Origin of the sequence: Flavobacterium labens (assembly GCF_048286755.1) — a bacterium.
Classification (GTDB): Bacteria; Bacteroidota; Bacteroidia; order Flavobacteriales; family Flavobacteriaceae; genus Flavobacterium.
Window position 1 is genome coordinate 346,029 of record NZ_JBLVPL010000002.1, and the last position, 115,343, is coordinate 461,371.

Sequence of the window (115,343 nt, forward strand, 5' to 3'; positions counted from 1 at the left end):
ACAACAAGGGCATGAAGTGCATGTGGCCTACCAAACCTCTGGAAATATTGCTGTTGCTGATGATGAGGCACTACGATTTGCCAGATTTGTTTGTGATTACAATGAAAAATTTGGAATAAAAAGTAGTGAAGCAGAGGATATTTATAAAAAATCGATAGCATTTCTTAAAAACAAAAAAGCAAGTGAAATAGACATTCCTGAAGTGCGCTATTTGAAAGGGTTGATTCGAAAAGGAGAAGCGCGATCGACCAGTAATTTCGTTGGTTTGTCAGATGAGCAAATTCACTTTATGGAACTGCCTTTCTATGAAACAGGAACGATTGAGAAAAAACCTTTGGGAGAAATAGACATCCAGTTTACCATGGATCTTATCGAGAAAATACAACCACACCAAATATATGCCGCAGGTGATTTAGCGGATCCGCATGGAACGCATAAAGTATGTTTGGATGCCATTTTTGAAGCAGTAAAACGATTGAAATCAAAAGATTTTATGAAAGATTGCTGGGTTTGGCTGTACAGAGGCGCCTGGCAGGAATGGGGAATCGACGAAATTGAAATGGCTGTACCCATGAGTCCGGATCAGGTATTAGATAAAAGACACGGAATTTTCAAGCATCAATCTCAAAAAGATGGCGTTGTATTTCAAGGGTCTGATGCAAGAGAATTTTGGCAAAGAGCGGAAGATAGAAATGGAGAAACAGCAGCGTTATATGTACAATTAGGATTGTCAAATTATGCTGCGATGGAGGCTTTTGTCAGATGGAAATATTAGAATCTATCTTAATTTCTACTATTCTCGCAAAATTTTGAAACGCTCCAAAGAACAACAAATTTAAAAAGGAAGAATGAGTACTTTAAACACAACCAAATGAAATCATTCTGCTTCGGAGTTGCTTTTTTACTCTTTTTTCAATAGTACAGAAACCAGTTAGGAATAAAATTTAGATGTATAAAAAAGGCTGCCCTTTCGGACAGCCTCTTTTTATTTAACATATTTAGACTAAAATAGTAACCTGTTGGGTGCAATTATTATTCTTTTTCTTTAAAATAATTAGCGCCCCACATATCATATCTTTTTTTCATTGTCTCAATTTTAGTTTGAAAAGAAGGCCAATTTTTATTTTCCTTTGGTGACCATAACACTTCGCTAAGGGCACTCAAACGTGGGAAAATCATATATTCTACTTTGGCTGTATTAGTCATATATTCTGTCCACACATTTCCTTGGGCACCCATTACATATTTAGCTTGTTGCGCATTCAATTCTTTAGGAATAGGCTCATAACTGTATATTTTTTCCAATGAGGTAAAACCGCCAATAGTAACTTCTTTTTCATTTTTTGTTTGGGAATGATCCAGATAAACGTGGCTTCCCGGAGTCATAATCACCTGATGATTTTCTTTGGCTGCCGCTATTCCGCCAGCTTCACCTCTCCAGCTCATAACAATTGCATTTGGAGCCAGACCACCTTCTAATATTTCGTCCCAACCTATTAAGGTTCTTCCGTTTTTATTAATGTATTTTTCCATGCGTTGGATAAAATAGCTTTGAAGTTCGTGCTCATCCTTCAAGCCTTTTTCTTTTATCAGCTGCTGACAAAACTCGCTTCTTTTCCAGGCATCTTTAGGAGATTCATCCCCACCAACATGGATATATTTTGAAGGAAACAGCGCCATTATCTCATCAAGAACATCTTCAAGAAAGTTGAAAGTATATTCGGTTGGAGCATACACATCGGTAAAAACACCCCACGTTTCCTGAACCAGTTTTACCCTGCCATTTGCTAGTTCCTGCTTACTTTTTTCAGAAATCATAGCATCTGGTATAACTGTTTTTTCATTTGGAAAACAACTCAACATCGGATAAGCGGCAATAGCGGCACTACTATGTCCCGGCATTTCAATTTCTGGAATTACCGTAATAAATCGGTCAGAAGCATACTTCACAATATCTTTTACTTCCTCTTGGGTATAAAAACCTTCTTCGGGTGTATTGTCACTTCCTTTACCCGGATACCTTCCTATGATAGATCCATTTCTTTTAGAACCTACTTCAGTAAGTCTGGGATATTTTTTTATTTCAATTCTCCAACCTTGATCTTCGGTCAGGTGCCAATGGAAATAATTCATTTTATGCAAGGCTAGGTAATCAATATACTTTTTAACGAATGAAACCGGGAAAAAATGACGACTTACATCCAACATCGAACCTCTATAGGCAAAACGTGGTTCATCTTTTACCTGTACCAAAGCAATCTTTAGACTATTGCTTTTCTCTGTAGGAAGCAGTTGAATTAGTGTTTGCATACCATAAAAAGTTCCTTGATTTGAATTCCCTTCAATCAATACGACGTCCTTATCCGATTTTAAACTATAACCTTCCCCTTTAAGCCCATCAATATTTTGAATACTTTTCAAAACAATACTGTTCTTAGAAGCTTTTTGAACTACTGCTAATTCAAATCCATAATACTCTAATAAATATGTATTGAAGAACGCTGCCGTAGCTTTATCTCCTTTGTTAGCAACCACCAAGCTTGTTTTTGGGCTAATAACAAAACTACCCGTATTAGTAACAACTTCGGCTGGCTGAGGAATGATTTTTACTTCTTGAGCAAATGAGAATGTGCTACATAAAAGAAGCGAAAAGAAAAATGACTTTATCATATTTACGTCTTTCAATTAATATTAATTATTTTTATTCTTTCAAATTTCACAAAATTCTTACCTGCTTATGTTTAAGAAACAATTTCTAAATTAGTTTATTGTTGGCAAATTAGCAAAAACTAGATGAATATTTTTTTCTTCAACCATTCCTGACCTTTATACAATTATACAATGCTATAGGTTTATCTAATTTTAGTTTTAAGAGGGTTATTTATCTTAAACTACCTACTATCTTTTTTAAAGCTATTAATAGCTAAAATTGAAACTTAAGACAGATATAAAAGTATTTATTCAACGTACAAAAGAGAGTAATACATAGTGTATTACCCTCTTTTTTTTTAACTAATCGGTATTTATTTCTTATTTAGAAAACTCTAATCCTTTTAATTTTTGCCAACCGCCACGAGTGAAATCAGGAATTTCAACTGGTGCAGAATTGTTATCCAAAGAAATTTCTGTAAGAGGAGCAAGACAGGACCATTCTGCCAGATCATACACATCCATATCTAATGGGAGTCCGTTTTGTAAACAATAAATCAAACGGTAATCCATTATAAAGTCCATCCCGCCATGACCGCCAACTTTTTTGGCTTTTTCCTCTATTCCAGCTACAATTGGGTGTTTGTATTTTTCCATTAAAGCTTTTTTCACATCAGCAGGAACAAAACTGTGAGCATTCAATTTTTCATGATTTGGTGTAATATCTGAACCTACAGATTTAGAATCCAAAGCATAACCTTCTAAAGGATATTTATTGGCAAAACCCTTTGTTCCGCTAAGTTGATACATACGGCTGTATGGACGCGGTGAAGTCACATCATGCTGAATTTGGATTGTTTTTCCTTTTTCGGTACGAATCATTGTCATGGTATGATCTCCATTTCTAAAGTCAGTAACTTCTATTCCTGATTTTTCTTTAATGTAAGCAGGATTACCAACGGCTTTAGTATCCATAGAAACCAAAAAATTCATTTTGTCACCACGATGAATATTCAATGCTTGACACGCTGGTCCCATTCCATGGGTTGCATAAATATCACCACGGTGTTTTCTATTGTAATCCATACGCCAGTTATTCCAGTACTCGCCCCAGAAAGGCTGAAGTCCGTGGATATAAGCCCCTTCGGCATGCATAATTTCTCCAAACAATCCTTGTTGAGCCATATTTAATGTCGTCAATTCGAAGAAGTCATACACACAATTTTCAAGCTGCATGCAATGCTTACGAGTTTTTTCGGAAGTATTAATCAAATCCCAAATTTCTTCCATAGTCATGGCTCCTGGAACTTCAATGGCTACGTTTTTACCATCTTTCATGGCTTGAACGCCAATTTTTGCATGGTTTTTCCAATCTGTTGCTACATACACAAGATCTACATTAGGAAGTGCCGTTACTTTTCTCCAAGCATTTTCATCTCCAAAAAATTCTTTCGCTTTTGGAAGTCCTGCTTTAGTAAGAATTTCATTTGCCGATTTCGTGTTAGTTTCTAGCATATCGCACAATGCAATAATTTCAACTCCCGGAATATGGGTCATACGTTCTACCGCACCCGGACCACGCATTCCTAAACCGATGAAGGCGATACGAACCGTAGGAATGGGAGCTGTAGCAAGACGCAAAACATCCGTTTGTCCTTTAGCACGTTTTGGAGCTGGGGTTTTAATCATTTGAGCCGATACATTTGCCCATCCTAAAAAAAGAAAGGAAATAAGTAGCACTTTAAAAATACTAGTTTTCATAATTTTATTTATTTATTAAAAAAAGGAGGATAATCAAGCTGTAGATTACCCATTCTGCAATACTTTATTATTATTTTTAGCTTAAACCGTGAGGACTCTTTACGGTAATGCATTAAAATCAATATTAGGTTTTTTCTGATGTAATGGTCTTGTAAAAACGCTTTGTGCTTTGGTAAAATTATTAAAAAAGCCTCCATTTTTCAAATAGAATGATTCGTTATTTAGCAAGCCACCGGAATAATCCATACGGTATCCTATAGTACCCGTGTTGTCTGTTGTGAATTTTGCGGAGTTAATCTCTGTCCAATTTCCGTTAGCGTCACAATACCATTGATTACTTAATAATACTTCGCGAGATTTATTTCCTTGTTCCGGAGAAAAATTTTCTAAGAACGAATGAAATCGTTTTAAATAAGTATTAGTTTCCGGACGATTAAAGCTGGCTATTAATTGCCATTGGTTTAATTCGGGTGCAAAAAAGTAAGCGGTATAGGTTGTTGAATTGTCGTTTTGAGGAACTCCACGGAGTAAAAATTTATACGTATTTCCTGCAATCCAATTGTACTTCAAATAACTTTGTCCACCGGAACCCTCATTGCCAAATTCTCCTGTTGTTACTCCTACTCCTTTTTTAAGAAGTTTAATTTTTTTAGAATCTGGAATAGTTGCTGGATCATCCGTTACAAATGGGCTCCAAACAGAGAACAATACCCTGCGCTCTGTATCCGAATTAACTTGAATACCAAAATAGCCTTCTGCAAATCCATTTGCCATATAATAAGAACCTATAATATCTTGGCCTGTTGGTACCGTAACTTCGTTGTAGTACCATTCAATAGTTGCATCTGTTGGCACTTGATAATTTAAGTGTACGGAAGGTCCTCTTCTTCCCCAATGATAAAAACTACCTTCGTCATTTTGAACAAATGCAATTTTGTCTTTAGCTATCGAACTGTTAATTGTTACGCTTGAAATAGAAGGAAAATTACTTTTATTCTTGCTGATTCCTTTTATTTTTAAAGCAACATAACCCGGCTCAGTAATTTCCCAACGTCCTATTTGGTAAGAATCTTTTTTGGTGTCGTTGAATTCAACTCTCTTGGATTCATTGTTAATGGTGAATTCTAAAGTTGATTTCCCAAGAACTACCAATGACTCCTTATTTATTGAGAATTGGAAAACTCCCGGTTCAGAAATTCGAAAATAAGCAATAAAATATTCTTCAGAATTGGTCCAATACTCGATTCCATTTTTTGTAATGGTTTCAACTTCTGCGAAGGGAGTTGAACTAAAAGCATTTCCACCAAGAGGCAAAGAAATTTTGGATATCATTTTAGAATCATCCCCACCAATTTCACTACTTCTGTCACTACCGCTACAAGAGGTTAGCGGAATCAATAATATGATTGCTAATAGTTTTGTAAAGAATCTTTTTTTCATCTCTAATTTTTTATACTTATTTCTGTTCAGTAATCACCTTTTCTGACACCTTTTATTTTTAACCAAATGGACGTTTTAACAACATCATTCTAACCTTCTATTATTGATTTTGGGTTAGTGTTCCTGGATAAGCATTTATTTCTGATTGAGGAATGTATTGTACCACGCGCAAACTTGATGCAGGAACATCTTCCATTGCAGGATGCGGTCCTGGATAACGACGTGTCATTGTTTGCCCGTTTCTATATACATCGTAGCCTCTATGAGCTTCAAAGGCTAATTCTAATTGACGTTCTTCATCAATAAGTTGGATCGCGTTGGCACTAGTTAATGAAGTATATCCAGCACCAGGAATTGATCTTTCTCTTACTATATTCAGATTGATACGGGCATTTGTGTAATCTCCTTTTTTAGCATATGCTTCTGCCATATTCAAATACATTTCTGCTAATCTTGAAATTGTTGGTGAATGAAGATGCGAATCATTATCCTGTAAAGAACATTTAGTGATATAGTACATTGGATATACACGGTTTAACAACATCATATAATCTTTTTCACCTATATACGTTTTTCCTTTATATACAATTGAATAACTATTTTCAGCAGCATTAACTTCTGTTAGATCGTATTTGTCCGTTCCAATATTAATGTAAAATGTACCGTCAGTATTGCGTTTAAGCGGTTGTTGCAGATAGTTATAACCCGTTTGTACTCCGCTTGTGTTATAAGAATCATGGATAAAACGAAATGCTTCTGTTTTATTTTTGGCGGCATCAGTCACATATTGAGGCTCAATAAATGCCCAACGCGCATCGTTTTTCTTACCTGCTTTACGTAGTAAATCTAAATATTTGGCACTGGCATACATTTCGCCCCAACCTTGACCTTGAATATTGGCATACATGCCACCAATACCATAATAATGATCAAAACCAGAGAACTCTGAAGCCACACGCTTAACAGCAAAAATGGTTTCGGTTTGTCCAGCAGCATCAGGAGCAAACGTGTTGTATTTCATAAAATCAGCTCTGCTAAGCAAATTGTAATTACCGCTCGCAATTACTTTATTAGCATATTCTATAGAAAGAGTAGCATATTCTTGATTTGGACTTTGGTACGTTCCGCTCATATACAAGTACACTCTTGATAGCATCGCTTGCGCTGCCTCTCTGGTTGCATAGGTAGCACTACGTTTTACTGTCATTAGCGTTTCTGCTTTTTTCAAATCATTTATAGCTTGTTGGTAACTATCTTTAATTGTGGATCTGTCTGGTAGACGTAAATTATCTATATCAGCAGGCAATCCGTTTACAATTGGCACTCCCAAATTAGATTCAGGGGATTGTGAATAAGGTCTGCCGTAGGTACGAGATAAATAAAAGTAAATCATTCCTCTTAAATAATAGGCTTCTCCCAATTGCTGATCCATTTGCACACTTTCTCCTTCAGTAATCTTTTTCATCAAATCACTTGATTGAGAAATAATTTTATAACTGTTGTTCCAAAAAACAGATAATCGACCATTATTTGGAATATGTTGATAAGAAATAAAGGAATAGAATGAATCCGTAGATGTTCCACGTATCATAATATTATCGCCAGGATATTCTCCTACTCGGTGCATAACATCTGACCATCCTTTAAGTTGTGCATAACAACCATTTAAAAGTACTTCGACAGCCGCTTCTTTATCTGCAAGAACTTTATCTTCAGTGTACGAATTAAATGGTTCTCTCTCTAGCTCACAAGAGTATAAGAAACTAATTGTAATAAATAATATAAATATCTTTTTCATGATTTATTTTTTTAAAGAGTAAGATTAAGACCTAATACAAATTTGCGTGTCTGTGGATATACTGATGTCGCAACTCCTGTAATTTGCCCGTTAGCAGGTGGTATCTCAGGATCAACTCCAGAGAATTTAGAAATGGTAAAAACGTTTTCTGCAGCTACAAATAGTCTAAGATTCGAAATATTGAAACGCTCAACATTTAAGTTATATCCTAAAGAAAGGCTTCTCATTTTTAGATACGTTCCTGATTCTAAAAAACGAGACGATGCTTTGTTTGAGTTACTTTTATTGTTATAACTCGCTTGAGGATGAGTAGCAATATCTCCCGGTTTTTCCCAACGGCTCCATCCGCTTTGCAGATTCATTTGGTTACGATCCGTATAGGCTCCATCTGAATCAAATTCTGCTCTGGCATAATTATAAATTTCACCACCCACTGAATAAGAGAACATGGCAGCAAGATCAAAATTCTTGTAATTCAAATTCGTTGAAAATCCACCAAAGAAAGAAGGAGTATACGCCCCCATAGCTATCGGTGTTTTTGAAGCTGCACTATAACTGAAGGTTTTAACGCGTTCTCCTGCTGCATTGGTTTCATACCACTGTGGTTTTCCTGTCTCTGGATCTACACCTGCCCATTCCGTAAGGTACCACGTATCTACATCTTTTCCTGGAGTCAACAGTTTATTGGCTGAACCGGCAATACCAGATCCATCTCCAACAATGATTTCTTTTCTTGTACCGTAAAGACTCGTAACCTTGTTTTTATTTGTGCCAATATTAGCATCAACAGACCATTTCCAATCTTCATTATTAATAATTTCAACATTAAGTGCAGCTTCAAAACCTTTGTTTCTTACAGCTCCTACGTTTTTCCAAATACTGGTAACTCCAATTACTCCTGGCAAAGGAACTTGATACAATAAACCAGAGGTGTCTTTATCATAATAGTCTAAAGTAAGGTTGAATCGTCTTAAAAACGAAATATCTAAACCAATTCCGGTTGTATACGTTTTTTCCCAACTTAAATCTGGATTCGCAATTTGAGAGATAAGAGCCCCCGGGTTTTCATTGTAACCTGTCGTTAAAGAATACAATGCATAATGTGGATAAAGACTGTTTGGTCTGTTTCCAACAGACCCGTAACTCGCTCTAAGTTTTAAGTTCGTAATATAATCCGCTTTAAAGAAGTCTTCATTATGAATATTCCATCCACCACTTACAGAGAAGAAATTTCCATATTGTGAATTAACCCCAAAATTGGAAGCCCCGTCGCGTCTTAAAGAAACTTGTGCTAAGTACTTATTATCATACGTATAATTTACATTAGACAATAATGATTGAACGGCCCATTGTGCTCTGCTTCCTTTTACTTTTTCAGGAATTGAGGCTACATCACCCACTATAAATCCCGGTGCAAATCCTGTAGCAATTCCTTCTGTGTTTTTAGAGTTGAATTCATTCCATTCATAACCTGCGATAGCATTAAAATCATGCTTACCGTATGATCTGTTGAATTTGAATAATTGATTCGTATACGCTCTATTATAAGAACTCATGTAGTCTTCCAGCCTACCGTTTACGGCTAAACCGCTGGAAGAACGTGGATCTGAATAGAACATAGAATTAGAATGTGAAAAGATATAGTTATTTACAGAAGCAAATGTTAACCAATCCATAAGTTTTATATCAAAGTCAAAATTACTTCTAACATCGTACGCTTGAGACTCACTGTAATCCCACTGTAAATCATACAAATAGTTAGAACCCGTTGTATTTACCCATGTTGGATTCGGTTGATTCCCCACCAAAGTGCCATCTTCTAAATACGGATTGTCCCAAGGCATATTGCCATACATTGCCCCCACAGAATGTTGCTTATTTAACACATCTCTGCGTGAAGCATTAATTTGGGGTTTTATTGTTAACCAATTATTTACTTTATAGCTGAATTTTAAGAGTATATTGTATCGGTTAAAATCATATCCTTTTATAGCAGCAGTTTCATCATACACCCCCAAAGAAACGTAGCTTTTAAAATTCTCATTACCTCCACTTATTGCCAGGTTATGATCTGTTGCTAAACCTGTTGTTGTGGCATTGTTCCACCAGTCAAAGTTTTTGTTTCTTAATTCCGGATTCCACCACCAAGCTGTTGAAAAGTCTTGTTTATTCGAAAACGAATCGTACAAATCGTACAATTCAGCCCCATTCATAATATCAAAATTACCTGTATTCAAAGTCGTAGCAGCCATTTTTGTAGAAAAACTAATAGTCGCTTTTCCAGATTTTCCACTTTTTGTTGTAACAACGATAACACCGTTTGCTCCTTGTGAACCGTAAACAGCTGTAGAAGCTGCATCCTTAAGTACCGTCAGACTTTCAATATCAGTAGGATTAATATTTCCGGCACTACTTCCTACAATAACTCCGTCAACTACCCATAATGGATCAGTACTACCGTTTACAGTAGTTTTTCCGCGAATGACTATTTTCCCTGAAGATCCTGGCTGACCAGATCCTGAAGTTACTTGAACCCCAGTAGCTTTACCCGACAATAAATTTTCGACAGAAGTAGTTGTTGCATCCGTAAGCTTCTTGTTACTAACAGTTTGCAACGACCCCGTAAGACTTTCTTTTTTAATCGTACTATAACCTACAATAACTACTTCATTTAATTTTTGACCCGTTTCTTTTAAAACAATTTTTAATGTTCCAACGCCAATGGTAACCTCTTGTTCTTCCATTCCAATGAATGAAACAACTAAAGTGTTGCTATTTCCCAACACTTCAATAGAAAAATTACCGTCAGCATCTGTCTGAACTCCTACCGTAGTGCCTTTGATAAGTACATTAGCTCCAGGAAGAGGTGCACCACTTTCATCAGTCACTTTTCCTTTTACAACTTTCTGAACCAATGATAAATTAATATCGTATGACGCAACCGTTTTTATTGTCGAAGCTGTGGAAACTTGAAAAGTTAAAGCTAATAAAGAAAGAAGCGTTAATTTAATTTCTTTGTGGGACAGATTGTTAATCACTAAATCCCTAGGTTTTTTTTGGGTTAATAATTTCATACTCTTGAAATGGTTTTTAGTTAATAATTGTTTGTTGGTTTATTCTGTTTTAAGTGTCGTATGTCTATTTTTAAATTAAGGAAAATGAACTCTAAAAATTTTGATTTATAATTTCTTAACATAGCTAATCTCTGTCTAAATCCACCATCTTTTTTTAATGCACATTGCTACATTTATCCTCTCATATAATCTTCAAAAACATCAAATTTTAATCTAATAAAAGAGGTGTTATTCTTTAACATGTGACGAAACTATAGATTATATTTTTATTAAACAAGGAAAAACACAAAAAATGTGCTCGAACACATAATATTTATGTTCTCGAGCACATAAATATTGCATGAAACGTTTTTTTAATAATAAAATTCTAATTTTTTAATAATAGAGCGCGCCTCAATTCCATCTCTTTTTTTTAGTAAAACAGGACATACTGATTAAATAATAAGAAATTCGGAATTTTTAAATCTAAAATTTGAAAATTCAACAGTAGTTCCATGTTATAGAATTAACATTTAATCTTAATTTTACGTTATTTAGTTTTGAATTAAACACAAAACAGATGCATCTTAGTCTTCAAATTTGGTTAGGAGAAAAGAAAAAAAAAGATAAAGAGATTTATTGAAATTTCTTTTAACTATATTTCGAAAAAAATTGTTCAAATACAGTTTTCTAGAAACACTAAATGCCGCATAAAATGATTCCAAAAATGAAAGAATATGAAGTACATTTAATCGAAAACAAACAATTGATTATCTCCGGAAATGGAGATGATATAATATGGAATAATGCTCAGATTTTGACTGATTTTTGTTCCCCATGGAATAACAAAAAAGAAACGAAAATTACATTTAAAGCACTTTGGGATCGAGAAAATTTATTTTTTAATTTTACTGTTTTAGATACCGAAATCCACATAGAAAAAAAGGATGACAGTTTTGAGAGTATTGGAAACTCCGATAGAGTTGAACTCTTTTTCAGAACTGATGATGCACTTAATCCCTATTATTGTTTAGAGATAGATACTTCTGGTCGAATAATGGATTTTATAGCGTATCCCAATAAGAATTTTGATTTCAATTGGAACTGGCCCAAGAATGATTTAGTAGTTAAATCATCTGCAAAAGCTAATTCTTTTATTGTAGAAGGATCAATAAGTATTGAATCTTTGAAAAGTTTTAATCTAGTAAAAAACAACAAGATAGAAACCGGTGTTTTTCGAGCTAAGTATATAAAGACCCAAAATGAATGTTTTGAACCTAACTGGATTACTTGGGTAAACCCAAATACAGAAACTCCAAATTTCCATATTGCTTCTTCCTTCGGTGTCTTTATCTTAAAAGAATAGAATAATACTACCTATCAAAAATTCTGAATCATCAATATCTACAGCATCAATAAGTAAAAGAACTATTTTCTAAACACTCAGAACCGAACACTTTTCATTAACTTTGCAGTATGTTAACATTCTTCAAATCAAAACCCATACTTAAAGATCTAATTCCAGATAATCATATTGATATCCACTCTCATTTGTTACCGGGTATAGATGATGGCGCAAAAAATTTTGGAGATACACTAAGACTAACTCAAGCACTTCAGGAAATAGGGATTTCGGAGTTTATTACGACCCCGCACATTATTCAACATGTTTGGGACAACACACATGAACAAATTCTGGAAAAGAAAGCCACAACAGTTTTAGAACTGGAAAAGAACAACATTACAGTTCCTTTTAATACGGCCGCAGAATATCTTATGGACGATCAGTTTGTCCAACTGTTCCAATCTCATAATTTATTGACTTTAAAAGACAACTACGTTCTGGTAGAAATGTCATATATAAACCCGCCAATTCAGTTATACTCTATACTATTTGATTTACAGGTGGCAGGTTACATTCCCGTATTGGCACATCCGGAACGGTACTTATTTTATCATAATAATTTTAAGGAATACCTTAAACTAAAAAGAGCTGGCTGTTTATTTCAGCTGAATTTATTATCGGTAGTTGGATATTATGGCGCTGCAATCAACAAAATTGCAGATCAATTATTACAAAAAGGAATGTATACCTACGTAGGTTCTGATGTACACCATGATAATCATGTTGCTGCCTTCAAACAAAAAATAAATCTGAAAGACAGTACTCCACTTAAAGAAGTAATAGCCAATAATCAATTTTTCAAATTGGGATAATCGTTGTTTTATAAATAAAAAAAGGGCCCAAAGTAATATTACTTTGGGCCCTTTTTTTATTTATTAAATGTCTTTGTTACTTATCTAACAACTCAAAAGTCGAATTCATACTTTTAAACTCAGGTACAATTTGTTTCATTTTAAGTACAATTTTGTCGTTATCAAAATGATTTGCAATACTTATAAGCTCTTCAATATCTGTACTTAAAACCTCAAACTCGTCTAAAATTTCTTCAGAAATCATAATTTTTTCATGATACGTTGGAAGTGTTTTTGAGGTATCATTCAATAATTCTTCATATAATTTCTCTCCTGGTCTCAATCCTACAATTTGTATTTTGATATCCTTGTCGGGAATAAAACCGGCTAGCTTAATCATCTTTCTAGCCAAATCAATAATTTTAACTGGTTTACCCATATCAAAAATATAAATCTCTCCACCATTACCCATGGCTCCGGCCTCTAAAACTAACTGACAAGCCTCAGGTATAGTCATAAAATACCTTATAATATCTGGATGTGTAATCGTAATAGGTCCGCCATTTGCAATTTGCTTAGTAAACAAAGGAACAACAGATCCGTTAGATCCTAAAACATTTCCAAAACGAGTGGTAATAAATTTAGTAGCATTCTTTTCACCGTTATTCTTACTTTTCAATTGTAAGGATTGCACATACTTTTCAGCAATTCTTTTGCTAGCTCCCATTACATTACTAGGATTTACTGCTTTGTCAGTAGATACCATTACAAATTTTTTGACTTTGTAAAGGCACGACAAATCGGCAATATTTTTAGTACCCTCTATATTGGTAAGAATAGCTTGAGAAGGATTTTCTTCCATCAAAGGGACATGCTTGTAAGCTGCTGCGTGAAAAACTACTTGAGGCTCATATTTTTTAAAAATGCTATTCATAGCTTCTTTATTCCTTACGTCAGCGATTACGGCATGCATTTTAGAACTAGACTCTAAGCCACTCATTTCAAGACACATGTGATGCAGTGGCGTTTCGGCCTGATCTAGAATAATAACAACCTTAGGACTAAAACCCAATACCTGGCGTACAATTTCACTACCTATGGATCCTGCCGCACCAGTGATTAAAACGGTTTTATCTTTTAATTGTTTAGAAATAGATTTGTTATCTAATACGATAGGTTTTCTTTCCAGTAAATCTTCAATTTGAATATTTTTTACTTTTTGGCTAATCTCTTTTTGATTCTCCCAATCGGAAATTAATGGTACAGTAAACACATTATAATTAAATTCCAAACACTGATCTACGATGATTAATTGCTCCTCTTTTGACAAACTTTTGTCAGCAATGATAACAGCTTGAGCGTTTACGGAACGCATTAATGGCGGTAATTTTTTCTTTTTAATCAAAATTGGCAAATCCAGCATACGCTTTGTTGCATTTTGATTATTCTTATCAACAAATCCAACAATTTTAAATCGGGAGGGTGTTTCAAATTTTAAAGCATTAGCTACCGATATAGCATTGGCATCTGTACCATAAATTATGGTTCTGATTAATTTATTCGTCCCTTGTTCTGAAAAATAGATCTCAAAAGTTTGTTTGATTATTACCCTATATAAAAATAATCCACAAAAGGAAAGTACTATGTTTATGAAAAAAGCAGTATTTAAAAATGCTTTCTCTCCATACAACAACTCGTATGCAAAATTAAAAAAAAGAAACAGGACTAAAACTGCCATTTGTGAAAACAAAAGCTTAACGGCATCAATATAAGAAGAGTGCCTGATAATCCCAGAATAGGTCCTAAACAACCAGAAAAAGAAAATATTTACACCAAACAAGGCCACTATAAACCTAAAGCTGTGTGGGGTAATAATATAATCTAACCCCGTACCTTTAAAAATAAGAATGGTAAAAAAGAACGACAGTACCAAAACCGAAAAATCCATCATAACAATGATCCATCTGGGAAGATAGCGCAAATTATGAATGCTGAACTTCAAGTTTTCTCTTGAAAAAAAATTTGGGTTTACTGATGATGAACCCGTGTTTTTAGTAGTATTCAAAATAGATATATTTTTAACTTTACTGCTTTTACTAAAGCAAAAATAACGATTAATAAATGGATAAAAGCAAACAATCAATTCAATTTTAAAATTGATTTATCAAAAAAAGCAAATTACAAAGTAATAGTCTATTTCCAAACTAGTTACTTTCTATTGTACAAATACTTTTAAAATAACACCTTTTATCCTGTCACAATCCGCTTCAGTCAGATTACAACCAGATGGCAAACAAAGTCCATTATCGAAAAGTGTTGACGCAATACCGTTTCCATAAAAGGGGTAGTTACAAAAAACAGGTTGCAAATGCATGGGTTTCCATAAAGGTCGGGATTCAATATTTTCCTCTCTCAGCGCTAATCGTAAAGTCTCCCGAGTGATGCCATTTGTTTCTATTGGATCTATTAGAATAGTATTTAACCAATAATTAGCTTCATAATTAGTGTTGGGCACTTCGTAAACGGTTACTCCTTTTATATCCCTGAATAATGCTACATAAAAATCATGTATCGCTCTTTTTAAACCGATATGATGGTCCAAAACTTCCATTTGCCCGCGACCGATACCTGCACATATATTGCTCATTCTATAATTAAATCCTATTTCACTGTGCTGATAATGTGGTGCATCATCTTTAGCTTGTGTAGCCAAAAAAATAGCTCTGTTTTTTAATGCCTCAGAAGTAGTTATAATAGCTCCACCTGCGGAGGTAGTTATAATTTTACTTCCATTAAAAGATAAAACGGCTATATCGCCAAAAGTACCACACTTTTGACCCTTATAACGGCTTCCCAAGGCTTCTGCACTGTCTTCAAGAATGGGAATACAGTATTTATCAGCGACTGCTCTTATAGCTTCTATTTGATACGGAGTGCCGTATAATTGTACAGCAATAATTACTTTTGGAGTAATACCTTTAGACATACTGTCTACAATGGCTTCTTCAAGCGCAATGGGACATAAATTCCAAGTTTTAAGCTCACTGTCAATAAAAACAGGAGTTGCACCTTGATATAAAATAGGATTCGCAGATGCTGAAAAAGTCATACTCTGACAAATTACAACATCTCCCGCCTGAACTCCTAAAAGTATTAATCCCAAATGAATAGCAGAAGTTCCTGAATTTAATACTGCAACATTATGTGAACCTAAATAGTTTTCTAAATTTTGTTCAAAATAATCTATGTTAGTCCCAACAGGAGCAATCCAATTGGAATCAAATGCTTCTTGGATGTATTTCTGTTCGTTGCCTCCCATATGAGGTGCTGAAAGCCAAATTTTATTTTTTTCCATCTTCTAGAAAATAAAATCTATGAGAGTTAATACTACTAAAGTAATAAAAAAAACCTCTATGATTCTGATTGTAATACCCTATTATTTTCACTATTAACTATACTATTTTTTAAAAAAAGTAAACCAAAGTGTTTTCAAAATAATTACCATATCACTACCAAAACTTTGGTTGTAATAATACGCTAGATTAAGTCGTACTTTATCAGGAAAAATAATACTGTCGTTATAAGCTAAAGGTGACTCCTTCTTTGCTAACAAGAATTCTTCTTTATTATATTTTAGCGAAGCTAAACTGGTTAATCCTGGCTTCAATTCTAATATTTTACGATTTTCACCTTCTAACAAATCATAGTAACCCGGTAAATCTGGTCTTGGACCCACCACACTCATATCCCCTTTTAAAATATTATAGAGTTGAGGCAATTCGTCTAGTTTATAATGTCGAAGTAGCTTCCCTATTTTAGAAATACGATAATCTTCTGAAGACGATGAAATTGAAATGGTACGGAACTTAAATATTTTAAATTTCTTGCCATATTGGCCAATACGCTCTTGGACAAAAATTCCATTCGTATGCGTATCGATAACTGCCAATAGCCAAGAAATCAATATAACCCAAAAAAATAAGATGAGAGTGAAGAAGGAAAAAAGAATATCAAAAAGACGTTTACTCATACCTCAAAAGTATTTTATTCTTGGTAAAAAACAAGCAAAAACGGATTAAGAATTCCCAATAACCATTTTACGAATAACGAAATTTCGAACAAGTAAATAAATAACTGTCAGTAGTAGTAAAAATCCACCTATAAAAAATAGTGTTAAATACCCATTGAAATCCATATAAACAACCAATGCATTTATCACTAATTGAAATCCCGCATAAATAAAAGCAACTAAGATGTGGGAATAGCCAACTTCATTAGCCAGATATTGATATAAGTGAGATCGGTGTGGCTGAAATATATTTTCTTTTCTAAGTAATCTGCTAATGATAGTAATGATAGCATCAATTCCATAAACCGAAAAGAAAAGAATATATCCCAATTGCCCTGAGTCTATAATCGTTTTTATCATAAAATACCCTAAAAAAAGAGCCATACTGATACTACCAACATCACCCGCAAAGGTTTTTGCCTTTTTACGAACATTAAATATCCCAAAAGCCAAGCAAGACAATCCCATTGTAATTAATAATGGTAAACTAGCTTCGTTGATGGGTAAAAAAGAAAAACTAGCTATGGCTGTCAAAGCATACAAAACAGTTATTCCATTAATACCATCCATGAAGTTGAATGCGTTTACCCAACCTATCAGTAATACAAACACTACAGGAAGTAGCCACAAAGGCTCATAAAATAAATGCAACTCATAAAAAACCAAACCAACAGCAAGTACATGTGAAACAAATCTTGGCAATTGTGGTAAGGGCTTGATATCGTCAATAAAACTAACCAATGCTACCAGTACCACTCCAAGTGTTACCGGCCAAGAAATGTATCCTAACAAACAAGCTATACTTATGGCTATTGGAAAAATAATTCCGCCACCTCTTAAAGTAATAGAACTATGAGATGATCTACTATTGGGTTTATCGATGATATTGTATTTATCCGCTATTTTAAAATAAAAAAGCTCAATACCAATCAATACAATAATTAATGCAAAATATATCATATTTAAAACTCTGTCTACGCTGTTATTGAACCCTAAAATCTGATTACTAATTACTGACCACTAGAATCCGATTATCGCTCACTAATACCCAAATATTGATCACTGATCACTGAACTTACAACTTATGCTTCAACAATCCCAAAAGATACTCTCCATAACCCGATTTTTTCAAAGGTTCGGCCAGTTCTTTAAGTTGTTGCTCAGTAATAAAGCCTTGTCTCCATGCGATTTCTTCGATGCAACCTACCTTAAGACCTTGACGCTCTTCAATAACCTGAACAAATTGTCCAGCCTGCATTAAACTGTTAAAAGTCCCTGTATCCAACCAAGCCGTTCCTCTGCTTAAAATACCCACTTTTAAAGCTCCTTTTTCTAAGTATACTTTGTTCACATCAGTGATTTCATACTCTCCACGAGCACTTGGCTTGATATTTTTGGCAATTTCGACTACTGAATTATCATAAAAATATAAACCTGGTACTGCATAATTTGATTTGGGTTCCAAAGGTTTTTCTTCTATCGAAAGTGCTTTAAAATTAGAATCAAACTCAACTACACCGTAGCGTTCCGGGTCAGAAACGTGATACGCAAACACTACCCCACCTTCAGGATTAGTATTGGATTGCAACAATTCATCCATATTAGAGCCAAAGAAAATATTATCTCCTAAGACGAGCGCTACACTATCATTTCCTATAAATTCTTCACCAATAACAAAAGCTTGAGCTAATCCGTTTGGGATAGCCTGCTCTGCATAACTGAATTGACAACCTATTGCAGCTCCATCACCTAATAACTTCTTGAAATTAGGTAAGTCATGAGGCGTAGAAATAATTAATATTTCATTAATTCCTGCCATCATCAAAGTAGACAATGGATAATAAATCATAGGCTTGTCATAGACAGGCATCATTTGTTTGCTCATCGCTAAAGTTAATGGGTGCAAACGAGTTCCGGAGCCTCCTGCTAATATAATTCCTTTCATAAATTTAAAATTTATTCATTACGGTAATTTATGGAATCGCTTTTTATGTATAGGTGTTTGCTTACGCATAAAAACTTAATGGCGATTTCATTTTTTTTTTGATTTTTGACTAATTATATTGTTTTTCGTAATAGGTTGCGTATTCGCCTGAAGTAATATTATTCAACCACGCTTGATTTTCCAAGTACCAATTTACGGTTCGTTCCAATCCCTGCTCAAAAGTAACGGATGGCTTCCATCCCAATTCTTTATTTATCTTACTGGCATCAATGGCATAGCGCAAATCATGGCCGGGACGGTCTTTTACATAAGCAATCAATTGTTCTGATGTTCCCGCTGCTCTTCCTAACTTGTCATCCATTATTTTGCAAAGCAATTTAACCAAATCAATGTTCTGCCATTCGTTAAAACCACCAATATTATAGGTGTCGTGGTTTTTACCTTCGTGAAAAACCAAATCAATCGCTACGGCATGATCTTCAACAAAAAGCCAATCACGTGTATATTTCCCATCGCCATAAACGGGTAAAGGTTTATTTTGAATAATATTATTAATAAACAAAGGAATTAATTTTTCAGGAAAATGGTAAGGTCCATAATTATTGGAACAATTTGTCAATACATAAGGCAAACCGTACGTTTCTCCATAGGCTCTTACAAAATGATCCGAACTCGCCTTTGAAGCAGAGTAAGGAGAATTAGGATCGTAAGCTGTAGTTTCTGTAAATAATCCTTCGGCACCCAAACTTCCATATACCTCATCAGTGCTGATATGATAAAAACGTTTCCCTTCATAATTGCCGTTCCATATTGTTTTGGCGGCATTCAATAAATTCATAGTTCCTATCACATTTGTTTTCACAAAAGATAACGGATCAGTTATGGAGCGATCCACGTGAGATTCTGCAGCTAAATGCAAAACTCCATCAAATTGATGCTCAGCGAATAATTGATCTATAAATGTAGCATCAACGATGTCTCCTTTTATGAAAGTATAATTAGAAGCTTTTTCAATATCGGCAATATTCTCTAAATTCCCCGCATAAGTCAAAGCATCTAAATTAAAAATTTGATACTCTGGATATTTATTAACGAAAAGTCGTACTACGTGAGATCCTATAAAACCTGCACCACCAGTTATTACTATTTTTTTCATTTTATATAATTTTTAAACATTTTTCCAAACTATCTTTATAATTCGGTACAACAACTCCAAAAGTATCTTTTATTTTAGTTTTATCCAATAAAGAATATTGAGGGCGTTTTGCTGGAGTAGGATAATTTGACGAGGAAATTCCACTAACTTCACAATCAAAATTTCCTAATTCTTTAATTGCTAATGCAAATTCATACCAACTAATCTCTCCCTCATTAGAAAAATTATAAATACCTGCCTGCCAATTAGTATTTGTCAATATCGTGAGGATAGCTTGAGCCAAATCTGCGGCATAAGTTGGGCTACCTATCTGATCATTTACAACATTTAAGCTATCTCTTTCTTGCATTAGTCGAGACATCGTTTTTACAAAATTATTTCCAAAACTGGAATACACCCAGGAAGTCCTGATTATAATTGAATTTGGATTTTCTTGCAAACAAGCCTTTTCACCTGCCAACTTAGTCATACCATAAACATTAATAGGATTCGTTGGCGCCGTTTCAGTCAATGCTGTAGCTGCAGTACCGTCAAAAACATAATCGGTAGAAACATGAATCAATTTACAGTCATTGATCTGACTCCATTTTGCTAGTACAGCAACTGCCTGGTGGTTTAAAACATCTGACAGTTCTTGCTCAGATTCTGCCCTATCTACAGCAGTATGTGCAGCACAATTGATAATAAACTGAGGACTTATAGTGGCTAATTTAGTTTCTAAAGCTGCTAGATTGCATAGGTCCAGTTCTTCTCTGTCAGTAAAAACCCATTCAAACTGAGTATACTTTTTTGACAATACAGCTAATTCAGAGCCCAATTGTCCTTTAGACCCCGTAACTAAAATTTTTCCTTTATTATTCAAAACTCCAATCTATTTCGTTAAAACTAGGCAAAATCAGATCCTTTTCTGAAACAATAATTTCTTCAGAATCTAATTGCCAATTTATGGCGAGAGTTGGGTCATCATAACGAATCCCTCTCTCACTTTCTTTATGGTACAGTTGATCTACTTTGTACATTACTGAGGCAGTTTCACTCAAAACCGAAAAACCATGAGCAAAGCCATGAGGTACCATTAATTGTTTTTTATTTTCGGCACTTAAAATAACACTAAAATGCTGCCCATAAGTAGGCGAATTTTTTCGCAAGTCTACCGCTACATCCAGGATTTCTCCTTCTAAGACGCGAACCAATTTAGCTTGCGCAAAAGGATTAATTTGTAAATGTAAACCTCGAATCACTCCACGCCTTGAAAATGATTGATTATCTTGAATGAACTGATATTTTATCCCATTTTCATGAAATTGAGCTTGGTTGTAGGCTTCAAAAAAGTATCCTCTTGAGTCTTCAAAAACTCTTGGAGTTATGATTACTAAATCTTGTATAAATGTTTTTTCAATAGTCATTTTCTAATATATATTTTAACTTTTTTTTAATAATTTTTTTTCTAATTGTATAACAAAAAATTTAAATAATAGGCCTTAAGGATGCAAAACCAATCAATCTATTATACTAAATCGTATTCCTTTTTAAATATGCTACAACGGATTCAGGATTCCAGTTTAATAACTGCCTTACCTTAGAATCGTCAAACGTTAAATCCGAAATTATTTTTTTTAATTTCAAAGAATTTAAAGGAGCTTTATCTCCAATTAAATCACCCAAATACCCTATTAATTGAGCGATAATCAAAGGCAAATTATTGGCTTCTTTTTTGTTTTTATGGAGTAAAAGTGCTGAACTTAATTCCTCAAAACTGGGATGAGAACCATCTGTAAGATTATAAACTCCTCCTACCGTAGCTACAATTGGAATAAATGAAACTACATCATGAACTAATACCATACTTTTTTTGGCTTTCCCTCCACCGATATTAAAATAATATCCGTTGTCCATAGCTCTTAACATAGTTCCCAAATTACCGGGTGGATTTGCTCCAACCAACAAAGGGAGACGCAAAATAGTGCAAACCACATGGTGTTGTTCACACCATTTTAAAACGAGTTGCTCTGCTTCTATCTTACTCAATCCATAAGAATCTTTGGCTTCTAAAGGATGCTCTTCGTTAATTTGGATACCATTTTCTTGGCCATAAACAGAAACGGAACTAATAAAAACAAATTGTTCCGGCAAACCCGTATTTTCTAATCCTTGCAATAAATTTCGTGTGCCCAAAACATTCACATCAAAAAATTGTTTATTCTCGGCCCTCCCATTTGGAATAGCATGAGCTTTACCGGCAGCATGAATAACCAAATCAAATTTTTGATTGAAAATAGGAATTTCATTATCTAAAGAAACCTTGTAATCTCCTGAAGACCTGGACAAACCGAAAAGAGTATTGCCTTTTGACAATTCTTTTACTATAGATTTTCCTAAAAAACCATTTGCTCCTGTTACTAATATTTTCATTTATAGGGTAATCATCTAAATAAATTGAGCTAAACGCTTAAATATTCTTAAAGGCATTAGATAAAGTGGAGCTTGCAAATCATTATTTTTCCAAGCTTTAAGTACTTCTTTATTTTGGACAACTATGTTCGTAAAACTCTGGTTTGTTGCACCTCCCAGTCTCATTTTAATTACTAACCTGTTAAAATATTTAGATTTAAATTGATGCTTTTTAAACATTCTCAACATTAATTCATAATCGGCTGCCAACTTGTACTGTAAATCAAACAATCCTGCTTTTTTATATACCGTATTCCTAACAAACAAGGCGGGATGTGGCGGAACATTTGCATTTTCAAAAAAACTGTTGTAATAGCTTTTTGACTTCCAATTTCGGACCACTTTATTGGTATCATCACTCTTTACATACACCAGATTTCCATACAATATATCCAGCTCAGCATCATTGATAAACTCTTCCATAACTGCCGCGATAACTTCAGAATCCTGATACAAATCATCTGAATTTAATATCCCTATTACATCTCCTGTACAGGCAAGAATCCCTTTATTCATGGCATCATATAAACCTTTGTCTTTTTCAGAAATAAAATAACCAAGGTTTTCCTTGTAATCATTTATCAAATTAACGGTATTGTCTTTAGATTTTCCGTCTATAATAACATATTCAATGTCTTTATAGGTTTGCGAAAGAACCGATTGTATCGCTTCCTTAATAGTCTTTTCGTTGTTATATACAACTGTAATTATGGATATTTTCATTATATATTTTTAATTAATGAATGATCTTTTGATTAAAAAAAAGCACAAATAAATTCTATATTTAATTTTGAACCATCTTGATGTTGATGAAATTAATCCGCCACTCGAAACGTTCCCGTCATGTCTTCTGTAATAAATAAGTTTGTCATCTAATACTTTATGTTTAAAAAGAAATGATCCAACTAAAAACAACCAATTATCATGTGTACAAAATTGCCTGTTAGAAGGAAAAGGAAGTGCCTTTTTTAATATATCTGAACGAAAAGCCAGACAACAGCCTAAATAACTGAATTTAATTAGATTCCCCCAACTACTTTTTTTGACACCTCTCAATTCAAAATAAGAATCTGAAATTATTTCATTAGTACTGTTAATGAGTTGACAATCTGAAACAACTAGATCTGCAGTTTTAAGCTCTTCCAGACAAATGCGAACTTTATTAGGATTCCAAATATCATCCTGGTCGCTTATAAATACAATATCACCCTTTACTTGTTTAAGAGCGTTCTCGAAATTACTGGTATACCCTTTTTCTGTATTAAAAAATAGTTTTATTCGGGAATCCGATATTTTTTGAATAATTGCAATAGTATTATCGGTTGAACAATCATCTGAAATTATAACTTCATCATCTTTACCAAGCTGTTCCAATATCGAAAAAATTTGTTCTTGGATATACTTTTCACCATTATAGGTTGCTATACAAACTGATATCATTTAAAATACATTACTATATGGTTCTTATTTACTGTAAACTCCAAATTTATTATTTCGATAATCTAAATATCCTTTAATGATACTTTTGAATTTCAATATTTTATCGTCTTCAAATAGAATTATTTTTAAAATATCGTTGATGAATATTCTCTTTTCTGTTTTGTTAAAAACAGTTGAAATATTTTTATGCTTTTTATGTACATACAATCTGTTTCTGGTAATATAATACCTGCGCAAACTGGAATGATTCGTTATAATTGCTTTGATGGATAAAAAAGTAACATGCTTAGACTGACCCAATTCATGAACCAATGTTGCATCTGGCAATAGGGCTATCTTATATCCCGCAGCTTTAATCTTTAAACAATAGTCAATATCAACATAATCTATAAACAGTTTATCTTCAAATCCGGCAATATATTTATAAATACTTAAATTAATAAAATTTCCGGAAGTCATTACAACAATAGGCTCATTATTTTCTTTAATATATTTATCATAAATAATACCCTCAATCAAATAATTTGGATAATAAAGTGCAATACTATCATCCTTCATTTTATAAATTTGACTTATAATAGCAGCATTTAAATTTAGAAATTTACTGTCCTGATCCATTGTCAAAACCCATTTCATACCATGTTGAATAGCAAATTCACATCCAATATTCAAAGCCTTTGCAATGCCAAGATTGCCATTATTAAAGATATATTCCAGTTTATGGTCAAATGGCAAGGCCTGAAACAAATTTGCATTTGAAAAATTAGAATTATCAATCACGTAGATTTTATCGACACAATCAATATAACTGTTTATATTTTCAACAATATTTTTATCTGGATTATAGAGAACAACAACGGCAGCAATCATTTATTTTTATTTTTTGATGTAAGACTTTATAAAGGCAATTTTCTGAATTTATTCTCAGCTTAAAACACAATCAATTTCACATAAAACAAATTCATTAGCAAAAAACACATCCCTATAAAAATTACGATTGATTTTGAAAACCATACTGGCTTAAAAGCGTAATAAATGAAAGGGATTAATATAATATCTACTACTGCAAACAATTCATTAATTCGAGTTGCAATTGGCGGCATAACAGCTAAAACTAGATAGGAAATTAGTGAAATACAATAAATTTTTAATAAAATAGGTATATACTTATTGTAAGAAAGAATGAGTTCATATTTAGAAAGTAAAAAATAAAATATCATAATTTTTGCCAAAAAAACAAAATTAAAAACGTTGATTAAAATTGACTCCTCATTTCCCAATTCCATTAATGTTTGATAAATTGAAATTTTCGTTTGTATCACTGATATGGGAATAGTAGTTATTAAATTTATTCCGGAAAAATAGATCAAATATCCTACTGGTATTGAAAACAACAATACATTTTTTCGTGCTTTAATACCTAAAAACCATAAAGGTAATATCACAATTGCAGAATAATGAAACAAAAAACCTAAAACAGCAAACAATAAAAATCGTTTCAGATCTCTGTCATATATGGGCTTGACACATAATAACAAAAAGGCTGAAGCTACTCCCGCCCTGATTTGTGTCATCTCATGCAAAATAAAAAAGTTAGATAAGTACAGTATTAAAGACAAAAACCATAATTCTGTAAGTTGCTTAATTGCTATTAATTTAAAACTAACGCCTAGAATAGCAAACAATAAAAACAAATAAATAGGATAAGGCCCTATAAGTGAATATATAATTTTAGATAGTACTACAAATGCTGGCTCAACTGCTAAAAAATCTTGATCATGAAAATAGGTAACATAATTCACATAATCCCTAACTACTTCTTCGCTGCGAAAACCAGCAATCAAAATAAGTATTAATCCTAATGCAAAAAACAAAATCCATTTGTAAATCTTTTCTTTTGGCAAAAAAAAAGAAATTAATGCAAATAAAAAAAATGCAGAAAATAAAATAAAAATCATTAATTACCTTAATTATTTAAAATAAAAGAAAAACACTTCTATTTGATTTATGTAAATGAACAGGTGAGACTATGTTAAAAAAAAATAAACAGCCATAATGCAAAATATTTATTAGGAGAAAATTTATTTATAAATACTGGAAAATGCTATTTTTAAATAGATTGAAATACAAACCAAATTAATGAGTATTTAATGATTTACGCAATAACTGTTCCCAATAGAAATTATGTTTTTCAGAATCTATTTTTTCTTTAATTTTAATTAAATGAGAAGTATCAAAAGTATCAATAAAAGTTTCCCATTCTTTAAAAGGAACAAAATAGACCAGACCACTCTTTTCAAAAATATTTTTTAATTCTAATAATGGTGTCGACAAAAAAGGGATACCAGCTGTAATATAAAAAGAAGCTTTAGTAGGATAACAAATGTTATAATAAAATCTGGTTTCATCATAAGGAATTATTCCAACGTCACATTTAGATGTTAAATAATGAGCATAGTCTTCCTGAAACTTTCCTAAGTAAAAAACATTGTCCGGCAACTGATAATTTAACATCCATTCCCCCCATTCCCCAATAAGGATTAAGATTTCTTTTTTATTAGTAAATGTTGAAATTAAGGCCTCAATTTGCCTGCCTTTATTCAAACCACCTGCATAAATAAACTTTGTTTCAAGAGAACTGAAACAGTCATGTATGGACTCTGAATTTGAAAAATCATTTACTTTATTTGAGCCATTGATGATCACCTCATAATTCAATTTGAAGGTGTCATCTATATATTTCCCCATTTCATGAGAAGCAAATATAAATTTCGCATTTTTCAAAGCATATAATTTATCTTGAAAAAGTTTATAGGCTTCGTCTACAAACAATTCTAAATCTTTAGCTTGCTCATAAGGCAAATCGTTGACTTCAATAGTGACGTCATTACGATTGATGGTGTATTGAATTAATTTAAATACAAGTGCTCTAATCCAACCATATTTTAGAATAAGCATAGGAAACAAAACCATTAGAGTCCCTTGATGAATAAAAAAAATAGCATCTTTTGAGAATAACATGATTTTCAAAAAATTTAATAAAAAACTAAACCGGACTAAGGGATTTGCACTGTAAACAGGTATAATTAACGCGTTTTTTTGAGCGTAATACTGCCTGAATGCTTTGTTTCTGGACTGACCACCATCATTAAAGTTTTCTGAAAAATGACCTATATAATATGTTTTATTCATGTATTAGAATCAATTATTTAATTTTTTATTTCCTGCAAAGAGGAGATAAACGAGGATACAAACGATTTTTTAATTGCTATATTTAACATAGTCCTGACCGAAAATTAATTAAATATTTTAGCACTCCTCAAATACTAAAACCATCACTTCTTTAATCTTAATTTTAAAAAAATTTCTCAAGAACAATTTGTTTGCCCCTAATGTTAAGCATAAAAAATAAAGATGACAAAACAAATGTCTTACATGTGCTTTATATTACGGACTTGGGCTACTACATTTTTTAATTTAAAGTTGTCTTTTTTAAATAAAATCAAACCTTTGTTTTTTAAAATCAAGTAAAAAGATATGCATAGTACTAATTCTGTAACAATATAACTGATACTTGTTCCGATATAGCTATAATAATAACCCATCAGTAAATTCAATACCAAACTAAAACAAGCGGCAAAACTGGTGATTTTTAAAAACAAATTATCCATTCTTAAATTAAGCATTGTTTGAATGCCCATCAAACTGCTCATAGCCGAAATCAGAGGAAGAAAACTTAAAATTTGCACACTGATTATAGAACCCTCAAAACTTTTTCCATAGATAAGAAAAACAATAAATGGAGCTAATATTAAAATACCCAAACAAATTGCTGCTGTAAAATAAAAAACCAAAGGCACTATTTTTCTTAACTTGAGCATACCATTTTCTTGACTTTCTCCAAAAGCCTTACCTATATATGGGTACAACGATGATGAAAGTGGGATATTAACAACACTTTGAACTATAATGATGAAGCTTACAGCTGTGGTGTAGTACCCTATAGTTTTTGCTCCCGCGAAAAAACCTAAAATAATTATATTTGTTGTTGTATAAAGTGAAAAAATTATAGACGAAAAGAATATCAACCGACCTTCTTTTAAGATAGCTAAGGAATGTTTTATGGAATAAAAAGTAAATTTAATTTTAATCACAAGTATTACATATAAAATAGAAATCAAACTGATTAAAAAATTACTAAAAACACTAATGCTGGCATACAACAACAAATCTTCTTTTTCCGATACAAAAAGGAAAATTAAACTGGTATTTATAACACCCTTTACAAGCGTTAATATACTTAACACCGGTAATTTTTGTAATCCTTGAAATACATACTGCGGTGTTAAAAGAGCAGATATGACCGTTAAAAATAACACTAACGAAAGCTTCACATTTGAATTTAAAAGAGGAACGCTACTAATGCAAATCATAAAACCTATTATTGTTATGATAAACAATAGTAATCTTGCACAAGTGACTTCAGAAAAAACTTTAGAACGAATCTCTACATTATCTGGATCAACCGCAATCTTTCTTGTAGCAGTCAAATCAAAACCGTAATATACTATCAATACAAAATAACTGACAAAAGCGGTAATGTAATTGATTAATCCAAACCCTTCAGGACCTATTATTCTGGAAACATACGGAATCGTTAGTAACGGAAAAATATAATTAACTACTTGAACTACACCTAAAGAAGCTACATTCTTTAAGAGAGTTCTATTTTTAGAGGGCGTCATTTGCTATTAAATTGAGAAGTAGTCAATCGTTTAAAATTTTCTTTGTATTACATACCTAATCTTGAGCCAATAATTTCTAACAGTTAGAAAAAAATATACTTTATTATTTTGATGATAATTGCCTATAGTTAGGAAATTAGCCCTATGATGTAACGAATTTTTAGTTATGTTATTAAAAATACTTTTATTCCTAGCTGCCTTAACATTTATATATTTCTCTTTTTGTTCATCTACAGAGATTTGTTTTACATAATGATTTTGATGTATAACTTTTATTGTATCAACATAATTGATATGCATTCGTTTTTGTTTAACCCTGAATATAAACTCATCATCATCATATCCATGTCCTAAAGCATACCGTGGATCAAAACCACCTAAATCTACTAAATCACTGGTCATCATAGCGGTACAAAAATGATAAGAACTGGGACGATACCTAGAATGATTATACCATCCTAAACCACCATCTGTTTGTACTATATGTGCATTATTTTCAATTAGTGACATTACATTATCCCTATCAAAAAACAACGCGTCATCATCAGTATTTTTTTTATCAAGAGAATAACATCCAAAACTGATATAATCATTTTTTTTTAGATGCTTATCTACATATTCCAATATATTATCAAAGTGATAACATTCCGGATTCTGAAGTATTATTTTATCTCCTTTAGCTTCTTCAAAACCTCTATTAAAGGGAATACAAGGATTACTATACCATTTATCAGACTTGTCTAAACGAATAACTCTTAAAAACGGATAAATTTGTTGTAAATCTTCTAAACGCTCTTCGTCCTCGCTACCGTCATCAACAACAATAAATTCAAAATCAATCGTACCGTAATTAGAAGTCATACTGTCCAAAGTACGTATCAATAACTTTCTGCGATTAAAATAAGCAGTCACTATAGAAATCATAATAAAATTTTATAAATAGTGAGAGTAAATACTGCTATGTTGTAAAATCCATTCCTTTTGACTCTCCAACATCTTCTGATAATCAGGAACTTGATAGTCAAAATCAGTTCGAATACTCACTAAACTTTTATCAACGTTGTAATTACTGTTAGGTTCAATGGTCATTTTACCATTTTTATAAATAGAATTAAATAGAGAAATTAAATTATATTTATCAATCTTGGAAGAGGGTGCTACTTGAATTAAGCCACTTATATTTTGGTTAATAATTTCCAGTATAACTTTTGCTAATTCCAAAGTGGTTAAACCGGACCAAAAAGCATTCGTAAACCCTTTTAATACTGCCGCATCTGATTGAGACATAAACCAATGAAATAAACCGATTCCATTTTGATTCAATTCTGGTCCTATAATAGAGGTACGAATCGTTACATCTTTTGCATTTGTTAATTCCCCTAATGCTTTAGACTGGGCATAGAAACCAATTCCATTTTTGATATCATTTTCAGTATATCCTCCTTCTTTACCCGAAAAAACACAATCGGTACTAATGTGAATTACTTTCGTCTGTGTTTCTTTTGTAATTTCTTCTAAATAATGAGGGAAATAGCTATTAAACCAAATAGCTTTTGAAGGAAAATCTTCCGCATCTTTATTTAAAATTCCGATACAGTTTACCACATAATCAAATTGATTAGCTATAAAAAGAGAACGCAATTGTACAGTATCTGAAACATCAATATCAAATTGTTTAGGAGTTGATTCAATATTTCTGGCTAAACCATAAATATCATACAATTTACTTTCCTCAAAATAATTGTAAAGCATATGACCTGCCATGCCTTTAATACCTATTACTAATATTTTTTTCATTTGATAAATTATTTGTCCCAAATTACTTTATTAATAATTGAAGTGTAACTCTGAATTGCTTTAATGACACGGGCAGAAGTGTTAGTCACTTCGTATTCCTTTGGTAATTCAATATTTATATCAAAAAGGCCTCTTGAAATTTCAATGGCGTTCAATACTTGATCTGTTGTTATCCCTCCCAAAACAATGGTACCTGCATCAATTGCTTCAGGTCTTTCTGTACTTGTTCGTATACTGACAGCTGGAAATCCCATCATCGCTGATTCTTCACTAATAGTTCCACTATCAGAAAGGACAACAAAAGCATTTTTTTGCAATTGAACGTAATCAAAAAAGCCCAAAGGGGGTACATTGGAAATTAACGGATGAAATTTAATTTTATTTTTTTCAATACGATTCTTTGTGCGTGGATGTGTAGAAAAGATAACCGGCATCTGATATTTTTCAGCTACTTGATTTAAAGATTCCGCTAATATTTCAAAATGATTATCCAAATCAATATTTTCTTCACGATGCGCGCTCACCACTATATATTGCTGATCTTTTAAACCTAAGCGAGAAACAACGTCACTGTTTAGAATTTGTTCTTTATATTTTAATAAAACTTCTTTTAAAGGTGATCCCGTAACAAATACATGATCTTTTCGAAAACCTTCACTCAGTAAATAACGACGACTATTCTCTGTGTAAGTTAGATTAATGTCACTGATATGATCTGAAATCTTACGATTAATTTCTTCAGGTACATTTTGATCAAAACAACGATTACCCGCTTCCATATGGAAAATTGGAATTTTTAATCGTTTAGCGGCAATGGTACTCAACACACTGTTTGTATCTCCTAAAACTAATAAAGCATCAGGCAGTTCTTTTGATAAAATTTCGTAGGATTTTGAAATTACGTTTCCAATCGTTTCTCCTAAATGATTTCCCGCAACATTCAAAAAATAATCCGGTTTTCTCAACCCTAAATCTTCAAAAAAGATTTCGTTTAATTCGTAATCGTAATTTTGCCCCGTATGAATCAAAACATGGTCAAAATAGACATCACATTTTTTGATACATTCTGCTAAACGTATGATTTCAGGGCGAGTCCCTAAAATTGTTGCTACTTTTAATTTTTTCATATTTATTTCCATTGAGTTGGATTAAATTTATAATTATCTTCTATTTCTCCTATCCTATAATTGGAAAAAACCAGTAATTTAGAATCCGCTTCTAAAGCTTGGATAGAAGAAGCATAACCAGCATCAACAAGTAAGGCATCTAATGTTTTAGACTGAAGTTCAAATGAAAGAACTTCTAGATTATTAGAAGGACATTCAAAATTATCAACTTTCACTAATTTGATTAAAAATTTGCCTTTAACTGCAATAAACCATCTTTTTTCAATTTGATGGCCTTGCCATGCTCTTTGTGTAGATAAATCCGCATTCTCGATAAAATACATGCGTTTTACCTCTGAAAGATCCAATTCATTATTAAATGATAATGTACCTCTTTCATCTGCAAAAGTATTTCCAATTATTGTAGTAAGCATTTTTATTTAGTCTTGAAATAGGTCAAGTTTTTTTAATAACACTTTTACCCCTTCAACATCTTCTCGTTTTGTGTTATGCGAATTATAATCTTCAATTTCTGGTTGAATCTCTTTTCCTTCGGAGAAATATTTAGCGTAATTTAAATCACGGTTGTCAGATGGGATACGATAAAAATCACCCATATCTTCTGCTTTCATCATTTCTTCACGAGTACATAAAGTTTCATAGAGTTTTTCTCCGTGTCTGGTTCCTATAACTTTAATTTCGCTTTTTATGTTTTTCAATTGACAGATAGCTTCAGCTAAATCACCTATTGTAGCAGCAGGAGCTTTATTTACGAACAAATCACCTGGGTTACCGTGTTCAAAGGCAAATAACACCAATTCAACAGCCTCTTCTAGCGACATTAAAAAACGGGTCATATTAGGATCTGTAACGGTTAACACTTCCCCTTTTTTGATTTGCGATAAAAACAACGGAATAACGGAACCACGAGAAGCCATTACATTTCCGTAACGGGTCAAACAAACTGTAGTATTTGTTAAGTTACGCGCTTCTGCAATCGCAACTTTTTCCATCATGGCTTTAGAGATTCCCATAGCGTTGATTGGATAAGCTGCTTTATCGGTTGACAAACAGATCACTTTATTAACCTTATTGGAAGCCGCTGCGCGAATAACATTTTGTGTCCCTTCTACGTTGGTTTTAACGGCCTGCATAGGAAAAAATTCACAAGAGGGCACTTGTTTTAATGCTGCTGCATGGAATACATAATCAACATCATGCATCGCATATTGTATACTATTGTAATCCCTTACATCACCAATAAAATATTTAATTTTATCATTTTTGTAAAAATTACGCATGTCATCTTGCTTTTTCTCGTCACGCGAAAAAATACGGATTTCTTTGAAATGATCGGTATGCAAAAAACGGTTCAAAACAGCACTCCCAAAGGAGCCCGTTCCACCTGTAATCAATAAAATTTTATCTTTAAACATGTTCTAATGAATATTTTGTCTATTTATTCTATTTTGACCCAACAGGGTAAATTGTACTATACTCTTTTATCAACTAATGCAGCTACTCGATCATATCACAAACCAAAAATATTTTTTTGGAGTCTTATATCTGGTCAAGACACGGAATGCTTTTATACAGATGATAAAATCATGAAATCAAAAGTATTTATTGCCAATTAAACTCATTAAACTTGGTTTTAACGGAATTAAATATTTTCACTGATTATATATTTTTTATTATTCTTCTAAAAATTAAAGCTAACATTACAAAAAAACTAGCTAAAATACCTCCCAGTAATAGCCCTTTAGTTTTTCCGAACTTTTCCTTACTCAAAGGTAAAATTGGCCGATCAATTACCTGAATTAATGGTGTTTCTTTACGTAATGTTACTTTTGCTAATTCCGTTTGTTTGACCAACTCAGTTAATATAGCGGTATTGGCTTGCACATCAACTTGTCTTCGGGCTGATGGTGCACGACGTACATTAAGGGCAGGATTTAGCATAAACGTGTTATCATTGGCAACAGCCACGCCGGTAATGGCTCCATTCAATTCGCGACGAATCGAATCGGTTTGCCGTTCCAAGATATCCATATTCAATCTAGCTTTTTTACTTTTGGTTGCCACATAAAAATCAGAAACTTCTTTTACTAATGCCTCAGCAAAATACTTGGAGAACAATTCATTTGTAGAATTAACATCTATAGTGATTATAGCTATTTTTTTATCTTTTTGCGCTACAGCTAATCCTGTTTTTGATAGATTGCCATAGATTACCCCCAAGATACTATCATGCGTTCTGGTAAAATACTTGCGCTTAGCATCTGGTAAAAACTGTATCGTCTTAAATTTAGGGATAGCATTCCATTTTTCTCTCCATCCTTGATTTTGGATGTACATCTCTGCTAAAGAAATTATTTTGTCATCCTTGACTACTGGACTCAATAAGGTTTGTTCCACCATAGCACGCGACTTAAACAACTCAGTAAGATTGGCCCCTGTAAAAACACTCCCGCCACCACCACCAAGATCTAAACCGAGGGAACTTGCTAAACCTAATGCACTTCCTAATCCACCCCCGCCAGATTTCTCATCTTCCAATGCAAAAGATAAGGTTGCGGTGTATATAGGCTTTTTAACTAACGAATAAACCACTCCCAAAGTAGCTCCAATAATACCTGCTAATACAATTATTTTCCATTTCGAAAGTAAGTAAACATACGATTCATTTACTTTAGTAATTAATTCTTTTAACGAGATTTCGTCGTTAGGAATCTGTTTATCCATTTGTCAAGATTTTAAGCTTGTTTTTTTTTAATATTGAAATATGTATTTAAGCATATCGACTTAAACCTGTTTTCTGTTTTCATTTGTCTCCCTTAAGGAGAAGAGAGAAAGTGTATAAAACAAATGAAAACTGATTACTAAAACTGATCACTATCTCAATATTGCAATAATCACCCCTGCCAAACTCGCTAAAACTCCAGCAATACTCACAAATTCACCCGTACTCATCTTCTTTGTTTCTGGTTTTTCAGGTACTATAATTTGCGAGCCTGGCTTCACTTTAGGATAGGATCTAATAAATAGGAATGAATGTGCTACTGCCGCTTTACCGTTAGGATAAATAATATAGGATTTTCTCTTCCAACCTTTATTATCCACTCCACCTACAGCACTTAAGTAATAACCAAAACCTTTTCCTTTTGTGTAGGGAATTTCAGAAGTTAACAATACATTTCCGGTAACTTTTACCCCCTCATTAAAGGTTGCTACTTCAATTTCATCTCCAGGAAACAAGGTAACATTGGTACTGCTTTTTGGATTTTTAACAATCGATTTCCAATCCACTGGTATGGTTGCAAATTTCAAATCCTCCTTCAATTTTTTGGTCAACTTTTTTTGAATGCTATCTTGTTTACCTAAGTTTAAATTTACATTTTGAAGATCTTCAATTTGTTTCGCTTGAATTGGTCGTTTAATTTTAACTCCTTCAATGTTTGCCAAAGAGGTCAAACCGCCAGCTCGCTGTACTATATCATACACTTTGTCTTTCTTGTTTGCTAAAACATATTTACCTGCATAATTTACGGCACCACTAATAATAACTGATTCCGGTTTTTCATATACCGCCATTTTACGGATATTTACGACATCAAAAGGCTTCAATTCAAAATTTTTCAACTGCTCATTATTATTCGCCGTAATTTCAATATTAAACAATAGTGCTTTACTTGGGTTAGCATCATCAATCTCTTCTGACATAATCATACGGGCTACCTCAACTCTTTTTGAAGCAGATCCTGTCAAACCACCAGCTTGTACTAATAAATCATTTAGTGTCAAATTCTGATAATAATCATAAACCCCTGGATTTTTTATCTCACCGTCAATTGTTATTTTATATTCTTCTACAAAATCTAAAATAGAATATATCGTTACTATATCCTCTCTTTTTAAAGGAATATCTGCTGCAAGGTCACCAGCTAAGGCCTTAGTCAAATTGACATTTACAATTTCTGTTGTCAAATCGGATTGTAATCGAATGATTCTCGCTCTATTGCTATAGGCGTCCTCTTTCAAGCCATCAGCTTTAGTAATCAAATCAGAAACACGCATACCTTCATAAAAGGAATAGGTATCAGGTCTAAAAACAGCCCCTTCAATTTTAATACGGTTTTCAAATCGATTTAAAATTTTAGATACTCTAAAAACATCACCAGAAAGTGGTTTATAAGTATTGAAATCAGAACTATTAATGTCTATAACTTTAAATTCTTTATCTGTTTTTTGTAATACATTTACAGAGGCAGTATAAGCAAATTCATTAAAACCAGAGGCAAAGGATAGTAAATCAGAAAATGTTTCCCCCTTTTTCATCTCAAAAATACCAGGACGTTTTACCTGCCCTTCAACAGTAACACGTTGGTTGTATGCCGGAATTCTAATAACATCATTATCCTTTAAACCCACATTATCGGATTGGTTTCCATTCACAAGGAATCTATAAATATCAATGTTTCTGTATACTTTATTATCTCTTAACAATTCTATATTTCTATAACTCCCATTTTTACCCGGACCTCCTCCTAAAAACAAGGCATTATAAACTGTTGCCAAAGAAGATATCGAATAATTACCCGGTTGTCTGCTACCAATTATAGTCACTCTAATAGTTCTGATGCGGCTCAAGCTTACGCCAACTTGAGATTGCCCGGATGCAACTGTACTATACACTTTAGCTATAGCACCTTTTATTTTCTGTGTAGCCGCTTCGATTGTCATTCCGGATACTGGAATTTGACCAACATATTGGATATTCACTTTACCTTCCATGGTGACAGGTACACTGGCATTAAACTCCTGTATGCCATATACACTAATCTGTAATTCATCTCCAGGACCTAAAACATAGTTCACTGGTGTGGCTAATTTTAAATTGGGTTCAAAATTTAATGTAGGATTATCAAAAAGTTCGGACCCAAAAATTAAGGCATTAATAGTATCTTTTACTTTAGTATTGACTATTTTATCCTGCTTTCTGGTGAGCTCTTTTGCTTCAATTTCACTATTTAAACCTTCTTTTTTATCAAGACTTGACAAGCTTGAATCTCCTTGTAAACGCAATTTCAACTTAGCAAATTCACTTGCAGGCATTCCTTTAGCTAAAGCCATAGGTTCTGCTTGCTCTATTGTCATATTATTTGTTAAGAGTTGTGTTTTTATTTTTGCAATATCGCTATCCGACAAATAATCCACTTTCAAGGTACTCAAGTCTGTACTTTTAAGTAAATCTTGCGCCATCAAGGTTGAAGATTGAAAAAGAGCTACAAACAATACAACAGCAATAATTATTTTTTTCATGTCTAATCTAAAATTTAATTGTGTCAAATTCACAATCTGTTAACTGTATCTTTTTTAAATCAAAGTATATACAATCGGTTAGTATTAAAAAGTATGCACAGCTTCGCATCAGTAAGTCACATAATAGACTACCCTTTTTTTAAAAATTTCTACAAAGCTAGAGTAAAATTATAGTAAAATCTATAGTTTCGGTAGGAAATATAAATCAAAAAAGTCATTTGATTGATTTTAACTAAAGTACCGGACGGCAATCTTACTATTCTTTTGCGAAAATAAGGACAATTGTTTTTAAATGGCAAAAATCCGTGAATTCCATAAGAAACAATGGTATTAAATAAAAAAAAGTTTACAAAATAAAAATATCAAGTAAACTTTTTCTTGTTTAATTCAAAAATTTATAATTCTATAATTTAAATATTTTTTTATACCAAGGTTCTTTTTCTACTTTTACACCATAACCATATCCATAACCATATCCCTTTGTTGAATCGGTATCATTAAGCAGCAAACACATATTAGGCAATTTTTGCTCTTTAAACAATGTATTTGGAATAGTTAGCATACGCTTTTCTAAAAAATTAGCGCGAGCTACATAAATAAAACAATCTGCATGTTTCGCAATTAATAAGGTATCTGTGACTAAACTCACTGGTGCAGTATCCACAATAATATAGTCATACTGACTTTTTAAAGTCTCAAAGAGAGTATCAACTTTCTTATTCATTAATAGCTCTGCAGGATTAGGTGGGATTACACCTGCCGGCAAAACATGAAAATCTTCAAATCCGTCGTATTTTACAATAAAATCATCCAGCACTAAATCTTTTGAAGACAAAAAATTGGTAACACCACGATCTGGTAAATTTAGATATTCATCCAATCTTGGATTCCTGATATCCAATCCTATCAACAAAACCTTTTTGCCAGACAATGCAAACGTAGCTGCCAGATTAACTGAAACAAAAGTTTTCCCTTCTTTAGGAAAAGTAGACGTTAAAAAAATAGTTTTAGCCAATCCCTCTGGAACTTTACTGACCATAAACTCAAGATTAGTCCTGATAATTCTCAAAGCCTCAGCTGAACTGGTTCTGCTCTCTGACTTCATGATTTCTGTTGGATTATCAGATGTAGGAACATCACCTATAAATGGGATTAATGTTTTCCCATCAAGATCTAAACGACTTTTTATTTTGGTATCCAATAAATCCTTAGTGTATATCACTCCAAATGGAACTAACAATCCTAACAACAAACCTGCCAAATAAATAATGTTTTTCTTAGGAGAAACAGGTCGTTTGCCCGCTTTAGCAGCATCTATCACCCTTGCATTTGGTTCTGTGGCTGACAAAGAAATAGCGGTCTCTTCTCTTTTTTGTAATAAATACAAATACAATTCTTCTTTTACTTTTTGCTGTCTGGCAATAACTCTAAACTGACGCTCCTGTACAGGGATTTTTCCAATTTTAGCATTTAAAATTCCTTCATTACTTTGTAAATCTCTTTTTTGAATACTCAAGGTAGATTTTAGTCTTTGCAAACTTGCCGTAACAGTAGATTTTAGCGACGCTATTTGCTGATCCATTTTAACTACTGATGGATTTTCAGTAGTAGCTGATTTTAAAATACGATTTCGATCTAAAACCAATTTATTGTAGGAACTAATTAACCCAGAGGCATCTCCATCAGCTGAAATAACATTACTGGGCAACAAGTCTGAACTAGAGCTTTTTTTCATATAGTCCAGCATAGAAGCGACTACATTCAGCTGAATTTCCGTTTCCACCCCTTTTTTATCATATTCGCTGGAGCCTTCTATAAAAAGTTTGGCTTCTGTCTCTATATCAGTCAGGTTATTAGATTTTTTAAAACTTTCCACATCCTGTTCTACACCGTCCAACTCTTGAGTAATTAATTTCAGTCGATCCGCAATAAACTTAGAAGTGTTTTCTGAAATAAAGTTCTTATCTGCAGCGGCATCATCATTATAAATTTGAATCATATTATCCAAAAATGCTTCTGCTTTTTTTATAACTGGATTGGTAATAGAAATTTCAACTACACTGCTCGTTTTACTTATAGACTCCACTTTTAATTGTTTTCTAAAAGCATCAACCACATCCTCTAGGGGAGTTAAAACAATACTGATGGGCTTACCCTTGTTTTGAGCACTTACAACAAACTTAGACTTGGAAATAATAAAATGACCATATTTAGAGGAGATTAGCTCACCATATTTAAATACTTTTTTATTATTTAATATTACATTATTACTATCTTTTATTAGTTCATTTTCTAATTCAAAGGTATTTGGTGTTAATGCTGTAAATTTTAAAACCATTTTATTTTCATAAAATCGATTTGTCTTATCAACAAAATAAACGTCAATTGGCGTTTTATTATAAATTTCTCTATCCACCACATTACCTCTAACAATTTGGGCAACATTAAGATTTAATTTTTTTACGGTACTTTCGACTAATGTCCTTGATTTTAAAATTTCAATTTCATTATCAACATTACTTTTTAGACCGCCTCCCATTCCCAAATCAGCAAAAGCAGATAATTCTGAAAGCATCCCTCCTTTTTTCTCGTCTTTAACTAAAATAGTGGTTGAAGCCTGATATTGTGGAATGGTATATCTCAAATATAAAAAAGTCAATAATAAACTGACACACGCGCCAATTACAAACCATCTCCAATAAATACTATATTTATTGATAATCTCTTTTAATTGAAAATCATTCTCTAAATCTTCATTTAATATATTATTTTCCATGTAATAAATTTATTTTGATGTGGTAACAATCAATGTAATTAAAGTAATCAATAAAGAAGTAATAGAAATAATTACACCCGTATTTGGACCAATAGCGGCACCGTTTACCTTATTTTTATTGGGTTCCACATAAACCACATCGTTTTGAGCTAAATAATAAAAAGGAGAATTAATAAAATCTGATTTAGTAATATCTACCCTGTTATACGATTTCACACCATCAATTTCTCTGATTACCAAAATATTATTTCTTTTCCCATAAATCGTTAAATCCTTTGCCATCGTCAAAGCCTCAATCAAAGTAATCCTTTCAGAAGAAACATTATAAGTTCCTGGCAAAGTCACCTCTCCTTGGACCGAAACTTTAAAGTTCATAATACGAAGATTGATAATAGGATTTTTTATATATGCTGCTATCCTATCTTTCAACATCTTAAGCACTTCTGTACGACTCATTCCACTAACTTTTAATTTACCTAATACTGGAAACTCTATAAGTCCATTAGAATCTACTAAATAAAGCTGGGTAGATTGTTGACCAAGTAAATCGGGTCTAGATGCATTGGTTATAAAACTCGTTGTTAAATTGAATGGTAGTGCAATTTCAGGATCATCAGCTGAAACTATAACCATTAGTAAATCATCAGGTTGAATTTTAATTTCATATGAATTTGACTTTACCTGAGAAGTTGAACTATCTATATCCTGATAATAAACAATATCTTTTCGAGAAGCACAAGAAAAAAGAAACAAAACCAAAAACAAGGAGATTGATTTTTGTAATAAGGAAAAATATTTCATAAGTTGAGATTTATTTTTTTTAATGGCCATCTGCAATTGCTTAGCCAGTTCACAAAAGCTCGGGTCGCGTACAATCATTTATCTTTGTGACAAATTGATTTTCCCTCTAATTTCATAGGGTTTTAATTTTTAAAAGTTGCAAATATAAGCATTAAACATTGTATCATGACTAGAAAAAAAACACATCTGTACACTAAATTTTACATAATTTACGGATGATGTGTAATTAAGCCAGTTTCAAATTTCATAATTGAACAAATAAAAATACGTTAAGTTTGTCATTTCGAGTCACAATTCCCAAGCAAAACAAACGGTCGAAGTAATCACATTTTCGTTTCACTAGTTGAATACAAGAAGTCCTTATATCGAACAATAGACTAAACAATTGACTCTAAATACTGATCACTGTCAACCGAATATTAAAACTTACCATAAACCTAATCCCTGAATACTGTACTCTGAACACTGATCATTGAGCACTCAAATCTGAATACTGAATACTGAACACTCAAATCTGAACACTCAAATCTGAACACTGAACACTGACTACTGATCACTAATAAGCCTTCTCCTCCCCTTCAAACACATTAAAAACAGTACGGAAAATAATTTTTAGGTCCAAAATTAGGCTCCAGTTTTCAATATACCAGATATCATAATCGACTCGATCCTTCATATCTACCAGTTCCTTTGTTTCACCGCGAAAACCATTGACTTGCGCCCATCCTGTAATTCCGGGTTTAGCATAATGACGCACCAAGTAGTTATTTATTAGTTCCGAATACTGTTCCGTATGCATTAACATATGCGGACGTGGACCAACCACAGACATATTCCCCCAAAAGACATTTAAAAACTGAGGTAGTTCATCCATATTAGTCCTGCGCAGAAATGCTCCTATTTTAGTTACTCGTTTATCCCCTAAAGTAGCCTGCATTGTATCAGCACAAGCATTTACCCGCATAGTTCTAAATTTTAAACAACCAAACGCTTGATTATCTCTTCCGGAACGTTCCTGTCTAAAAAAAACAGGTCCAGGAGAATCTAATTTGATTAGAAGCATCAAGATGGGGAAAAGCCAAGGAAAAATTAATACAATAACACTGAAGGAAAAACAAAGATCAAATGCTTTTTTCAGCAAAAGGTTAGAAGTAATTTCTAAGGGCTCCTTCCTAAGCATTAAAACTGGAGTATTCTCGTAAAAACTGATTTCTACCTTACGGGACTTCGTGTACAACTGAAAATCAGGTATGAATTTAATCCGTACCATATAACGTTCACAAAGTTCCGTAAGATAATTAATCGTTTTAATACTGTCAATATGGAGTGCAATATACATTTCATCTACATTTTCAGTACTGATATAATCTTGGATAGCATCAAACCCTCCTAATAATGGGGAGGAAATAGAAGCAACAGGATCAACTTTATCATCAAAAAAACCCAAAACGCGATACCCATAGGTAAGGTCTTTGGATAGAATTTTACGCATATGCTCTCCGGTATCATTCGCTCCTATTATAACAACATTTTTGAAATTATATCCCTGAGCCCGAATGTATTTTAAGAGTTTCATAAACGCTACTCGAGATACAAATAAGAAAACAAAAAATAGTATATAAAAACTCAATAGGCGCAAACGCGAAATCTCTGAAAATTTCAAAACTACGATAAGCAAGACTATCAAGGCAGCATGAATCGCTATAATCCGAATGGCGCGCATCAATATAGATTCAATTCTTTCAATACGCACTATCCGATACGAATCCTTGTAAAGCAACAATACAATCCAAAAAACATTGGACAATAGGGAAATGGTTCGTACTTCTTTCAAATCCAACCGATCCAAATTATCATAACGAATAAGAAGAGAAAAAATAATCGCTACATTTAATAGAACGATGTCCCACATGAGAAAACAAAGTTTAAAATAACGCGAAAAACGGTAAGTGGCAAGTTCTTTTAAAAGTGACATACAAAGAAAAATAGTAGGTTTGTTTTGTAATTTTTTTATGAATTATACTTTAAGCTCAATACTTTGTTCTATATATTTTACAAAAATAAATTAATAAAATTTTAAATTATTGCATGGGTGTCGTGTTTTTTTTTAGTATTAAACCTAAATAAAACACATTTATTATAATAGAATAATAAAAACACTATCTATTGAAAACTCCTTCAATATTAAAAAAATGGTTTGCATATTGATCGGAAATAATTTCCCAATCATAGACAGTTGTAATTTTTTTACTGTTTTCTTGTAAAATCAGCTGATATTGATCCTGATGATATACTACATTTAAGATATGATTCGATACATCATTTGCATTTTGAAAATATATCGCATCATCTCCAAGAATATATTTGTTAAACGGATTATCATTGGCACAAATCAAACTATTGGATGCCATTGCTTCCAATAGCGACGGATTAGTACCTCCTACAGTATGCCCATGAAAATAGATATTAGAATAATAGCGTAAATTATTCAAAACTTCAATATTATAAATACCACCACTGAATTGAATTTGAGAGTGATTAGAAAACTTGTTTTTTAAATAATTTCCATAAGTGGTTTCATGATTGCCAATTACTAAAAAAGGTCTAGAAACATTAGCCTGTACTACTCCATCTAATATAACTTCAATACTGTTTTCCGGTTCCAGTCGGGCGATAAGCATATCATATTGATTCGCAATTAAATTATATGTTGCAAGAATACTAGAATCTGGCGTCTCAAACAATGTAGCACCATACGCAATGTAAGTAGAAGTTACCTTGTACTTCTCGTTTAGATAATCTTGAATCCCTATAGAATCTGATATTAAATGATCGCTGTATTTAACACCAAGAGATTCAGCATATCGAAGAAATTTTTTAATTTTTTCTGAATATTTAGTGCGCTTCCATTCTAATCCATCCATATTGGTGGTAACAACAACTTTCTTTGGCATTAACCATCCCCAAATAGAACTACTAGTATACCCCAACTGTAATATAACATCACAGTGGTGTTTTCTAACATCTAAAATACAATTCAAGTCATAAATAAACTGACCAGCTGTTCCTATTGCATTTTCGGGATCATAACAATGCACAATTTGAACACCATTCCATACCTTTTCTTGATAGGGATGATTATGCGAATTATAAACAATGACTTCAAATCCTCGTTTTACAAGTCCCAAAGCTAGATATTCTGCACATTGCTCGAAACCTCCATAATGATTAGGAATTCCACGAGTTCCTACGATTGCTATTTTCATGATTTATTTAAAATTGAATTATAAGCTTTTAAAGTTTGTTCAGCTGTCTTTTCCCAAACATATTCCTTTAAAATTAATTCTTTCAAGGAATCTTTATTAGGCTCATAAAATGCTTTTATGACCATATTTTTAATTGAAAGAATATCATCTGGTTCGCAATAATAAGCTAAATCATTGAAATATTCTTCAGTATCTCCTTTTGGGGTAATTACTATGTTACACTCCATAATTGCAGCCTCCAACGAACTTAGTCCGGTGGTCTCAAACCAACTGGGCAAAACATGCACTTTTGCAGCCTTAAATATGGATGCTAATTGGTTGTGATCTATATGTTCAATGAGTTGCATATTAGCATTTTCTTCAATTAATTTAACACACTCTTTATAGTAAGCTATATGATTTGGTGCAGGTTTACCTATAATTGTTAAAAATAAATCGGTCCCAGCTAAAGCTTTAATTAAATTCAATTGGTTTTTAATTCCTTCTATTCTTCCTACACACAATATATGATTCTTGAATTTTTCATTAGGACTTACAGTACTACTAAAAGTTAAGGTATTAATTGCATTTGGAACTTTAATATAGGGGGTTGCCACATGATACTTCTTTACAAATCGATTGTACTCACTATGAGAATTTGGGAGAAGAAGATTTGCTTTTTTCGCAACATATTTAACAGATGCTCGATGTCCATTAAGTAAGTAGTACTTTGAATTTATAACATCTCCATTTTTTAAAAACCTCGCAATTGTTTTTATATACTCTAATTTATCACTGCTTAACAAATTACCCAACAGTCCTAATAGACCTCCTCTATTTTTTTCGAATTCACTATAATCCACAAAAATGGTGGAAACAACAAAAGGGAGATTTGAATTATTGATATGTGATATTATGTCATCAGGCCGTATAATATTAAAGAAATGCATAATATCGTATTTAGAATAATCAATTATTGAATACCCTATATTTATATCAACTTCAACACCTAAATGACGTAAATATTCAGCCGTTGAATTTATTTGAATGGTGTCTCCCCCTGGCGTAATTTCAAGGGTTTTTCGAGCAATCATAAGTACTCTCATTGTATATTAAAATATTTAATTTAAAATTGATTGTATAATTCAAATTCTATACGCCTACTATTACTCAAATTTATATTATTCTCTTGTCTTTATTTTTTTGGCAGGAACTCCTCCATAAATAGTATTACATTTATAGACTCCTGCAGTCAAAACAGCGCCTGCAGCTACAATACAGCCATCTCCGAGATGAACTCCATCAAGAATTGTTACTTTTGCTCCAAGCCAACAATTTTTTCCTATTGAAATACCCATATGATTTACTCCTTGAAGACGTATTGGAATATCCAAAATTGAATAATTGTGATTCTCAGAATGGAAACTTACATAATTCCCAATAATTGTATCACTTCCAATTTTAATCCCACCAGCACATCCATAAAAACAATCTCTTCCTAAACCTACATCATTTCCAACAATGAGTCCTTTGCCAATATGTTTTAAACTTCCAGAACATTCAATAACCGTTCTTTTACCAAGTGAAACATTGTCTCCAAAATGAATCCCATCTTTTGATAATGCATCAATAAAACATTTATCATCTATACTTACTCCTCTTCCAAACACAATTAAATTCTTAGCTCGTACTGTTACACCTTTACCAATAAACAATAAGCCTTTATTTTTAGTAAATGAAAGATTACCACGAATAAACATTAAACAACGTTTAGTAACTTCTGAAAATAAATAAGATGAAGGTATATTATGATCTAACTTAAAATCTTTACTCTTAATTCTAGTTATAATCTGGTTTATTATTTTTACTAGCATAATGTAATGTATAGTGGAAGAAAAAAAATCCTAAAAGAACTTAAATACCCAAATGAGTATAATTTATTTATCTTATAAAATGTTTTTCGTTTTTCATTTGATTGATAAAATCCAAATACATAGTAAGAAAATATCATTATTAAAGCTTGGAAATTTTTTAAAATATATTTAATTTTATTGTTATTTTTTTGTAAAACTCCACTTGATTTACCATTTAGATATGAATAATCAAACACGTATTTTTTATTTAATTTACTATTTATTTTATGTAATACTATAAGTTCTGGATTATATATAATTTTACAACCTATTTTTTTTGCTCTATCAAAATAGTCGTTTTCTTCCCCTCCCATTAAATTGTCTCCTTTTCTCCCTAACTCAGAATTATAAAAGCCTACTTCTGTGGCAATTTTTTTTGTCATTGCATAATTAGCACCCATTAAAGCATCAACTATTTGAACATTGTTTCCTAAATCAAAAATACTGACAAGGTAAAAGTATTTTGTGGGAAGCCATTTTGGAATATCGGTTTTGAATGGAAGTACTTTTCCTCCAAATATAGAAATTGATTTATCTGATAAAATTGAATCTGCGATATCAAAATAATTATCAACCAATTCTACGTCATCATCTAAATAAACTAATATTTCTCCTAAAGCTTCTTTCATACCCCTGTTACGTGCATGAGACAATCCTTGCTGGGTTTCAAGAAAATATTTTACCGTACTATTTGAACAATATTTGCCCTCGATGGACGGTGTGAGATCTGTTGATTTATTGTCAATTATTAGAATTTCAGAATCTTCTCTGTTTTTTAAAACACTTAAAACAGAATCAATGGTCTCTGTTAATAATTCGAACCTGTTGTAAGAACAAATAATAATACTGTATTTAATCATGATTGAAAATGAATTGGATTGGAGCAATGTCTGCAGCATTGTTATAAATCGCTTTGTAATAAAACAATAGCATAGCCAAGCAAATGACAATTGCTAAAGGCTTTACTATTCTATTGAATGGATACTTTAAAACATTAAAAATATAAAACATTAAAAAAGCTAGTATAACGACCCTAAAAAATATAAAATAATCTGCAATTCTAGCCAGAATAAAATTATCAGCAAAAACCCTGGATAAAATTAATCCAACAAAAAAAAGATTATAAAACGGTATGAAATTAAAGTTATTAAATTTTTCTTTTAACTTTTCATAAAAAATAATAATAAGTAAATCCATAAAAAAGAATAAAAAAATAGACAAACCATCACCTCTTTTATTCTCGTCCGTAATTTCTTTCATTAAATCTAGGTTTTCAAGATAATAATCATAACCCATCAAGTTTATTAAAGGTGTGAAATATTCTAACACAATATTAAAGAATCTTGGTAGAATGAATACTGATAGAAAGAGAATTATTATTTGTGCTTTCACATTTTTAAACCATTCAAATTTTAAGAAGGGAAGTAAAATAAAAGGCAATATCACTGTTTTATGCATTGAAAAAGCAAAAAGACCTAGTAAGAATGTTTTTAAAAATTTTTTTTGGTAAAAAAGCTGCAAACAATACATAAAAATTAAAAATGCAAGTGTCTGTCGCATAACATTCATACTAACAAAAAAAATAAGACTGGTAAAAAAGAGGAAGAAATACCAAGACCGTAGAAATGGAATGCTTTTTAGGAAAAGTAATAAAAATAAAATTTGTAAAAAAGCAAAAACAATAAATAAAGAATAACTTTCAAACCCAAATTCTACCAAAAATTGGTTCAACCAAATAAATCCAAAATCATTATCAACAGGAAAATGACCTGAACGACTGAGTTCCTTAAACCATCTCGTATATCCCTCATAATCTCTACCTACGTTGTACCTTAAACCAATAACTAAGGAATACATCAACATAAAAAAATAAATCCCTGGTCTGGTAAAATCTATCTCAAAATTGTTATTTGCTCCAATCTTTTTTGATATTAATTTATTTGAAAAGAGGATGCAAAGTATTAAGAATAAAGTATAAAATATATATGTATTAGTATCAGTCACTTAACCAGATATTTAATTAAATATTTTTTCGAAGTCTTTACGTTCAAAGACCTCTAAATGTCCTTTGTAAGTAGCGTTCCAAATCTTCCTATTATCATTTAAGAAATGATTTCTTGCAACAGTAAAACCTTTTTCCATTCTATCAACATTAGGGTCATGCCATCTCTCGCCTTTAGTGTAATAATTAGGGGTAAAATGATTTTCATCATTTTCCTCTGTAACTACGATAGAGGAATCCGTTTTTTCTAATTTAGCATAATTATGATCAAAACCAATCATATATACCTCATCAAATCCCATATAGAAAGCTAATTGAAGACACATAAAAGTTACACTACCTCCTACACCAATTTTTCTCAAACAATTATCAGAGAATAGCGGCTTGAATATTTTATCAGAATAATTTATATATGCATTAAAATTGACAGTGTTACAATCTTTTTTAAGCGTATAATCCAAAAAAGTAGGCACAAACTTAACTGGTCCATTCAATTCATTAATCTCAGAAGCGCGATCTTCGGCTATCAAATAATCCTCTATAACATAATATGTGGGTAAGAAACCCATTTTTTCTTGATTCAGGTAAATACCATTAACCCCAAATGTTGTTTCCCCTTTCAATAAAGTTAAATCTAATTTATTCAATGATGGACCATTACCAATAATAAAGCATCTTTCACCTTTATGTTTGTTTTTAAACGACTGTAGTTTTTTTTCATTTTTAGTAAAAATAATTCTTAACCCTGCTAACCTAAAACGCAGTGTATACCATAAATGATCTAAATAATTTCTGTTTTTTCTAAGATCCAATATTGAATTTTTATCTATGAAAATATTGAGCACAAAAAAGAAAATAGGCTTAATAATTTTTTTAATTGACATATTGATATTTTTCTTTTTAAAATGAAAATTATTGTTTTTTAAAAACAAGTTTTATTAATTGGAATCCGTGAATTAAATCTTTTCTCATCATCAGCGTAAATAAAACAAGACAAACAACAGTTGTGCTTATTGTTATAGTATCATTTTTAATAAATGTTGACACTAAGACAACTGTTAAGCTAATTATTGACATCAATAAATAAAAATAAACATTGCTTATTTTTACGATTTTCCAAGAATATTTAATCCTAGTTATTGCCATTATTAAATGGGACAAAACAATTGCTGTTACGGCGCCATATAAACCCCAAATTGGGATTAAAATTATATTAAAAATCACAGCAATTAAGGCACCCCAAACACTGGAATAAAAATAATATTTACTCTCTCTTGTTGCTGAAAAATTAGTTCCTACAAAACCAGAAACTGCAGCAAACAGCGAAGAAAGAGAAAGTATAGGAATATATTGCCATGCCTCAAAAAACTTGATATCTGCAACAAAACCTATTAAAGTTTTACCCAAAACACTCAGCATAATAACGCAAAAGACCAATAGACTGAAAACTAACTTTAGAATTTGATTATAGAATTTTTCATAACTCTCCTTTCGATATTCTTCAATCACTGAAATCTGCCATGAAACCATAAAAACAGAAAACAAAACATTTATTAAAGAAGGAAACTTATAAGCAACCGCAAATAATCCAATAGCATGCATTCCCAAATATTCTTCCATTAGCGGTCTGTTTAAAGAAGCAACTAACCACCACATTATAGCATTTGGGATTAATGGAATAGAATATGTTATCATTTGCCTGTATTTTTCAAAATTTAATACCTCGAAAGAAAAATATTGATATGATTTTGAATGAATAAAAGTATACAGTGCTGAAATAAAAAAAGAAAGTATTTGAGCAATAAAAAAACCTACTAGACCATATTGAGGAATAAGAAAAAGAGAAAGAATAGCCGTAAGAAATGTTAATATAACCCCAGAAATTGCGTAAACCTTAATATTGTTTATGCTTCGAGAAAATTGCTGTGAAAAAGTTTGAAGAAATAAAGCTACTACTAACAGATAAATGTAGCGAATATTATTTGTAATACTTTTGAGGATATTTACCTCCAGTAAAAATTCCTTTATTCCAAATAACAAAAAGCCAGTAACTATCAACAACAATAATGAATATAATAATCCAGATGAAAAATATTGTTTTTGACTTGTAAGATCTTTATCTTTAGGAAAAATGAAAATCGATTCAGAAATACTCAATGTAACTATAGCAATTAGAAGACTAACATAAACCAAAGCATTGTCAGAAGCTCCATAATCTTCAACAGTTAGCCATTTAGTATAAAAAGGAAGCATCAAAAAAGCAATCATCTTACTTCCAATATTACCAACAAAAACCAAAACTGTATTTTTACCTAATTGTTTGTATTTACTCATTACTATATGCTGAATCTTTTTAGTTTCACTGAAATTAAAATAATCAACAGGATTACTATTTAAGCGAACTTATTTTTGTTCTAAAAACTTGAGACTTATCATTTTTAATAATATCTTCTTCTTTTACTTGAACAAAATTAATAATACCCATTGGCACCCTTGCATTATCGTAAACAATATTCAACACTCCTGGTTCTGTTTCAATCATGTCAGGATATGAAACATCCTCATTTGTATCAATAACCATTTTGTAAGGCCAAGTCTCACCATCATCTTCAGAAAGATAAATTGACATATTTGTCCTAGTCGTGGCATTATTAAATATGATTATCAAGCGACCCGACTGTAACTTAGCCAAATGAAAACGAGCAGAAGTAGTGGCCCCAAGATCAGTGAATTTTTTCCCCACATCCCAAATTTTCCCATCCTTACTTTTAGAATAATAAATACCATCTACAGACCTTGTCATGCCTAAAAAAGTAGAATTTTTCAATTCAACAAACATATGTTCATAAATCATATGTTGCTTAGAAACATTCATTGTTATTCCGCCCACTTTAGTAAAATCTACCAAATTATTTGAGGCATAATTACCTTTGTACATAAAGGGTTGCTGCAACATAGGATTTCCAGCATACCAAACGGCTATAGGAAATACCATTTGATCAGAAAATACAGAATTAAAGGGTTTATTTATCATAATTCCTGGAGCAAGCCTTCTGGGAGCAGTGTAAGCTATAGTTCCGCTAGGTTCCGATAATTTCAATTTAGAATACCAAGTCTCAGCCCATATCTTACTAATAACCTTCTTTTTCTCTATATGCTTAGCCCAAGCTATATATAAATTACCAAACTTATCATTAAACAAACTAGCATCCATCACTCTTGTAGAATCTTCCGGATTAACAAAAAAGACTAGTTTGTCGTGATTCCAAGTTCGCCCTTTATCTTTACTTAAAGATACTGTAATATAATTTTCATTTCCTTCCCATTTGCCTCCGCTTATCCAAGCGGCATATAAATTACCTAATCGATCTTTACCTACTGACGCAATGCCTTGCCACGTTCTATTAGTTCTGTTATAATTTAAATTACTGCCTTGATTTTGAAGTATTCCTCCTTCAATATACACATCTGAATCTGGCACATGACCTTGTGGCAACAACGTAAAATCCTGTCCTACAAAATCATTATTTTTAACGGTTAAATCATCTGATGGTTTATCTGACAAAAAATCTTTATCAGAACTACAACTGGTAAAAAAAAATATAAAAAGAACGGATAATATGAATACGTATTTTTTTTTCATTTCTAAATAAATGTATTATTTGTAAATAAACAATTAATTGGTTTCAAAGTAATTAATTTATAAAACCAAAAAAGTAATCTCAGAAAAAGACTGAATGTATCTGACGGAAAGGTCTAACAATTTCTTATTATTATACCCATAAAATAAAATATTATTAGCTTCCGCTGCTTCAAAATCATTAAAAGAATCACCTATCAAACATATTTCAACTTTATTATAATTATTACTAATCATAACTTGCTTCACTAATTCTTTTTTAGGAGTTGGAGAACCATGAATCGAAATAAAATATTTTGATAAACCCAAAGCTTCACAAATATACCTCAATTCGTTTCCATCTGATCCTGAAACAATATGCATATTATATTTTGAATAATTATCCATAATAAACTTTAATGAATCTTCAATCAATAGATTAGAATCCAAGAGATTTTCAAGCATTACTACTGAAAACTCATCAGCTAACACTTTAATCTCTGCATCCGTAATAGATTCTTTTCTTATTTCTTCAAAAAAATATCTAAACTTATTATATCTAGAAAGTCCTCCATTACTTCTATGATATTCCATCAAAAGAAAAACTTGTTCTTTAGGATAACCTTTTAAAACGATTTCAAAACCTTTATCCCGAATAGGCATGGAATCCATTATAACGCCATCAAAATCCCAAAGAATTGTTTTAAATTTATCCATTCAAATGTTTATATATTAATTCGGCCATTTCAAAATCAGCTTCCCAATCTACATCAAAAGATTTATACCCCAACTGCTCCATTAAAAATGGTTTAATCCCAATCCTATCCTGATTACTTAAATAAACAGCTTTAGGCGCTATAAAAAAAGCACTATCAATTTCATAAAGAGGAGCTAAATCTTGGGTTCTAGGCCATTTTACATCTGTGATTCTGTTAATTAGATCATCTTTTTCTTTAGACCAGATAAAATTTTGAATTTTTTTTACACTCATCAAAGAATCATAACCATCATTAATAGCTTGAAAATATGATTTAATAGCATTATCATAATCTTCACCCATTACAAAAGGAGAAGTAACATGAGTCCACAAAATATGAGACATATTACAAACTAATGGTACATATTTCACTAAATCAATAAGATTAGTGCTACTAAGTGCAAGGATTTCTGGTCGATCAATGATTTTTAATCTACTATCATTCTTAGATATTTTTTTTCCATATTCTAGTGAGGCTTCATCGTTAGATGAAAGAATAATTTCGTGTATTAACTTGGTATTGAAAAGTTGATTAAGTTTTATTTCTAATAATCCATTGTTATGACCACAAAAATCCCTCGTGTTTTTATTCATAACTCTTTCGCTTCCTTTTCTTGTAGGTAAAAAAACGCTAACTGTTTCCATATAAATCTATTAATACAGTTCAGAATAAACAGATTCTTGAGACAATCCTCTGTATTTGGTAGGGGTAATAGATTTTAAACTAAAATTATTAATGGAAAAATTTTTAAATAAATATTCATTCTCATTGAATAGTTCTAACTTATGTTGATCAATTTCGCCATTGTAGCCATCATAACCGCATACGATTGCTTCTTTGATTTTCAGTTCTTTTATTAATTGAAGTAATAACGATGTAATTGAACTTTTATATCTATCCGTTACATTTATTTCTGAAAGTTGATATGAATTTAATTTAAAATTTTTAGGTATATAAGTCCCCATAGCTCTAGGATAGGGTGGTAATATTGCTGTCCTATTGTTTGGAATTGAATTAAATACTTTTTCTAATCTATGCCCTTCATTACCTGCTAAACAATGATATTGTTTATTGCTACATTCATTTAAGTGGCTAACATTTCTTGAACTTGAATGTATTATTACTACATCTGGATTTAAATATAAATAGTTTTTAATAGCTTCAATATGTTCTTTAACACTATCACCACCTCCAACTATTAAAGCTTTACTAAAGATTTCAATTGGTAAATATTCATTTAATTTTTCGTTATCTTTTAATCCTTTAGATTGGTTGCTTAAAGCTCTAATAATACTATTAAATGAATAATATCGTTTGCCTACCCAATCCATCACATCTTTTTGTGGTAATGAATTGGCTCCAGAGACCATATATGGTAAATTAGTTCCCCATTCATGTTTTTTTTGTAATTGCACAAAAGCATCTGTAACTGAAGAAAGGGCATTAAAATCAACATCTAGATTATTTCGCTGATTTAAAGCTGTCAATAAAAGTTCGGTTTTTAAATTTCCCGCACCTCTTCCCATACCAGTAATAGTAGCATCGACAATATCTGCACCACATTCAATGGCAGTCAAAGTATTTATTAGGGCAAGTTCTAAATTATTATGTCCATGGAAGCCAATTTTCGTACTCATTTGAGAGCGGACAAGTCCGAAAATTTCTTTTACATCTTCTGGATAAACACCTCCATAAGAGTCAACCATATAAAAATAATCAGCCACACCATCCACATACTTTAGATTAGATAAGAATTCAGGTAAGTTTTTCCATTTAGACATGTACATAACATTAAACCCTAACTCAAACCCCATCGATTTGACTTTTTTAGCTAAATCAATCGCTCTTAACAATTGCTCTGGATCAATTGCAATTCTAACCATTGTGATTATGCCAATACACGGCTTCAATAATTCCTCTACTGTGTCTAATTGTATATCCTTTTCATTTAAAATGATAACTAATTTTTTATTAGACAAACGTGATAATTTTTTTAGCACAAAATCTGGACAATAAAAATATTCCCCATAGTATCCAGAAAGTTTAGGACTTCGATATCCAACTTCTAAATACTCAACTGGCAAATTATTCATTGCTGTTAAATAGGTTTCGACTAAATTTTTATCAAAATCCCAATTTGTATAATATCCTCCATCACGCAAAGTACAATCAAGTATTTTAAACATATTTTATTAAATAATTAGTTTATAAATCTATTTTACCTACTCGTTTACTTAAATAATTCAAAGTAGTATATCCTTCATCTTTCAAGTACTGATTTTTCTGAATTAATCTCAGATCACTCAACAACATATCTTTAATCGAAGGGTTAGTCGTTTATTTTTTACTGAAGAGTTGAATCTGTTAAATGCTTTCCTAATCAATTAAATAATGAAGCTTTTATCTAAACGATTTATCGATTAACATTCTTACCCGAAATAATTCAAAGAACTATAATTCTTTTTTATAATTCCGCCTACATCTAATACAATTTCAAATCACTCGCCACCATCTCTTTAACCAATGCAGCTAAATCATATTGTGGTTTCCAACCCAATTGTGTTTTAGATTTGGTAGGGTCTCCAATTAATAAATCAACCTCCGTAGGGCGGTAATATTCAGGATCTACACGAACAACCACCATACCTATTTCCAACTGACACAAAGGATTGTTGCAAGCAGCAACGGTAGCTGTTTCATTTTCTTGTTCGCCGTCAAAAGTCAATGTAACGCCTACCTCAGCAAAAGCCATGATTACAAAATCTCTTATATAAGTTGTAACACCTGTTGCAATGACATAGTCTTCAGGGATATCTTGTTGTAAAATACGCCACATCGCTTCTACATAATCCTTAGCATGTCCCCAGTCTCTTTGAGAATTCAAGTTACCTAAGTATAAACAATCTTGCTTTCCTTTAGCAATAGCAGCTACTGCCATCGTGATTTTACGCGTTACAAAAGTTTCACCACGTCGAGGAGATTCGTGATTGAAAAGAATACCATTGCAAGCAAACATATTATAGGCCTCACGGTAGTTTTTAGTAATCCAAAAGCCATAAATCTTAGCCGCTCCATAAGGTGAACGTGGGTAGAAAGGAGAATTTTCGTCATAAAAACCTTCTGCATTTTTATTCTCTGCCAATCCTCCATACAATTCAGAAGTAGAAGCCTGATACACTCTCGTTTTATTTCCTAAACCTAAAATCCGAACCGCCTCAAGAATCCTCAAGGTTCCTAATCCATCTACATTGGCAACATATTCAGGTGAATCAAAAGAAACCTTTACATGTGACATCGCCCCTAAATTATAGATTTCATCTGGCTGTACTTCCTGGATAATTCGTATGATATTAGTGGAGTCAGTCAAATCTCCATAATGCAATTTAAAATTAACATGTGCTTCATGCTGGTCTTGATAGATATGATCAATACGTTGCGTATTAAAAGAAGAAGCGCGGCGTTTAACACCATGAACCATATATCCTTTTTCTAATAATAATTCTGCCAGATAAGATCCGTCTTGTCCTGTAATTCCTGTTACTAATGCTATTTTTTGTGAAGTGCTCATATTTTTTAGCTTAAACGGTAATCGATTATTTGCTTAATTGTTTTGCTTCTCGATTAACTAATTATTATATTTTTTTTAAGAGAAATTTATTTGGAAGGTTTAATTGGTTAATTGTTTAATCGTTTGATGAAGAGTTGAATCGCTTATTTGTTTAATCGGTTAATTGTTTTCGTATCGATTAAATAATTAAGCTTTTTTTAAAAATTAAACAGTTAACCTCTTCCTAAACAGTTAACCCTTTTCCTAAACAGTTAAACATTTTTCTTCAATGTCTCCTTATTATTGATTTGATATTTATAAAGTGAATTGAGTTTATTTAGAATAGCATCCAGCTTTATTCGAAGTACCGTATATTTCTCTTCATTAATATACTTCATATCCAATGCGGTATTCAAATGATCTATTTTTTCTAGCCCTGTGTTGAATAGCTCATATTAGTAAAATATGCCTGATCAAAATTAGAAGATCTTCCGGAACCCTCTGCCAAATTAGCGGAGATACTGGCTGATGATCTATTAATTTGACTGATTAGATCAAATCGCTCTTCTTTTGGAAACCCTTGACTCATCAATTTTATATCTATTTTGAACTTTCTAGCTAGTTGATATACCTCTAATTTTTCGAAAGAATAGATATGATAGCTCAAATTGATAATTGTTTAACTGGTTAATTGTTTATTCGTTTGTTATTAGGTAATTGAAAAGTTTAATCGCTTATTTGTTTAATTGGTGAATTGTTGGCTGAAATGTTGAATCGCTTATTTGTTTAATCGGTTAATTGTTTTCGTATCGATTAAACAGTTAACTTTCCCCTAAACGATTAACCTTTCTCTAAACAGTTAAACAACTAACCCTTTCTTAACCAGTTAAACTTTTCCTAACCGATTAACTTTTCTCTAAACAGTTAAACGATTAACCGGTTACTCCTTTTCTACATTTTCACTTCCTTAAACTTATCAATATTCTCCAAGAACCAATCATAGGTTTTTTGGATTCCTTCTTCAAGATTAATTTGATGCTTCCATCCTAGATTATGCATTTTGCTAATATCCATTAATTTTCTTGGCGTACCATCTGGTTTTGTGGCATCCCAAATAATTTTGCCTTGATGCCCCGTAATTTTTTGAATCGTTTCTGCCAATTGTTTTATAGTCAAATCTTCTCCTGTACCCACATTGTATAAATAGTCTGGCAATCTATTTTCTAAAGCAAAAACAACGGCTTGAGCCATATCGTCTACAAATAGAAATTCTCTCATTGGAGTTCCACTTCCCCATAAAGTAACAGGAGCATGATTGTTTTCCTTAGCTTCATGAAATTTTCGCATCATGGCCGGTAAAACATGTGATGTATTTAAATCGAAATTATCATGCGTACCATATAGATTAGTGGGCATAAGACTTACATAATCCTTTCCAAATTGTTTTCTAATGGCTTCACAGGCTTTTACCCCGGTAATTTTTGCAATAGCATACCATTCGTTAGTAGGTTCTAAAGTATCCGTGAGCAGGTATTCCTCTTTTAAAGGTTGAGGCGCTAGCTTAGGATAGATGCAAGAACTCCCGAGAAATATAAACTTCTCCACACCGGATTGCTGTGCAGAATCGATTAGATTATTCTGGATTTGCATGTTCTCCATAATAAATTGATACGGATAATTATTGTTTGCCAATATTCCACCCACTTTTGCAGCAGCATCAATAATAACTTCCGGATTTTCGCTTGCTATAAAATCGGTAACAGCTTGTTGATTTCTCAAATCCAATTCGCGACTGGAAACTACCAATAAATTAGTGTACCCATTTGCAGACAATGTTCGCCAAATAGCACTGCCTACCATACCATTGTGTCCCGCTATATAAATTTTAGTGTCTTTCTTCATATTTTCTTTAATTCAACAAGTCTGGATTTTCTCTTTCCAACTGATTGTAAATATTCTTAACATCTTGTGAACTATCTTTATGCAAAATTAAATTAGCCGTTTCCGTATAAACAAAAATGGTGTTTTTCAATCCCACAAAAGCGGTATAATTATCAGTTCCAATAACCATATTTCCATTTTTATCAACAGAATGTCCAGTAGAAACAAGATAGTCATAAACCGATTCAAAAGAACCTAAATCAGACCAAATGAAAGTAGAGGGCACTACTTTTATTTTTTTACTTCTTTCCATAACCGCATAATCAATACTGATGGAAGGAATTTCGAGAGACAATTGTAAATCTAATGTACCTTCATTATTGTTATCCCAAGCAATTTTAGATTTCTCGTATACATCTGGTTGAAAAGATTGTAGTTCTTCCAGAAACACACCAGCTTTAAAACAAAACATACCACTGTTCCATAGAAAATTCCCTTTGGCTATGAAATCCTTTGCAGTTACTTGGTTTGGTTTTTCTCTAAAAGAAATCACGTCATCCCCTTTTCGTTCAATATAACCATATCCTATTTCAGGCTTAGTGGGTACAATTCCGAAAGTTACAATATAGCCTTTGGAAGCTTTTTCCACTGCTTCATTAATTGCTGCTTCATAATTTTCCATGGCATCAATAATGTGATCAGAAGGGGTTACAATTAAAACATCTTCTGGATCCGAAGCAAAAGCCGCAAAAGCTATTGCGGCAGCCGTATTTCTTGGAGTGGATTCTACGATATCTAAATAGGGAGTATTTGATTTCTCCATCACTTTCCTGCTCAGGTGGCAATTATCAATATTGCCCACAACCATAATTTTATTCGCAACATTACGATTACGCTCTACTGTCATTTCAAACAATGATTTACCATCAAACAAATCTAAATATTGTTTAGGTTGACTTTTTCTAGATAAAGGCCATAATCTGCTACCTACTCCGCCAGTAAGAATGACATGTGTAATTGAATGATTATTTTCCATACTGAACTTTTAAATCTTTGCTTTAGTATTGCTATTTTGATTCTACTATTTTTCTTAATGATATTCTATAACCGCCCATCAGCTGCATCACCCAAAACTCCTTTTACATCATACAATAGACTAATAGTATTTTGTAATGTAGACAAGTCTAAATCCAAAAATTGATGGTGTGCAACTCCCAAGATTACAGCATCAAATTGCTGCTTTGGTATTAAATTTGTCGTAACCAAGTTGTATTCTTTTTTTACTTCTAATGGATTTGCTATAGGGTCATAAGTGGTTACAGTAATTCCGTAATCTGTTAAAGCTGCTATTACATCCACAATTTTTGTGTTACGAACATCAGGGCAGTTCTCTTTAAAAGTAATTCCAAGCATCAAAACTGTCGCTCCATTAACCGAAATTCCTTTTTTAATCATCAGCTTTACTACTTGAGAAGCTACATATTCGCCCATACTGTCATTCAATCGCCTTCCGGCTAATATAATTTCAGGATGATATCCAAACTCTTGAGCCCTTTGAGCCAAATAATAAGGATCAACTCCTATACAATGACCTCCAACTAAACCCGGCTTAAAAGGCAGGAAATTCCATTTGGTTCTTGCTGCCTCTAAAACGGCTTGCGTATCGATATTCATCAAATTGAATATTTTAGCTAACTCGTTTACAAAAGCTATATTGATATCCCGTTGAGAATTTTCTATTACTTTGGCGGCTTCTGCAACCTTTATAGATGGTGCCAAGTAAGTTCCTGCAGTAATAACGGACTTATATAATTCATTTACTTTTTGGCCAATCTCGAAAGTTGAACCCGAAGTGATTTTTAAAATTTTATCCACTGTATGTTCCTTGTCTCCTGGATTAATTCTTTCGGGAGAATAACCCGCAAAAAAATCTACATTAAATTTCAATCCAGAAACACGCTCTAAAACAGGAACACATTCTTCCTCGGTTACCCCAGGATAAACGGTAGATTCATAAATAACAATATCCCCTTTTTTTAAGACTGACCCAACCGTTTCACTGGATCTGTATAATGGGGTCAAATCTGGGCGATTATTTTTATCAACCGGAGTGGGAACTGTTACAATATAGTAATTACAATCTACAATATCGTTAACATCAGTAGTGCAATATAAACCGATAGCATTACTTGATCCATCCAATAGCACTTTTTGCAGCGTGACATCATCTATTTCAAATGTAGTATCAGTTCCCGATTTTAATGAACTAACCCTAGATTGATTGATGTCAAATCCAACAACAGCATGCTTGGTTGCAAACAATCTTGCCAATGGCAACCCCACATAACCCAAACCAATTACAGCTATTTTTGTATTAGAATTCATTTTTTGAATAAATATAAGTAACCATCGTTAACTTTATTACACTGCTTCGCAATTCATACTCACAGAAATGAGCTGAAACAAGAATAATTTAAGAGGGCAAATATAGGTACAATATGCCGGTTTTTTATCTATTATTTACCCTTCAAAACACAACGATGCTTCAACAAAAACCAAATACATACATAAATAGCTGAAATTCAGAAAGTAGCAGCTATAAAACTAATTAAACTACCAAAAAAAATCACCTAAATTGGTGATAAAAAAACATAAAAACGAGATTTCAAATTAGCATTTATAGAGCTTAAACACATAATGAAAATTATGGAACTGAAAGCATATCAATTATCTAAATGTAAAACACACCAATTCCTTTTTTTTTGCTAATCGAAACAAACAGATTTTTATTTAAAATCACTTCTAATTCCAAATACATGTAAATTTTAAAAATGTGAAAGCCTAGCTCAATTGAGCTAGGCTTTCACATTTTTAAAAATCATATAGACGTTAAATAAGGAATCGAATAGTACTTACTCAAAATTGTGATAACAGCTATTATTTATACTTCATTTTTAAGACACACCCTAACGATTCCAAAACCAACACATAATGGGTATTAGTAACCTCTTGCACAATTGCTTTTTGATTAGAAAATGGTCCGGAATCCAATTGTATAGCATCTCCTATTTGAAAAGAAAGTACTGAAACCTCGTTACCCTCAGAGGGATTTAGCCATTTTTTTATAACACTGATCTCTTCGTCGCGGACAATAGCCGGTTTTCCTAACCAAAACAAATAACGCACCACTCCTACTGACTGGAACACAGCATTCCGTTCAGAATCTGGCAATTGAACAAAAACATAGGAATTAAATAGAGGCACTTCTACCTTTTTCTTTCTGTCTGACCATTGTCTAACTTGTGTAATCAAAGGACAATAGCACTCTATTCCTTTATTTTTTAATTGTTCTGCAACTTTTTTCTCCCATTTGGGCTTTGTATAAACTACATACCAATTCATCTTATATTTTGTATTACACTACTAGTTTTAGTGTGATTAATCGGAATAAACTTCTACATGAGACAATATGTCTACAATTCATTTGACAACATTACTATCTTATCTCTTTTTTATTTTTACCTCTTTCTAACTAGCCTAATTATAATCTATTCTCTTACGAACCTATAGATTGATATACAAAACCAATAGCTCTTAATTCTGAAGCATTCAGCAAGTTTCTCCCATCAAAAATAAAAGCAGGTTTTTGCATAGAATCGTATATTTTTTGCCAATTATACTTAACAAATTCATCCCATTCCGTAAGTACAGCTATAGCATGAGCATTATGACATGCCTCATAAGGATTATCAAAAGACATGACACTATTAACATTTAATTCCGTACTTCTGGTTTCTAAATAATTTAAATCGTCAATAATTTTTTTATTAGACACCTTAGGATCGTAAACAGCAATTTTTGCATGTTCATTTATCAAATCATCAGCAACATAAATAGCAGCCGACTCTCTAGTATCATTAGTATCTTTTTTGAAAGCCCAACCTAGAAAGGTTATTTTTTTATCAGAAACTGTATTATACAGTGTTTGAACTATCTTGTTCGAAAAACGTCTTTTCTGGTGATCATTCATTATAATTACCTGCTCCCAATAATCTGCTACTTCATGTAATCCATACGATTTGGCTATGTAAACTAAATTCAATATGTCTTTTTGAAAACAAGAACCCCCAAATCCAACAGAAGCTTTAAGAAATTTCGAACCTATTCTGCTATCCATTCCTATAGCCTTCGCCACTTCATTTACATCTGCCCCAGTTTTTTCACAAAGTTCCGACATGGCATTAATTGAAGAAATTCTTTGTGCCAAAAATGCATTCGCTGTCAATTTAGATAGCTCAGAGGACCAAACATTAGTAGTCAATATTTTCTCAGCCGCTACCCAATTTGAATATACATCAACAAGAGCATGAATCGCTTTTTGTCCTTCTTCTGAAGAATCTCCTCCTATTAATATCCTATCAGGATTCAATAAATCCTGAACAGCAGTTCCTTCTGCTAAAAACTCTGGATTTGATAAAATTTGAAACTGCACTCCATTCCCTGTATTGTCTAAAATACTTTTAATAGCCTCAGCAGTTCTAACTGGAAGTGTCGATTTTTCTACTACAATTTTGTTGTCTTTAGCAACTTTGGCTATTTGTCTCGCACACAATTCAATATATTTCAAATCAGCCGCCATACCTTTCCCTTTTCCATAGGTTTTAGTAGGCGTATTAACAGATATGAAAACAATTTGGGCTTCATCTATGGCTTTTTCCACATTAGTAGAAAAAGACAAGTTTCTACCTCTGGCTTCAGCAACAATTTCGCTTAAACCTGGCTCATAAATAGGTATATTATTTACATCTTCATCATTCCATGCATTAATTCGCTCTTCATTTAAGTCTACTACCGTAACTTGTATTTGCGGGCATTTTTGAGCTATAACTGCCATCGTTGGACCTCCAACATATCCAGCTCCAATGCAACAAATTTTTGTAATTTTCATTTAATCAAATTTTAATTTTGTAAATATATTTTAATTTACTGCATTCTTTTTCTTAAAAAATTATTTAAGATTATTCCAATACCATGCAACAGCTTCTTTTAATCCATCTTGCATCGAATATTTTGGATTATATCCCAATAACAATTTAGCCTTCTCAATACTTGCCAAAGAATGTGGAATATCACCCGCTCTATTAGGAGCATATTCTATGGCAACTGCCGTAATTTTTGGATCATATTCCGCTAAAAAGTTCTTTAAACAATCTACTAAATTATTCAACGTATTCCTATCTCCATAAGCAGTATTGTATACCGTATTTATCGCCTCTGGATTTTTTGTCAGTATAGCCAACTCATTCATTTGAATTACATTATCGATGTATGTAAAATCACGAGAGTAATTGCCTTCTCCATTTATTTTTGGGCTTTCCAATTGCATCAATTGCATAACAAATTTGGGAATGACCGCTGCATATGCTCCATTAGGATCTTGCTTTCGACCAAAAACATTAAAATAACGCAACCCTATAGTCTCTAAACCATAGGTTTTGCTAAATATTTCAGCATACAGCTCATTTACATATTTTGTTATTGCATAAGGAGACAGTGGTTTTCCAATTACGGCTTCAACTTTAGGCAAAGCTTCTGAGTCTCCATAAGTGGAAGAACTTGCCGCATATATAAATCGTTTCACTTTTGCATCTCTTGATGCTACTAACATGTTCAAAAAACCGGAGACATTTACATCATTAGTTGTAACTGGATCATTTATAGATCTTGGTACAGAACCCAAAGCTGCCTGATGTAAAACATAATCTACTCCTTGTACTGCATTTTGGCATTCAATAGCATTACGAATATCACCTTCTATCAAATAAAAATTAGGATGATTTATAAAGTCTTTTAAATTATGTCTATATCCAGTTGCAAAATTATCAAAACAAACAACTTTATAACCTTTAGATAAAAAATATTCACAAAGATTAGAACCTATAAACCCTGCACCTCCTGTAATTAAAACGGAACTTTTTGTTTCTACTTGCATCTGTTTTTATTTTAAAACAATCAATTACTTAGTTTGTTTTTTCAAAATCTTCTGTGCTATTCTTTGATAAATACTTTTAGTCTTACCCTCTTCATAATATCCATTAGCATAGGTTCCATAACCATAGCCGTAACCATAACCATATCCGTAACCAGTACCATATTTTGCTTTATTCTCCAAACCATTTAAAACAATACTCGCATTATTCAACTCTCCACGTTTCACTCTGTTGTTTAACAGCGTAATCATATCTTTTTTGGTAAAGTTCTGTCTTACTATATACAAGGTAACATCACAATATTGCGCTAATTCTAAAGCATCTGAAACTAATCCTACTGGAGGCGTATCCAATATTATATAATCGTATTTTTTCTTTAACTCGCCTATTAATTCACCCATTCCTTGACTCATTATCATTTCAGCAGGATTAGGCGGAATTGGTCCTGACAAAATAACGTCCAGAAAAGGAATATGTGTATGATTTATAATTTCGTCAATCGTTTTTTGCTTTATCAGATAATTTACTACCCCAACTTCATTCGACAAATTAAATTCTGTTGCCAGTTTTGGTTTTCTTAAATCCAAACCAATAACAACTGTTTTTTTCTCGCTTAGTGCAAATACCGTAGCGATATTTATAGAACAAAATGTTTTTCCCTCACCACTCACAGAAGATGTGATCATTAAGGTCTTTGCTCCATCTAAATTTTGTTGCTTGTATAAGAACTGAAGTGAGGAACGAATGGCTCTAAAGGATTCTGATAAGGCTGATTTTGGCTTATCATAAACAGCTAAATTAGTATTCTCTTTATTGACTCCAACAACACCTATTAAAGGAATTTTTGTCATTTTACTAATATCCTCAGCGTTTTGAATCGAATTATTGATAAAGAAAACAGCAAATACAAAAACCAACGGAAAAAGTATTCCCAAAAATAAAGCCAACACATAATTAACTGATGTTTTTGGACCTATAAGTCCTCCGCCAACATCCTTAGCAGGATCTATAAAATGAACATCTGATAAATTCGCCGCCTTAACAATATCTGCTTCGCTTCTTTTTTGAAGAAAAGTGCTGTAAATATTATCACTCAAATCATATTTTCTTTTAATCTTAATGAGCTCTTGCTGATCATCCGGAAGTCCCTTTATAGTACTTTCAGCCTCATTTATTTTACTGCTTACCATAGCTAAATCATATTGAAGAGATGCTTTGGCAGTAGCTATATTCTCTAACAAAACATTTTTGATAGCCTCCATTTGATTGTCAAAATCCTTGAATATCTTATCACTTTTTACAGCATAAGCCATTTCAGATCTTTGAGTGGACAAGGCAATTAACTTCGAAACATTCACTACAATATTCGGATCTTCTATTCCTGCAACTGAAGGTGCGGGAAGTTTAGCATAGTTTACACTGTTTTTCAAGTATGCTTTTAATGAATTATAATACGCCATTTTACGATTAACCTCGTCTTTTTTGACATCAAATTCCAAAATCTTTTCAGAAAATTTAGCTCCACCTTCTTCAATATCGTATATGTTTTTACCTTTTCTAAAGCTTTTTAGCTCGTTCCCCGTTTCCTTAAGCTGAGATTCCATCGTAACCAATGTACTGTCTATAAAAGCAATTGTATTGGTCGCAAACTGGTTCTTACTATCCAACTGCCTCTTGATAAGCATTTTAACGGTTGCATTTAAATACTCAACCATTCTCGCTTTATTAGTTCCCTGCATACCTAAGGTAATAATAGAACCGCCTTTATCATCTGATCTTACGCTTATACCTTTGTATCCTGACACAGTCCCATTAAAATCGTTAAACTGTACAAAATATTCGCTTCCTTTGTAGAAACCAGGATTTTCATTTATTTGTAACTTCCAATTCAAAAAAGGCAAAGAAACTTTTTCGCCAACCTTATATCTTTTTACAAAATCTCCTGTTGCTACAGCTGTATTACTGTATGAATTATCAGAATAGGTAATTAAAGATACATTTTGACTCTGAAACGAAATTCTGAGTTCATATGTATTTTCACTTATAAACTTAATACCTATTAAGGTCCCTGCTAGTTGTCCTTTTGACTTATCAATATTAACGTAAAAAGGAACTGATCCATAAGCGTCTACTAAATTATATTCCCCTTGAACCAAGTAACTAATATAATATTGCAATTTATCTACAACAAGTTCATTATGAGATCTGGATTGCAAAGTTGTTGATATGGTCTGAACTTGATCCGAAGTACCTCCCCAATTAAAGACTAAACTGGTATTTGAAGTAAAAAGGGGATTACTTTCTTCTTTTACAGAAATAAGTGTTTCCATACCGTAAATTTTTTCTTTACGAATATTCACCTGATAAGCAATCGTGAAAGTAATTAATAAACTTATCAAAAACCACTTCCAATAACTTCCAATTTTTATTAAAAACCCCTTAAAGTCAAAGCTTACTTGGTTTTCAAAAATCGAAAAATCTTTTATATCTAACATTTTTTGAGTGCTGTTTTAATTTTTTAATAGCAAAAAAGTGGTTGTAGCTAAAGACAACAATGTAATGATTGTTCCCAAAGATTCTATTCCTGTTTTTCCAGTTCCCCAAGTTTTTTGCTTGAGTGGTTTTATATAAATATAATCATTAGGCTGCAAATAGTAATAAGGTGATTGCATTACATTTATATCCGTGAGGTCTAAATCGTGCATTTCTACACCAGTTGGCGTTTTTCGCATAACTGTTACTGCTTTTCTATCTCCAGTAATAGTAATATCTCCAGAATTAGCAATAGCTTCCATAATATTTACCTGCTCTTGAAACATTGTTTTTGTACCTGGGCCCCCAATTTCTCCATTTATAGTATACCGCAAACCTGCTAATTTAACGGTTACAAAAATATTAGCTTCCTTATTAAAATACTCTGCCAATAATTGCTTTTCAACTCTAACTCTAATTTCGTCCAACGTGTAACCGATAACATTTAACTCTCCTAAAACTGGGATCCTTATATTTCCATGATCATCCACCGTAAAACCGTCAAAATACAATCCTGATTCAGATTTACCGCCAGCACCTCCATCATTAGAAGGACTAAAAATAGCGACTAATTTAGGGTCAATAGCTTTTATCGTGATACTCAAAACGTCATTAGTTTGTAATCTATACGGTTTTGACTCTATAGCTGTAATGACAATATTATCTTGTGAATTATCTTTTTTCTGAAGATAAATTAAATCTTGAGTAGAAATGCATGAAGAAAACAACACACTAACAAACAACAACAAATAGAGTACAGACTTGCTCATTTTCAATATTTTTAACGACAAATATAGCTTTTCATTTACTATTTAAAAAGCATCGCTATTCATTAAATAGATTAATTATTTTTAAACGACTTTTCAAAAGGTACTCTTTGCAAAATACTTCTTCCCAAGGTAACTTCGTCAGCATATTCCAGCTCATCTCCTACCGAAATTCCTCTGGCAATTGTTGATATTATTATTTCACAATCAGCGATTTGTTTGTAGATGTAAAAATTAGTGGTATCACCCTCCATTGTGGAGCTTAAAGCAAAAATTATTTCGTTTACACTTCCCGATTTTACTTTCTCGACTAATGTAGTAATGTTCAACTGACTGGGACCAACCCCGTCAATAGGAGAAATTTTACCTCCAAGAACATGATAAATCCCCCTAAACTGCCCCGTATTTTCAATTGCCATAACATCGCGAATATCCTCGACAATACAAATGATTTGGTGATTTCTGCTCTGGTTAGCACAAATTTCACATAACAGATTATCCGAAATATTATGACAGCTGCTGCAATACTTAATATCTTCACGCATAGCAAGTAAGGCCTGAGATAAAAAACCAGTTTGTTCTTTTGGCTGTTTTAGCAAATGTAGCACCAATCGAAGTGCCGTTCGTTTACCAATTCCCGGCAATTGAGACATTTCGTTAACTGCTTTTTCTATAAGTTTTGAAGAAAATTCCATAACAGCAAAAGTAGTTAATTTGTCCCGAACGTTCGGGATAGATAATTTGAAAATTTGAAGATAATTTATGTAATTTGGTCCAAACAATATTTATACAAAATGACTCCCAGCACCATTCTAATACTTATAATCGTTTATTTTGGAATTTTATTTTACATCTCTCATACCGTAAGCAAAAAAGACAGCGGAAATGATGCTTTTTTTAAAGCCAATAAAAATTCCAAATGGTATTTGGTAGCTTTTGGCATGATTGGAACGGCCCTTTCAGGGGTGACTTTTATTTCGGTTCCGGGTGAAGTAGGCTCACCAAATGGAGAGCAATTCAAATATTTTCAGTTTGTCTTAGGTAATGCTATTGGTTTCGTCATTATTGCAAAAGTATTGCTGCCGCTGTATTATCGGATGAATCTAACTTCGATTTATGGTTACATTGAACATCGATTAGGAATTTACTCCTATAAAACTGCCGCAACTATTTTCTTGATTAGCAGAACAATTGGATCTGCCTTCAGACTATATCTTGTTGTGATTGTTTTACAACGTTTTGTTTTTGACTATTACGGAATCCCATTTGCCGTTACGGTTTTAATTTCGTTGGCTTTGATATTTGCTTACACGTATCGAGGCGGATTGAAGACCATTATTATTACTGACACTTTACAAACCTTTTTCCTAGTATCTTCTGTCTTTTTGACAATTTTCTTTATTTGCCGAAGTTTAAATTTGAATATTTTTGAAGCTTTTGAAACAGTAAAAAACAGCAATTATTCTAAAGTGTTTTTCTTTGAGGATTTTGTGTCGAGTAAGTTTCATTTTGTAAAACAAATTCTGGGAGGTATTTTTGTAACCATAGCTATGGTAGGTTTAGATCAGGATTTAATGCAGAAAAACTTAAGCTGCAAAAATATTGGCGAAGCACAAAAAAACATGTTTACGTTTACCGGAATATTTGTAGCCATCAATATCTTTTTCCTAAGCGTAGGCGCTTTACTTTATATTTATGCTACTAAAAACGGAATTGAAGTGCCGACGGATTTAGTCACCGGAAAACCCAGAACCGATTTGCTTTTCCCAGAAATTGCCTTTAATCATTTGACATTAATCCCTTCGGTTATTTTCTTGTTAGGATTAACCGCAGCCACATTTGCAACAACGGATTCCGCACTGACAGCGTTAACGACTTCGTTTTGTGTGGATTTTTTAGGAATGGATAAAGCCGAAAATTTAAACAAACCAAATGTAGTACGAACCAGACATTTTGTTCATATTGCCTTTTCGTTCTTAATGTTTTTGGTGATAATATTTTTTAATGCTATTAATGACAGTTCTGTAGTGGGAATGATTTTCAGAGTGGCTTCCTATACATATGGACCGCTTTTGGGATTATATTGTTTTGGATTATTTGTAAAATCAAAAACGGTGAAAGACAAATTTGTTCCTGTCATTTGCTTATTATCTCCTGCTGTAACTTACTTTATCAGCGAAAATTCGAAGTCATTATTTTTTGGATATGTTTTCGATAACGAATTGATAATCGTAAACGGGCTAATCACTTTTCTTGGATTGTTGTTGATTAGCAAAAATGCCACATCTGAAACGCGGTTTTAGTTTTTGCCCATCCCGAAGTTTCGGGATGCAGCGGCATCCTTTTCTTGTTCCGTTTTTTTTTTAACGGCACAAGAAAAGATATAGCGTATAGCTGGAATAGCTCCTAAAAATTAATATTGATTTGTTGCCAACATAACCAGCGTACAAGCTATATCGACTTTAATATCATTTAATTTCAACAATTGATAGAACTCCGGATTCTCAGTTCCTGGATTAAAAACAACACGTTTTGGCTGTGCTTCAACGATATAATTATAGTAATCACGTTGACGCAAAGGATTTAGGTAAAGAGTGACCGTGTCAATATTTTTTAGCGGGACAGCTTTAGTCTGGATTTTTATTCCAGCTACTTCTCCTGCGTTTTGACCGATGGCAAGAACAGAATGCCCTTTTTCAACCAATTTTTCAATTGCCATAAAAGAATATCTAGCTGGTTTTGTTGAGGCGCCAAGAACTAGCGTTTTTTTATTTTTTATCATTTTCTATAATTATCTTTTGCAAAAGTAATGAAAAAAGGCCCATGAGTTTAGCAATTATTAGGTTTAGTTATAAAAGTAAGAAAAAACATTACCCTAACATTAAAAAGTAAAAAAAGAGTATTTTTACAATCTTAAAAATAAAATATGGATCTATTTATTTATCTGTTTGTTGCACTTTTTTCGGTATTAAATCCTATTGGTACCGTTCCTATTTTCGTAGGACTTACACAAAATGACACTAAAAAGGAACGTTCCAGAATTTCTTTATGGACGGCGATAAATGTATTTATTATTCTTATCGTCTCGTTTTTTATTGGACAATATGTATTACTTTTTTTTGGAATCAGTATTGATGCACTACGAATTGCAGGCGGAATCATTATAGTAAGTTCTGGTTTTTCATTGCTTTCTGGAAAATTCACTAAGAAACGAGGTATTAATAAAAAAGCAGAAACTGATGCGCAACAAAGAAATGATATCGCTTTAACTCCACTTGCAATTCCTATGCTTGCTGGTCCTGGATCTATTTCTTTACTTATTGCTTTTTATCAGGAACACAATACAACTATGGAGATAATTATATCTTCAATTGCTATTCTTGCCATTGCTGTAACCATTTTTCTTATTCTAAAAAGCGCTCATTATTTAGCAAAAATACTTGGAGCTTCCGGAATTATTGCTATCTCAAGGATTGTGGGTTTCATCGTAATTGCAATAGGAATTCAATATATTGTAAGTGCTATTATCAATATCATAAAAGGGAATCTCTCATAAATTCAAATTACAACTAAAAAAAAACCGGATATGATTTGAAATCGTATCCGGTTTTCTTTTTTTAATTTCTAGGCAAGAAAATCTCTGCCATCATACATCTGGCGCTTCCTCCACCACAAGCTTCTATAGTATCCAGACTCGAACTCAAAATTTCAGCATGTTTTTCTAATTGTTCCATCTGTTTTGGAGTCAAACTTTGATGAGCTGCCGCACTCATAACCAAATATCGTTTGTCATTTGCTCCGCGAACTTCAAGCATATTCCCCGCAAAATTGTTCATTTGAGCTTCGGTAATCAAAATGATTTCTTTTCCGTTTTCTTTCAGATTGTCCAAAACCATTTTGCGTTCTTTTTTATCATCGATACAATCCGAGCAAATTACTGCAAAAGTTTCTCCCAAACACATCATCACATTGGTGTGGTAAATCAGTTTTCGCTCTGAATCAACCGTTTGAAAAGCTTCAAAAATTACTGGTGCATAATCAAAATCCTCACAGAATTCGATAAATAATTCTTCATCCGCTCTGGGAGATAATGCGCAATACGCTTTAGCGTTGGCTCTGTCTAAAAGTAAACTCCCTGTTCCTTCTAAGAAAAATCCATCTTCTTCAGCGGAAGTGTAGTCTATAATATTATGAATCACAAAACCTTTTTCTTCCAGTAAATCTAAAATCTCTTCGCGACGTTCTTGACGACGATTTTCAGCAAACATTGGATATAAAGCTACATCACCATTCTCGTGAAAAGAAATCCAGTTGTTTGGAAAAATACTATCTGGAGTATCTGGATTCAACGTATCATCGACTACCGTAACATCAACACCAACTGCTGTTAGTTTTTCGACAAAAGCATCAAACTCTTGTTGCGCTTTGGCATTTACCGTTGCAGGCAAAAGTCCGTCTAATACTTTTTGATAATAATTATTTACTGCCGTTTGTTCGTTCATTCTAAACGCAACCGGACGAATCATCAATATGGAATTTGTTGTTTGTTTCATATATTTTTAGTTTAAAGTTTAATAGTTTAAAGCTTAATGTTGAGTACCATTAAGCTTTAAACCTTAAACAAATATTTATTCTCTAATTAAAGGCAAAGTAGAACACCGCAACAATCCTTCTTGTTTTGCAATTTCTGCATATAGAATTTCCTCTACGACAAAACCATTTGCACGCAACCAATTGTTAAGTCTGGTAAAATTTCTTTCTGAAACGACAACGTTAGTATCAATAGAAAAAACATTAGAATTCATATTGTACATCTCTTCTCTGGTAATGTGAAATAAATTTTCTTTTCCAAAAAGATTTACCAGAAACAAATAATCTGCTTCTTCACGAAAACCATTTTTGTAGATAATTCCTTTGTCATTCCCAACAGGCTGAAAACAACAATCCAAATGTAAAGCGTTATCACGAGCTTCAATTTTAGATTTTACCAGATCAAATTCTTTTACAATTTTATCTGGAAATAAATCCCTAATATACTGAACTCCTTGCACATTTGTTCTTGCGGTAATATAATCTTTGTAGTCACTTCCTTTGTAGGTTCCAATAAAAATATAAACGTTCCACAACATGACGTCACCACCTTCTATATGAACTTCATCTGGAGGGCGAACTACTTTTTTAGGATTAATTTGGTCAATTATATATTGGATTGCATCTAGTTCCCGTTCTCTCTCTGGCAAAATATTCGATTTTACAAAAACATCATCAATCACGAAACCAATGTCTCTGGTGAATATCTGATTGTAATTTTCAATCATTTCGGGACGATAAACAGTCACATTATACTTTTTCAACACGCTAGCAAATGCTTCCATTTCATGCACCATATCTTTCTCGATTGGATAGGTACCTGCTAAAATATGCTCTAATGATTTTGGATCATAGGCCTCTTCAACCTTTGGCGTAGGTCCATTATTAACTGCTGAACCCAGAACTACTGCTCTAAGTCTTGATGTTTCATTCTTTACATTTAACTCTAACATGCATTTTAGCTTTTGGCAAATATAAAAAAAGCTCCACTAATTAGTGAAGCTTTTTAAACTGATTTTATCTTTTATCTGTTGGTACAAAATCCCTCAAAGGGTGACCAGTATAAACTTGTCTTGGCCTTCCGATAGGCTCCTTATTTTCACGCATTTCTTTCCATTGTGCAATCCAACCCGGCAAACGACCTATGGCGAACATTACAGTAAACATATCTGTAGGAATTCCTAAAGCCCTATAAATAATTCCAGAATAGAAATCTACATTAGGATATAAATTTCTTGACTTGAAATATTCATCTTCTAAAGCTGCTTCTTCCAGTTTCTTAGCAATAGCAAGAATTGGGTCTTCAACTCCTAATGTTGCTAAAACTTCATTGGCTGCTTTTTTGATGATTTTTGCTCTTGGATCAAAATTCTTGTAGACTCTATGACCAAACCCCATTAAACGGAAAGGATCATTTTTATCTTTAGCTTTAGCCATATATTTATCCGCATCACCGCCATTTCTATGGATTTCTTCTAACATCTCAAGAACTGCTTGATTTGCTCCTCCATGTAATGGCCCCCAAAGTGCAGAAACTCCAGCCGAAATAGAAGCAAATAATCCTGCGTGAGAAGATCCAACCATTCTAACTGTAGAGGTAGAACAGTTTTGCTCATGATCTCCGTGAAGAATAAACAATTTATCCAATGCATCTATAACTACAGGATTTGCAGTGTAAGGTTCTGTAGGTAATTCAAACATTAAACGCATGAAGTTTTCTACATATCCTTTTGTATTATCATAATAATTTAAAGGATAGCCCATGCTTTTTCTATAAGTCCAAGTTGCTATAACTAAGAATTTACCCATAGTTTTACACACAGCCTCATACATTTCTTTCTCATTCTCAACATTAACCGATTTTGGGTTAAATGCTGTTAATGCACTTGTCAACGCAGCTAAAACACCCATTGGATGAGCTGTTTTAGGAAAACCATCAATGATGTTTTTCATTTCTTCATTGACCAAAGTGTATTTTCTAATATCTGTTTCAAATTGCGCTAACTGATCAACAGTAGGCAGCTCTCCAAAAATTAAAAGGTATGATACTTCTAGAAAATCTGCTTTTTCAGCTAAATCCTCAATTGAATATCCTCTGTATCGAAGGATTCCAAGCTCTCCATCTAAAAAAGTAATATCACTTTTACAAGATCCTGAATTTTTATAACCTGGATCAAGTGTAATTACACCTGATAAATCACGTAATTTGTTAATATCAATGGCAACTTCATTTTCACTTCCTACAATGATCGGCAGTTCAAATTTTTTACCATCAATTTCTAATGTTGCTATTTTTGACATAATATAATTGAAAATAAACTTTTAAAATAATAATTTCTCAAATCTAAGGAATTAAACACTAATTAAAAAGAGAATAACACAATGAAATTGTTAAATATTACAAAAAAAAGCCACTCACACTAGGTGAATGGCTTTACTAATAAAATTCGTAAGAATTATTTTATTTTGAAAGCGTTTTTACCAGGAAAGTAAGCTGTATTTCCTAATTCTTCCTCAATTCTTAACAATTGATTGTATTTAGCCATACGATCAGAACGAGAAGCTGAACCTGTCTTAATTTGACCACAGTTCAAAGCTACTGCTAAATCTGCAATTGTATTATCTTCTGTCTCTCCTGAACGGTGTGACATTACTGAAGTATAACCTGCATTTTTAGCCATATTAACAGCTGCAATAGTTTCTGTCAAAGTTCCAATTTGGTTTACTTTAATAAGGATTGAATTAGCGATTCCTTTTTCGATACCTGTAGACAAACGCTCTACATTAGTCACGAACAAATCATCTCCTACTAATTGTACTTTATCACCAATTTTCTCCGTAAGCAATTTCCATCCATCCCAGTCATTTTCATCCATTCCATCTTCAATAGAGATAATAGGGTATTTTGCTACTAATTCAGCTAAATATTCTACTTGCTCAGCAGAAGACCTAACTTTACCTGTTTCTCCTTCAAATTTAGAATAATCGTATTTTCCATTAACGTAAAACTCAGCAGAAGCACAATCCAAAGCAATCATGATTTCATCTCCAAAAGTATATCCTGCAGTTTCAACAGCTTTTTTGATAGTATCTAAGGCATCTTCAGTTCCTCCAGCTAGATTTGGCGCAAACCCACCTTCATCACCTACTGCAGTCGAAAGCCCTCTATCATGCAACACTTTTTTCAAGCTGTGAAAAATTTCAGTTCCCATTTGCATTGCATGTGAGAAAGAAGTTGCTTTCACAGGGAAAATCATGAATTCTTGAAAAGCGATAGGCGCATCAGAATGTGATCCTCCATTGATAATATTCATCATTGGTACTGGTAATGTGTTTGCAGAAACACCACCTACGTATCTGTATAATGGCAATCCTAACTCATTAGCAGCAGCTTTAGCTACAGCTAGTGAAACACCTAAAATTGCATTTGCCCCTAAGTTTGATTTATTTGGAGTGCCATCTAAATCGATCATCATTTGATCAATTAGATTTTGTTCGAAAACTGAAACACCAACAAGTTCTTCAGAAATAATGGTATTCACATTTTTCACAGCATTCAAAACTCCTTTTCCAAGAAATGCTTTTCCTCCATCACGTAACTCAACTGCTTCATGTTCTCCAGTTGAAGCTCCAGATGGTACAGCTGCTCTTCCTAAAACACCATTGTCTGTAATTACATCTACTTCTATTGTAGGATTTCCTCTTGAATCGAAAATTTGTCTTGCGTGAATTTTGATAATAATACTCATATACTAAAATTTTAAATTTTAAAATACAAATATATTCTATCTTTTGGAATGATTTTATGAAAATAATGAATGTTATTAACGAAAACGTTATAATTTTTTGACAAACAAAACATTTAAGCTAATTTAAGAATTTATTTTTACATTATCTGTTATTTTTTTTCAATTCCATTGAAATCTAATTAAAGAAACGTATCTCACATGTACTAAAACTTAATGATATTAATTTCATCTCAACACAAATTATTTTTAACAAATAAATAATTTAAACATACTGAATATCAATTATATAACTTAATTTTATATTATTTTTTTTAAAAGAAAAAACTCAATTACTATTACATAATTCTTGGTTAGCAATTTTGATAATTCAATTTCTAAATTGAAAAATAAAAATGTGATGGAAGCTTTATAGAACCTTAACAATTTAATGAATTCTAGTGAAATTGTAGCATTATTGAATAAAACGGCTTCCATATTAGAAAATACAGAAGATTTAAACCCATTATTTGAATATATAGGAGATGCAAAATATGCTCTTTTAGTTGAAGGCTCCATGGTACGCATGAATATTATACATGGAGAGCTAAAATAACAGAACGACTCATTCAAGAAAAAAGATTCTCATTTGTAGGAGTCGAAGAAGATTGGCCGGATTGCTATCGTTTAAATCGATATGTCTAAGGATATTTAGATTCTGGGAAAGATATCTTAAGTGTTATGAATGAGTTTAAAAGATGAGCAAATTAGATTTGGGCAAATTTGGAAACTATAGCATACATACACTGGCTCAAGGTTTATAACGAAAGCTTATCAGCTGATAAAAGAATAGGGATTTACGGATTGGACGTATACAGTTTCAGAGAATCTATGAATTCGGTCATTCATTATTTAGAAAAAAAAAAAAAAAAATCCTAAAGCACTCGCTACTGCAAAAACTACCATAAAATGTTTTGTACCCTACAATAAAGACGAAAGGTAATTTTATACCAGAACCTCTTCCTATGTTCCAGAATTGTGTGAAAAAAAAATCCTAGACATGCTTACAGAAATTATTAAAAATGTCCCAAATTACAATCATGATTTAGAAAACATTTTGAGCACAGAAGTAAATGTATTCATTCCCAGAAATACTGAAAAGTATTATCGTGCCATGATAAAATGAGATTGCACCTCCTGGAATATTAGAAATGAGCAAATGGTCTCCACTATACAGCGACTTATTAAATTCCATGGAAAAATGCAAAAATAATCGTTTGGCAGTACATCACCCACATTGGCGATTCACGTGCAACAGATGTGGCCTCTGAAGGGATGGTAAACGTAGGGCATTTAGAAAGAAAACAGCTTTAAGTGAAGTAGTTATTGCTGTAGGATTTGGATCTTACAAAGGAAGTGTGGTTACCGGAAGAGTTAGGGAGACTCCATTCGAAAAACAAAAATTTCTGATGCCATCTTAGTCATTTGGGAGCAAGCCTTTCGTCTTGCTGTTAATGGCAAAAACAAATCATTAATAATGATAAAGTAAAGGATGCAAAATGTCATTTATCTTACATAAGGCATCGCCCAATAGGTGTCGTTTATAATTCAGAACACAAAAGATTCGGGAAATATATTCCTACAATAGTACCAAAAAGAAACGATGCCTTTATTTTTCTAGATGAAACAAGTGCATTGCATCCTATACACATATAGCCAGTTGAAATCAAATCTCCGAAACATATCACTTTGGTAGGTACACATAACCCGCAAAAAAAAGGGTTTGACTTATTTAAAAGCCAAACCCTACTATTTTGAATGTCTAATTGTGGAAATTATTCAAGTTTTATCCTTTAATATTTTCAATAAATTGATCAAATAAATAAGAAGAATCATGTGGTCCTGGACTTGCTTCAGGATGGTATTGAACAGAGAAACAATTTTTGTTTTTCATACGCATTCCTGCAACAGTTCCATCATTTAGGTGAAGATGAGTAATTTCTAAATTAGGATGATTATCTAATTCTTCTTTATTAACAGCAAAACCATGATTTTGAGAAGTGATTTCTCCTTTTCCAGTAATGATGTTTTTTACAGGATGATTTATCCCTCTATGCCCATTAAACATTTTATAAGTTGAAATTCCGTTTGCCAAGCCAATCACTTGATGTCCCAAACAAATTCCGAACAAAGGTTTGTCATTTTCAAGGATTTCTTTTGCAACTTGAATCGCTCCAGCAAGAGGCTCTGGATCTCCAGGTCCATTAGATAAAAAGTAACCATCTGGATTAAATGCAGCTAAATCCTGATAAGAAGAATCAAAAGGAAATACTTTGATATAACAATCTCTTTTAGCAAGATTACGAAGGATATTCATTTTGATTCCTAAATCAAGTGCTGCGATTTTATACGTTGCATTTTCATCACCAAAAAAATAAGGCTCCGTTGTAGAAACTTTAGAGGCTAATTCTAGACCTTTCATATCTGGAACTTTTGCCAATGCAATTTTTAGATCTTTAATAGAAGTTTCGTCTGTGCAAATTACAGCATTCATAGCTCCATTATCGCGAATATAACTTACAAGCGCACGTGTATCTACATCAGATATACAGATTAAGTTTTGTTTGATAAAATAATCTTCTAAACTCCCTGAAGCATCTTCGCGAGAATAGTTGAAGCTGAAGTTTTTACAAACTAATCCTGATATTTTAATGCTTTGTGATTCAACTTCTGAATCGTTAACTCCATAATTTCCAATATGGGCATTGGTTGCTACCATCAATTGACCAAAATAAGAAGGGTCAGTGAATATTTCTTGGTAGCCGGTCATTCCTGTGTTAAAACAAACTTCTCCAAAAGTGGTCCCACTAATCCCAATAGATTTTCCGTGGAAAATGGTTCCGTCACTTAATAGAAGTATTGCTTTTTGTCGTGTTGTATATTTCATTCTTTGATTTCTATTATTTTTTTAATAGTCTCATGGAACTCGCAAAGCTCGTTTCATCTGTAGTTAAATATTGTGCAAATTTAATCCTTTAAAGCAATGGATGCAAGTTTTTGAAATTTATTGTAAAATAAAAACATTCTTATCTTGCCCTGATGGAAATGGCATTCTTTTGCTTTTTCTTTAGAAGCAAAAGATACAGTGAACAGCAGGACAGTATGCAATTAAATCCAAAAGTTTTTGCTCCGAAAAAATCAAAAAAAAAGGATAAACTATAAATAGCTTATCCTTGATTTTTATTGAATGATTATTTTCATAATTACTCAGCAGTCTCTGTAGTTGTATCAGTTTCAGCAGCTGGAGCTTCAGTAGCTTCATCTTTCTTAGCTTTTCCACCACGACGGCTTTTTGCTTTTTTAACTTCTTTTTTACCACCATTGTAAAGTTCATTGAAATCTACTAATTCGATCATTGCCATATCAGCATTATCTCCTAAACGATTTCCAACTTTAATGATACGAGTGTATCCACCTGGACGGTCTCCTACTTTAGCAGCTACGTCTCTGAACAAGTCAGTTACGGCATATTTGCTACGTAAGTAAGCAAAAACGATACGACGATTGTGAGTCGTATCAGCTTTAGATTTTGTTATAAGCGGCTCAACGAATTGTTTAAGCGCTTTTGCTTTAGCAACAGTAGTGTTAATACGTTTGTGCTCGATAAGAGAACAAGCCATATTAGCTAACATAGATTTTCTATGTGCAGTCTGTCTGCTTAAGTGATTGAATTTTTTTCCGTGTCTCATTGCTATGTAAATTTAAACCTTGCGGCTTAGATTATTCTTTATCTAGTTTGTATTTTGCTAAATCCATACCGAAGTTCAAATTTTTAACTGCAACAAGTTCATCAAGCTCAGTTAAAGATTTTTTACCGAAATTACGGAATTTCATTAGGTCATTTTTATTGAACGATACTAAATCACCAAGTGTATCAACTTCAGCCGCTTTCAAACAATTTAGCGCTCTTACAGAAAGATCCATGTCAACAAGCTTAGTTTTAAGCAATTGTCTCATATGTAATGATTCTTCATCATATGATTCTGTTTGTGCAATTTCGTCAGCCTCGAGTGTAATTCTTTCGTCAGAGAACAACATGAAATGGTGAATTAAAACTTTTGCAGCTTCAGTAAGAGCATCTTTTGGATTGATAGAACCATCAGTTTTTATTTCAAAAACCAATTTTTCATAATCTGTTTTTTGCTCTACACGGAAGTTTTCAATCGCATATTTTACATTTTTTACCGGAGTAAAAATTGAATCTGTAAAAATAGTTCCAATTGCAGCATTCTGTTTTTTGTTCTCTTCAGCAGGAACATAACCTCTACCTTTTTCGATAGTTAAATCGAAATTAAGTTTGATTTTACTGTCTAAATTACAGATAACTAGTTCTGGATTCAAAACTTGGAAACCTGAAATAAATTTTTGAAAATCACCAGCTGTTAATTGGTCTTTACCTGAAACAGATATAGTAACTGATTCATTATCGATATCTTCAATTTGACGTTTGAAACGTACTTGTTTAAGATTAAGGATAATTTCGGTAACGTCTTCAACAACTCCTGAAATAGTAGAAAACTCATGATCTACACCTTCAATGCGAACAGATGTTATTGCATAACCTTCTAATGCTGAAAGCAAAACTCTTCTAAGTGCATTACCAACGGTCAATCCGTAACCAGGTTCTAAAGGTCTGAATTCAAACTTACCTTCAAAATCGGTTGAATCGATCATGATAACTTTATCGGGCTTCTGAAAATTAAATATTGCCATAAATTTCGACTAAGTCAATTATTATTTGTTGTACAACTCTACGATTAATTGTTCTTTAATATTTTCTGGAATTTGAAGTCTCGCAGGTACAGAAACGAATGTTCCTTCTTTGATATCATTGTTCCAAGTAATCCATTCATAAACATGACTTGAATTAGATAAAGAACGTTCGATAGCTTCTAATGACTTAGATTTTTCACGAACTGCAACTTTGTCACCAGGTCTAAGGTGGTAAGAAGGAATATTAACTACTTCACCGTTAACTGTGACGTGTCTGTGAGAAACGATTTGACGTGCACCTCTTCTAGAAGGAGCGATACCCATTCTAAAAACAACATTATCCAATCTTGCTTCACACAACTGTAATAAAACCTCACCAGTAACTCCTTTTGTAGCTGATGCTTTTTTGAACAATCCTCTGAATTGTTTTTCTAAAATCCCATAAGAATATTTAGCTTTTTGCTTTTCCATTAACTGAATAGCAAACTCAGATTTTTTTCCTCTTTTTTTAGCCATCCCGTGTTGCCCAGGAGGGTAATTTCTTTTTTCGAAAGCTTTATCGTCTCCGAAAATCGCTTCGCCAAATTTACGAGCGATTCTTGTACTAGGACCAGTATATCTTGCCATTTTAAATTGTTTAAGATTGAGATTATGAATTCAGGTCTGATCCTTCAATAATCGATATTCAATCTTGGTTATACTATATTTTTTTTTGAGTATTAAACTCTACGTCTTTTAGGAGGACGACATCCGTTGTGAGGCATTGGAGTAACATCGATAATCTCAGTCACTTCAATTCCACCGTTATGCAAAGAACGGATAGCAGACTCACGCCCGTTTCCTGGTCCTTTTACATAAACCTTTACTTTTTTAAGTCCAGCTTCAAGAGCTACTTTACTACAATCTTCTGCTGCCATTTGGGCTGCGTATGGAGTGTTCTTTTTAGAACCTCTAAAACCCATTTTACCAGCTGAAGACCAAGAAATAACTTCACCTTTTTTGTTTGTCAAAGAAATGATGATATTGTTAAAAGTAGCAGAAATATGAGCTTCTCCCGTTGATTCAACGATAACTTTACGTTTTTTTGCAGTTGCTTTAGCCATATTACTTATTATTTAGTTGCTTTTTTCTTGTTGGCAACAGTTTTTCTCTTACCTTTTCTTGTTCTAGAGTTGTTTTTAGTTCTTTGTCCTCTTAAAGGAAGACCAGTTCTATGACGGATACCTCTATAACATCCAATATCCATTAAACGTTTGATGTTTAAAGAAACTTCAGAACGTAATTCTCCTTCAATTTTAAAAGTTGATACCGCCTCACGAATTGCTCCGATCTCGTCATCATTCCAATCTTGAACTTTTTTATCTTGGCTAACTTGAGCTTTCTCTAAAATCTCAACAGCTCTACTTTTTCCTAATCCGAAGATGTAGGTAAGTGCTATAACACCTCTCTTATTTTTTGGGATATCTACCCCTGCTATTCTTGCCATAATTATCCTTGTCTTTGTTTAAATCTAGGATTCTTTTTGTTTATTACGTACAATCTCCCTTTTCTTCGCACAATTTTGCACTCGGGACTTCTCTTTTTTACTGAAGCTCTAACTTTCATTTTGAATATCCTTTAATATCTATAAGTAATTCTTGCTTTTGACAAATCGTAAGGGCTCATTTCTAGTTTCACTTTATCACCAGGTAATAATTTGATGTAATGCATACGCATTTTTCCAGATATATGTGCGATTACAATATGTCCATTTTCTAACTCTACACGGAACATTGCATTTGACAATGCTTCAATGATTGACCCGTCTTGTTCTATTGCTGATTGTTTTGCCATAAGTTAAGCTACTGCTTTTCTATTTTTACCACTTTTCATCAAACCATCATAATGTTTATTCAACAAGTATGAATTAATTTGCTGCATTGTGTCTATGGCAACTCCAACCATAATTATTAATGAAGTACCTCCAAAAAACATTGCCCAAGATTGTTGAACATCCATAAGACTTACAACAATTGCTGGGAACACAGCTATCAGAGCAAGAAATAAAGATCCTGGAAAAGTTATCAAAGACATCACTTTGTCAAGATAATCAGAAGTTTCAACTCCTGGTCTGATACCTGGAATAAAACCACCACTTCTCTTTAAATCATCAGACATTTTATTAGTAGGAACCGTGATTGCAGTGTAAAAGAATGTAAATACAATTATTAAAGTTGCAAATACAAAATTATACCAAAAACCGAACATATTACTAAAAGCGCCAACGATTGATTGTGATGCATCTGATTTAGACAAACCTGCTAAGGCTGCCGGAATAAACATAATTGCTTGCGCAAAAATTATTGGCATAACCCCAGAAGCATTAAGCTTCAAAGGAATCCATTGTCTGTTTCCACCCAACATGTCTTGTTCAAAATCACCTGATGTTGTACGACGAGCATATTGAACAGGAATCTTCCTGATCGCCATAACCAATAGCACACAACAAATGATAACTAATAACCAAATGATAATTTCAATAACCAACAACATCGGTCCACCATTATTATTGGTAACTCTTGTTGTAAACTCTTGAATAAAAGCTTGAGGTAATCTAGCCAAAATTCCAACCATGATTAACAAAGAAATACCATTTCCAATTCCTTTATCAGTAATTTTTTCTCCTAACCACATGGCAAAAATTGTACCTGTAACTAAAATAACTACTGATGAAAATAAGAATTCAAATGAATTGAATCCCAATAAAAATGCATTACTAGGTAATGTTCTATATAAATTATAGATATAAGTTGGACCTTGAACTAAAGTAATTCCTATTGTCAACCAACGAGTAATTTGATTAATCTTTTTTCTACCGCTTTCTCCATCACTTTGAAGTTTTTGTAAATAAGGAATCGCAATTCCCATTAACTGAACAACAATCGAAGCAGAAATATAAGGCATAATTCCTAAAGCAAAAACAGAAGCTTGAGAAAATGCACCTCCAGTAAACATGTCAAGAATTGAACCAATTCCTTCTTTAGTTTGCCCAGCTAAATTACCTAACTGTGTAGCATCAATACCTGGCAGGGTTACTTGAGCCCCAAAACGATAAACTAAAAGCAAACCCAATGTTATTAGGATTCTATTTTTCAGTTCCTCGATTTTCCAAACATTACTTATTGATTCAATAAATTTCTTCATATTAATTGAAAAATTACATTGTTACAGCTTCTCCACCAGCAGCTTCAATAGCAGCTTTTGCAGTAGCAGTAAATTTGTGAGCGGTTACTTTTAATTTTGCTGTCAATTCACCTCTACCTAAAATCTTAACGATTTCATTTTTAGTAGCTAAACGATTAGCAACATAAACTGTCATATCAACAGTATCTTTAATAACACCATTATCAACTAAAAGTTGAAGTGTATCAAGATTTACACCTTCGTAATCTTTACGATTGATGTTTGTAAAACCAAACTTAGGCACACGTCTTTGAAGTGGCATTTGCCCACCCTCAAAACCAATCTTTTTAGAATAACCAGAACGAGATTTTGCTCCTTTGTGACCTCTTGCAGAAGTACCACCTTTTCCAGAACCTTCTCCTCTACCTAATCTTTTATTTTGATTGTGTGTAGAACCTTCAGCAGGTTGTAAGTTACTTAAATTCATAACAGTATTTGTTATTTAGCTTCTTCAACAGAAACTAAGTGTTTAACTTTATTTATCATCCCAAGGATTGTAGGGTTTGAATCATGCTCTACAACTTGTCCCATTTTACGTAGACCTAAAGCTTCTAATCCTCTTTTTTGAGTAAGGGGACAGTTGATTTTGCTTCTAACTTGTTTTACTAATAATTTAGCCATAATTTCCTTGAATTAACCTTTAAAAACTTTTTCTAAAGAAACACCTCTTTGTTTTGCAACAGTATAAGCGCTTCTCATTTGTAATAAAGCATCAAAAGTTGCTTTCACTACGTTGTGAGGATTTGAAGATCCTTGAGATTTAGATAATACATCATGAATTCCTACTGATTCAAGAACTGAACGAACAGCTCCACCAGCAATAACTCCTGTACCATGAGAGGCAGGAATTAAGAATACACGTGCACCACCAAATTTACCTTTTTGTTCGTGAGGAACTGATTGACCATTCAAAGGAATTTTTACTAAATTTTTCTTAGCATCTTCTACTGCTTTCGCAATTGCTTCAGAAACGTCTTTAGATTTTCCTAATCCGTGTCCAACCACTCCATTTTCATCACCTACAACTACAATAGCAGAAAAACCAAAAGCTCTACCTCCCTTTGTAACCTTAGTAACACGATTTACACTTACCAAACGATCTTTTAATTCAAGACCACTTGGTTTTACTAACTCTACATTCTTGTATTTACTATTAGACATACTATATTAGAATTTAAGTCCAGCCGCTCTTGCGCCTTCCGCTAATGATTTAATACGACCGTGATATAAATAACCTCCTCTATCGAAAGTTACTACGTCTATCCCAGCTTTTAAAGCTTTTTCAGCAACTAGTTTTCCAACTGCTGTAGCAACTTCAATGTTCGTACCGTTACCTATTTCTTTTTCTCTTGAAGAAGCCGCCAGTAAAGTAACTCCATTTACATCATCAATTAATTGAGCATAAATTTCTTTGTTACTTCTAAATACAGATAGTCTTGGATTAGTAGCAGTACCACTAATTGTTTTTCTAATTCTGAATCTGATTCGTTGTCTTCTTTCAGGTTTTGTTAATGACATAATCTTATTTTTTAAGCTGATTTACCTGCTTTTCTTCTTAATACTTCACCTACAAATTTAACACCTTTTCCTTTGTATGGCTCAGGCTTACGGAAACCTCTGATTTTCGCAGCTACTTGACCTAAAAGTTGTTTGTCAAATGATGTTAATTTAACAATTGGATTTTTACCTTTTTCAGATATTGTTTCTAACGTTACTTCTGGAGCAACTTCTAAAACAATATTGTGAGAATATCCAAGAGCTAAATCTAACTTTTGTCCTTGATTTGAAGCTCTATAACCAACTCCTACCAACTCTAAAGATTTAGTAAAACCTTCGTTTACACCAATAATCATGTTGTTGATTAAAGATCTATATAAACCGTGTTTTGCTCTTTGGTCTTTGTGATCAGACGATCTATCAACTTGAACTTGACCGTCTTCAACTGTTACAGTAACGTCCGAAAACTCCTGTGTAAGTTGACCATTTTTTCCTTTTACTGTAATAATACCATTTGCAACTTCAACAGTTACACCAGCAGGGATTACAACCGGATTTTTACCTATTCTTGACATCTTCTACTATTTTAATGATTAGTAAACGTAACAAATTACTTCACCACCAACATTTAATTGTTTGGCTTTCTTTCCTGTCATCAAACCTTTTGATGTAGAAACGATAGCAATTCCTAATCCGTTAAGGATTCTAGGAATTGATGAAGAACCTGAATACTTACGTAAACCTGGTTTACTAATTCTTTGGATATCTTTAATTACAGACTCTTTAGTATCTTTATCATACTTCAAAGCGATTTTGATTGAACCCTGAACGGCGTTGTCTTCAAATTTGTAACTTAAGATATAACCTTGATCAAATAAGATCTTAGTTATTTCTTTTTTTAGATTAGATGCAGGAATCTCAACAACTTTGTGGTTTGCAGCCACAGCGTTACGAACTCTTGTCAAATAATCTGCAATAGGATCTGTATACATGTGTATTAATTTGCGGTTATGGTTTTCATAGGATACTCATCCTATGAACCTTTAACCAATTTATAAATGTGTTTGTATTGACGTAACTTAAGTTACAGTCTACCAAGATGCTTTTTTAACACCTGGGATTAATCCGTTATTTGCCATCTCACGAAATGTAACACGTGAAATACCAAATTGACGCATATATCCTCTTGGTCTACCAGTTAATTTACAACGATTGTGCAAACGAACAGGAGAAGCATTTTTCGGTAATTTTTGCAAACCTACGAAATCTCCAGCTTCTAACAAAGCTTTTCTTTTCTCAGCATACTTTGCTACAGTTTTTTCTCTCTTAACCTCACGGGCTTTCATTGATTCTTTAGCCATATCTTAATTCTTTTTAAAAGGTAAACCTAATTCAGCCAATAGTGATTTTGCTTCTTTATCAGTTTTTGCAGAAGTAACAAAAGATATATCCATTCCTGATATTTTGTTTACTTTGTCAATATCAATTTCTGGGAAAATGATTTGCTCCAAAACACCAAGATTATAATTACCTCTTCCGTCAAAACCAGTAGCTTTAATTCCACTAAAATCTCTAACACGTGGTAAAGCAGAAGTAATAAGTCTATCTAAAAACTCATACATTCTTTCTCCACGCAAAGTAACTTTTGCTCCAATAGGCATCCCTTTTCTCAATTTGAATGACGCAACGTCTTTCTTTGAGATTGTAGATACTGCTTTCTGTCCAGTGATCTTTGTTAACTCATCAACTGCATAGTCGATTAGTTTTTTATCAGATACAGCTGCACCAACTCCTTTACTTAAAACGATTTTTTCCAATTTTGGAACTTGCATTACGTTTACGTATCCGAATTCCTCTTTAAGAGCAGCGATTACTCTGCTCTTATATTCTTCTTTTAGTCTAGGTATATACGCCATTACTATAGTACTTGATTAGATTTTTTTGAAAATCTTACTTTCTTATCTCCTTCAACTCTAATTCCTACTCTAGTTGTTTCCTTAGTTTTAGGATCAATTAAAGAGATATTAGATATTTGTATAGAAGCTTCTTTCTTTACGATACCACCTTGAGGGCTTTTTGCACTAGGTTTCGTATGTTTTGAAACCATGTTAACACCTTCAACTATCGCTTTGTTTTTCTCGCGGTAAACACGTAAAACTTTACCTTCAGCACCTTTATGGTCTCCAGCAATTACTCTTACAATGTCACCTGTTTTTATTTTTAGCTTTATCATCTTAAAACGAATTAAAGCACTTCTGGTGCTAATGATACAATTTTCATGAATTGTTTTTCACGAAGTTCTCTTGCTACCGGACCAAAAACACGAGTTCCTCTCATTTCACCAGCAGCATTTAATAACACACATGCGTTGTCATCAAATCTAATGTATGAACCATCGGCTCTTCTTACTTCTTTTTTGGTACGTACAACAACTGCAGTTGAAACAGCTCCTTTTTTAACGCTTCCGTTAGGAGCAGTATCTTTGATAGAAACTACAATCTTGTCACCAACAGAGGCATACCTTCTTTTGGTACCTCCTAAAACACGGATAGTTAAAACTTCCTTTGCTCCAGTGTTATCTGCTACTTTTAGTCTTGATTCTTGTTGTACCATAATTATTTAGCTCTTTCTAGGATTTCAACTAACCTCCAACATTTTGTTTTACTCATAGGACGCGTTTCGCTAATCCTTACAGTATCTCCAATGTTACAGTCGTTCTTTTCGTCGTGTGCGTGATACTTTTTAGTTTTCAACACGAACTTACCGTATAATGGGTGTTTTACTTTACGAACTTCAGCAACTACAATAGATTTATCCATTTTGTCTGAAGTAACAACACCAACTCTTTCTTTTCTTAAATTTCTTTTTTCTTCCATCTTTCAGCAGATTACAATTATTGCAACTCTCTTTTAGTAAGTTCCGTAGCTAATCTTGCAACTGTTCTTCTTACACTTCTAATTTGAAGTGGGTTCTCAATTGGAGAAATAGCGTGAGCCATTTTTAGGTCGGCATATGCCTTCTTAGTCTGGCTAAGTTTTTCTTGCAACTCCGCTGCAGAAAGATCTTTTATTTCTGATTGTTTCATAATATAATATAGATTATGCTTCGAAATCTCTAGCAACGACGAATTTAGTTTTTACTGGAAGTTTTTGAGCTGCAAGACGTAACGCCTCTTTTGCAACTGATAAAGGTACTCCTCCAACTTCAAACATAATTCTTCCGGGTTTAACAACGGCAGCCCAATACTCAACTGCACCTTTACCTTTACCCATACGTACCTCAAGAGGTTTCTTAGTGATAGGTTTGTCTGGAAATATTTTGATCCATAATTGTCCTTCTCTTTTCATAAAACGAGTTGCAGCAATACGCGCAGCTTCGATTTGACGAGAGGTTAAGAACATTCCATCTTCATGTACAGATTTAATACCAAACATTCCATTAGAAAGTTCATGCCCTCTTTGAGAGTTCCCTTTCATTTTACCTTTTTGTACCTTACGGTATTTTGTTCTTTTAGGCTGTAACATTTTTCTTTAGTTTAAAAATTTACTTTCGTTTACGAGCGTCTGGTTTTCCACCTTTATTAAAAGGTTTTCTGTCTCCTCTAGGAGAATCACCACCTTTACCACCAGCACCAGATTGTTTTTTGTCCATTCCGGCAAGTGGAGAAAGATCTCTCTTTCCATAAACTTCACCTTTCATGATCCACACTTTGATTCCCATTCTACCATAAGTAGTATGAGCTTCAGCCAAAGCATAATCAATATCAGCTCTGAAAGTTGATAGAGGAATTCTACCTTCTTTGAAACCTTCTGAACGAGCCATCTCTGCACCATTCAAACGACCAGAAATCAAAACTTTGATACCTTCAGCGTTCATACGCATAGAAGCAGCAATAGCCATTTTGATTGCACGTCTGTAAGAAATACGGCTTTCGATTTGACGACAGATGCTTGTAGCAACTAGATACGCGTCAAGTTCAGGTCTTTTAATTTCAAAGATGTTGATTTGAACCTCTTTGTCAGTAATTTTCTTAAGTTCTTCTTTTAACTTGTCTACCTCTTGTCCACCTTTTCCGATAATGATACCAGGTCTAGCAGTAGTGATAGTAACGGTTACAAGTTTCAAAGTTCTCTCGATGATTACTTTTGATACACTAGCTTTTGATAAACGAGCATGGATATACTTTCTGATTTTGTGATCTTCGGCAAGTTTATCACCGTAATCATTTCCACCATACCAGTTTGAGTCCCATCCTCTGATGATACCAAGTCTATTTCCAATTGGATTTGTCTTTTGTCCCATGCTGCTTAAGAATTGCTTTGTGTGTTATTGATAGCTCCAAGCACGATTGTTACGTGGTTAGAACGTTTTCTTATTCTGTGTGCTCTTCCTTGTGGAGCTGGACGAAGTCTTTTCAACATCATTCCACCATCTACACGGATTTCCTTAACAAATAAACCAGCTTCTTCCATATTAGCGTCAGGGTTTTTAGCTTGCCAGTTGGCAATTACTGATAAAACCAATTTTTCTAATTTTCTTGAAGCTTCTTTAGAACTAAATCTTAAGATGTTAAGTGCTCTTTCTACCTTCTGACCTCTTACTAGATCTGCTACTAAGCGCATTTTTCTAGGTGAAGTAGGGCAGTTATTTAACTTTGCGAAGGCCAAAGACTTATTAGCCTCTTTTCTTGCATCTGCTGTTTCTCTTTTACGAACTCCCATTGCTTCTTATTTTTTACCTTTATTTTTTGCTCCAGCATGACCTCTAAAAGATCTAGTTGGTGAAAATTCTCCTAATTTGTGACCTACCATGTTTTCTGTTACGTAAACTGGTACAAATTGACGACCGTTATGAACTGCGATAGTTTGCCCAACAAAGTCTGGAGTAATCATAGAAGCTCTAGACCATGTCTTAACCACTCCTTTATTTCCACCTGCGATGTTTTCTTGAACTTTCTTGTCTAACTTATAATGAACGAAAGGTCCTTTTTTTAATGAACGTGCCATATCTTATTATTTCTTTCTACGTTCTACGATATACTTGTTACTCGGGTTTTTCTTAGAACGAGTTCTATAACCTTTAGCTGGTATTCCATTTCTTGAACGTGGATGTCCACCAGAAGAACGTCCTTCACCACCACCCATTGGGTGATCGACAGGGTTCATTGCAACAGGTCTTGTTCTAGGTCTTCTTCCTAACCATCTTGTTCTACCAGCTTTTCCTGACACAACTAATTGGTGGTCTGAATTAGAAACCGCTCCAATTGTAGCCGAACAAGTCAACAAGATTAATCTTGTTTCCCCAGAAGGCATTTTAATTGTAGCATATTTTCCATCTCTTGCCATTAATTGAGCAAATGTTCCAGCAGAACGAGCGATTACAGCTCCTTGTCCTGGCCTCAATTCGATACAAGAAATTACAGTTCCAAGTGGAACTCTACTTAAAGGTAAAGTATTACCAATTTCAGGTTGAGATTCTGGACCAGAAACTAACTTCTGACCAACTTTCAATCCGTTTTGAGCAATAACATACGTTTTCTCACCATCAGCATAAGCTAACAATGCGATAAATGCAGTACGATTTGGATCATACTCGATTGATTTCACTGTAGCCGGAATTCCTTCTTTTGTACGTTTGAAATCAATAATACGATATCTCTGCTTGTGACCACCACCCGTATAACGCATGGTCATCTTTCCTTGACTATTTCTACCACCAGAGTTTTTTATCGGCGCTATCAAAGAGCGTTCCGGCTTATCAGTTGTAATGGCGTCATAACCATTCACAACTCTAAATCGCTGACCTGGGGTAATAGGTTTTAATTTTCTTACTGACATTTTATCTTAGATATTGTTGTAAAAATCAATTGTTTCTCCTTCTTGTACTTGAACAATTGCTTTTTTAATTGCATTCGTCTTTCCACTGATTAAACCACTTTTAGTGTATTTAGTAGTTCTATCCGGTCTTACGTTCATCGTGTTAACACTCAAAATAGTTACCCCATAAGCAGCTTCAACAGCTTTCTTAATTTGCACTTTGTTTGCTTTTTTGTCAACAACGAATCCGAAGCGGTTTAAAACTTCACTTTCTTTGGTTACTTTTTCCGTTACTATAGGCTTAATTATGATGCTCATATCCTATTATTTACTTAAATTTTCTTCAATTATCTCCAAAGAACTCTCTAAAAGCACTAAATTATTAGCGTTTAATATAGCGTAAGTACTTAATTCTAAGCTACTTACTACGCTAGAGCCTTTTAAATTGCGTGACGACAAATATACATTTTTATTCGTATCACCCAACACAAACAGGGATTTTTTATTCTCTAACTCTAAAGCTTTCAAAACGTTGATGAAATTTTTAGTGTTTGGAGTTTCAAAATTAAAGTCTTCAAGAACGATAATATTCGACTCTTTTGCTTTAATTGAGAAAGCAGATTTTCTAGCCAAACGTTTCAAGCTTTTATTCAATTTGAATGAATAACTTCTTGGTCTTGGTCCAAAAACTGTTCCACCACCCTTAAACAATGGATTCTTTGCACTACCCGCACGAGCAGTACCAGTTCCTTTTTGTTTTTTTATTTTACGAGTACTTCCCGCTACTTCAGCTCTTTCTTTAGCTTTGTGCGTCCCTTGTCTTTGATTAGCAAGATATTGCTTAACATCAAGGTATACTGCGTGATTGTTTGGTTCTATACCAAATACTGAATCAGAAAGTTGAACTTTTCTTCCAGTATCTTTTCCGTTGAAATCTAATACTTTTGCTTCCATTACTTCTGAATGATTACATAAGAGTTGTTATGACCAGGAACACATCCTTTAATAACAAGTAGGTTCTTATCAGCCACTACTTTTAAAACTCTAAGGTTTTGAACTTTTACATTGTCTCCTCCCATACGTCCAGCCATACGCATTCCTTTGAATACTCTAGATGGATAAGAAGAAGCTCCTACAGAACCTGGCGCTCTTAAACGGTTGTGTTGACCGTGAGTTGCTTGACCAACACCACCAAAACCGTGACGTTTTACAACCCCTTGAAAACCTTTACCTTTAGACACACCTTGTACATCTACAAATTCTCCTTCAGAAAAAATAGAGACATCAATAAGATCTCCTAATTTTTGCTCTGTTGCGAAATCTTGGAATTCAACGACTTTTTTCTTAGCTACAGTTCCCGCTTTTTTAAAGTGACCTAAAGCCGCTTTTGTGGAATGTTTCTCGTTTTTGTCATCGAAACCAAGTTGCAACGCTTCGTACCCGTCAACACCTTTGGTTCTGACTTGGGTAACAACACATGGTCCAGCTTCGATTACTGTACAAGGAATATTCTTCCCGTTCTCGTCGAAAATACTAGTCATGCCGATTTTTCTACCAATTAACCCAGACATAAATATTAATTATTAATTATTAAATATAAATATAGAACGCAGCATTTAAGCGAATCCTATTTTTTTAGTGGGTGCAAATGTATAACTTATTTACACACAAACCAAAAAAATATTTTTCGCTTAAAAACAGCGTTCCTTTTTACTCTTAAACTACTTAAACTTTGATTTCAACTTCAACTCCACTTGGCAATTCAAGTTTCATTAAAGCATCAATAGTTTTAGATGAAGATGAATAAATGTCAATTAATCGCTTGTATGACATTACTTCAAATTGCTCTCTCGCTTTTTTATTAACGTGTGGAGAACGAAGAACAGTGAAAAGTTTTTTGTGAGTTGGTAATGGAATTGGTCCTGTAACAACTGCACCGGTACTTTTTACCGTTTTTACAATCTTCTCAGCAGATTTGTCTACCAACATGTGATCGTAAGATTTTAATTTTATTCTGATTTTTTGACTCATTTTCTTAAAGATTATGCGTTTCCTTTTGCTTTTTTGATAACTGCTTCTGAAATATTAGAAGGCGTTTCAGAGTAGTGTGAAAATTCCATAGTAGATGTTGCTCTACCTGAAGATAGCGTTCTTAACGTAGTTACGTATCCAAACATTTCAGATAATGGCACATCTGCCTTAATTGTTTTAGCACCAGCTCTATCACCCATATCATTCACCTGACCTCTACGACGGTTAATATCACCTACGATATCTCCCATGTTTTCTTCTGGCGTTATCACTTCCATTTTCATGATTGGTTCTAATATAACAGCACCAGCTGCCTTAGCTACCTCTCTATAACCCATTCTTGCTGCAAGTTCAAAAGAAAGCGCATCAGAATCCACCGGGTGGAAAGATCCGTCTAATAAGGTTACTTTCAAACTATCTACTTGGTACCCTGCTAAAGGACCAGTCTTCATAGCTTCTCTAAAACCTTTTTCAACTGATGGAATATATTCTTTAGGAACGTTACCACCTTTTACTGCATTTACAAACTGCAATCCAACTGGAGCCTTACCGTCAACTTCATCCGCTGGCTCAAGTATAAATACGATATCACCGAATTTACCACGACCTCCAGATTGTTTTTTGTAAGTTTCTCTATGTTGTGCTTTCTTAGTAAAAGCTTCTTTATATTCAACTTGAGGCTCACCTTGGTTTACTTCAACTTTGAATTCACGTCTCATTCTATCAACTAAGATATCCAAGTGAAGCTCACCCATACCAGAGATAATTGTTTGACCAGAAGCCTCATCAGTTCTAACAGTAAACGTAGGATCTTCCTCAGCTAATTTAGCCAAAGCCATACCCATTTTATCTACGTCAGCCTTAGTTTTAGGCTCAATAGCAATACCAATTACTGGCGCAGGGAATTTCATAGACTCAAGAATAATTGGGTGTTTTTCATCACATAAAGTATCTCCAGTTTTGATATCTTTAAACCCAACTGCTGCTCCAATATCACCCGCCTCGATATACTCGATTGGATTTTGTTTGTTAGCGTGCATTTGGTAGATACGCGAAATTCTTTCTTTATTACCTGAACGCGTGTTCAAAACATAAGAACCCGCATCTAAACGTCCTGAATAAGCACGGAAGAAAGCTAAACGACCTACGAATGGGTCAGTAGCAATTTTAAATGCCAAAGCAGCAAATGGCTCCTTAACATCTGGCTTACGCAAGATTTTTGTTTGATCCTCTTCAAGTAATTCAGCATCATCAGGATGAATTCCTTCGATACCTTCTTTATCCATTGGAGATGGTAAGTATTTACATACTGCATCTAACATGAATTGAACTCCTTTATTTTTGAAAGATGAACCAGCAATCATAGGAATAATTGCCATATCCATTACAGCTGCTCTTAAAGCCGTGTTGATTTCTTCTTCTGTGATAGAATCTGGATCTTCCATATACTTATCAAGCAAGTTTTCATCATAATCTGCAACTGCTTCAATAAGAATATCTCTGTATTCTTTTACTTCTTCTATCATATCAGCAGGGATATCTACAACTTCATAAGTTGCTCCCATTCCTGCATCATCCCAAACAATAGCTTGGTTTCTTACTAAATCTACAACACCTCTAAAATCATTCTCTTCACCAATTGGCAAAGTGATCGCAACAGCGTTTGATTTCAACATATCTCTTACTTGTTGACATACCATCAAAAAGTTAGATCCTTGTCTATCCATTTTATTAACGAAACCAATACGAGGAACTCTATATTGATCTGCCAATCTCCAGTTAGTTTCTGATTGTGGCTCAACACCATCAACAGCACTAAACAAGAACACCAAACCATCAAGTACACGCAAAGAACGGTTTACTTCAACTGTAAAGTCAACGTGTCCCGGAGTATCTATAATGTTAAAGTGATAAGGTAAGGTCTCAGGCAAAATTTTACCTTGAGTCGTTGGAAAATTCCATTCACAAGTTGTAGCTGCAGACGTAATTGTGATACCTCTTTCTTGCTCTTGTGCCATCCAGTCCATTGTTGCAGCACCATCGTGTACTTCACCAATTTTATGTGATTTTCCTGTATAGAATAATATACGCTCCGTTGTTGTTGTTTTACCAGCATCAATGTGAGCAGCAATTCCTATGTTTCTTGTATATTTAAGTTCTCTAGCCATTTCTTAAGAATTAAAATCTAAAGTGAGAGAAAGCTTTATTAGCTTCTGCCATTTTGTGAGTATCCATTCTTTTCTTAACAGCAGCTCCTTCTTCTTTAGCCGCAGCTAAACATTCTGAAGCTAACCTTTGAGCCATAGATTTTTCGTTTCTTCTTCTTGAATAAAGAATTAACCATTTCATCGCCATAGAAATTTTTCTATCTGGACGAATTTGCATTGGAATTTGAAATGTAGCTCCACCTACTCTACGACTACGCACTTCTACGTGAGGCATAACATTAGTTAACGCATCTTTCCAAATTTCCAATGATGGTTTCTCTGCATCTTGTTTTTTAGACTCAATGATGTCAATCGCATCATAAAATACTTTAAACGCTGTCGATTTTTTTCCATCCCACATTAAGTTGTTCACAAAACGTGTTACCAGTTGGTCATTAAACCTTGGATCTGGTAAAAGTGGTCTTTTCTTTGCCGCTCTTTTTCTCATGTCTTTTTTTTAATAAAATGTCATACCCATACAGCTGTAACGAATCACATCTCTACAAGAAATAACTTTTTAAATTACTTTTTTGCTTCTTTTGGGCGTTTAGCTCCGTACTTAGATCTTCTTTGCGTTCTTCCTGCTACTCCTGACGTATCAAGCGCACCACGAACGATGTGATATCTAACTCCTGGTAAATCTTTTACCCTTCCACCCCTAACTAATACTATCGAGTGCTCTTGTAAATTGTGTCCTTCACCAGGGATGTAAGCATTCACTTCATTACCATTTGTCAAACGTACACGCGCTACTTTACGCATTGCAGAGTTTGGTTTTTTTGGTGTTGTAGTGTAAACACGCGTACAAACCCCTCTTCTTTGAGGACAAGAATCTAAAGCAACCGATTTACTCTTCTTAGTTATCTGAGTTCTTCCTGTTCTTACTAATTGTTGAATTGTTGGCATAATTAATACTAAAAATTTCTTATTATATTAAATTCCCGCTTTTTACGGGGTTGCAAATGTAGAAAATATTTTTTACTCTACAAACGTTAATCTATTAATTTTCAATAAGATTATTTTATCATTTGATTTTTATCCCAAACAATAGATATTTGCGTTACTTTTATCAAAAACACATACTCATTTGAAATCTTCTTTTGTTTTACTATTCCTCATCATCTTTTGCCTTAGTTCTTCTGCGCAAAATTTTCGATTATTAATAACCGGGAACAATTCATTAGAAACAAAAATCATAGACTCCCTAAAATACAATTCCGAGCACAAAAACACAAAATCAATTAATGAAGAGATAATCCGAATTTCCGAAAAACTATCTGAAATAGGATACATAGACAATACTTCACTAGAATTAGCTAAAAGAAAAGACTCTATTTATGTAGCTAATTTTACATTAGGTAAAAAAATAAAATTCATACATATATATATAGGTACAAATAACATATTAGACAACTTATCAGACCTAAACAAAAAGGACACCTTAAAACTCGCCTACACAGAAATTAATTCTTTTCTAAAACAAACTGTCCAAAAATTAGAACAAAACGGATTTGCATTAGCAAGACTAAAACTGATAAATATTAAAAGAATAGAAACCGAAATTTATGCTGATTTAAAACTAGAATCAGACGAAAAAAGAACTCTAAATTCCATCACAATAAACTACACAGAAAACAATGGAACAAATAAATTCCCAAGTGGACATTTAGCACAAATAAACAGAGAATACAAAAACAGCATTTTTAATCAAAAAATAGTAGACCAAATTTATAATGATTTTGAAAAATTTGGCTTTATTAGCCAAGTAAAATATCCAGAAATTCTATTCACAAAAGACACAACAAAAGTTTACGTATATCTTGAAAAAAGAAAATCCAATACTTTTGACGGCTTTATTGGATTTTCAAACAATGAAAACAAAAGAACAACCCTAAATGGATACTTAGACATAAAACTAGAAAATATTTTAGGCTCGGGAGAACAATTATCTGTTTATTGGAAAAGTGACGGGAACGATCAAAAAACATTAAATGCCAGCATTGAACTTCCATATTTACTAAAGACGCCAATAGGATTAAAAGCACAAATTCAATTATTCAGACAAGACAGCACTTTTCAAAATACAAAAAAAGCAATTGATTTAAGCTACTTTACAAATTACAATAAACGCTTATATTTAGGATACCAAACTACCGAATCAAGTGATATTCAAAACTCAACCGGCACTTCAATAAGCGATTTTAGCAATTCTTTTTTAACATCTAGTTTTAATTATAAAAAACTAGACTTAGCTAATTATACTTTTCCAATAAAATCATTTTTCTCCATAACTACTGGAATCGGAAAACGAGAAATCAAAAACAAATCAGAAAACACTACCAAAAGCAATCAGTTTTTTATAAATATTCAAGCCTCACATAACTTTAACTTGAATAAAAAGAATATCATACATATCAATAGCCAAAATTATTATTTACAAAGCAACAAGTATATTGCAAATGAACTTTTTCGTTTTGGAGGATTCAACAGCGTACGAGGCTTTACAGAAAACAGCCTGCAGGCTTATTTCACAACCTCAATTCTTACAGAATATAGACACATACTCTCCCCCAATCTATACATTCATTCAATACTAGATTACTGCATTTTCAAGGACAAATCAAGTATTGAAAAGAAAGAAAATAACGAAAAGCTCCTAGGGCTAGGAGTTGGATTTGGGCTACAAACAAAAAACGGCTTATTGAAACTTGCCATCGCAAATGGCAGCACACAAAACCAACAAATTGAATTTTATAACACTATTATCCACATCTGTTATAATGTTAAATTTTAATTTCATTAAAAAATAGAGATTTATATATTAGGAAAGTTAACAAATTATTAAGAAGTTTGCGAGACTAATTCAAAATATTAAAAAATGAAACTAAAGTTTAATGGATTCTTAGTACTATTATTAGTACTTGTGGCGCAAATAACCTTTGCGCAAGAAAGAGCTGTTTCAGGTGTTGTTTCTGATAATGCAGGAATGCCTTTACCAGGCGTGAGCGTATTAGTTAAAGGAACGCAAACTGGAACACAAACTGATTTTGATGGAAAATTTTCTATCAGAGCAACTCCAAGCCAAGTCTTGGTATTTAGCTACATTGGGATGAAAACCCAAGAAATGCAAGCTAGTTCATCTAATTTAAATGTAAAACTGAAAGATGATTCAGTTGAACTTGAAGGAGTAGTAGTTACCGCATTAGGTATCAAAAGAGAGAAAAAATCTTTAGGTTACGCTACACAAGAAGTTAAAGCAGAAGACTTAAATTCTGGTGCAGGAAGTGGAAACTTCATCAATGAACTTTCCGGAAAAGTTGCCGGTGTTAATATCAAAAGAAATAATAACTTTGGAGGATCGTCTAGTATTGTATCTAGAGGTGTAAAAAGTTTGACTGGTAGCAATGAAATGCTAATTGTAATTGACGGAATGCCTATCAACAACTCTTTAGTAACTGGTAGTACAGGAGGTCAAACTTCAGGAGCAGGTGGAACGTATGATTACGGTAATGCTGCAATGGATATCAATCCAGAAGACATCGAAAGTGTAAATATACTAAAAGGAGCAGCAGCTTCTGCATTATATGGTTACTTAGGTGGTAATGGAGTTGTAATGATTACAACTAAAAGAGGTAGAGCAAAAAAAGGATTAGGTATAACTGTATCTTCTGAATTTGTTGGAAGTACTATTGACAAATCTACATTTGTAAAATACCAAGATAAATATGGAGCAGGTTATGGCCCTTTTTATGAAGATGCATCTGGATTTTTCTTATCAAGAGATATTAACGGAGATGGTGTTGAAGACTTAGTAGTTCCAACTTCAGAAGATGCTTCTTATGGGGCAGCATTTGACCCTAACTTAATGGTTTACAATTGGAATGCATTTACTCCTTGGTCTGACAGCTTCGGAAAAGCAACTCCTTGGGTAGCTGCTAAAAATGACCCAACTACCTTCTTCCAAACAGGTACATCATTCAATAATTCTGTTTCGCTAGAAGATGGAAATGATACTACTAATTTTGTATTGAATTACACTAATTCTAAACAAACAGGTATTCTTCCAAATAGTGATATGAAAAAAAATAGCATTAGTGCTAAAATTAATCACCAATTTTCAGACAAATTATCAGCAAGTGTTTTTGCTAACTACAACTCTCAAAACACTGTAGGTAGGAATTCAACTGGATATAATGAAAATATCATGTCAATGTTCCGTCAATGGTGGCAAACCAACGTAGACGTTCAGGAATTGAAACAAGTTTACGAAAGATCTGGTGGACAGAACATCAACTGGAACTATGCTGATCCAAGTGATTTAACTCAAATTTACTGGGATAACCCTTATTTCATCAGAAATAAAAATTTCCAATCTGACGAAAGAAACCGTTTTATAGGTTACTCTAAATTAGATTATAAAATTGCTGACTGGTTAACCGCTACAGCAAAAATATCTACTGATTCTTACAGCGAATTACGTGAAGAAAGAAGAGCATTCGGTTCTATCGCTGGTGCATTTGGAATCAACAGATTAGACGAAAAATCTGGATACCAAAAATATCAAAGATCGTTTTCTGAACAAAATTATGATTTCATCTTAACATTCAAAAAGGACATTTCTGAAAGTATTAGTTTTAGTGGTGTTGCTGGAGGTACAGCAGTTAGAACTAGAATCATTTCTACTTTAAACTCTACTCAAGGCGGTCTTATTGTTCCAGACTTGTTCAGTTTATCAAATTCTGTTCAACAAGTTCCTTTTCCTTTAGAGGCAGAGGCTAACCAAGGAATTAACAGTTATTATGGATCAGCATCTTTAGGATTTAAAGATTACTTTTTCGTAGATGCAACTGCAAGAAGAGATGCTTTTTCTAGCTTACCAGCTGGAAAGAATGCAATCTGGAGTTACTCTGCATCTGGAAGTTATGTTTTCACAAACCACATCAACCAACCATGGTTGAGTTTTGGTAAAATTAGAGCTGGTTATTCTGAAAGCCCATTAGGTACTCCAGGACTATCTCTAGTAGATACTTATGTTAAGAATGACCCTTTTGGTTCTAATCAACAATATTCTGTTGCTGGTACTAAAAACAATCCAAACTTAGAAGCAGTAAAAACAAATACTCAAGAAATTGGTTTAGAAATGCAATTTTTAAACAGAAGAGTTGGATTTGAAGTAAGTGCTTACAAAAACGTAAATAACGGAGAAGCTTTCCAAGTTCCTTTTTCTACTGCTACTGGTAATAGTTCAAGATACATTAATGCTGCAACTGTAGAGAACAAAGGTATCGAAGTTCAATTTAACGTTACACCAATCAAAACAAAAGATTTCGCTTGGGATGTTTTTGTTAACTGGTCTAAAAATAAAAATGAAGTTACTAAGCTAGCTGAAGGAATTGAAAATTTAAGATTAAACTCTTTCCAAGGTGGTGTAACTTTAAATGCTTCAGTAGGACAACCTTATGGAGTACTTAAAGGAACTGACTTTACGTACTTAAACGGAGAAAAAGTAGTTGGAGCAAATGGAAGATATGTTGTTAATGCATCTGCAAATAATGTAATCGGTGATGTTAATCCAGATTGGTTAGGTGGTATTCGTAACAAATTCACATACAAAAATCTATCTTTTGGATTCTTAATTGACATGAAGAAAGGTGGAGATATTTTCTCCCTTGACCAATCTTACGGTTTAGCTACAGGTTTATATGATGTTACTGCGGGACTTAATGAATTAGGAAATCCAATAAGAAATACTATCGCTAACGGTGGTGGTATCATTTTACCAGGTGTAAAAGCAGATGGTTCAGTAAACACTACAAGAACTCCTGCTCCTGATCAATACGGTAACGTATCAGGATATAGAAGAGCTCCAAATAAAGCTTTCGTGTATGATGCTTCATTCATTAAATTAAGAGAAGTTAATATCACTTATTCTTTACCAACTACTTTAGTTTCAAGAATGAATCTTCAAGAAATGAAATTTAGTATAGTAGGTTCAAATTTATGGATAATAGACAAAAACCTTCCATATGCTGACCCAGAAAGTGGATTAAGTGCCAGTGCTTCATCTGCAGGATATTCAGTAGGTTCTTTACCAACAACAAGAAATGTTGGTGTTAACGTAACATTTAAATTTTAAATTATGAAAAAAATAGTTTTATTAATCTCGTTTTTAGCGCTGAGCGTATCATGTACTGATGATATCACCGGACTAAATACAGATACAAAAAATCCAACGTCTGCTAAACCCGAGTTTTTATTTACAAACGCTCAAAAAACTTTAGTTGATCAAATGGTAAACGCATCTGTAAACAGAAATGTTTTCAGAATGTTAGTGCAACAATGGACAGAAACTACCTATCCAGATGAAAGTCAGTATAACTTGACAACAAGACCTATTCCTGACACTCACTTTACCACTCTTTACAGAGATGTACTTAGAGATTTCAAAGAATCTAATGTGCTACTAAACAAAGTTGTTACAGCTGGCGCAAGTGAAGCTGCAATTTTGGCTAACAAAAAAGCAATCATTGAAATTATGAATGCTTACACATTTAGTGTTTTAGTAGATAGTTTTGGTAATGTACCTTATTCTGAGGCATTAGATATCGAAGGACATCCACTACCTAAATACGATGATGCACAGACAATCTATAAAGACCTTATTACTAGATTAGCTGCCGCTCAAGGTGCACTTAATACCTCAGAAGAAAGTTTTGGTTCTGCTGACTTAATTTATGGTGGTAATGTTGCAAAATGGAAAAAGTTTGCTAATACTCTTAGATTAAGACTTGCTGTAAACATGTCTGATGTAGATGCTACTTACGCTTCTGCTCAAGCTACTGCTGCTATCAATGCAGGAGTTATGACAAGCAATAGTGATGATGCTAATTTGAATTATTTAGAAGCACAACCTAATACAAACCCATTATATGTGGATTTAGTTGCAAGTGGAAGAAAAGATTTTGTTATTGCTGATACCTTTGTTAACAAATTACAAGATCTATCTGATCCTAGAAGAGCTAAATACTTCACTTTTGCGCCAGGTACAACTGTTTACAAAGGGGGTATATATGGTGCATCTAACAGTTACACAAACTTTTCTACTGTGAACAATACAATTCTTGCTCCATCTTTCCCAGGAACTATACTTGCATACAGTGAACAAGAATTTTTGCTAGCTGAAGCTGCTGCAAGAGGTGTTGCTGCTGCAGGAGTAGCCGCAACTCATTACAATAATGGTGTTACAGCTTCTATGAACAGCTGGGGCGTAGCAACTGTTGACGCTACAGCTTATTTACTTGCAAACCCTTACAACGGAACTTCAACTGCTGCTTGGAAAAAAAGCATTGGAGAACAAGCGTGGATTGCATTATACAATAGAGGTTTTGAAGCTTGGAATTCTTGGAGAAGACTAGATTTTCCAGCCTTGGTTGTTCCTGCAACGACTTACAACGATATAAAATCTGTTCCTACAAGATTAACTTATCCTGCTAGTGAAGCAACAGTTAATGCAACTAACGTTACTGCTGCTGCTGCTACAGTAACAGGTGGTGATAAATTAACATCTAAAATTTTCTGGGATAAATTTTAATTATCCCTAAATTTATATTAAAACCATCAGCTTATGCTGATGGTTTTTTTTTTACACACATTTTACTTAGCTTTGCACCATGGAAAAAGAACATCAAATATTTGGAATTAGAGCTATAATAGAAGCTATACAAGCGGGTGCAACTGTAGACAAAGTCTATATTCAAAAGGAAGCGAGCAGCGAACTGATGAAAGACTTGATGAAAGTGATGAAACGTGGTAATATTAACTTCTCTTATGTTCCTGTTGAAAAGCTAAACAGATTGACACCTAATAATCATCAAGGTGCAGTAGCTACAATTTCTCCTATTTCCTTTTTTGACTTAGAATCTTTAATAGAATCGGTAATCGAAAATGGTAAAAAACCTTTATTTTTAATATTAGATCAAATATCTGACGCACGTAATTTTGGTGCTATCATTAGAACTGCAGAATGTACAGGCGTAAATGGAATCATTGTTCAAAAAGCAGGCTCGGCACCTGTTAATGGTGACACCGTCAAAACTTCGGCTGGTGCAGTTTTCAACATTCCAATTTGTAAAGTAGAACACATTAAAGATGCTATTTTTCTTTTACAAGCTAGTGGCATCAAAACCGTAGCAGCTACCGAGAAAACAGATCAAAATATTTATGATATTTCTTTAAACGAACCTGTTGCTATCATTATGGGATCTGAAGATAGAGGTGTAAACCCATCAGTACTTAAAATTGTTGATGAGAAGGCTAAACTTCCTATGTTTGGAACTATAGGCTCATTAAATGTATCTGTCGCTTGTGGTGCTTTTTTATACGAAGCAGTAAGACAACGATCTTAGATTGTTACACTTCTTATATTTTTAGAATCTTATAGCTCTAAACTCTTTAATGAAAAATGAATCAAGACTCAAGTTTTGGTTCATTTTTTTTATTTATAACAATCTCATAATCTACTGGATAATTAGAAGTATAATATGGCAACATTTCCAGCTTATCTTCATTCTCTTCAATTTCTGGCAGGTTGACAAAATTTCCATTAGCATCAAAACGTTGCATAAATTTATCTTCTGAAGGGTCAAAATCTGGACGCTCCCAATCATATTTAATAACTTTTTTATACTCCGGAGTTTTATAAACTAACGAAAGAATGAAACCTGTCAGTAATCCTCCCAAATGACCTTCCCAAGAAATAGATTTGTTTCCTGTTATCTCAGGACTTGGAAAAACATACCAAACCAAACCACCATAAACTACGATAACAGCAAGTGACAAAGCTACTAATCGATTGTATCTAGTTTGAATTCCTTTCAAGAAAACAAAACTAAAGAGAACATAAATTAATCCACTTGCCCCTATATGAAAATTCTCTCTGCCAATAACCCAAGTAATACACCCCGAAACTAAAATCCCGTATCCAATAACTCTTATTGATTGCTCCGCATAAAAAAATTGCAAAGCTGCCAATAAAATTAATAACGGAATCGAATTATTATAAAGATGTTCCATATCAGCATGAATGAATGGACTAAACAAAACACCTTGCAAACCTTGAAAAGTTCTAGGATAAATACCGTTTTGCACAAAATCAAAATCAAATCGAATTTCGAGCCAAAAAATAAACCACAAGAATACCACAAAAAAAAGAGGCAGTCCAATAACTGAATTGGTAAATTTAAAATGCTTTTCCATTAATCTTATAAAGTTTTATGCTCTTGTTATATTTCAAAAACTTATCCAAAAGCAAATTAATGCTATTTTGTCATATTCAAACAGAAAATCATTTTTTAATGCGACTCCCTAACCCAGATGGAAACGGCATCCTTTTATATATCGTTTTTTCAACGAGATATAAAAGATATAGTGTATCCCGAAGCTTCGTGAGAAATAGCTCCAAAAAAAAACAGAAACTAAAACAAGTTCAGTTTGAAATATAGTAATTTTACAAAATGGAAGCACCACTTGCAGAACGCATACGACCACAAAAATTAGAAGATTATATCAGTCAATCCCATCTTGTAGGGCCAAACGGCTCATTAACACAACAAATTGCAAAAGGAATTATTCCTTCATTAATTTTCTGGGGACCACCTGGAACTGGAAAAACGACATTAGCACAAATCATTGCACAAGAATCAAAACGACCATTTTATATCTTGAGTGCTATCAATTCAGGTGTTAAAGATATTAGAGACGTGATTGAAAAAGCGAAGCAAAGTGGCGGTTTGTTTACGACCAAAAATCCTATTTTATTCATCGACGAGATTCATCGTTTCAGTAAATCACAACAAGATTCCCTGTTGGCCGCAGTAGAAAAAGGCTGGATTACTCTTATTGGTGCCACTACAGAAAACCCAAGTTTTGAGGTTATCCCAGCCCTATTGTCCCGTTGTCAAGTATATGTTTTGAATGCTTTTACAAAAAAAGATTTAGAGTCACTACTAGAACGCGCTATAAAAACAGACACTTATTTGTCTACAAAAAATATTATTTTAAGCGAAACAGAAGCGCTACTGAGACTTTCCGGCGGTGATGGACGCAAACTATTAAATATTTTTGAACTTGTGGTAAATGCGTCTAGTGAAGACGAAATTTTCATCACAAATGATCTGGTGTTCTCCTTAGTACAACAAAATACCGTTTTATATGACAAAACTGGAGAACAACATTATGACATAGTTTCTGCTTTTATAAAATCAATTCGGGGAAGTGATCCTAATGGAGCTGTCTATTGGCTCGCCCGAATGATTGAAGGTGGTGAAGATGTAAAATTTATTGCACGACGAATGCTCATTCTAAGCAGTGAAGACATAGGAAATGCCAATCCAACTGCTTTTATTATGGCTAATAATACTTTTCAGGCCGTAGCTACGATTGGATATCCTGAGAGTAGAATTATATTGAGTCAATGTGCTGTTTATTTAGCGACTTCTCCTAAAAGTAACGCTTCGTATTTAGCCATCGGAACGGCTCAACAACTTGTAAAACAAACTGGAGATTTACCTGTTCCTATTCACTTACGTAATGCTCCCACTAAATTAATGAAAGAATTAGGTTATGGTGAAGAATACAAATATTCCCACGATTACACCAATAATTTTGCTGAACAAGAATTTTTACCGGAGGCTTTAAGCAAAACTCCAATATATATTCCGGGAAACAATTCCAGAGAAAATAGCATTAGGGAATTTCTTAAAAACCGTTGGAAAGATAAATACGGATATTAAATTTCATAAAAAAAATCTCTTGATTACTCAAGAGATTTTTTTATAAAACTATTTTCGGTCACAGATTTCTGAAGCTTAAAACTTAACGGCTACTTTTTCAGACATTAATTTATCGTTTTGATAATATTCAAAATACCACTGATTGTCTTTTAGAATTAACGACCCTTGGACCGTGTCTTTAATTGCGATAAAAGAAGTCGGCTGAGAGGTTTTAAATAACTTCATAATAACCTTTGGTGTACTATCTATCAATTGAAAACCAGTAGCCGTAGGCTGTGCATACAGTAACTTAGAATCTGCGAGTACAGTATTGACCACAACTAGCTCACTAACTGTATTCTTAACCGCAGAAACAGGAGCTTGCGTAGCTTTGACAACTTCTGGTTGTATAGTAGACGAAACATTCGCTATCAAACTTCCATTGTATTTATATTGCAAATCATAAACAGATTTAAATGCTTCGTTCAACGCTTCGGTATAAGCAACCTGATACTCCTTTTCTTTACTTTTTCCTGTTATCGATTGGAAAATTATTTTTCCGTAGCAATCTTTCAGCGTTATAAAAAGTTTTGTCGTCAAGAAGCCGTTTTCTTTTACTACATCAACGTACAATAAACGACATCTATCACTAAAATCATTTGAAATAGCCTCATTACTATAAAATGCTTCAAAACCAGCATTATTCAAATTAAATTTAGTCAATGTGCTCAAGCGATATTGGTTCTCACCTTTAAGGAAATCGTATTTTAAAGGAACCACAACAGCCTTATAGTCATTTACGGACTGAGCGTAAGAATAACTAACAACCAATAATAACAATAATAGAAATTGTTTTTTCATCTTTATAAATATTTTTTAAGTTCTAATAAATGATTAATTTGTTTAATATGCTGCTCTACTTGTATTTTACTTTCATTAAAAAAAATGGCATCTAATCCAGCGTCAAGAGCACCTTGAACATCTGCATCTAAGCTATCCCCTATCATGATGCTATTTTCCTTTTTGGCTCTGGCCAAATCTAAGGCATAATCAAAAATAATAGGATTTGGTTTTTTTACTCCAGCCATTTCAGAATTAGTGACAGTTTGAAAATAACTCCCAATATTAGAATTACTTATTTTTTTAAATTGTACATCAGCAAATCCATTAGTGATTATATGAAGATTATATTTTTGATTCAAATATTCCAAAACTTCGATAGTCCCATCAAAAAGATGATTGTTTTCGGGTAAAAAACGAATATAATCATTCGCAATAGTGTCAATTTCTTCATCAGAAATTGTATAATCAAGTGCATCAAAAGAATACTTCAGTCTATTGTAACGCAATTCTTCATGCGTAATTTTATCATATTGAAATAGTTTCCAACATTCTTGATTTATCGGAACATATTTTTCAATAAAGACCTTGGTTTCAATTGCTGGATGATTTTTATTAAAAATAGTCTCAAATGTTAACTCTGAATTTTTATCGAAATCCCAAAGTGTATGATCTAAATCAAAGAAAACATCAGTTATTATAGTATGTTTCATTTTATGTTTTAAAATATTCCTTCATCAACAAAACTAAAATAGTTCTTTTCAGTAACAATCAAATGATCTAGTACTTTTATTTCTAAACTATCGCCTGCTAATTTTAATTTTCTAGTAATCTGTTTATCTGCATCACTTGGAATCAAAGTTCCCGAAGGATGATTGTGACACAAGATTAATCCTGTTGCACCCATTTCAAGCGCTGTTTTAAAAACAATTCGCACGTCAACTAATGTTCCCGTGATTCCGCCCTTACTCAATTGGGATTTTGCAATCACTTTATTCGAATTATTTAAATAAATAATCCAAAATTCCTCATGCGGCAATTCCCCAATAATAGGCTGCATTATTTCGAAAATTATCTTACTGGAAGTAACTTTCTTTAATTCCACTGCATCTTCCGCCCTTCTTCGTCTTCCTAATTCTAAAGCAGCTATAATGGAAATGGCTTTGGCCTCACCTATTCCTTTAAATTGCATGAGTTGCGATAACGATAATTTCCCTAATGCATTCAAATTATTATCAACACTAGCCAAAATCCGCTTGCTTAAATCCACAGCTGATTCGCTCCTGCTTCCTGAACCAATCAAAATGGCAATTAATTCGGCGTCACTCAAAACACTTTTGCCTTTCAGCATCAGTTTTTCGCGAGGCTTATCGTCTTCGGACCAATTGGTAATAGGAAAAAAGGAATTTTCAGCCATTCATTTTGTTGTTTAAATTAGTTTCCGCATGCAAATACTATTTTCTAAACCTACATAAGGTTCGTAATTATCAACTATGGAATATCCTGTTTTTTGATATAAAGCAATAGCTTCTTTTTGTTTGTATAACGTTTCCAAAACAGAAAAAGAATATCCTAAATCATGTGCCCAACCTTCTAATTCAAGTAAAATAGTTTGTGCCAAACCCATTCCTCGAACTTCGGGTGAAACAAACATACGTTTTATTTCTATTGCATTTTTATCGTATTTTTTGAAACAACCACAACCAACGGCTTTGTCTTCGAAATAAAGAATAACAACATTTGGGTTTATTTCCAAAATATTATTCCCCCAATAATCAGATTTCAATTCCGGATAACGTTCCCATAAACTTTTATCCAAAGCGGCAATCAGATTGACAAAATCTGGATTTTCACTGGTAGTTTTAACAATTCTAACTTTGTCTTTCATACCATTTTTACTTTACCAATTCCTTTACGTCATCAAAGTTTAATCCACCGTAATTACCGGAACTCATCAGCAACAAAGCAGAATTTTCAAGATTCAAGTTGAACAAATAATCCTTGAAATCTTTTGGATTTGTATAAATAATCAAATCTTTTCTATTAAAAGCATTTGCTATTTGGTCGTAAGTAACTTCTTCAAGCTGTTTGATTTTTACTGCATCGGGCGAATAAAAAACAACTGCTTTATCAGCATATTCCAGTGCGCCTTCGTATTCTTTTAGGAATTCAGCATTCAAACTGCTGTAGGTATGCAATTCTAAACAAGCCACTAAAGTTCGATTAGGATATTGTTCTTTCACCGCTTTCGTAGTAGCAGACACTTTACTTGGTGAATGGGCAAAATCTTTATACGCCACTTTTGTTTTGCTTTCGGCAATTTTTTCTAATCGTTTTGAAGCACCTTTAAAACTGGCAATTGCTTCATAAAAATCAGCTTCATCAACGCCCATATTTTGACAAATCCATTTGGCTCCAGCCAAATTATTAAGATTATGTGCTCCAAAAACTTCAATTGGCATGTCACCTTCTGGAGTTTCGAGAAGTGTCACACCATCGCTTACGGTATAATTTGGGGTATGATACGCTAATTTTCGAATTGGGTTTGTCGCAGCTTCGGAAACACGTTTTACCTCAGCATCATCTTCATTGTAAACGAGAATTCCACCATTTGTAATTTTGCCAATAAAAATTTCGAACTGTTCTACGTAATTTTCATACGTTGGAAAAACATTAATATGATCCCAGGCAATTCCTGAAATTAAGGCAATATTCGGTTGGTACAAATGAAATTTAGGTCTGCGATCAATTGGCGAAGACAAATATTCATCCCCTTCTAAAACAATAAAATCATTCTCCTCCGTAAGATGCACCATTGTATCAAAACCTTCCAGTTGTGCGCCAACCATGTAATCTACAGCAATGTCATGGTAATGCATTACATGCAAAATCATTGAAGTTATCGTCGTTTTCCCATGAGAACCACCTATAACAACACGAGTTTTATTTTTGGATTGTTCGTAAAGAAATTCAGGATAAGAGTATATTTTTAGTCCTAATTCTTGTGCTTTTAGTAATTCAGGATTATCTGCTTTTGCATGCATTCCAAGAATCACAGCTTCGATAGCTGACGTAATTTTTTCAGGAAACCAGCCTAATTCTGGCGGCAAAATCCCCTTTTTATCTAATCTAGATTTTGATGGTTCAAAAATCGCATCGTCACTTCCCGTAACTTGATATCCTTTGTTGTGCAGTGCTAAAGCCAGATTGTGCATGGCGCTTCCTCCGATAGCTATAAAATGTGTACGCATTCTAATTTTGGTTTATGGATTTTGGATTCAGAATAAGTTATAATCGGTCCTGAATTTTTTTATTATACGTTTCTAATACTGTTTTTGCCTTTTCAGGATCCCGCATTTTGTTCTTATACAAGCTGGCTAACTTTTGATAACTTGTTTTAGAACCTCCCGCTATTATCGCTTTTTTATATTGTTGTTCAGCAGTAGCATATCTTTTAAAATATTCCTCAATATGTCCTCTTGACAAATAACCGTCAACAGGTGACAATCGCAATAATTCATTGGAGTATTTTATAGCTTTAGACTCGCTACCACCTACAATTCCTGGTAACTGAATGTATATTTCAATCAACGCCCAACGCGACTCAATGTGTTTTGGATTCAAGCTGATGGCTTTTTCAAATGAAGCTTTAACCTCATCAATCATCCCAAGCGCTTTGAATTTATTTGATTCTTTGGCTTTCATTCCTAATGCTCCACCATATTTATAATGATAATCCGCTTCAGATGGTTTCAGCAATTTGAGTTTTTTATAATACCCAATCGCTTTATCCCATGATTTATAATGACCTGCAATATCTCCCAAATATTCAATTGTTTTTAAATCAGAGGAATTTGTTTTCAATACAGATTCAAACAAGGATTGTGACTGTTCAAACTTATCCTCTTTGAAAAGTTTTTCTGCTTTATCAAAATTGGATTGAGACCAAATCATAATAGGAAATAACAAAAAGACCAGTATAATATGTTTCATTCTTCAAAAATAGGGAAATTTATAATTGTATTTCTCCAAGTATGTGAAAGGTTTAACTATTTTCCATAAAAAAACCGTCTCGCAATATACGAGACGGTTTTGATTATGAATATAAAATCAAGAATTAGTCATTCAACATTTTCCATAATTTATCTTTCAATTCTGTCAAACCTTGTTGAGCAACAGAAGAAATAAACATATAAGGAATGTCTTTGAAAGCTACGTCTAATTCTGTTTTTAATTCTGCTTTTAACTCATCATCCAGCATATCGCATTTAGAAATTACCAACAAACGCTCTTTATCAAGCATTTCAGGGTTGTATTTTGTCAATTCGTTTACCAAAATATCGTATTCTGCTTTGATATCCGGGGTATCCACTGGAACTAAGAATAACAAAGTCGAATTACGCTCAATGTGACGCAAGAAATAATGTCCAAGACCTTTTCCTTCGGCAGCACCTTCAATAATTCCGGGAATATCAGCAATTACAAAAGATTGAAAATCTCTGTAGGCTACAATTCCAAGATTTGGTTTTAAGGTTGTAAACGGATAATCCGCAATTTTTGGTTTAGCGGATGTTAGTACCGATAATAGTGTTGATTTTCCTGCATTTGGAAAACCTACCAAACCTACATCAGCAAGTACTTTTAATTCTAAAATCACATCAATTTCCACTCCAGGCAAACCCGGCTGTGAATATCTAGGTGTTTGATTGGTCGAGCTTCTAAAATGCCAGTTTCCTAAACCTCCTTTTCCACCACGAGAAAGTATTTGTTTTTCACCATCTTCGGTAATTTCAAATAATATTTCTCCGGTTTCTTTATCTTTTACTACCGTTCCTAATGGAACTTCGATGAATTTATCATCTCCATCAGCACCTGTACTTCTGTCACCACTACCATCTCCACCATTTCCAGCTTTGATGTGTCTGGCGAATTTCAAGTGAAATAATGTCCAAAGACCTTTATTTCCCACTAAATATACATGTCCTCCACGACCACCATCACCACCGTCAGGCCCACCTTTTTCAATAAATTTTTCTCTGTGCAAGTGCGTAGATCCTTTTCCTCCTTTACCGGATGAAACATATATTTTAACGTAATCTACAAAATTCCCTTCTGTCATTTTTTTTTGTTTAAAAGTTTGAAGTGTAAAGTGTAAAGTTTAGCAGAACACTAACTCTAACACCTTAAACTTTAAACCAAATTTTAACCCTTTAAGGCTTTCACCATCACTTTATCAATCTTCACGCCATCCATATCGATAACTTCTAACTCAAATTTTTGCCAAACTAATTTCTCCCCTTGTTTTGGAATATGAGAGAGTTCAGTCATTATTAGTCCGCTTACGGTAGTTACTTCATAATCATTGATTAACTCATCTAATTCAAAGTAGGTCAAGAAATCATGCAACGAATAATGTCCGTCAACCAGCCATGTTCCGTCTTCTCTTTCTATCAACTGAAAATCATCTTTATAAAAATCCGAGGCATCGCCAACTAAGGCTTCAAGAATGTCATTCAGTGTAATAACTCCCTGAAAAACACCATATTCATCGGACACAAAAGCATAATGTATTCCTGACTTTTTAAAATTTTCTAAAGCGACATAAGCCGTCGTTTGTTCCATCATGAAAGGTGCTTCGGTCATGATAGCTGACAAATTGAAGTTTTCATTTTCAAAATGGGCGAAAATATTTTTTAGGTTTACAACCCCAACAATATCATCATAATTTTCACCGTAAACCGGATAAATAGAATGTAACTCTTTAAGCATAAACTCTTTAACCTGTTCTTTATCAGAGTGCAAAGGTAAAAAAACCACTGACTTCCTGTGTGTCATCAATGAATTTATTTTTCTATCTCCAATGTGAAAAACGCGCTCTACAATATCTTGTTCTATTTCCTGAACTTCACCACCTTCAGTTCCTTCTTTGATAATTGCTTTGATTTCCTCTTCGGTTACTTTACCGTCAGCGGTGGGTTTTATTTGTAAAATATCCAATAAAAAATCAGTAGAATGCGTTAACAACCAAATAAATGGCGCAGTCACAATTGACACTATTTTCATAGGCAATGCGACAGCTTTTGCTATTGCTTCAGGATGATTTAAACCTATTCTTTTAGGTAACAATTCCCCTAAAACAAGAGAGAAAAAAGTCAAAGTAACAACAACTATACCTACAGCAACAGGATGCGCATAAGGTACCAAAGCTTCAAATCCTTTTATAAAAGTTTCAACATCTTTTGTTATTTTGTCTCCACTATAAATACCGGTAAGAATTCCTATCAAGGTAATTCCTATTTGCACGGTTGATAAAAACTTATTAGGTGAATTTGCCAAATCTAAAGCGATTTTAGCGCTTTTATTTCCTTTTTTCGCTGCAGTTTCTAGTCTATTCTTTCGTGCTGAAATCAATGCGATTTCCGACATCGAGAAAACCCCATTTAGCAGTATTAGAAAAAATATTATTACTATTTCCAATTTCTTAATTGATTCGTTTATATCTTAAAATATGATTTCTAATTTTTTGAAATCGGTTTTTTGTATGCGTAATAGTGTAGCCCAGATGGAAGTGAAAAGCCCGGAGGTAAAAAAACTATTTTTCTTGTCCTAAAAGAGCGACCAAAGGAAGCTCCTTTTATGACTTAGAAAAATGTTGTTTTTAGCGAGGACTTGTAACGTACAGCTGGAATTGCTACTATAAATTGTCAATAACGTTACTTACTCTTTCGGTAATTTCTGCAATAGAACCAATTCCATTTACGGCGAAAAATTTCCCTTGCTCCTCGTAATAATTCATCAAAGGCGCGGTTTTCTCATTGTATTCTTGGTAGCGATTTCTGATTTTTTCTTCATCTTGATCGTCAATTCTACCACTTGTTTTACCTCTTTCTAACAACCTTTGCACTAGAATCTCGTCATCGGCTTCGAGCGCAATTGTTGCAGCAACATTTGAACCAATTGAGGTAAGAAATGCGTCTAAAGCTTCGGCTTGTGAAATTGTTCTTGGATATCCATCAAACAAAATCCCATTAGTGTCCGGGTGTTTATTTACCTCATCAATCAGCATTTTTGTAGTCAATTCATCTGGAACTAAATCTCCAGCATCCATAAATACTCTTGCTTGTTTGCCTAGTTCTGTATCGTTTTTTAAATTAAAACGAAATACATCTCCAGTTGATATATGTGTTAATTTGTATTTTTCTTTCAAAAACTCGGCTTGAGTTCCTTTACCAGCTCCTGGTTTTCCAAATAAAACAATGTTAGTCATGTTGTTGTGTCGTTATTCTTTTAGTTTATATACTTCGGGTAAATTTCTTCCTAATCCATCGTAGTCTAAGCCAAAACCTACAATAAATTTATTTGGAATTCTAATTCCAATATAATCTATTTTAATGTCTTTTGTGTATGCTTCTGGTTTAAAAAAAAGTGTTGCTATTTTAAAATGTTTTACATTCTGCTTTTTGAATAATTCTTTCAGTTCTACTAATGTATTTCCGGTATCAACTATATCTTCGATTATGATAACAGAACGTCCAGTCAAATCCTGATTTATACCTATTAATTGTTTCACTTCGTTAGTAGAAGAAGTCCCTTCATATGATGCCATTTTGATGAAAGATACTTCACATGGTTTTTTGTATTGTTTCATAAAATCAGAAACTACCATAAAAGCTCCATTTAATACTCCTACAAATACCGGCGTTTCATCAGCAAAATCAGCTTCTACTTGCGCAACCATTTTAGCAATGGCAAAATCAATTTCTTTAGCAGAAATAAACGGAACAAATTGTTTATCGTGAAGTTGTATCATTATTTTCGTGTTTAAAATAATGCGCAAAGATACAGAATTCGGATTTGACAATTGATAATTGGGCATTAATTTGTAATTTTAAGTAAATTTCATAAAAAACCAACTTAAAATGTATTAAATATAATAAATGATGCTGCAGAAATTCCTAAGAAACTAAAATTGAATTTTTGGATTCAATCATTATAAAGTATCTTTGCGTAAACATACAACTACACCAATGAATTATTTTTCTTCTGATTTCAAATTAGGAATTCTCGGTGGCGGACAACTGGGCAAAATGCTATTGTTTGACACCCGAAAATTCGACATACAAACTTATGTTTTGGATCCAAGTGATGAAGCGCCTTGTAAAATTGCTTGTGACCAATTCTTCAAAGGGGATTTAATGGACTTTGAAACCGTTTATAACTTTGGTAAAAAAGTAGACGTTTTGACTTTCGAAATTGAGTTGGTTAATCTAGAAGCTTTGGTAAAACTCGAAGAAGAAGGATTAAAAGTATTTCCTTCACCAAAAACATTGAAACTGATTCAAAACAAAGGAATTCAGAAAGATTTTTACATTCAACATGCCATCCCGACAGCAAATTATAAACGTTTTGACAATCTAAAAAGTCTAATTGTTGACATTCTGGATTCGAAAACAAAACTTCCGTTTGTATGGAAATGTACGGAATTTGGTTATGATGGAAATGGCGTAAAAGTGATTCGACACATTTCGGATTTGGATAATTTAGCCAATGTAGAATGCATTGCTGAAGAAATGGTTCCGTTCAAAAATGAATTGGCTGTTATCGTTTGCCGCAATCCTTCGGGCGAAATAAAAACGTATCCTGTGGTGGAAATGGAATTTCATCCCGAAGCCAACCAAGTGGAATACGTGATTTGTCCTGCGAGAATTGATGATAAAGTTTCCGAAAAAGCAAGAGCAATAGCATTGAATGTTTCCGAAAAATTCAATCATGTGGGATTATTAGCAGTTGAAATGTTTCAAACCGAAGATGATGAAATCCTCGTTAACGAAGTCGCTCCACGCCCGCACAATTCCGGTCACTATTCTATTGAAGCTAGTTATACGTCGCAATTTGAAAACCATTTGCGTGCAATTCTTGATTTGCCTTTGGGAAATACGGACAGTAAAGTAGCTGGAATTATGGTAAATCTAGTAGGTGCCGAAGGATTTTCTGGAAATGTACTCTATGAAAATATCGAAAAAATATTAGGCTGGAATGGTGTTACACCTCACATTTACGGAAAAAAACAAACACGTCCTTTTAGAAAAATGGGACATGTAACCATCGTTAATG

At 33.1% G+C, this 115,343-nt stretch carries 114 protein-coding genes and 1 pseudogene (2 of these 115 cut by a window edge); 14 read left to right on the top strand and 101 right to left on the bottom strand.

Annotated features, from left to right (window positions below):
- A protein-coding gene (gene nagB, locus ACNQF8_RS08095) for a glucosamine-6-phosphate deaminase (protein WP_417953230.1) crosses the window boundary here: on the top strand, positions 1-775 show its end. 1,154 nt of this gene lie to the left of the window's left edge; the window shows 775 of its 1,929 coding nt (coding positions 1,155-1,929); its start codon lies beyond the left edge, outside the window; its stop codon occupies positions 773-775.
- A 257-nt stretch (positions 776-1,032) separates the two neighbouring features.
- On the opposite strand, the gene ACNQF8_RS08100 is transcribed toward nagB, so the two are convergent.
- The 5 genes from ACNQF8_RS08100 to ACNQF8_RS08120 form a co-directional block, all read right to left on the bottom strand.
- Complete coding sequence (locus tag ACNQF8_RS08100; RefSeq protein ID WP_417951955.1) at positions 1,033-2,670, bottom strand: beta-N-acetylhexosaminidase; 1,638 nt, start codon at positions 2,668-2,670, stop codon at positions 1,033-1,035.
- A 360-nt stretch (positions 2,671-3,030) separates the two neighbouring features.
- Positions 3,031-4,410: a Gfo/Idh/MocA family protein gene (locus ACNQF8_RS08105; protein ID WP_417951956.1), complete on the bottom strand. Its 1,380-nt coding sequence runs from the start codon at positions 4,408-4,410 to the stop codon at positions 3,031-3,033.
- 99 nt (positions 4,411-4,509) lie between these two features.
- On the bottom strand, positions 4,510-5,850 hold the full coding sequence (locus ACNQF8_RS08110; protein ID WP_417953231.1) for a DUF3472 domain-containing protein: 1,341 nt from the start codon (positions 5,848-5,850) through the stop codon (positions 4,510-4,512).
- Positions 5,851-5,950: 100 nt separating this feature from the next.
- Positions 5,951-7,648 (bottom strand): RagB/SusD family nutrient uptake outer membrane protein, encoded by a 1,698-nt coding sequence (locus ACNQF8_RS08115; protein ID WP_417951958.1) that lies wholly within the window; start codon positions 7,646-7,648, stop codon positions 5,951-5,953.
- Between the two features lie 11 nt (positions 7,649-7,659).
- Positions 7,660-10,722, bottom strand: coding sequence for a SusC/RagA family TonB-linked outer membrane protein (locus ACNQF8_RS08120; protein WP_417951959.1), 3,063 nt, complete (start codon positions 10,720-10,722; stop codon positions 7,660-7,662).
- Positions 10,723-11,416: 694 nt separating this feature from the next.
- On the opposite strand from ACNQF8_RS08120, the gene ACNQF8_RS08125 reads away from it, so the two are divergent.
- Entirely contained in the window at positions 11,417-12,067 is a 651-nt protein-coding gene (locus ACNQF8_RS08125) for a sugar-binding protein (protein WP_417951960.1), read from the top strand.
- A 110-nt stretch (positions 12,068-12,177) separates the two neighbouring features.
- Positions 12,178-12,918 carry a tyrosine-protein phosphatase gene (locus ACNQF8_RS08130; RefSeq protein ID WP_417951961.1) on the top strand — a complete coding sequence of 247 codons (741 nt, stop codon included), beginning with the start codon at positions 12,178-12,180 and terminating at the stop codon, positions 12,916-12,918.
- Between the two features lie 76 nt (positions 12,919-12,994).
- On the opposite strand, the gene ACNQF8_RS08135 is transcribed toward ACNQF8_RS08130, so the two are convergent.
- From ACNQF8_RS08135 to recR, 47 genes are all read right to left on the bottom strand, one after another.
- Positions 12,995-14,962: a polysaccharide biosynthesis protein gene (locus ACNQF8_RS08135; RefSeq protein ID WP_417953232.1), complete on the bottom strand. Its 1,968-nt coding sequence runs from the start codon at positions 14,960-14,962 to the stop codon at positions 12,995-12,997.
- Positions 14,963-15,112: 150 nt separating this feature from the next.
- Positions 15,113-16,252: a DegT/DnrJ/EryC1/StrS family aminotransferase gene (locus tag ACNQF8_RS08140; RefSeq protein WP_417951963.1), complete on the bottom strand. Its 1,140-nt coding sequence runs from the start codon at positions 16,250-16,252 to the stop codon at positions 15,113-15,115.
- Between the two features lie 102 nt (positions 16,253-16,354).
- Positions 16,355-16,927 carry a sugar transferase gene (locus ACNQF8_RS08145; RefSeq protein WP_417951964.1) on the bottom strand — a complete coding sequence of 191 codons (573 nt, stop codon included), beginning with the start codon at positions 16,925-16,927 and terminating at the stop codon, positions 16,355-16,357.
- A gap of 45 nt (positions 16,928-16,972) precedes the next feature.
- Positions 16,973-17,926 (bottom strand): MraY family glycosyltransferase, encoded by a 954-nt coding sequence (locus ACNQF8_RS08150; RefSeq protein ID WP_417951965.1) that lies wholly within the window; start codon positions 17,924-17,926, stop codon positions 16,973-16,975.
- 115 nt (positions 17,927-18,041) lie between these two features.
- Positions 18,042-18,911, bottom strand: a complete 870-nt coding sequence (rfbA, locus tag ACNQF8_RS08155; RefSeq protein ID WP_417951966.1) for a glucose-1-phosphate thymidylyltransferase RfbA — start codon at positions 18,909-18,911, stop codon at positions 18,042-18,044.
- A 109-nt stretch (positions 18,912-19,020) separates the two neighbouring features.
- The gene (rfbB, locus tag ACNQF8_RS08160; protein WP_417951967.1) at positions 19,021-20,067 is read right to left on the bottom strand and encodes a dTDP-glucose 4,6-dehydratase; all 1,047 of its coding nucleotides are present in this window, start codon (positions 20,065-20,067) and stop codon (positions 19,021-19,023) included.
- A 1-nt stretch (position 20,068) separates the two neighbouring features.
- Positions 20,069-20,929, bottom strand: coding sequence for a dTDP-4-dehydrorhamnose reductase (gene rfbD, locus ACNQF8_RS08165; protein WP_417953233.1), 861 nt, complete (start codon positions 20,927-20,929; stop codon positions 20,069-20,071).
- On the bottom strand, positions 20,922-21,473 hold the full coding sequence (gene rfbC, locus ACNQF8_RS08170; protein WP_417953234.1) for a dTDP-4-dehydrorhamnose 3,5-epimerase: 552 nt from the start codon (positions 21,471-21,473) through the stop codon (positions 20,922-20,924). Before rfbC ends, rfbD begins: the two co-directional genes overlap by 8 nt.
- Positions 21,474-21,579: 106 nt before the next feature.
- Positions 21,580-22,479 carry an NAD-dependent epimerase/dehydratase family protein gene (locus tag ACNQF8_RS08175; protein ID WP_417953235.1) on the bottom strand — a complete coding sequence of 300 codons (900 nt, stop codon included), beginning with the start codon at positions 22,477-22,479 and terminating at the stop codon, positions 21,580-21,582.
- Positions 22,480-22,494: 15 nt separating this feature from the next.
- Positions 22,495-23,241: a glycosyltransferase family 2 protein gene (locus ACNQF8_RS08180; protein ID WP_417951971.1), complete on the bottom strand. Its 747-nt coding sequence runs from the start codon at positions 23,239-23,241 to the stop codon at positions 22,495-22,497.
- A gap of 9 nt (positions 23,242-23,250) precedes the next feature.
- A complete protein-coding gene (locus tag ACNQF8_RS08185) occupies positions 23,251-23,958 on the bottom strand; it encodes a glycosyltransferase family 2 protein (RefSeq protein WP_417951972.1) in 708 nt (235 codons plus the stop codon).
- 24 nt (positions 23,959-23,982) lie between these two features.
- Positions 23,983-24,828 (bottom strand): glycosyltransferase family 2 protein, encoded by an 846-nt coding sequence (locus ACNQF8_RS08190; protein WP_417951973.1) that lies wholly within the window; start codon positions 24,826-24,828, stop codon positions 23,983-23,985.
- Positions 24,829-24,887: 59 nt separating this feature from the next.
- On the bottom strand, positions 24,888-25,832 hold the full coding sequence (locus tag ACNQF8_RS08195; protein WP_417951974.1) for an EpsG family protein: 945 nt from the start codon (positions 25,830-25,832) through the stop codon (positions 24,888-24,890).
- Positions 25,833-26,094: 262 nt separating this feature from the next.
- Positions 26,095-27,150, bottom strand: coding sequence for a glycosyltransferase family protein (locus ACNQF8_RS08200; RefSeq protein ID WP_417951975.1), 1,056 nt, complete (start codon positions 27,148-27,150; stop codon positions 26,095-26,097).
- A 239-nt stretch (positions 27,151-27,389) separates the two neighbouring features.
- Complete coding sequence (locus ACNQF8_RS08205; protein ID WP_417951976.1) at positions 27,390-28,703, bottom strand: flippase; 1,314 nt, start codon at positions 28,701-28,703, stop codon at positions 27,390-27,392.
- A gap of 30 nt (positions 28,704-28,733) precedes the next feature.
- Positions 28,734-29,627, bottom strand: a complete 894-nt coding sequence (locus ACNQF8_RS08210) for a glycosyltransferase family 2 protein (protein WP_417951977.1) — start codon at positions 29,625-29,627, stop codon at positions 28,734-28,736.
- 9 nt (positions 29,628-29,636) lie between these two features.
- On the bottom strand, positions 29,637-30,500 hold the full coding sequence (locus tag ACNQF8_RS08215; protein ID WP_417951978.1) for a dTDP-4-dehydrorhamnose reductase family protein: 864 nt from the start codon (positions 30,498-30,500) through the stop codon (positions 29,637-29,639).
- An 8-nt stretch (positions 30,501-30,508) separates the two neighbouring features.
- Entirely contained in the window at positions 30,509-31,627 is a 1,119-nt protein-coding gene (gene wecB, locus ACNQF8_RS08220; protein ID WP_417951979.1) for a non-hydrolyzing UDP-N-acetylglucosamine 2-epimerase, read from the bottom strand.
- Positions 31,628-31,629: 2 nt separating this feature from the next.
- Positions 31,630-32,040, bottom strand: a complete 411-nt coding sequence (locus ACNQF8_RS08225; protein WP_417951980.1) for a cupin domain-containing protein — start codon at positions 32,038-32,040, stop codon at positions 31,630-31,632.
- 6 nt (positions 32,041-32,046) lie between these two features.
- Positions 32,047-33,042, bottom strand: coding sequence for a polysaccharide biosynthesis protein (locus tag ACNQF8_RS08230; RefSeq protein WP_369769588.1), 996 nt, complete (start codon positions 33,040-33,042; stop codon positions 32,047-32,049).
- A 244-nt stretch (positions 33,043-33,286) separates the two neighbouring features.
- Complete coding sequence (locus tag ACNQF8_RS08235; RefSeq protein ID WP_417953236.1) at positions 33,287-34,351, bottom strand: Wzz/FepE/Etk N-terminal domain-containing protein; 1,065 nt, start codon at positions 34,349-34,351, stop codon at positions 33,287-33,289.
- A gap of 150 nt (positions 34,352-34,501) precedes the next feature.
- The gene (locus ACNQF8_RS08240) at positions 34,502-36,928 is read right to left on the bottom strand and encodes an SLBB domain-containing protein (RefSeq protein ID WP_417953237.1); all 2,427 of its coding nucleotides are present in this window, start codon (positions 36,926-36,928) and stop codon (positions 34,502-34,504) included.
- A gap of 403 nt (positions 36,929-37,331) precedes the next feature.
- Positions 37,332-39,704, bottom strand: coding sequence for a GumC family protein (locus ACNQF8_RS08245; protein ID WP_417951983.1), 2,373 nt, complete (start codon positions 39,702-39,704; stop codon positions 37,332-37,334).
- A gap of 9 nt (positions 39,705-39,713) precedes the next feature.
- Positions 39,714-40,583, bottom strand: coding sequence for a polysaccharide biosynthesis/export family protein (locus ACNQF8_RS08250; RefSeq protein ID WP_417951984.1), 870 nt, complete (start codon positions 40,581-40,583; stop codon positions 39,714-39,716).
- 478 nt (positions 40,584-41,061) lie between these two features.
- Entirely contained in the window at positions 41,062-42,480 is a 1,419-nt protein-coding gene (locus ACNQF8_RS08255) for an undecaprenyl-phosphate glucose phosphotransferase (protein WP_417951985.1), read from the bottom strand.
- A gap of 184 nt (positions 42,481-42,664) precedes the next feature.
- On the bottom strand, positions 42,665-43,771 hold the full coding sequence (locus tag ACNQF8_RS08260; protein ID WP_417951986.1) for a DUF1972 domain-containing protein: 1,107 nt from the start codon (positions 43,769-43,771) through the stop codon (positions 42,665-42,667).
- On the bottom strand, positions 43,768-44,856 hold the full coding sequence (locus tag ACNQF8_RS08265; protein ID WP_417951987.1) for a glycosyltransferase family 4 protein: 1,089 nt from the start codon (positions 44,854-44,856) through the stop codon (positions 43,768-43,770). Before ACNQF8_RS08265 ends, ACNQF8_RS08260 begins: the two co-directional genes overlap by 4 nt.
- 75 nt (positions 44,857-44,931) lie before the next feature.
- Positions 44,932-45,510 carry an acyltransferase gene (locus ACNQF8_RS08270; protein ID WP_417983487.1) on the bottom strand — a complete coding sequence of 193 codons (579 nt, stop codon included), beginning with the start codon at positions 45,508-45,510 and terminating at the stop codon, positions 44,932-44,934.
- A gap of 107 nt (positions 45,511-45,617) precedes the next feature.
- Complete coding sequence (locus tag ACNQF8_RS08275) at positions 45,618-46,523, bottom strand: glycosyltransferase family 2 protein (RefSeq protein ID WP_417951990.1); 906 nt, start codon at positions 46,521-46,523, stop codon at positions 45,618-45,620.
- Entirely contained in the window at positions 46,516-47,667 is a 1,152-nt protein-coding gene (locus ACNQF8_RS08280) for an EpsG family protein (RefSeq protein WP_417951991.1), read from the bottom strand. The genes ACNQF8_RS08275 and ACNQF8_RS08280 overlap by 8 nt, the downstream gene beginning before the upstream one ends.
- A 12-nt stretch (positions 47,668-47,679) precedes the next feature.
- On the bottom strand, positions 47,680-48,549 hold the full coding sequence (locus tag ACNQF8_RS08285; protein WP_417951992.1) for a 6-hydroxymethylpterin diphosphokinase MptE-like protein: 870 nt from the start codon (positions 48,547-48,549) through the stop codon (positions 47,680-47,682).
- 28 nt (positions 48,550-48,577) lie between these two features.
- Positions 48,578-49,999: a lipopolysaccharide biosynthesis protein gene (locus ACNQF8_RS08290; protein ID WP_417951993.1), complete on the bottom strand. Its 1,422-nt coding sequence runs from the start codon at positions 49,997-49,999 to the stop codon at positions 48,578-48,580.
- Between the two features lie 55 nt (positions 50,000-50,054).
- Positions 50,055-51,230 carry a sialidase family protein gene (locus ACNQF8_RS08295; RefSeq protein WP_417951994.1) on the bottom strand — a complete coding sequence of 392 codons (1,176 nt, stop codon included), beginning with the start codon at positions 51,228-51,230 and terminating at the stop codon, positions 50,055-50,057.
- Between the two features lie 135 nt (positions 51,231-51,365).
- Complete coding sequence (locus ACNQF8_RS08300) at positions 51,366-52,001, bottom strand: HAD family hydrolase (protein WP_417951995.1); 636 nt, start codon at positions 51,999-52,001, stop codon at positions 51,366-51,368.
- Positions 51,994-52,686 (bottom strand): acylneuraminate cytidylyltransferase family protein, encoded by a 693-nt coding sequence (locus ACNQF8_RS08305; protein WP_417951996.1) that lies wholly within the window; start codon positions 52,684-52,686, stop codon positions 51,994-51,996. The genes ACNQF8_RS08300 and ACNQF8_RS08305 overlap by 8 nt, the downstream gene beginning before the upstream one ends.
- A 9-nt stretch (positions 52,687-52,695) precedes the next feature.
- Positions 52,696-54,228 (bottom strand): aldolase catalytic domain-containing protein, encoded by a 1,533-nt coding sequence (locus tag ACNQF8_RS08310; RefSeq protein ID WP_417953239.1) that lies wholly within the window; start codon positions 54,226-54,228, stop codon positions 52,696-52,698.
- A gap of 296 nt (positions 54,229-54,524) precedes the next feature.
- The gene (gene gmd, locus ACNQF8_RS08315; protein ID WP_417953240.1) at positions 54,525-55,610 is read right to left on the bottom strand and encodes a GDP-mannose 4,6-dehydratase; all 1,086 of its coding nucleotides are present in this window, start codon (positions 55,608-55,610) and stop codon (positions 54,525-54,527) included.
- A 409-nt stretch (positions 55,611-56,019) separates the two neighbouring features.
- Positions 56,020-56,256 carry a four helix bundle protein gene (locus ACNQF8_RS08320; RefSeq protein WP_417951999.1) on the bottom strand — a complete coding sequence of 79 codons (237 nt, stop codon included), beginning with the start codon at positions 56,254-56,256 and terminating at the stop codon, positions 56,020-56,022.
- Between the two features lie 284 nt (positions 56,257-56,540).
- A complete protein-coding gene (locus ACNQF8_RS08325) occupies positions 56,541-57,491 on the bottom strand; it encodes a GDP-L-fucose synthase family protein (protein WP_417952000.1) in 951 nt (316 codons plus the stop codon).
- Positions 57,492-57,498: 7 nt separating this feature from the next.
- On the bottom strand, positions 57,499-58,506 hold the full coding sequence (locus ACNQF8_RS08330; protein ID WP_417952001.1) for a mannose-1-phosphate guanylyltransferase: 1,008 nt from the start codon (positions 58,504-58,506) through the stop codon (positions 57,499-57,501).
- Positions 58,507-58,571: 65 nt separating this feature from the next.
- Positions 58,572-59,855: a nucleotide sugar dehydrogenase gene (locus ACNQF8_RS08335; RefSeq protein WP_417952002.1), complete on the bottom strand. Its 1,284-nt coding sequence runs from the start codon at positions 59,853-59,855 to the stop codon at positions 58,572-58,574.
- A gap of 552 nt (positions 59,856-60,407) precedes the next feature.
- Positions 60,408-60,872: a UpxY family transcription antiterminator gene (locus ACNQF8_RS08340; RefSeq protein ID WP_417952003.1), complete on the bottom strand. Its 465-nt coding sequence runs from the start codon at positions 60,870-60,872 to the stop codon at positions 60,408-60,410.
- Positions 60,873-61,026: 154 nt separating this feature from the next.
- A complete protein-coding gene (locus ACNQF8_RS08345; RefSeq protein ID WP_417952004.1) occupies positions 61,027-62,418 on the bottom strand; it encodes a UDP-glucose 6-dehydrogenase in 1,392 nt (463 codons plus the stop codon).
- A 60-nt stretch (positions 62,419-62,478) separates the two neighbouring features.
- Positions 62,479-63,462, bottom strand: coding sequence for an SDR family oxidoreductase (locus ACNQF8_RS08350; RefSeq protein ID WP_417953241.1), 984 nt, complete (start codon positions 63,460-63,462; stop codon positions 62,479-62,481).
- Between the two features lie 24 nt (positions 63,463-63,486).
- Positions 63,487-65,955, bottom strand: a complete 2,469-nt coding sequence (locus ACNQF8_RS08355; protein ID WP_417952006.1) for a polysaccharide biosynthesis tyrosine autokinase — start codon at positions 65,953-65,955, stop codon at positions 63,487-63,489.
- Positions 65,956-65,970: 15 nt separating this feature from the next.
- Complete coding sequence (locus ACNQF8_RS08360; RefSeq protein ID WP_417952007.1) at positions 65,971-66,762, bottom strand: polysaccharide biosynthesis/export family protein; 792 nt, start codon at positions 66,760-66,762, stop codon at positions 65,971-65,973.
- Positions 66,763-66,833: 71 nt separating this feature from the next.
- Positions 66,834-67,454, bottom strand: coding sequence for a recombination mediator RecR (recR, locus tag ACNQF8_RS08365; protein ID WP_417952008.1), 621 nt, complete (start codon positions 67,452-67,454; stop codon positions 66,834-66,836).
- A gap of 99 nt (positions 67,455-67,553) precedes the next feature.
- Between recR and ACNQF8_RS08370 the strand changes: the two genes are divergently transcribed.
- Positions 67,554-69,062 carry a sodium:solute symporter gene (locus tag ACNQF8_RS08370; protein WP_417953278.1) on the top strand — a complete coding sequence of 503 codons (1,509 nt, stop codon included), beginning with the start codon at positions 67,554-67,556 and terminating at the stop codon, positions 69,060-69,062.
- Positions 69,063-69,172: 110 nt separating this feature from the next.
- On the opposite strand, the gene ACNQF8_RS08375 is transcribed toward ACNQF8_RS08370, so the two are convergent.
- The gene (locus ACNQF8_RS08375; RefSeq protein ID WP_417952083.1) at positions 69,173-69,538 is read right to left on the bottom strand and encodes a CoA-binding protein; all 366 of its coding nucleotides are present in this window, start codon (positions 69,536-69,538) and stop codon (positions 69,173-69,175) included.
- Positions 69,539-69,685: 147 nt separating this feature from the next.
- Here ACNQF8_RS08375 and ACNQF8_RS08380 point away from each other — a divergent pair, with 147 nt between their 5' ends.
- The gene (locus ACNQF8_RS08380; RefSeq protein ID WP_315211482.1) at positions 69,686-70,315 is read left to right on the top strand and encodes a MarC family NAAT transporter; all 630 of its coding nucleotides are present in this window, start codon (positions 69,686-69,688) and stop codon (positions 70,313-70,315) included.
- 61 nt (positions 70,316-70,376) lie between these two features.
- Here ACNQF8_RS08380 and ctlX read toward each other — a convergent pair whose 3' ends face one another.
- The 4 genes from ctlX to eno form a co-directional block, all read right to left on the bottom strand.
- The gene (ctlX, locus tag ACNQF8_RS08385) at positions 70,377-71,312 is read right to left on the bottom strand and encodes a citrulline utilization hydrolase CtlX (RefSeq protein WP_417953242.1); all 936 of its coding nucleotides are present in this window, start codon (positions 71,310-71,312) and stop codon (positions 70,377-70,379) included.
- 75 nt (positions 71,313-71,387) lie between these two features.
- Positions 71,388-72,302 (bottom strand): dimethylarginine dimethylaminohydrolase family protein, encoded by a 915-nt coding sequence (locus ACNQF8_RS08390; RefSeq protein ID WP_417953243.1) that lies wholly within the window; start codon positions 72,300-72,302, stop codon positions 71,388-71,390.
- A gap of 64 nt (positions 72,303-72,366) precedes the next feature.
- A complete protein-coding gene (locus tag ACNQF8_RS08395; RefSeq protein WP_417952012.1) occupies positions 72,367-73,650 on the bottom strand; it encodes a citrate synthase in 1,284 nt (427 codons plus the stop codon).
- A 155-nt stretch (positions 73,651-73,805) separates the two neighbouring features.
- Complete coding sequence (gene eno, locus ACNQF8_RS08400) at positions 73,806-75,098, bottom strand: phosphopyruvate hydratase (RefSeq protein WP_315211488.1); 1,293 nt, start codon at positions 75,096-75,098, stop codon at positions 73,806-73,808.
- Positions 75,099-75,525: 427 nt separating this feature from the next.
- On the opposite strand from eno, the gene ACNQF8_RS08405 reads away from it, so the two are divergent.
- From ACNQF8_RS08405 to ACNQF8_RS08415, 3 genes and pseudogenes are all read left to right on the top strand, one after another.
- Positions 75,526-75,690: a hypothetical protein gene (locus ACNQF8_RS08405; protein WP_417952013.1), complete on the top strand. Its 165-nt coding sequence runs from the start codon at positions 75,526-75,528 to the stop codon at positions 75,688-75,690.
- A gap of 11 nt (positions 75,691-75,701) precedes the next feature.
- A pseudogene (locus ACNQF8_RS08410) lies at positions 75,702-76,013 on the top strand (erythromycin esterase family protein).
- Between the two features lie 121 nt (positions 76,014-76,134).
- A complete protein-coding gene (locus ACNQF8_RS08415) occupies positions 76,135-76,260 on the top strand; it encodes a hypothetical protein (protein ID WP_417952014.1) in 126 nt (41 codons plus the stop codon).
- Positions 76,261-76,920: 660 nt separating this feature from the next.
- On the opposite strand, the gene carA is transcribed toward ACNQF8_RS08415, so the two are convergent.
- The 33 genes from carA to rpsL form a co-directional block, all read right to left on the bottom strand.
- A complete protein-coding gene (gene carA, locus ACNQF8_RS08420; protein ID WP_417952015.1) occupies positions 76,921-78,021 on the bottom strand; it encodes a glutamine-hydrolyzing carbamoyl-phosphate synthase small subunit in 1,101 nt (366 codons plus the stop codon).
- 316 nt (positions 78,022-78,337) lie between these two features.
- Positions 78,338-78,823 (bottom strand): 50S ribosomal protein L17, encoded by a 486-nt coding sequence (gene rplQ, locus ACNQF8_RS08425; RefSeq protein WP_114753103.1) that lies wholly within the window; start codon positions 78,821-78,823, stop codon positions 78,338-78,340.
- A 31-nt stretch (positions 78,824-78,854) separates the two neighbouring features.
- The gene (locus tag ACNQF8_RS08430) at positions 78,855-79,847 is read right to left on the bottom strand and encodes a DNA-directed RNA polymerase subunit alpha (RefSeq protein WP_039110214.1); all 993 of its coding nucleotides are present in this window, start codon (positions 79,845-79,847) and stop codon (positions 78,855-78,857) included.
- 21 nt (positions 79,848-79,868) lie between these two features.
- Complete coding sequence (gene rpsD, locus ACNQF8_RS08435) at positions 79,869-80,474, bottom strand: 30S ribosomal protein S4 (protein ID WP_282711735.1); 606 nt, start codon at positions 80,472-80,474, stop codon at positions 79,869-79,871.
- A 92-nt stretch (positions 80,475-80,566) separates the two neighbouring features.
- Complete coding sequence (rpsK, locus tag ACNQF8_RS08440; protein ID WP_024981527.1) at positions 80,567-80,950, bottom strand: 30S ribosomal protein S11; 384 nt, start codon at positions 80,948-80,950, stop codon at positions 80,567-80,569.
- 8 nt (positions 80,951-80,958) lie between these two features.
- Complete coding sequence (rpsM, locus tag ACNQF8_RS08445) at positions 80,959-81,333, bottom strand: 30S ribosomal protein S13 (RefSeq protein ID WP_091203660.1); 375 nt, start codon at positions 81,331-81,333, stop codon at positions 80,959-80,961.
- Positions 81,334-81,335: 2 nt separating this feature from the next.
- A complete protein-coding gene (gene ykgO / locus ACNQF8_RS08450; RefSeq protein ID WP_008992256.1) occupies positions 81,336-81,452 on the bottom strand; it encodes a type B 50S ribosomal protein L36 in 117 nt (38 codons plus the stop codon).
- Positions 81,453-81,464: 12 nt separating this feature from the next.
- Complete coding sequence (gene infA / locus ACNQF8_RS08455; RefSeq protein ID WP_007136545.1) at positions 81,465-81,680, bottom strand: translation initiation factor IF-1; 216 nt, start codon at positions 81,678-81,680, stop codon at positions 81,465-81,467.
- 3 nt (positions 81,681-81,683) lie between these two features.
- On the bottom strand, positions 81,684-83,030 hold the full coding sequence (secY, locus tag ACNQF8_RS08460; RefSeq protein WP_099713440.1) for a preprotein translocase subunit SecY: 1,347 nt from the start codon (positions 83,028-83,030) through the stop codon (positions 81,684-81,686).
- A 13-nt stretch (positions 83,031-83,043) separates the two neighbouring features.
- The gene (gene rplO, locus ACNQF8_RS08465) at positions 83,044-83,496 is read right to left on the bottom strand and encodes a 50S ribosomal protein L15 (RefSeq protein ID WP_066081007.1); all 453 of its coding nucleotides are present in this window, start codon (positions 83,494-83,496) and stop codon (positions 83,044-83,046) included.
- Positions 83,497-83,507: 11 nt separating this feature from the next.
- Positions 83,508-83,690: a 50S ribosomal protein L30 gene (gene rpmD / locus ACNQF8_RS08470; RefSeq protein ID WP_027310825.1), complete on the bottom strand. Its 183-nt coding sequence runs from the start codon at positions 83,688-83,690 to the stop codon at positions 83,508-83,510.
- A 12-nt stretch (positions 83,691-83,702) separates the two neighbouring features.
- Positions 83,703-84,230 (bottom strand): 30S ribosomal protein S5, encoded by a 528-nt coding sequence (gene rpsE / locus ACNQF8_RS08475; RefSeq protein WP_035668102.1) that lies wholly within the window; start codon positions 84,228-84,230, stop codon positions 83,703-83,705.
- Between the two features lie 6 nt (positions 84,231-84,236).
- Entirely contained in the window at positions 84,237-84,587 is a 351-nt protein-coding gene (gene rplR, locus ACNQF8_RS08480) for a 50S ribosomal protein L18 (RefSeq protein ID WP_039110219.1), read from the bottom strand.
- Between the two features lie 11 nt (positions 84,588-84,598).
- The gene (gene rplF, locus ACNQF8_RS08485) at positions 84,599-85,141 is read right to left on the bottom strand and encodes a 50S ribosomal protein L6 (RefSeq protein ID WP_282711763.1); all 543 of its coding nucleotides are present in this window, start codon (positions 85,139-85,141) and stop codon (positions 84,599-84,601) included.
- 18 nt (positions 85,142-85,159) lie between these two features.
- On the bottom strand, positions 85,160-85,558 hold the full coding sequence (gene rpsH / locus ACNQF8_RS08490) for a 30S ribosomal protein S8 (protein WP_269685551.1): 399 nt from the start codon (positions 85,556-85,558) through the stop codon (positions 85,160-85,162).
- A 99-nt stretch (positions 85,559-85,657) separates the two neighbouring features.
- Complete coding sequence (gene rpsN / locus ACNQF8_RS08495) at positions 85,658-85,927, bottom strand: 30S ribosomal protein S14 (RefSeq protein WP_026707007.1); 270 nt, start codon at positions 85,925-85,927, stop codon at positions 85,658-85,660.
- Positions 85,928-85,930: 3 nt separating this feature from the next.
- A complete protein-coding gene (gene rplE, locus ACNQF8_RS08500; RefSeq protein ID WP_099713443.1) occupies positions 85,931-86,482 on the bottom strand; it encodes a 50S ribosomal protein L5 in 552 nt (183 codons plus the stop codon).
- Between the two features lie 2 nt (positions 86,483-86,484).
- Positions 86,485-86,799, bottom strand: a complete 315-nt coding sequence (gene rplX, locus ACNQF8_RS08505) for a 50S ribosomal protein L24 (RefSeq protein ID WP_282711769.1) — start codon at positions 86,797-86,799, stop codon at positions 86,485-86,487.
- Positions 86,800-86,810: 11 nt separating this feature from the next.
- On the bottom strand, positions 86,811-87,179 hold the full coding sequence (rplN, locus tag ACNQF8_RS08510; RefSeq protein WP_026717863.1) for a 50S ribosomal protein L14: 369 nt from the start codon (positions 87,177-87,179) through the stop codon (positions 86,811-86,813).
- Between the two features lie 2 nt (positions 87,180-87,181).
- Positions 87,182-87,442, bottom strand: coding sequence for a 30S ribosomal protein S17 (rpsQ, locus tag ACNQF8_RS08515; protein ID WP_039110222.1), 261 nt, complete (start codon positions 87,440-87,442; stop codon positions 87,182-87,184).
- Positions 87,443-87,459: 17 nt separating this feature from the next.
- Complete coding sequence (gene rpmC, locus ACNQF8_RS08520) at positions 87,460-87,651, bottom strand: 50S ribosomal protein L29 (RefSeq protein ID WP_035668115.1); 192 nt, start codon at positions 87,649-87,651, stop codon at positions 87,460-87,462.
- Between the two features lie 13 nt (positions 87,652-87,664).
- Positions 87,665-88,090: a 50S ribosomal protein L16 gene (gene rplP / locus ACNQF8_RS08525; protein WP_007803637.1), complete on the bottom strand. Its 426-nt coding sequence runs from the start codon at positions 88,088-88,090 to the stop codon at positions 87,665-87,667.
- Between the two features lie 19 nt (positions 88,091-88,109).
- Positions 88,110-88,868 carry a 30S ribosomal protein S3 gene (rpsC, locus tag ACNQF8_RS08530; protein WP_035668118.1) on the bottom strand — a complete coding sequence of 253 codons (759 nt, stop codon included), beginning with the start codon at positions 88,866-88,868 and terminating at the stop codon, positions 88,110-88,112.
- A gap of 5 nt (positions 88,869-88,873) precedes the next feature.
- On the bottom strand, positions 88,874-89,287 hold the full coding sequence (rplV, locus tag ACNQF8_RS08535) for a 50S ribosomal protein L22 (RefSeq protein WP_113636701.1): 414 nt from the start codon (positions 89,285-89,287) through the stop codon (positions 88,874-88,876).
- 6 nt (positions 89,288-89,293) lie between these two features.
- Positions 89,294-89,572 carry a 30S ribosomal protein S19 gene (gene rpsS / locus ACNQF8_RS08540; protein ID WP_007136562.1) on the bottom strand — a complete coding sequence of 93 codons (279 nt, stop codon included), beginning with the start codon at positions 89,570-89,572 and terminating at the stop codon, positions 89,294-89,296.
- A 6-nt stretch (positions 89,573-89,578) separates the two neighbouring features.
- Positions 89,579-90,403: a 50S ribosomal protein L2 gene (gene rplB / locus ACNQF8_RS08545; protein WP_035668122.1), complete on the bottom strand. Its 825-nt coding sequence runs from the start codon at positions 90,401-90,403 to the stop codon at positions 89,579-89,581.
- 6 nt (positions 90,404-90,409) lie between these two features.
- Positions 90,410-90,700, bottom strand: a complete 291-nt coding sequence (rplW, locus tag ACNQF8_RS08550; RefSeq protein ID WP_035668124.1) for a 50S ribosomal protein L23 — start codon at positions 90,698-90,700, stop codon at positions 90,410-90,412.
- Positions 90,701-90,706: 6 nt separating this feature from the next.
- Positions 90,707-91,336: a 50S ribosomal protein L4 gene (rplD, locus tag ACNQF8_RS08555; protein ID WP_035668126.1), complete on the bottom strand. Its 630-nt coding sequence runs from the start codon at positions 91,334-91,336 to the stop codon at positions 90,707-90,709.
- Positions 91,336-91,953, bottom strand: coding sequence for a 50S ribosomal protein L3 (gene rplC, locus ACNQF8_RS08560; protein WP_099713444.1), 618 nt, complete (start codon positions 91,951-91,953; stop codon positions 91,336-91,338). The genes rplD and rplC overlap by 1 nt, the downstream gene beginning before the upstream one ends.
- A 154-nt stretch (positions 91,954-92,107) precedes the next feature.
- A complete protein-coding gene (gene rpsJ / locus ACNQF8_RS08565) occupies positions 92,108-92,413 on the bottom strand; it encodes a 30S ribosomal protein S10 (protein ID WP_011963470.1) in 306 nt (101 codons plus the stop codon).
- Between the two features lie 11 nt (positions 92,414-92,424).
- The gene (gene fusA, locus ACNQF8_RS08570; protein ID WP_417952016.1) at positions 92,425-94,581 is read right to left on the bottom strand and encodes an elongation factor G; all 2,157 of its coding nucleotides are present in this window, start codon (positions 94,579-94,581) and stop codon (positions 92,425-92,427) included.
- Between the two features lie 10 nt (positions 94,582-94,591).
- Positions 94,592-95,068, bottom strand: coding sequence for a 30S ribosomal protein S7 (gene rpsG, locus ACNQF8_RS08575; protein ID WP_035668130.1), 477 nt, complete (start codon positions 95,066-95,068; stop codon positions 94,592-94,594).
- A 74-nt stretch (positions 95,069-95,142) separates the two neighbouring features.
- Entirely contained in the window at positions 95,143-95,526 is a 384-nt protein-coding gene (rpsL, locus tag ACNQF8_RS08580) for a 30S ribosomal protein S12 (RefSeq protein WP_007136570.1), read from the bottom strand.
- Positions 95,527-95,707: 181 nt separating this feature from the next.
- On the opposite strand from rpsL, the gene ACNQF8_RS08585 reads away from it, so the two are divergent.
- From ACNQF8_RS08585 to rlmB, 4 genes are all read left to right on the top strand, one after another.
- The gene (locus ACNQF8_RS08585; protein WP_417952017.1) at positions 95,708-97,414 is read left to right on the top strand and encodes a BamA/TamA family outer membrane protein; all 1,707 of its coding nucleotides are present in this window, start codon (positions 95,708-95,710) and stop codon (positions 97,412-97,414) included.
- An 84-nt stretch (positions 97,415-97,498) separates the two neighbouring features.
- On the top strand, positions 97,499-100,756 hold the full coding sequence (locus ACNQF8_RS08590) for a SusC/RagA family TonB-linked outer membrane protein (RefSeq protein ID WP_417952018.1): 3,258 nt from the start codon (positions 97,499-97,501) through the stop codon (positions 100,754-100,756).
- A 3-nt stretch (positions 100,757-100,759) separates the two neighbouring features.
- Positions 100,760-102,211 carry a SusD/RagB family nutrient-binding outer membrane lipoprotein gene (locus tag ACNQF8_RS08595; protein WP_417952019.1) on the top strand — a complete coding sequence of 484 codons (1,452 nt, stop codon included), beginning with the start codon at positions 100,760-100,762 and terminating at the stop codon, positions 102,209-102,211.
- Between the two features lie 79 nt (positions 102,212-102,290).
- Complete coding sequence (gene rlmB, locus ACNQF8_RS08600) at positions 102,291-103,025, top strand: 23S rRNA (guanosine(2251)-2'-O)-methyltransferase RlmB (RefSeq protein ID WP_035668140.1); 735 nt, start codon at positions 102,291-102,293, stop codon at positions 103,023-103,025.
- Positions 103,026-103,086: 61 nt separating this feature from the next.
- Here rlmB and ACNQF8_RS08605 read toward each other — a convergent pair whose 3' ends face one another.
- Positions 103,087-103,875 carry a rhomboid family intramembrane serine protease gene (locus ACNQF8_RS08605; protein WP_417953244.1) on the bottom strand — a complete coding sequence of 263 codons (789 nt, stop codon included), beginning with the start codon at positions 103,873-103,875 and terminating at the stop codon, positions 103,087-103,089.
- 257 nt (positions 103,876-104,132) lie between these two features.
- Between ACNQF8_RS08605 and ACNQF8_RS08610 the strand changes: the two genes are divergently transcribed.
- Positions 104,133-105,410: a replication-associated recombination protein A gene (locus tag ACNQF8_RS08610; protein WP_417953245.1), complete on the top strand. Its 1,278-nt coding sequence runs from the start codon at positions 104,133-104,135 to the stop codon at positions 105,408-105,410.
- A gap of 75 nt (positions 105,411-105,485) precedes the next feature.
- On the opposite strand, the gene ACNQF8_RS08615 is transcribed toward ACNQF8_RS08610, so the two are convergent.
- The 10 genes from ACNQF8_RS08615 to hpt form a co-directional block, all read right to left on the bottom strand.
- Positions 105,486-106,250 carry a hypothetical protein gene (locus tag ACNQF8_RS08615; protein WP_417952022.1) on the bottom strand — a complete coding sequence of 255 codons (765 nt, stop codon included), beginning with the start codon at positions 106,248-106,250 and terminating at the stop codon, positions 105,486-105,488.
- Between the two features lie 2 nt (positions 106,251-106,252).
- On the bottom strand, positions 106,253-106,942 hold the full coding sequence (locus ACNQF8_RS08620; RefSeq protein ID WP_417952023.1) for a YjjG family noncanonical pyrimidine nucleotidase: 690 nt from the start codon (positions 106,940-106,942) through the stop codon (positions 106,253-106,255).
- Positions 106,943-106,950: 8 nt separating this feature from the next.
- Complete coding sequence (radC, locus tag ACNQF8_RS08625) at positions 106,951-107,646, bottom strand: RadC family protein (RefSeq protein ID WP_417952024.1); 696 nt, start codon at positions 107,644-107,646, stop codon at positions 106,951-106,953.
- Between the two features lie 12 nt (positions 107,647-107,658).
- The gene (locus ACNQF8_RS08630) at positions 107,659-108,117 is read right to left on the bottom strand and encodes a GNAT family N-acetyltransferase (protein ID WP_417952025.1); all 459 of its coding nucleotides are present in this window, start codon (positions 108,115-108,117) and stop codon (positions 107,659-107,661) included.
- A 7-nt stretch (positions 108,118-108,124) separates the two neighbouring features.
- On the bottom strand, positions 108,125-109,480 hold the full coding sequence (locus tag ACNQF8_RS08635) for a UDP-N-acetylmuramate--L-alanine ligase (RefSeq protein WP_417952026.1): 1,356 nt from the start codon (positions 109,478-109,480) through the stop codon (positions 108,125-108,127).
- A 37-nt stretch (positions 109,481-109,517) separates the two neighbouring features.
- The gene (locus ACNQF8_RS08640) at positions 109,518-110,222 is read right to left on the bottom strand and encodes a tetratricopeptide repeat protein (protein ID WP_417953246.1); all 705 of its coding nucleotides are present in this window, start codon (positions 110,220-110,222) and stop codon (positions 109,518-109,520) included.
- Between the two features lie 124 nt (positions 110,223-110,346).
- Positions 110,347-111,348, bottom strand: coding sequence for a GTPase ObgE (obgE, locus tag ACNQF8_RS08645; RefSeq protein ID WP_417952028.1), 1,002 nt, complete (start codon positions 111,346-111,348; stop codon positions 110,347-110,349).
- Between the two features lie 83 nt (positions 111,349-111,431).
- Entirely contained in the window at positions 111,432-112,706 is a 1,275-nt protein-coding gene (locus ACNQF8_RS08650) for a hemolysin family protein (protein WP_315211265.1), read from the bottom strand.
- Positions 112,707-112,923: 217 nt separating this feature from the next.
- The gene (locus ACNQF8_RS08655) at positions 112,924-113,496 is read right to left on the bottom strand and encodes an adenylate kinase (RefSeq protein ID WP_417952029.1); all 573 of its coding nucleotides are present in this window, start codon (positions 113,494-113,496) and stop codon (positions 112,924-112,926) included.
- 12 nt (positions 113,497-113,508) lie between these two features.
- On the bottom strand, positions 113,509-114,039 hold the full coding sequence (gene hpt, locus ACNQF8_RS08660; RefSeq protein WP_315211267.1) for a hypoxanthine phosphoribosyltransferase: 531 nt from the start codon (positions 114,037-114,039) through the stop codon (positions 113,509-113,511).
- 217 nt (positions 114,040-114,256) lie between these two features.
- Here hpt and ACNQF8_RS08665 point away from each other — a divergent pair, with 217 nt between their 5' ends.
- Positions 114,257-115,343, top strand: the 5' portion of a protein-coding gene (locus ACNQF8_RS08665; protein ID WP_417952030.1) for a 5-(carboxyamino)imidazole ribonucleotide synthase. It continues 65 nt past the right edge of the window; 1,087 of the gene's 1,152 nt are visible here — the first part of the coding sequence; it begins with the start codon at positions 114,257-114,259; its stop codon lies beyond the right edge, outside the window.

Coding starts and splice junctions, on each gene's coding strand:
- ACNQF8_RS08100 (WP_417951955.1), bottom strand. CDS start 2,670: ATGATAAAGTCATTTTTCTTTTCGCTTCTTTTATGTAGCACATTCTCA.
- ACNQF8_RS08105 (WP_417951956.1), bottom strand. CDS start 4,410: ATGAAAACTAGTATTTTTAAAGTGCTACTTATTTCCTTTCTTTTTTTA.
- ACNQF8_RS08110 (WP_417953231.1), bottom strand. CDS start 5,850: ATGAAAAAAAGATTCTTTACAAAACTATTAGCAATCATATTATTGATT.
- ACNQF8_RS08115 (WP_417951958.1), bottom strand. CDS start 7,648: ATGAAAAAGATATTTATATTATTTATTACAATTAGTTTCTTATACTCT.
- ACNQF8_RS08120 (WP_417951959.1), bottom strand. CDS start 10,722: ATGAAATTATTAACCCAAAAAAAACCTAGGGATTTAGTGATTAACAAT.
- ACNQF8_RS08125 (WP_417951960.1), top strand. CDS start 11,417: ATGATTCCAAAAATGAAAGAATATGAAGTACATTTAATCGAAAACAAA.
- ACNQF8_RS08130 (WP_417951961.1), top strand. CDS start 12,178: ATGTTAACATTCTTCAAATCAAAACCCATACTTAAAGATCTAATTCCA.
- ACNQF8_RS08140 (WP_417951963.1), bottom strand. CDS start 16,252: ATGGAAAAAAATAAAATTTGGCTTTCAGCACCTCATATGGGAGGCAAC.
- ACNQF8_RS08145 (WP_417951964.1), bottom strand. CDS start 16,927: ATGAGTAAACGTCTTTTTGATATTCTTTTTTCCTTCTTCACTCTCATC.
- ACNQF8_RS08150 (WP_417951965.1), bottom strand. CDS start 17,926: ATGATATATTTTGCATTAATTATTGTATTGATTGGTATTGAGCTTTTT.
- rfbA (WP_417951966.1), bottom strand. CDS start 18,911: ATGAAAGGAATTATATTAGCAGGAGGCTCCGGAACTCGTTTGCACCCA.
- rfbB (WP_417951967.1), bottom strand. CDS start 20,067: ATGAAAAAAATAGTAATAACTGGTGGTGCAGGTTTTATAGGATCTCAC.
- rfbC (WP_417953234.1), bottom strand. CDS start 21,473: ATGACTATTGAAAAAACATTTATACAAGATTTAGTAATCATAACTCCA.
- ACNQF8_RS08175 (WP_417953235.1), bottom strand. CDS start 22,479: ATGAAAATATTAGTAACAGGAGCAAATGGTTTTTTAGGAAAATCTATA.
- ACNQF8_RS08180 (WP_417951971.1), bottom strand. CDS start 23,241: ATGAAAATATCCATAATTACAGTTGTATATAACAACGAAAAGACTATT.
- ACNQF8_RS08185 (WP_417951972.1), bottom strand. CDS start 23,958: ATGATATCAGTTTGTATAGCAACCTATAATGGTGAAAAGTATATCCAA.
- ACNQF8_RS08190 (WP_417951973.1), bottom strand. CDS start 24,828: ATGATTGCTGCCGTTGTTGTTCTCTATAATCCAGATAAAAATATTGTT.
- ACNQF8_RS08200 (WP_417951975.1), bottom strand. CDS start 27,150: ATGAATAAAACATATTATATAGGTCATTTTTCAGAAAACTTTAATGAT.
- ACNQF8_RS08205 (WP_417951976.1), bottom strand. CDS start 28,703: ATGACGCCCTCTAAAAATAGAACTCTCTTAAAGAATGTAGCTTCTTTA.
- ACNQF8_RS08210 (WP_417951977.1), bottom strand. CDS start 29,627: ATGATTTCTATAGTGACTGCTTATTTTAATCGCAGAAAGTTATTGATA.
- ACNQF8_RS08215 (WP_417951978.1), bottom strand. CDS start 30,500: ATGAAAAAAATATTAGTAATAGGTATTAAAGGCATGGCAGGTCATATG.
- wecB (WP_417951979.1), bottom strand. CDS start 31,627: ATGAAAAAATTAAAAGTAGCAACAATTTTAGGGACTCGCCCTGAAATC.
- ACNQF8_RS08225 (WP_417951980.1), bottom strand. CDS start 32,040: ATGCTTACTACAATAATTGGAAATACTTTTGCAGATGAAAGAGGTACA.
- ACNQF8_RS08230 (WP_369769588.1), bottom strand. CDS start 33,042: ATGTTTAAAGATAAAATTTTATTGATTACAGGTGGAACGGGCTCCTTT.
- ACNQF8_RS08235 (WP_417953236.1), bottom strand. CDS start 34,351: ATGGATAAACAGATTCCTAACGACGAAATCTCGTTAAAAGAATTAATT.
- ACNQF8_RS08240 (WP_417953237.1), bottom strand. CDS start 36,928: ATGAAAAAAATAATTATTGCTGTTGTATTGTTTGTAGCTCTTTTTCAA.
- ACNQF8_RS08245 (WP_417951983.1), bottom strand. CDS start 39,704: ATGGAAAATAATATATTAAATGAAGATTTAGAGAATGATTTTCAATTA.
- ACNQF8_RS08250 (WP_417951984.1), bottom strand. CDS start 40,583: ATGATTGTACGCGACCCGAGCTTTTGTGAACTGGCTAAGCAATTGCAG.
- ACNQF8_RS08255 (WP_417951985.1), bottom strand. CDS start 42,480: ATGTCACTTTTAAAAGAACTTGCCACTTACCGTTTTTCGCGTTATTTT.
- ACNQF8_RS08260 (WP_417951986.1), bottom strand. CDS start 43,771: ATGAAAATAGCAATCGTAGGAACTCGTGGAATTCCTAATCATTATGGA.
- ACNQF8_RS08265 (WP_417951987.1), bottom strand. CDS start 44,856: ATGAGAGTACTTATGATTGCTCGAAAAACCCTTGAAATTACGCCAGGG.
- ACNQF8_RS08270 (WP_417983487.1), bottom strand. CDS start 45,510: ATGTTTATTCGTGGTAATCTTTCATTTACTAAAAATAAAGGCTTATTG.
- ACNQF8_RS08275 (WP_417951990.1), bottom strand. CDS start 46,523: ATGATTAAATACAGTATTATTATTTGTTCTTACAACAGGTTCGAATTA.
- ACNQF8_RS08285 (WP_417951992.1), bottom strand. CDS start 48,549: ATGTCAATTAAAAAAATTATTAAGCCTATTTTCTTTTTTGTGCTCAAT.
- ACNQF8_RS08290 (WP_417951993.1), bottom strand. CDS start 49,999: ATGAGTAAATACAAACAATTAGGTAAAAATACAGTTTTGGTTTTTGTT.
- ACNQF8_RS08300 (WP_417951995.1), bottom strand. CDS start 52,001: ATGGATAAATTTAAAACAATTCTTTGGGATTTTGATGGCGTTATAATG.
- ACNQF8_RS08305 (WP_417951996.1), bottom strand. CDS start 52,686: ATGGAAACAGTTAGCGTTTTTTTACCTACAAGAAAAGGAAGCGAAAGA.
- ACNQF8_RS08310 (WP_417953239.1), bottom strand. CDS start 54,228: ATGTTTAAAATACTTGATTGTACTTTGCGTGATGGAGGATATTATACA.
- gmd (WP_417953240.1), bottom strand. CDS start 55,610: ATGAGCACTTCACAAAAAATAGCATTAGTAACAGGAATTACAGGACAA.
- ACNQF8_RS08325 (WP_417952000.1), bottom strand. CDS start 57,491: ATGAAGAAAGACACTAAAATTTATATAGCGGGACACAATGGTATGGTA.
- ACNQF8_RS08330 (WP_417952001.1), bottom strand. CDS start 58,506: ATGGAAAATAATCATTCAATTACACATGTCATTCTTACTGGCGGAGTA.
- ACNQF8_RS08335 (WP_417952002.1), bottom strand. CDS start 59,855: ATGAATTCTAATACAAAAATAGCTGTAATTGGTTTGGGTTATGTGGGG.
- ACNQF8_RS08340 (WP_417952003.1), bottom strand. CDS start 60,872: ATGAATTGGTATGTAGTTTATACAAAGCCCAAATGGGAGAAAAAAGTT.
- ACNQF8_RS08345 (WP_417952004.1), bottom strand. CDS start 62,418: ATGAAAATTACAAAAATTTGTTGCATTGGAGCTGGATATGTTGGAGGT.
- ACNQF8_RS08350 (WP_417953241.1), bottom strand. CDS start 63,462: ATGCAAGTAGAAACAAAAAGTTCCGTTTTAATTACAGGAGGTGCAGGG.
- ACNQF8_RS08355 (WP_417952006.1), bottom strand. CDS start 65,955: ATGTTAGATATAAAAGATTTTTCGATTTTTGAAAACCAAGTAAGCTTT.
- ACNQF8_RS08360 (WP_417952007.1), bottom strand. CDS start 66,762: ATGAGCAAGTCTGTACTCTATTTGTTGTTGTTTGTTAGTGTGTTGTTT.
- recR (WP_417952008.1), bottom strand. CDS start 67,454: ATGGAATTTTCTTCAAAACTTATAGAAAAAGCAGTTAACGAAATGTCT.
- ACNQF8_RS08370 (WP_417953278.1), top strand. CDS start 67,554: ATGACTCCCAGCACCATTCTAATACTTATAATCGTTTATTTTGGAATT.
- ACNQF8_RS08380 (WP_315211482.1), top strand. CDS start 69,686: ATGGATCTATTTATTTATCTGTTTGTTGCACTTTTTTCGGTATTAAAT.
- ctlX (WP_417953242.1), bottom strand. CDS start 71,312: ATGAAACAAACAACAAATTCCATATTGATGATTCGTCCGGTTGCGTTT.
- ACNQF8_RS08390 (WP_417953243.1), bottom strand. CDS start 72,302: ATGTTAGAGTTAAATGTAAAGAATGAAACATCAAGACTTAGAGCAGTA.
- ACNQF8_RS08395 (WP_417952012.1), bottom strand. CDS start 73,650: ATGTCAAAAATAGCAACATTAGAAATTGATGGTAAAAAATTTGAACTG.
- eno (WP_315211488.1), bottom strand. CDS start 75,098: ATGAGTATTATTATCAAAATTCACGCAAGACAAATTTTCGATTCAAGA.
- ACNQF8_RS08405 (WP_417952013.1), top strand. CDS start 75,526: ATGAATTCTAGTGAAATTGTAGCATTATTGAATAAAACGGCTTCCATA.
- ACNQF8_RS08415 (WP_417952014.1), top strand. CDS start 76,135: ATGCTTACAGAAATTATTAAAAATGTCCCAAATTACAATCATGATTTA.
- carA (WP_417952015.1), bottom strand. CDS start 78,021: ATGAAATATACAACACGACAAAAAGCAATACTTCTATTAAGTGACGGA.
- rplQ (WP_114753103.1), bottom strand. CDS start 78,823: ATGAGACACGGAAAAAAATTCAATCACTTAAGCAGACAGACTGCACAT.
- ACNQF8_RS08430 (WP_039110214.1), bottom strand. CDS start 79,847: ATGGCAATATTTAATTTTCAGAAGCCCGATAAAGTTATCATGATCGAT.
- rpsD (WP_282711735.1), bottom strand. CDS start 80,474: ATGGCAAGATATACTGGTCCTAGTACAAGAATCGCTCGTAAATTTGGC.
- rpsK (WP_024981527.1), bottom strand. CDS start 80,950: ATGGCTAAAGCAACTGCAAAAAAACGTAAAGTTATCGTTGAATCAACG.
- rpsM (WP_091203660.1), bottom strand. CDS start 81,333: ATGGCAAGAATAGCAGGGGTAGATATCCCAAAAAATAAGAGAGGTGTT.
- ykgO (WP_008992256.1), bottom strand. CDS start 81,452: ATGAAAGTTAGAGCTTCAGTAAAAAAGAGAAGTCCCGAGTGCAAAATT.
- infA (WP_007136545.1), bottom strand. CDS start 81,680: ATGGCAAAACAATCAGCAATAGAACAAGACGGGTCAATCATTGAAGCA.
- secY (WP_099713440.1), bottom strand. CDS start 83,030: ATGAAGAAATTTATTGAATCAATAAGTAATGTTTGGAAAATCGAGGAA.
- rplO (WP_066081007.1), bottom strand. CDS start 83,496: ATGAATTTAAGTAACTTACAACCTGCTGAAGGTTCTACACACAATCAA.
- rpmD (WP_027310825.1), bottom strand. CDS start 83,690: ATGGCTAAATTATTAGTAAAACAAGTTAGAAGCAAAATCAACTGTCCC.
- rpsE (WP_035668102.1), bottom strand. CDS start 84,230: ATGTCTAATAGTAAATACAAGAATGTAGAGTTAGTAAAACCAAGTGGT.
- rplR (WP_039110219.1), bottom strand. CDS start 84,587: ATGTCATTAACAAAACCTGAAAGAAGACAACGAATCAGATTCAGAATT.
- rplF (WP_282711763.1), bottom strand. CDS start 85,141: ATGTCAAGAATAGGTAAAAATCCGGTTGTAATCCCTGCTGGTGTAACT.
- rpsH (WP_269685551.1), bottom strand. CDS start 85,558: ATGTATACAGATCCTATTGCAGATTATTTGACAAGAGTTCGTAACGCT.
- rpsN (WP_026707007.1), bottom strand. CDS start 85,927: ATGGCTAAAGAATCAATGAAAGCCCGTGAGGTTAAGAGAGAAAAAACT.
- rplE (WP_099713443.1), bottom strand. CDS start 86,482: ATGGCGTATATACCTAGACTAAAAGAAGAATATAAGAGCAGAGTAATC.
- rplX (WP_282711769.1), bottom strand. CDS start 86,799: ATGATAAAGCTAAAAATAAAAACAGGTGACATTGTAAGAGTAATTGCT.
- rplN (WP_026717863.1), bottom strand. CDS start 87,179: ATGGTACAACAAGAATCAAGACTAAAAGTAGCAGATAACACTGGAGCA.
- rpsQ (WP_039110222.1), bottom strand. CDS start 87,442: ATGGAAGAAAAAAGAAATTTAAGAAAAGAAAGAGTTGGTGTTGTTACT.
- rpmC (WP_035668115.1), bottom strand. CDS start 87,651: ATGAAACAATCAGAAATAAAAGATCTTTCTGCAGCGGAGTTGCAAGAA.
- rplP (WP_007803637.1), bottom strand. CDS start 88,090: ATGTTACAGCCTAAAAGAACAAAATACCGTAAGGTACAAAAAGGTAAA.
- rpsC (WP_035668118.1), bottom strand. CDS start 88,868: ATGGGACAAAAGACAAATCCAATTGGAAATAGACTTGGTATCATCAGA.
- rplV (WP_113636701.1), bottom strand. CDS start 89,287: ATGGGAGTTCGTAAAAGAGAAACAGCAGATGCAAGAAAAGAGGCTAAT.
- rpsS (WP_007136562.1), bottom strand. CDS start 89,572: ATGGCACGTTCATTAAAAAAAGGACCTTTCGTTCATTATAAGTTAGAC.
- rplB (WP_035668122.1), bottom strand. CDS start 90,403: ATGTCAGTAAGAAAATTAAAACCTATTACCCCAGGTCAGCGATTTAGA.
- rplW (WP_035668124.1), bottom strand. CDS start 90,700: ATGAGCATCATAATTAAGCCTATAGTAACGGAAAAAGTAACCAAAGAA.
- rplD (WP_035668126.1), bottom strand. CDS start 91,336: ATGGAAGCAAAAGTATTAGATTTCAACGGAAAAGATACTGGAAGAAAA.
- rplC (WP_099713444.1), bottom strand. CDS start 91,953: ATGTCTGGGTTAATTGGTAGAAAAATCGGCATGACTAGTATTTTCGAC.
- rpsJ (WP_011963470.1), bottom strand. CDS start 92,413: ATGAGTCAAAAAATCAGAATAAAATTAAAATCTTACGATCACATGTTG.
- fusA (WP_417952016.1), bottom strand. CDS start 94,581: ATGGCTAGAGAACTTAAATATACAAGAAACATAGGAATTGCTGCTCAC.
- rpsG (WP_035668130.1), bottom strand. CDS start 95,068: ATGAGAAAAAGAGCGGCAAAGAAAAGACCACTTTTACCAGATCCAAGG.
- rpsL (WP_007136570.1), bottom strand. CDS start 95,526: ATGCCAACAATTCAACAATTAGTAAGAACAGGAAGAACTCAGATAACT.
- ACNQF8_RS08590 (WP_417952018.1), top strand. CDS start 97,499: ATGAAACTAAAGTTTAATGGATTCTTAGTACTATTATTAGTACTTGTG.
- ACNQF8_RS08595 (WP_417952019.1), top strand. CDS start 100,760: ATGAAAAAAATAGTTTTATTAATCTCGTTTTTAGCGCTGAGCGTATCA.
- rlmB (WP_035668140.1), top strand. CDS start 102,291: ATGGAAAAAGAACATCAAATATTTGGAATTAGAGCTATAATAGAAGCT.
- ACNQF8_RS08605 (WP_417953244.1), bottom strand. CDS start 103,875: ATGGAAAAGCATTTTAAATTTACCAATTCAGTTATTGGACTGCCTCTT.
- ACNQF8_RS08610 (WP_417953245.1), top strand. CDS start 104,133: ATGGAAGCACCACTTGCAGAACGCATACGACCACAAAAATTAGAAGAT.
- ACNQF8_RS08615 (WP_417952022.1), bottom strand. CDS start 106,250: ATGAAAAAACAATTTCTATTATTGTTATTATTGGTTGTTAGTTATTCT.
- ACNQF8_RS08620 (WP_417952023.1), bottom strand. CDS start 106,942: ATGAAACATACTATAATAACTGATGTTTTCTTTGATTTAGATCATACA.
- radC (WP_417952024.1), bottom strand. CDS start 107,646: ATGGCTGAAAATTCCTTTTTTCCTATTACCAATTGGTCCGAAGACGAT.
- ACNQF8_RS08630 (WP_417952025.1), bottom strand. CDS start 108,117: ATGAAAGACAAAGTTAGAATTGTTAAAACTACCAGTGAAAATCCAGAT.
- ACNQF8_RS08635 (WP_417952026.1), bottom strand. CDS start 109,480: ATGCGTACACATTTTATAGCTATCGGAGGAAGCGCCATGCACAATCTG.
- ACNQF8_RS08640 (WP_417953246.1), bottom strand. CDS start 110,222: ATGAAACATATTATACTGGTCTTTTTGTTATTTCCTATTATGATTTGG.
- obgE (WP_417952028.1), bottom strand. CDS start 111,348: ATGACAGAAGGGAATTTTGTAGATTACGTTAAAATATATGTTTCATCC.
- ACNQF8_RS08655 (WP_417952029.1), bottom strand. CDS start 113,496: ATGACTAACATTGTTTTATTTGGAAAACCAGGAGCTGGTAAAGGAACT.
- hpt (WP_315211267.1), bottom strand. CDS start 114,039: ATGATACAACTTCACGATAAACAATTTGTTCCGTTTATTTCTGCTAAA.